Raw genomic sequence first — 112,832 nt, 5'->3', positions numbered from 1 at the left:
TCGCCGCCTGCTCGAACTGCGACTGGTACAGCCGCCAGTAGGCGCCCTGAGCCGTGATGAGCTCGTCGTGCGTGCCCTTCTCCACGATGTCACCGTGCTCCATCACGAGGATGAGATCGGCGTCGCGGATGGTCGAAAGGCGGTGCGCGATCACGAACGACGTGCGTCCCTGTCGGAGAGCGGCCATCGCGTGCTGCAGCAGCAGCTCGGTGCGGGTGTCGACAGCTGACGTCGCCTCATCGAGGATGAGGATCGACGGCTGCGCGACGAATGCCCGGGCGATGGTGATGAGCTGGCGCTCACCCGCCGAGACGTTCGACGCATCCTCGTCGAGGACCGTGTCGTATCCCTCGGGGAGGGCGTGCACGAACCGGTCGACGTACGTCGCCTTCGCGGCCTCGAGAACCTCGTCGTCGGTCGCGGTGGAGCGACCGTAGCGGATGTTCTCTCGGATGCTGCCGGCGAACAGCCACGGGTCCTGCAGCACCATGCCGGTGCGGGAGCGCAGGTCGTCGCGGGTGATCTCGGCGATGTCCTGACCGTCGAGCATGATCCGGCCGCCGCTGAGCTCGTAGAACCGCATGATCAGGTTGACCAGCGTGGTCTTGCCCGCGCCGGTCGGTCCGACGATCGCGACGGTCTGCCCCGGCTCCACGCGGAAGGACAGGTCCTGGATGAGCGGGCGCTCCGGCGTGTAGGAGAACGCGACGTTCTCGAACTCGATGACGCCCTTGCCGTCGACGAGCTCGGGAGCATCCGCGTCGTCCGCCTCCTGCTCGTCGGCGTCCAGCAGCTGGAAGACGCGCTCGGCCGACGCGGTGCCGGACTGCACGACTGCGGCCATGCCGCCCAGTTCGGACAGCGGCTGCGTGAACTGCTGCGAGTACTGGATGAAGGCCTGCACGTCGCCGAGACGGAGCTGACCGTTCGCGACCATCAGACCTCCGAGCACCGCGATGCCCACGTAGCTGAGGCTGCCGACGAACATCATCGCCGGCATGATGATGCCGGAGAGGAACTGCGCCTTGAAGCTCGCCTGGAACAGCTCCTCGTTCTCGTCCTTGAACTTCTCCAGCGCATCGTTCTCGCGCCCGAACACCTTGACGAGGGCGTGCCCCGAGAAGGCCTCCTCGACGCGGGCGTTCAGTCGTCCGACCTTGCGCCACTGGGAGCCGAAGGCCTTCTGCGAACGCGGACCGATGACGCCGAAGATCACGGCCATCAACGGCAGCGTGATGAGGGCGACGAGCGCCAGCTGCCAGGAGATCGAGAACATCATGACGAGCACGCCGACCACGGTCAGCACCGACGTCAGGGCTCCGGAGAGCGACTGCTGCATCGTCTGCGTGATGTTGTCGATGTCGTTCGTGACGCGAGAGATCAGCTCACCGCGCTGCACCTTGTCGAAGTACGACAGCGGCAGACGGTTGATCTTCGCCTCGACCGATTCCCGGAGGCGCCACATGGTGCGGACCATGATCACGTTGATGACGTAGCCCTGGATCCAGGTCAGGAATGCCGCCGCGACGTAGATCGCGAGGACAGCGGCGATGATCCACCGCAGCGCCTCGAAGTCGACGCCCTGGCCGACCGTGAAGTCGCCGAGCGCTCCGACCTGGTTGGCGAAGTCGTCCTGACCCGCGCTGCGCAGCGCTTCGACGACGACGTCCTGCGACGTGCCGGCCGGGAACCCGGGGAAGTCGCCGTTGGGCTGCCCGAGCTGGATGGAGATGAACCCCTTGTAGACGAGGTTCGTCGCCTCGCCGAGCACCTTGGGTGCGGCGACCGTGAGGACGACGCCGATCGCGCCGAGGATCGACACGAAGACGAACCAGATGGCCGAGGGCTTGAGGAGCCCGATCATGCGCGTGAAGCTCGCGCCGAAGTTGTCGGCCTTGCCCGGTGCGACGCTGTCCCAGTCGCCCGAGTTCTGGCGCGCCTGCTCGGCGAGCTCGGCCTCGTACTTCTCTTCCTCGGTCAGTCCGACCTCGGCGACGGCGGCAGCCGCCTTGCCGCGGCCTCTGCGAGCCTGGGTCCCTGATCTTGTCGAAGTGTCGTTCTGCTGCTCGCTCATGCGTCCACCCCCAGCTGCGATTCGACGATCTCTCGATAGGTCTCGCTCGTCTCGAGCAGTTCCTCGTGCGTTCCGACGCCGACCATGGTGCCGCCTTCGAGGACGACGATGCGGTCGGCATCCGTGATCGAGGAGACGCGCTGCGCGACCACGATCTTCGTGACGTGCGGCAGCTCCCGCCAGAGCGCCTGCCTCAACCTCGCGTCGGTCGTCAGATCGAGAGCCGAGAACGAGTCGTCGAAGACGAGGACCTTCGGCTGGTGCACGATCGCGCGGGCGATCGCGAGCCGCTGGCGCTGTCCGCCGGACACGTTCGTGCCGCCCTGTGCGATGCGCGACTCGAGTCCGTCGGGCATCTCCTCGACGAAGTCGCGGCCCTGCGCGATCTCGAGCGCGTGCCAGAGCTCTTCGTCTGTCGCCTCCTCGCGCCCGTAGCGCAGGTTCGAGGCGACGGTGCCGGTGAAGAGGAACGGACGCTGCGGCACGAGGCCGATGCTGTCCCAGAGCGCTTCGACATCGGCGTCGCGCACATCCGTGCCGCCGACGTGCACGGCTCCTCCGGAGACGTCGAAGAGACGCGGGATCAGCGAGACGAGGGTCGTCTTGCCCGATCCGGTCGATCCGACGATCGCGACCGTCTCACCGGGCTGCGCACCGAAGCTGATGCCCTTGAGCACCGGGGCGTCCGCACCGGGGTACGTGAACTCGACGTCGTCGAACGCTACGGCACCGGGTGCGGGGAAGGCGGTGACGCCGTTCTCCGGACGGACCATGGTGGACTCCGAGTCGAGCACCTCGCCGATGCGCTCGGCCGAGACCGCGGCGCGCGGGATCATCATCGCCATGAAGCTGGCCATGATGACGCCGCCCATGATCTGGCCGATGTACTGCATGAAGGCGAACAGCGTGCCGACCTGCACCGTGCCGTTGTTGACCTCGATGCCGCCGAACCAGATGACCGAGACGACGGTGACGTTGAGGATCAGCATGAACAGCGGGAACAGCAGCACGAATAGCGAGCCGACCTTGCGGCCGACGACCATGATGTCGGTGTTGGCGCCGCGGAAGCGCTCCTCCTCGATGCCCTCGCGCACGAAGGCCCGCACGACGCGCACGCCGGTGAGCTGCTCGCGCATGATGCGGTTGACGTTGTCGAGCTTGCCCTGGTAACTGCGGAACAGCGGCACCATGCGCCCGATGACCAGAGCCGCGAGGATCAGGAGGGCGGGCACCGAGACGGCGATGAGCCAGCTGAGGCCGACGTTGGTCTGGACGGCGAAGATGATGCCGCCGATCGCGAGCAGAGGCGCGGTGACGAGCATGGTCGCGCCCATCATCGCGAGCATCTGTACCTGCTGCACGTCGTTCGTGTTGCGCGTGATGAGGGAGCCGGCGCCGAACACGGAGACCTCGCGCTCGGAGAAGCCGCTGACCTTGCCGAACACGTCGGCGCGGATGTCGCGACCGGCGCCCATCGCGGCGCGGGCGGCGAAGTAGGTGGCGGTGACCGAGGCGATGATCTGGCCCAGCGAGACGGCGAGCATGAACAGGCCGGTGTTCCAGATGTAGCCGGTGTCTCCCTGCGCGACGCCCTTGTCGATGATGTCGGCGTTCAGGCGCGGGAGGTAGAGGGTCGCGGCGGCGCTGGCGAGCTGGAACACCAGCACGCCGAGCAGGAGCCACCTATAGCGAGACAGATAGCGGACGAGGATTTTTCCCAGCACAGGCGGACTTTCTAGGAAGGATGGAGCGGCAGGTTTCTCGGCAGACGGATGCCGACCGACAACCGGCCACAAGACAGAGTGCCACGAACCGCGGACATTCGTATCCCCCTTTGGGAGGACCTTCGCTGACAGCGAACCGCCTCCGAGCGGGGTCGCGATTTCTGAACACGGGCGAACAACGCTCGAGTTGTATTCGCGCGGATGGAGACGGTCTCCTCGCGAGGATGGAGACTCAGAAGAGCGGATGCTCCGGCGCGTAGTCGCGCGCGCCGGCGCCGGCATCCGGTTCCAGCTCGGCCAGCGTCGGCGGCTGCCACTTCGGATCGCGGTCCTTGTCCACGAGCTGCGCGCGGATGCCCTCGACGAGATCCGGATGCTCGTTCACGAACCACAGCACGCGGCGGTACTCGCCTTCCAGCGCCGCACGCAGGTTCGGGAAGCCCCGCGCTTCGCGCACGGCGTCGAGCGTGACGACGAGCGCGGTCGGTGCGAGCTCTTCCAGGAGGTCGGCCGTGGCGGCGGCATCCGTCGTTCCCTGTCTCCGCAGGCGCTCGACGATCTCGACGACCGTCGGCGCGGAGAACGCCTCGTCGATCCATGTGCGCGATGCGGGGAGCTGCGACGGGTCCGGCGTCTCGTCGAACAGCAGCACGATCTCGCTGGGCCCCGTGGGGTCGGCGCGGTAGGCGAGCGCCTCGCGCAGGGCGTCGAGTCTCTCCGAGGGGACGAAGTGGTCGGCGAATCCGAGGAGCACGGCATCCGCCCCGTCCATCGTCGAACCGGTGAGGGCGAAGTACTCGCCTAAGCGGCCGGGCGCACGCCCGAGCAGCCAGGTGCCGCCGACATCGGGGGTGAATCCGATGCGCGTCTCGGGCATCGCCAGCTTCGAGCGCTCGGTGACGATGCGGATCGCGGCGTGACCGGCCAGGCCGATGCCCCCGCCCATGGTGATGCCGTCCGCGATCGCGACGACGGGCTTGGGGTATTCGGCGATCAGCGCGTTCAGCGCATACTCGGCGCGGAAGAACTCGGCGGTCCGCTCGGCCTGGCCGGAGACGATCTGACCGTGCAGGGCGCGCACGTCCCCGCCCGCGCACATCCCGCGCTCCCCCGCTCCGTCGATCAGGACGATCTGCACGTCGGTGTCGTCGATCCAGGCGGTGAGGGCCTGCGTGAGCAGCTCGATCATGCCGAGGTCGAGCGCGTTGATCGCCTCGGGGCGGTTGAGGGTGAGCCGGCCGAGCGCTCCTTCCTTGCTCATGAGGACGCGGGGCGCAGTGATGGTGTCGGTCACGCGTGCCAGGCTACTCCGTCGGCGCGGGGTCCCAATCCGCACGAAATACGCGATCCGGGCGCTTTTCCGGCAGGATAGGGGGAACTGTTCATTGCAACGAGAGGTCGCGGATGCCCGACGGACAGGTGCTCGAGTTCACGAATGTGACGAAGCGCTTCAATGAGGTGACCGCTGTCTCCGATTTCTCGGCACGAGTCGAGCCCGGCGCCGTCACCGCCTTCCTCGGTCCGAACGGGGCGGGCAAGACCACCACTCTTCGCATCCTGCTCGGTCAGATCCGAGCCACTTCCGGTACCGCCACCATCGGCGGGACCGCCTACGCAGAGCTGCGCCAGCCGCTGCGCATCATCGGCTCCGTGCTCGAGGAGACGGTCTACCGTCCGCGCCGGACCGCGAACCGGCAGCTGACCATCGCCGCGAAGGCGAACGGCATTCCGCTCGCGCGCGTCGGCGAGGTGCTCGCGATGGTGGGCCTCGAGGGCGAGGGCGATTCGCGCATCGGCGGATTCTCGCTCGGCATGCGCCAGCGGCTGAGCATCGCGAACGCCCTCCTCGGAGACCCCGGAGCCCTCGTGTTCGACGAGCCGGCGAACGGACTCGACCCCGAGGGCATCCGCTGGATGCGCCTGCTGATGCGACGCCTGGCCGACGAGGGCCGTACGGTCCTCGTGTCCTCGCACCTCCTCAGCGAGGTCGAGCAGATCGCCGACAACGTCCTCGTCCTGTCGAAGGGGCAGCTGGTGCTCGCCAGCGGCATCGAGACGCTCGCCGACCCGAAGGGCGGCTCGGTGGTCGTGGATGCCGTGGACCGCGCCGCGCTCACGGCCGCTCTGTCGACCGCAGGATTCGACGTCGAGGTGCTGCGCTCCGGACTCAACGTGCGCGGCGGAGACGCCGGAACCGTCGGCGCCGTCGCGGCTGCCGCCGGAATCGCATTGAGCACGCTCGTCCAGCGCGGTCCCACTCTGGAGGACGTGTTCATCGCGCACGTCCGCGGCGGTCGGCCCACACTGCGTGCCGCGGGTGCTGCGTCGCAGCCCGTCACGGCGGAGAGCGCTGACGCACCCGCTGCAGGTTTCGCGGCGGGAGCCGTCGCCGCGGGAGTCGTCGGTGTCGTGGGTGCCGCTGCTCTCGACGATGCACCCGAGACGGCGGTGGCCGAGGTAGAGGCTGCTGAGGTTTCGGCCGCGGAGCGCGCGATCGAGGACGTCGCCGTCGAGGACATCACGGTCGCGGACAGTGCCGTCGAGGACAGCGCCGTTGGAGACATCGCTGTTGACGACAGCCCCGTTGACGACAGCCCCGTTGACGACACCGCTGTTGATGACAGCACCGTTGATGCTGTCGAAGACAGCGCCGTCGAAGACAGCGCCGTCGAAAACAACCCGATCGAAGAAGGCTCGATCGAGGAGAGCTCCGTTGACGGGGACGGCGACGAGGCTCCGGAATCCGAGACGGTCGACCAGCACGATGCTGACGGCACGTCGCCCGACGAAGCACCTCAGGACGACGCGCCTCAGGACGACGCGCCTCAGGACGACGCAGCCGAGGATGCCGCGCCGACGCGCTCGTTCGACGAGATCCTGTTCGGCACGTCGGCTCCGGTCGCATCCGAGACCACGGAATCCGACGACGCCGCGCAGGCCGACACGGACCAGCCGACCGACGACGCTCACGCCGGCGTCGAGTTCTTCACAGAGCTCGGCGGCACTGATGAGACGACCGACAGCACTTCCGACGCGACGGACGCGGAGAACGAGGCCGCGTCGGACGACGAGAACGCCGACCCGGCGCACGACGCAGAGCCGGGCACCGACGCCGCCACCGAGAACGAGAACACCGAGGCGGAGAACACCGAGGCGGAGCACTCGGAGCCTGAGCACGACGAGGCGCAGTCCGGCACGGCCGACGCCGAGGGTTCCGTCGCTGACGGCGACGAGGACCCCCGGTCGGCCGCCGTCAGCTCCATGCTCGCGGCCGCCGCTCGTGCGTACTACGAGGACGAGCCGAAGGACTACCCGCAGGACGAGTCCTCCGACGAGGGAACGCACTGGACGGTCGCGTCCACCGGAGTGATCGACAGCGTCCCGGTCGCGGGCGAGACCGCCCCCGAGGGCGAATCCGAGGCCGCCGAGGGCGAAGCCGAGGCTGCTGAGCAGGACGAGAACCACGACGAGCACGCGGAGAACCACGACGAGCACGCGGAGAACCCCGACGAGCACGCGGAGCACCACGAGAACCACGAGCACCACGGCGACGAGCATCACCACGGCTGAGTCGTCCGCTGACGAGAAAGCCCTCCGCGCCGAAAGGTGCGGAGGGCTTTCTCGATGATCGGGTGGATCAGGCGGGACGCGGACGGATGACCGGCCGGCGGCTCCCCTTCGAGACGGGGGTCGGCGCGGTCGCGACGATCTCCTCGACGTCCGCGGGCTCGGTGGAGACGTCGAGACGGAGCGCCTGCGTGAGTGCGAGGCCGTGACGTGTGCTCAGGATCAGCCGGCGGTACTGCTCGTCACCCTCGAGGTCGATCACGACACCGGGTCGGCGGCGACGGATGAGCACGAAGTCGAGGCTTCCCGCCGCCTTCCAACTGCCGGCCGCGAGCACGCCAGGGATGTGGGTTCCGGGGTTCGGCACCCCGCGCAGCCAGGTCCAGGCATCTTCCGTCAGCTGCACCTTGGTGATGGTCTCACGCACGACCTGCAGGTTGCTGCGGTGGAAGGTGGCGGCACGCTCGATCGGCGAGAGCACGACCTCCAGTTGCGTCTGGTCCAGCAGCAACGTCACCATGAACCCAGTCTGCCAGCGCGGCCCTCCCAGTTGTCTGGAAGTTGCTCACAGGAACGCAACGATCCATTGTGGGATCGGACCAGTTGACCGAAATGACCTCTTGCACATTCGAACATATGTTCTATACTAGAGGCATGAACTCCTCTCCGGCAAGCGACGTCGAGCAGCGTCAGCGGCTGCTCGACGCCTGGGTGGAGAAGCGACGACAGATCGCCGCGAGCGAGGCCGAGGCGGCAGCGCTTCTCGCCGAACGGATGCGCCTCCTCGACGACGACGTGAACGACCATCCGCATCATCGCGACGCGATCCATCGGTCGATGATCGCGGAGTACTCCGCCGCGGGGCGCCTGGCCCGGGGCAGCGTCGAGTACGCGTTCGCCGACGCCTGCCTGCTCGAGTCCGAGCATCCGGCGGTGCAGAAATCGTTCCGGCGCGGAGACATCGCGGCAGCCCACGTTCGCGAGATCGTCCGTGCGGGAATGATCGTGCGACTGGCCGTGCGAGAGGGTCGGGTGGATGCCGAGACGCTCGGCCTCTACGACGCCGCGGCCCTCGAGGTCGCCGAGCACGACTCTCCCGGACGCACGCGGGCGATGGTGCGGCAGATCGCTGCATCGCTGGCCGGAGAGACCCTGGTCGAGCGTCACCGGCGAGCGCAGGGCGAGCGCACGGTCACCGTCCGCTCGATCGACGACGGCCTCGCGCTCCTCCAGGTGGTTCTCCCCGAGCATCTCGCGGCAGCGATCCTCGATCGGCTGACGCGACTCGCTCGGCAGGTGATCGCCACCCGCGACGATCAGGATCCCGTCCTCTCCTCTGACACGCTCGACTCCGGAGAAGACGCCGTGTTCCTGCGCGATCTCGCCGCCGACGATCCGCACCGGGACGATCCCGTGCTCGACGACCACCACATCGACCACGACCCGCACGCCATCTTCGGTGGCGACACGTTCACAACCGACCCGTGCATCGAACATGTGCCCGCCGACGACCGCACGCTGGACCAGGTGCGCGCCGACCTGCTCACGGATCTGCTGCTCGCGAGCGACCCCTCCTCCGCGACCGGAACCGGTCTCGACGGCATCCAGGCGCAGATCCAGGTCACCATCGGGGCCGCAACCCTCGCCGGGGCCGACGAACGGCCGGCGGAGTTCGACGGATTCGGTCCGCTGCACCCCGACATCGCCCGAGACCTCGCGGCACGCGCGGGTGGATGGTCCCGCCTGTTCCTCAACCACACCGGCGTGGTGACGGCGACCGACGCGTACTCGCCGACCGAGGCGATGCGTCGACATCTGCGGGCGCGAGACCAGCACTGCCGGTTCCCCGGCTGTCGTATGCCGGCGCAGCGCTGCCAGATCGATCACAATCACGACCACGCCAGAGGCGGGCCGACGTCGAACGACAACCTCTCCCACTTGTGCCTGGGGCACCACACGCTCAAGCATCCCGACATCGACGATCGCTATCGGTGGGCCGCGCGACAGCTTCCCGGCGGAGACATCGAGTGGACGAGTCCGCTCGGGCGCAGATACAGCGATATGGCACCGCGACGCGTCATGTTCGTCTGAGCGGCGAATCCCCGACCAGCTCCTATCGGCCAGCTCCTGTCGGCTTGCTGGCGACCCCGACTAGGCCCGAGCGGATGCGGATGCGGATGCCGCGGCGGCAGCCGCAGCCGGCAGTGCGGCCTCGATGAATCCGAGCTCCTCGTCGCTGTGCGCGGCCGTGAGGAACCAGGCCTCGAAGACGCTCGGCGGCAGTGCCACGCCCTGCTCGCGCATGGAGTGGAAGAACGGCGCATACCGGAACGACTCCTGAGCCTGCGCCTCGGCGTAGTCGCGCGGCGCGGTGGCGCGGAAAGACGCGTTGAACAGGTTTCCAACCGTGGCGACGGCGTGGGTGACTCCGGCATCCGAGAGGGCGGCGTCGAGAGCCGCCACCAGACGAGCGGATGCCGCGTCCACCGTCGCGTACACCTCCGGCGTCGCGAGGCGCAGCGTGGCCAGGCCCGCCGCGACCGACAGCGGATTGCCCGAGAGCGTGCCCGCCTGGTAGACCGGCCCGAGAGGGGCGAGAAGATCCATGACCTCGGCGCGGCCACCGAGCGCGGCCAGCGGCATCCCTCCGCCGACGACCTTGCCGAACGTGATGATGTCCGGCAGGTACTCCTCGCCTGCCGCGGCCTGCAGGCCCCAGTATCCCGCCGAGTGCACGCGGAATCCGGTGAGCACCTCGTCGAGGATCATCAGCGCCCCGTGAGCGTGCGCGGTCTCGGCGATGAGGCGGTTGAACCCGGGGAGCGGGGCGACGACACCCATGTTCGCCGCGGCGGCCTCGACGATGACGGCCGCGATGCGCGGGCCGTGCTCGGCGAACACGGCCGCCAGTGCCTCCGGATCGTTGTATCCGATCACCAGCGTCTGGGCGGCGATCGGAGCCGGAACGCCGGCCGAACCGGGGAGCGCGAGCGTCGCGACGCCCGAGCCCGCCTCGGCGAGCAGGCCGTCGGAGTGCCCGTGGTAGTTGCCGGCGAACTTCACGAGCAGATCGCGACCCGTGGCACCACGGGCCAACCGGATCGCCGTCATGGTCGCTTCGGTGCCCGTCGACACCAGACGCACGCGCTCGACCGGGCGGACGTCGCCGAAGCGCACCCGGTCGGCGATCAGCGCGGCCAGCTCGACCTCACCCTCGGTCGGAGCGCCGAACGACAACCCGCGGGTGGCGGCCTCTTGCACGGCGGCGACGACCTCCGGGTGCGCGTGCCCGAGCAGCGCCGGACCCCACGAGGCGACGAGGTCGACATACGCGCGACCCGCGGCATCCGTGACCCGTGCACCCGAGGCCGACGCGAGGAAGCGCGGCGTGCCGCCGACCGAGCCGTACGCGCGCACCGGCGAGTTGACCCCGCCGGGGATCACCGCGCGGGCAGCGGAGAACAGGTCGTCATTGCGGTCGGTCATCAGGGCCCTTCGAGAGAATGCGCCGGATGCTCAGGCGCGCAGCCAGCGGGCGGCTTCCGTCGCCCAGTAGGTCAGAACAGTGTCGGCACCCGCACGGCGGATGGAGAGCAGGGACTCCAGCACGGCAGCACGACGGTCGATCCAGCCGTTCGCGGATGCGGCCTCGATCATGGCGTACTCGCCGGACACCTGGTATGCCCACACCGGAATATTGACGGTGTCGCGCACCTCGCGCAGCACGTCGAGGAAGGCCATCGCGGGCTTGACCATGACGATGTCCGCACCCTCGGCCTCGTCGACGACGGCCTCGCGCACGCCCTCGCGACGGTTGCCGGGATCCAGCTGGTACGTGCGGCGGTCGCCCTTCAGCTGCGAGTCCACCGCCTCGCGGAACGGTCCGTAGAACGCGCTCGCGTACTTCGCCGCGTAGGCCAGCAGCAGCGTGTCGGTGAAACCCTCGGCGTCCAGCGCCGCGCGGATCACGGCGACCTGGCCGTCCATCATGCCGGAGAGACCGAGCAGCTGCGACCCCGCCCTCGCCTGCGCGAGCGCCATCGACGCGTAGCGCTCGAGCGTCGCGTCGTTGTCGACCGCGCCCTCGGCGTCCAGGACACCGCAGTGCCCGTGATCGGTGAACTCGTCGAGACACAGATCCGTCTGCACGACGAGGGCGTCGCCGACCTCGGCAGCCAGAGCCTCCGTCGCGACGTTCAGGATGCCCTGCGGGTCGTCGGCTCCGGATCCGCGGGCATCTCGCACGGCGGGGACACCGAACAGCATCACGCCCCCGACACCCGTCTCCGCGGCTTCGACAGCAGCGGCACGGAGAGAGTCGATCGAATGCTGGGCCACACCCGGCATCGATCCGATCGCCACGGGCTCCGTGAGACCCTCGCGCACGAACAGGGGCAGCACGAGCTGCCGCGGCTCCAGCGACGTCTCGCGGACCAGATCGCGGACGGCGCGCGACTGGCGCAGCCGCCTCAGGCGGACCTCGGGGAAGCTCACGGCGCGAACTCGTCAGCCGCGTGCGGAAGAGTGAAGTGCGACACCGCATCGATGAGCGCGTCGACGGTTTGTCGGTCGGCGACGACCGACACCGGCAGGCCCGCCTTGAGGGCGTCGCGCGCCGTGCGCGGGCCGATCGCGGCGAGCAGCGTCTCGTCGGGGATCTCCGGGAACTGCTCGCGCACCTGCTCGGCGACCGAGCCGCTCGTCACGAGGATCGCGTTGATCCTGCCGTTCTCGACATCCCGGCGGATCCGCTCCGTGACCGGGACGCCGACCGTGCGGTACGCGACGACGCTCGAGACATCGTGCCCCGCGTTCGACAGCTGCACGCTGAGCACGGGCTTCGCGATCTCGCTGCGCAGCGCGAGGATGCGGCGAGGCTCCGTCTCCAGGGCGATCAGCTGCTCGGCCATCCCCTCGGCGGAGTTGTCCTGCGTCGGCACCAGCGCGACCTCGTACCCGACAGCCTGCAGGGCCGCCGCGGTGGTCTCGCCGACCGCCGCGATCCGCGTCGTCGGAGGAACGACCGCGCGATGCGCGAACAGCACGTCGACGGTCGTGGCGCTCGTGACCGTCAGCCAGTCGAACGCACCGGCCGCGAGCTGCTCCAGTGCGACGTCGAGCCCCGCCTGGTCGTTGGTCGGGGCGAAGTTGATGAGGGGTGCGACGACCGGCACCGCACCCTGGGCGCGCAGGCTCGCGGCGACGCCGTCGCCCCACGGCCCGCCACGGGGCACGAGGATGCGCCAGCCGTACAGCGGTAGGTCCTGCTTGGTATCGGATGTCATGAAGATTGCTCTCGGGAGACGAGTCCAGCCGCCCCTTGATCGAGCAGCCGACGGGCAACAGTGAACCCCAGCTCGCGCGCTGCGCGCATCGGGTCTGCACCATCGGCAGCATCCGCTCCATTGCCACTGCCGTTCCGACGAATATACTCCCCGTTCAGGGCTTCGGTGACGTCGAGGCCGATCCGCCGCCCTCCATCGGGCGCGTAGACCACCGTCCTGACGCGGATCGCGGCCCCTTCGACCACCGCGTGAGCCGCCATCGGAGCCTGGCATCCGGCATCCAGCCCCTCGAGCACCGCGCGCTCCACCGTGATGGCGAGTCGGGTCTCCTCGTCGTCCAGGGCAGCGAGGGCGGCGAGCAGCTCGTCCGGAGCATCCGTCCGCGTCTCGACCGCCAGGGATCCCTGGCCCGGTGCCGTCGGCCACTCGGCGAGGCCGAGCTCCTCCCGGCGGAGGCGCGAGTCCGTCCCGAGCCGGGAGAGTCCCGCGGCGGCGAGGATCACGGCGTCCAGCTCGCCGGACGCGACCCGCGCGAGGCGGGAGTCGACGTTGCCCCGGATGTCGACGACCTCGGCGTACGGCGCCCGTCGGTGCACCTGAGCGATCCGTCGAGGCGAGCCGGTGCCGACTGTGCTGCCCGAACGCAGTTCGTGCAGCGGGATGCCGAGGCGGGTCAGCACCACATCGCGCGCATCCTCGCGCTTCGGCGTCGCCGCGATCATCAGACCGTCGGGAATGGCGGTCGGCAGATCCTTGAGCGAGTGCACGAGGAAGTCGCACTCCCCCGCGAACAGCGCCTCGCGCAGTCGCGTGGCGAAGATGCCCTGGCCGCCGATCTCGGAGAGCGACGCACGGTTCGTGTCGCCTTCGCTGGTGATCGGGACGAGCTCGACCGGGCGCCCCGACACCTTCTCGAGGGCGGCGGCGACGTGACCGGACTGCGCCTGCGCGAGCGCGCTGCGCCGGGTACCCAGGCGGATCGGGGTGCTCATCGGGCGGCCTACTGCAGCACGTCCGCGATCTCGTCGAAGCGCAGACGGCGCCCGGTGTAGAAGGGCACCTCCTCCTTCACGTAGAGACGCGCGTCGGTGTAACGGAGATCGCGCATGAGGTCGACGAGCTCGGTGACGTCGTCAGCCTCGAGCGGCAGCAGCCACTCGTAGTCGCCCAGAGCGAATGCGGCGACCGTGTTCGCGATGACGCCCGTGAATGCGGCGCCCTTGCGTCCGTGGTCGGCGAGCATCTTGCGACGCTCCTCCTCGGGGGCGAGATACCACTCGGGGGTGCGCACGAACGGGTAGAGGCAGAGCCAGTCCTTCGGCTCGACGCCGCGAAGGAACCCCGGCACGTGCGCGCGGTTGAACTCGGCGTCGCGGTGCACGCCCATCACGTTCCAGACCGGGAGCAGCGAGCGCAGCAGCTCCGTGCGGCGCAGGCGACGAAGCGCCTTCTGCAGCTCCTCGGCCGTCTCGCCGTGCAGCCACACCATGAGGTCGGCGTCGGCCTTCAGCCCCGAGACGTCATAGAAGCCGCGGACGGTGACGCCGGAGTCCTCGACGTACGAGACGATCGTCTCGAGTTCGGTCGAGTCGGACTCGGTGACGGGGACATCGGGATTGCGTCGCCACACGGCCCAGAGGGTGAATCCGGACGGGTTCTCTTCGAGCGCTTCGGACATGTCTCCAGTCTGCCCCCTTTGCCGAGGTCCCGCGAACGCGGGGCCTCAGCGCGAGATCACGCGGGCGATGACCCAGACGAGCCCGCCGACCGCCGCCGCGATGCCGATCACGGCCGCGGCCGCGCCGATCGGGTTGCGGTCGGCGAAGACGCGCGCCTTCGCGATGCCGCGCGTCGATGCCTTCTCGATGCGACGGGGGATGTTGCCCTTGACCTCGATCGCGGCGAGCGCAGCCTTCAGCTCGGCACGCGCGGATTCCCGCGGATCGACGATGCCCGCCGGGACGACGGTGCGCGGTACGAGCGAGTCAGAATTCGTCATCGCCGGCCTCCTTCACGATTCGGATGTCCTGCGCGACCGCCTGGGCGGGATTCTGACGTCGGAGGACCTTGCGGAACTTCAGGATGCCGAGCAGAGCGAACAGCAGCACGGCGACGATCAGGATGCCGAAGACCGCCAGAGCCGACAGCCAGACCGGCCACCACGACGAGAGTCCGGCGATCGCGAAGACGAGGATGACCGGCACGGCCCAGAAGAGGAAGAAGAGCGCGACGAGGAACCAGACGGAACCGATGCCGGCGTCTTTCGCGGTCTTCGAGATCCACGCCTTGGCCGAGTCGATCTCGGCTTTGACGAGATTCGTGACGAGTTCGGGCAGATCGCCGAGCAGCGTCAGCAGACTGTCATCGGCGCGGTCCCGGTATCCGCGAGGCATCTCAGGCGCCGGGCTTCTTCGGAGCAGGCTTCTTCGCCGCCGGCTTCGCAGCGGAGGAGGACGTGTTCGCCTTCGCCTTCACTTCGTCCACGGCGTCGTCGGCGGCATCGGCCACCTCTTCCGCGGCCTCCTTGCCGGAGGCGATCACGGCGTCGAGCTTCTGCCCGGGAGTGCCGTTGCTCTTGACGGACTTGACGACCTTCACTGCACCTGTCCACAGCGCGCCGGGAACGGCCGCAGCCTTGTCACCGACGAAGCCCTTGACCTTGTCGACCTGCTCCTGCACGGGGTCCAGGTGATAGAGCTTGAGCCACTGCGTCTTGATCTGCTCATACCGCTCGCGCCCGGCACGAGTGCCGAGGACGTAGCCGACGCCGAGTCCTACGACGAGTCCGATCTTCCCCTTCATGGGGTCTCCTCACGTTGTTCGAGTCCTGCGGGTCAGGTACACAGCGTAACCCCGTATGCCGAATTCGGCATCTAAACGACCGAGGGGTTGACACATGGTGGTTGTTCACTCCCACAACAGGGTGCGACGCAGGCGATCGGCCTCGTCCTTCGCGTCCGGGATCACCTGCGCGAGGCCGGTGCCGGCGAGCCAGGCGCCGACGACCGCGAGACCGGGAACGGCCTGCACGGCGGCTCGCGCGGCGGCCCGACGCTCGCCCGATCCGATGATCGAGGCGGGCTGCGACTGGACGTAGCGCGCGCGGTGCGCGGCGAGCAGAGAACCAGGGGCGAGAGGCACGCCGAGCAGCGCGGATGCCTCGCGCAGCGCGAGTTCCGCCGCGTCGTCGTCGCTCAGATCCGCGGTCGCGGCGGGCTCGCCCTGCGCGCCGAACGAGACGCGCACGATCTCGCGATCGCCGGCGGCTTCGCGCAGCCAGCCCCACTTCGCGGTGGAGTGCGTGAGCGCCTTGGCGGTGTGGCTGCCCGGCACGGTCAGGACTCCGGTGCCGCGCGGCGGGACACGGAGAGTCGGCGCATCGAGCAGCAGCGTCACGATCTCGATCTCCGGCGACGACGAAGGCGCAGCGTGTGCGAGGGCGGGGACGCCGGGAGTGAGCAGCGCTCGTGCCGCGGCCTCCGAGGTGGCGACGATGACCGCATCCGCGGTGAACGAGAGGGGCTCCTCGGCTTCCTCGTCAGCGTCGGCGTCGGGATCGGGCTCGATCTCTGCCTCGACCGTCCAGCCGGCGTCGATCCTCCGGACACTCTGCACGCGCACGCCGGTGCGCACCTCGGCACCGAACCGGTCCAGATCCTCCACCAGCGCATCGACGAGCACGCTCATGCCGCCGACGAGTCCCTCGACCGCGGCGCCCGGTGCCTTCGCGGCACCGCCCGCACCGTCACGGAGCGCTTGCACGGCGCCGGAGAGCGAGCCCACCCGCGTGAGTGCGGCGTTGAGCCCCGGGGCGGCGATGTCGACATCGACATCGTCGGGTGAGGCGGAGTAGACGCCGGTCGTGACGGGGGCGACGAGACGGTCGCGGACCTTGGCGCCCATGCGCGATGCGACGAGCTTGCCGAGGCTGAGCTGATGCCCGATCGTCAGGGGCGGGCGCACCCGGTCGAGATAGGCGCGCCACGCGCCCGACCAGCCGATGACGCGACGCACGTCGTCCTGGAACGGATTCGCCGGGACACCCAGGATGCCGCCGACCGGGAGCGGCGCGGCGCCCACGCCCGGGATGCCGGCGAGCCAGGCGCTCCCTGCCTCGGGCGCGACGATGCGATCGGTCAGGCCGAGCTCCTCCAGCAGCGCACGCACGTGGCCGCCCCTGGTCGCGAAGCTCTCGGCACCGGCATCCAGCGCGACGCCGTCGAGATCGGCCCGGCGGATCGCGCCGCCGACGGCATCCGCCTCTTCGAGCAGCGTGACCCGTATGCCGACCTTCGCGCACTCGCGCGCCGCGATGAGACCGCCGATGCCGCCGCCGACGACGAGGACGTGCCTCTCGGCGGCGCGAGCGGCGAGGTCGGCGGGGTCGCGGGAGGAGTCGACGGTCATGCCGTCAATTCTCGCATCGGCGCCGATCAGGCCTCGACGGGCGTCGCGGTGCCGCGGCCGCGCTTGCGGACCTCGCGGAGCACGATCTGCTCGGGGCACACCGTGGAGAGGAAGTCGCCGACGGAGAGCGCCAGCCGCTCGCCGACAAGCGAGTAGAGGATGCGGTTGCCGTCGCGTCGCTCGCTCACGAGGCCTGCCTGACGGAGCACGCTCAGGTGCCGGGAGATGGTCGGCCCGCTCGCCGAGAACCGCGAGGCGATCTCGCCGGCCGCGAGCTCGCCGGCTTTGAGGTCCTGCAGGATCTGCCGACGGGTGGGGTGGGCCAGCGCTGCGAAGATGTCGGACGCGCTATCTGCCATGTTTGCAATATAGCACCTTCGCTAGATACTCTTTAGCTGCATAGCTAATAAGCGAAGGAGCGACACCATGAGAGTTGCGATCACGGGCGGAAGCGGGTTCGTCGGGCGGCACCTGGCCGAGCGCTTCGACGACGCGGTGGTGATCTCTCGCCGCAACGGAGTGGAGATCACCGACGTCGACGCCCTCGCCGCCGCCTTCGAAGGGTGCGACGCGGTGGCGCACTGCGCCGGCATCAACCGCGAGATCGGGGATCAGACGTTCCGGCGGGTGCACGTCGAGGGGACGAGGGTCGTCGTCGAGGCCGCGCGTCGCGCGGGCGTCCGGCGTATCGTGATGGTCAGCTTCCTGCGGGCACGCCCCGACTGCGGCTCCGGCTATCACGAGTCCAACTGGGAGGCCGAGGAGATCGTGCGCGCCTCCGGCATCCCGCACACGATCCTGAAGTCGGGGATGATCTACGGCCCCGGCGACCACATGGTCGATCACGTCACCCGCGCCGTGCGGACCCTGCCCCTGTTCTGGACGGTCGGCTACCGCGAGCGCACCGCCCGCCCCGTGCCGATCGACGACGCTGTCGACGTGCTGGTCGCGGCTCTCGAGGGGCGCATCCCCGACCCGACGGTCGCCGTGATGGGGGTCGACGAGGTGACTCTCGGCGAGGCCATCCGCCGCATCGCGCGGGTCGCCGGGCGTCGTCCGGCGTTCCTCCCCGTCCCCGTGTGGACCGTCCGAGTGCTCGCGCAGCTCACGGAGTGGATCATGGTCGTCCCGCTGGTCGCGAAGGCGCAGGCGCGGATGCTGGCCGAGGGCGTCAGCGAGGCCGCGCCGCCGGCCCCCGAGGTGCCCGTCGGTCTCCGCCCTTCACGCCCGTTCAGCGACGAGCGCATCCGCGCGGCACTGCCCGAGGGGCGCTTCGGGCTGTCCGACCTGCGGCTCGCCCGACGGATTCAGCGCTCCGCGTGGACCAGTTCGACGATGCGCGTGAGCTGATCGGGGTCGGTCTCGGGCGGAACACCGTGACCGAGGTTGAGGATGTGGGCGCGTGCGGCGCGCCCGCGCTCCAGCACGTCGCGCACGTGCGCCTCGAGCACCGACCAGGGCGCGGAGAGCAGCGCGGGGTCGATGTTGCCCTGCACCGTGACATCCGGTCCGAGGATCGCGGCGGCCTCGTCGAGCGGCTGCCGCCAGTCGACACCGACGCCGTCGGCCACACCGTCGAGGCGCATGTCGCCCAGGAACGGCCCGGTGCCGACGCCGAAGTGGATGGTCGGGATGCCGATGCCCTGAAGGGCGGCGTGCGAGTGCGGCGCGACGTAGGCGCGGTAGTCGGCCGGGCTGAGCGATCCCGCCCAGCTGTCGAAGAGCTGCACCACGGATGCTCCGGCGTCGCGCTGCGTCTCCAGGAAGCGGCGCGACACCCGGGCGAGCCAGCCGGCGAGGCGGTTCCACGACTCCGGGTCGGCGTGCATCATGGCCCGCGCGCGCAGGTGCTCCTTCGACGGCCCGCCCTCGACGAGGTAGGCGGCGAGCGTGAACGGTGCCCCGGCGAAGCCGATCAGCGGGGTGTCTCCCAATTCGGCCGTGACGAGGCGGACGGCCTCGGCGATGGCCGTCCCGTCCAGCGACTCCGGGTCGATGGCCGTGATCCGGTCGACGTCGGATGCCGTGCGCACCGGGTTCGCGAACACCGGACCACGTCCGGGCTCGATCTCGACCTCGACACCCGCGAGGCGCAGCGGGATGACGATGTCGCTGAAGAACACCGCGGCGTCGACGCCGTGTCGGCGGACGGGCTGCAGGGTGATCTCGGCCGCCAGGTCGGGCGTGAGGCAGGCGTCCAGCATCCGCGTTCCGACCCGCAGCTCGCGGTACTCGGGCAGTGACCGGCCGGCCTGACGCATGAACCACACCGGGGTGTGGGCGGGGCGGTCGCCTGCGAGGGCGCGCAGCAGCGGAGCGTCGGAGAGGGCCATGACTCCATCCTCCCATCCGGTCGTTATGAGTCCGCGGAGACGTCCTGCCCCAGGCTCCGGTAGAATCGACGGGTGCTGCTGTGTGTGACGGCGAGTCACAAGACCGCCTCCTTCGAATTGCTCGAACGCCTGAGCCGCACCCCCGACGACGTCGCCTCCACTCTCGTGGACATGACACCGTGCGTGCAGGGTGCGGTCGTTCTGGCGACCTGCAATCGTTTCGAGGCCTACGTCGAGATGGATGAGCCGGTCACGGCCGCCGGCGCGATCGGCGTCGAAGCCGTGCTCGAAGCCGTCGAGTCGACGACCGGTGTCCGCGCCGCCGAGTTCGAGGGCGCCTATGCGGTGCACTCCGGCCGTCGGGTCGCGGAGCACCTCTTCTCCGTGGCATCAGGGCTCGAATCCGTCGTCTCCGGCGAGGGCGAGATCGCCGGCCAGGTGCGCCGCGCGCTGAAGTCCGCACGCAAGGACGGCACCACCTCCCCCGAGCTCGAGCGCCTGTTCCAGCGCGCGAGCCAGGCGCAGCGCAAGGTCAAGAACGTCACGGCACTCGGTCGCGCCGGACGCTCCCTCGTGCGCCTCGCCCTGGAACTGGCCGACAGCCGCATCGCCGACTGGTCCGCCGAGCGCGTTCTGCTCGTCGGAACCGGGGCCTACGCCGCCGTCACCCTCGCCACGCTGCGCGAACGCGGCGCCGTCGACATCTCGGTGTACTCGCCCTCCGGCCGCGCCGAGGTGTTCGCCGCGAAGCACGGCATCCGCCCGGTCGCCGCCGCCGAGTACGCCCGCGCCGCGGCGCACTCGAGCCTGCTGATCACCTGCACGACCGCGACCGAGCCCGTGCTCGGGCCGGTGCACCTGCAGCACCCGGTCGGCATCGCCGCCGTCGGATGCCCGGTCCCGCCGACGGGCTCAGGAACCCACAGCCAGCTGGTCGTCGACCTCGGCATGCCGCGCAACGTCGACCCCGCCGTCGGCGCTCTCGACGGCGTCGCCCTGCTCGACCTTGAGACCATCCGCCTGCACGCGCCGCTCGAAGAACTGCAGGCGACGGATGCCGCGCGCAGCGTCGTGCGTGAAGCCGCCGACACGTTCCACGTCGTCGGCGCCCGGCAGAGCGTGACCCCGTCGGTGGTCGCACTGCGCACACACATGTTCTCGCTCCTCGAGTCCGAGATCGCCCGTGCGCGCGCCCGCGGCGACGACGACGGCCGCGTCGAGCAGGCGCTCCGCCACCTCACCGGAGTGCTCCTCCACACGCCGACCACGCGTGCGCACGAACTGGCCGCCGCCGGTCGCGCAGACGAGTTCGCCGCCGCGCTGGGGGCTCTCTACGGCATCGACCCCGTCGAACCGGCCGCCGAGCAGGGGCCCGAGTCCTCGATCGCGTAACGGTGCCGCTCCGGACCAGGGGGTGCGCAGACCTGCGGTCCCTCATCGGTCACTCGGCGAGCAACGATGCGATCGCCGCACGCACGCGGGGAAGATCGGCGTTGAGCGTGGCCCACACCGCGTCGTAATCAGTCGCCTCGTAGTGATGCGCGAGCCGATCGCGCATGCGCTTGATGCTCGACCAGGGCACCTGCGGGTTCGCGACGATCGTTTCATCGCTCAGCCGCGCGACGTTCTCACCGATCTTGATGATGATCGATTCGGCCGCAAGCCCGGGTGTGTTGAGATCATCCGAGACGTACCATTCGTGGCCTCGACCGGCGAGTCGCGTGCCGCTGTCGCACAACCGCAAGATCTCACGCAACGACCGTTCGTCCCTATCGCTCACGCGGCCACCGCTGACCGGAGGATCGGATGATCAGCGGGGAGCCCTCCGTCTGTGACCACGTCGACCGCGACACCGAGCAGCTGTTCGGCGGCGACGGAGAACTCGGCGATCGTCAGCAATCCCACGTGCGGTGCGCGCGTGACAAGGATATCGAGGTCGCTCTGCGTGGTGTCCGTGCCCTGCCCTGCGGAGCCGAACACGCGCACGTTACTCAATCCGTACTCCGCAGCGAGCTCTTTGAGTTCGTCACGATGCCGTTCGAGCGCTTCGTGAGGCAAGGGGCTCATGGCCGACCGCAGCCGATCGACCATCGCCGCAGACGGATTCCGCCGCCCGGACTCGTAAGCCGCGATGTTCGGCTGCGCAACGCCGCTGCGTAGCGCGAGCTGCGCTTGGCTGAGCCCAGCTCGCTCGCGTGACTCACGCAGCGTTTCACTCATATCACGATGATATCGCGCCTGCGGACTCGAGGGAAGGGCGAAAGAGGGCGGTCACCACTGGCAGACTTGCTGCATGGCCCTTCACATCACCGGAGACAACGCCGCCGACGAGCTGCTGACCGACAACCCGCTGGCTCTGCTGGTCGGGATGCTGCTGGATCAGCAGGTGCCGATGGAGACCGCGTTCGCCGGTCCGCTCAAGATCGAGCAGCGCACCGGAGCGACGGATGCCGCCGCGATCGCCGGCATGGCACCCGACGAGTTCCTCGCGGCCTTCCAGCAGACTCCCGCGGTGCACCGCTTCCCCGGTTCGATGGCGACGCGCGTGCAGACCCTGTGCCAGACGCTCGTCGATGACTGGGATGGGGATGCCAGCGCGCTCTGGACCCGCCCTTCGACGGGCTCAGGGACCCAGCCGTCTGGCGCCGAGGTGCTGAAGCGCCTCAAGTCGCTTCCCGGATTCGGCGAGCAGAAGGCCAAGATCTTCCTCGCGCTCCTCGGCAAGCAGTACGGTTTCACGGGCGAAGGCTGGCGCGAGGCAGCCGGCGCCTATGGCGAGGACGGATCGTTCCGCAGCGTCGCCGACATCGTGTCGCCCGAGTCGCTGACGAAGGTGCGGGAGCACAAGAAGGCGATGAAGGCTGCCGCGAAGGAAGCGAAGGCGTGACATGGAGCCGACCGGTACCGACGTCACGGGCCTGATCGCCCGCTCCTCCCCCGCGGTCCGTCGGCGCGATGCCGAGACGCTGACCGCCCTGATGCAGGAGATCTCGGGCCGCGAACCCGCGACCTGGGGCACGATCATCGGCTTCGGCTCCTGTCATTACCGCTACCCGACCGGCACGGAGGGCGACACCGGGCTCCTCGCCTTCGCCCCGCGCAAGGCGTCGACGACGATCTATCTGCTCGACGGCACCGATGCCCACGCTGAGGCTCTCGCGCAGCTCGGCCCGCACACGACCGGTGTCAGCTGCGTCTACATCAAGGACCTCGAGCAGATCGACCTCGACGTGCTCCGCGGCATCCTGCAGCGTTCGCTCGCCTGGGCGGAGTCCGGCGGCACGGACGAGGTGCAGATCGAGGTCACGAGCTGAGCGCCGTCACGGTGCGCGAAGCCACCGGTGACGACTGGCCGCAGATCTGGCCGATCATCCGCGAGGTCATCCGCGAGCAGACGACCTTCGCCTACGACCCCGGCATGGGTGAGGCCGACGCACGCCGGATGTGGATGCTGGGCGCTCCGGCGCGAACCGTCGTCGCGGTGTCCGACGATCAGGTGCTCGGCACCGCGAACATGTACCCCAATCGTCCGGGCCCGGGGTCCCATGTGGCATCCGCGAGCTTCATGGTGGACGCCGCCGCGAGAGGGCGTCGCGTGGGACGCACCCTCGTGGAGGACATGATCGACTGGGCGCGGCGCGGAGGCTTCGCGGCAGTGCAGTTCAACGCGGTGGTCGAGACGAACGTATCCGCCGTCCACCTGTACGAGGTTCTCGGCTTCCGCACGATCGGCATCGCACCCGGCGCCTTCCGGCATCCGATCGAAGGCGATGTGGGCCTGCGAATCATGTGGCTCGACCTGCACGACGAGGCCCCGCTCCGCTGAGATCAGCGGGGCGGGGCCTCGGGGCGGTCACGCTCAGCGCAACCCGGCGAAGAACGCGCGGATGTCGCCGGCGACGAGATCCGGACGCTCGAGGGCCGCGAAGTGCCCGCCCTCGTCGAAGCGGCTCCAGTGCACGATGTTCGAGTTGTCGCGCTCGGCGAAGACCCGGATCGTCTGGAAGTCGTCCTTGAACACGGCGACCCCGGTCGGAGCGGCGTTGATCTGCGGCGCCGCGTCCTCGCCACCGTCGGCGCGGGCGTTCTCCAGGTAGCTGCGGCTCATGCCGGATGCCGCGTTGGCGAACCAGTTGACGCTGACCTCGAGCAGGATCTGCTCGAGCGACACGAGCGAGGTGCCGTTGCCGAACGAGTTGAACAGCTCGCTGTAGGCGAGCAGCCCGATCGGGGAGTCGCTGATGCCGACCGAGACGGTCTGCGGACGCGAGGAGTTCATCGTGTTGTAGCCGCCAACCGACTGGAACCACTGCATGTGCTCGAGCCCGGCGTAGTCCTGCGGCTCGAGCCGCTCGAACTCGGACGGGTCGCCCGAGGGGAACGAGAACAGCTGCAGCACGTGCAGCCCGAGGAACCCCTCCGGGTTGAGCAGGCCGAGCTCACGCGCGACCATCGCACCGTTGTCGGAGCCGTGGATGCCGTAGCTGTCGTAGCCCAGGCCGCGCATCAGCTGGTCGTACGCCTCCGCGACCTTCGCGGTGGTCCAGCCGGCGGAGGCCAGCGGCTGCGAGAAGCCGTAGCCGGGTGCGTCCGGGATCACGACGTCGAAGGCGTCCTCGGCGCGGCCGCCGTGCGCCACCGGATCGACGAGCCGGTCGATCACGTCGAGGTAGTCGACCGCCGATCCCGGGTAGGTGTGCGCGAGCAGCAGCGGCGTCGCGCCCCCCTCGGCGGAGCGGACGTGGAGGAAGTGGATCGTCTGTCCGTCGATCTCGGTCGTGAAGTTCGGGACGGCGTTGATCCGCTCCTGGGCGGCTGCCCAGTCGAAGGAGCGCCACGCCTCGATGGCCTCGCGGAGGTAGGAGTTGGGGGTGCCGGCATCCCAGTCGTCGGTGGGAGAGGGCTGGGGAAGCCGAGTGCGGGCGAGACGATCCTGCAGATCGGCGATCTCGGCGTCGGAGACCGAGACGGTGAAGGGGCGGATGCTGAGGGGAGCGGTTGTGTTGTTCATGTCTCCGACGATATTCGCGCATTAGGTAGGATATGTTCCTAATAAAAGAACTTTCTCGAAGGGATTCTCATGGCCGATCCCACCGCCCGGCTTCTCGCCCTCCTCTCGCTGCTGCAGACGGGCCCTGAGCGCTCCGGGCGCGACCTGGCGGAGCGGCTGTGTGTCTCCTCTCGCACGATCCGGCACGACGTCGATCGCCTGCGCGAGCTCGGCTATCCGGTCGACGCGACGCGGGGAGCCGTCGGCGGCTACCGGCTCGGCGCCGGAGGGAAGCTGCCCCCGCTGCTCCTCGACGATGAGGAGGCCGTGGCCGTCACCGTGGGTCTGCGCGCCGCGGCGGGCATCGCCGGCGTCGAGGAGTCCGGTGCACGCGCGCTCGCGAAGCTCGAGCAGGTGCTGCCGTCGCACCTGCGCCCCGTGGTCGACGCGCTGAAGACGACCATCGATCGCGCCCCCGAGAACAACGACACCGACGCCCCAGACCCCGTGGTCGATGCGACCGTCCTGCGCGAGATCGCCGGCGCCATCCGCAACGAGGAATGGCTGCGCTTCGACTACCAGGACGCGCCGGTACTGGTAGAGCCCTATCGACTGCTCACCTGGCATCGCCGGTGGTACCTGGTCGGGCGCGACCCGCAGACCGGCGAATGGCACACGTACCGGGTCGATTGGATGGAACTGCGGATGCCGACCCGACGGCGCTTCGATCCGCAGCCGCTGCCCGGCGGGGACTACACCGCGTTCATGATGCGCACGATCGCCGAGAGCGGCTGGAAGGTCCATGCGCGGCTGCGCATCGACGCATCCGCGGAGTCCGTGCTCGACCGCATCCATCCCGCGGTCGGCGTCGTGGAGCCGATCGACGAGGACCACTGCGTGCTGGTGACCGGCGCCGACAGCCTCGACACGGTCGCGGCCTACATCGGGATGCTGATGATGGACTTCACGGTGGAATCGCCGCCGGAGCTCATCCCCCGCCTGCAGGTGCTCTCGGAGCGCTACGCCCGAGCGGTCGCGGGATCCGCGGTTCCCTGAGCCGGCTCCGGTTCAGCGCAGCACTTCGACCAGCGCGACCCATGACACCACGATCGCGGAGACGATCGCCAACAGGCAGCCGGCCGCGGCGAGGTACAGCCCCGCGGGGTGTCCGGCCCAGACCAGCGCGCCGGCGGCGAGGTAGGCGAACAGCGGCAGGAAGCCCACCAGGTACTTGAGCGGGCGGGCCTGATCGGCGGGGTCGGGGTCGGTCGCGATGAGCCGTGTCGCGTGCACCTGGAAGATCGCCGCCAGGACCGTCACGAAGATGGTCACCACCCCGAACCAGAACCGGTCGATCCCGGGCACGAGGCTGATGGCCGAGACCGCCAGGGCGAGCACGAGCGCGGCGATACCTGCCAGCAGTCGTGCGGTGAGCGTGCGCGACTTGATGATCTCGCCGATGTTCACGCTCGAGGCGACGATCACGAGACCCACCAGTGCGGCCGTCGCACCCGCCATCGCGACGTTGAACTCGCTCCACTCCTCGATCATGCCGCCAGCATAGCGGCGGCGATCAGGCGCCCTTCAGACGCTCCGCGAGGTAGGCGTGCAGGCCGTCGATCGAGACGCGCTCCTGCGCCATCGTGTCGCGGTCGCGCACGGTGACGGCGTGGTCGTCGAGCGAGTCGAAGTCGACCGTGACACAGAACGGCGTGCCGATCTCGTCCTGGCGGCGGTAGCGGCGACCGATGGCGCCGGCGTCGTCGAAGTCGACCGCCCACGAGCTGCGGAGGGTGTCCGCGACCTCACGCGCGAGCGGCGAGAGCCGCTCGTTGCGCGAGAGCGGCAGCACCGCGGCCTTGACGGGGGCGAGACGCGGGTCGAGCTTCAGCACGGTGCGCACGTCGGAGCCGCCCTTCGCGTTCGGCACCTCCTCCTCGCGGTACGCGTCGACGAGGAACGCCATCATGGCGCGCGTGAGGCCGAACGACGGCTCGATCACGTACGGGGTGTAGCGCTCGCCCGTGGCCTGGTCGAAGTACGTCAGGCTCGTGCCGGATGCCTCGCTGTGGCTCGACAGGTCGTAGTCGGTGCGGTTGGCGACGCCCATGAGCTCGCCCCACTCCTTGCCGGTGAAGCCGAACTTGTACTCGACGTCGATGGTGCCGGCGGAGTAGTGTGCGCGGTCGTCCTCCGGCACATCGAACTGACGCATGTTCTCGGGGTCGATGCCCAGATCGATGAACCAGTTCCAGCACGCCTCGACCCAGTGCTCGAACCACTGCTGCGCATCGGCGGGCGGCGTGAAGAACTCGATCTCCATCTGCTCGAACTCGCGGGTGCGGAAGATGAAGTTACCGGGAGTGATCTCGTTGCGGAACGCCTTGCCGACCTGGCCGATGCCGAACGGCGGCTTCTTGCGGCTCGCGGTGAGCACGTTCGAGAAGTTCACGAAGATGCCCTGCGCGGTCTCGGGGCGCAGGAAGTACATCCCGGACTCGTCGTCCACCACGCCGAGATAAGTCTTCACGAGACCGGAGAAGGCCTTGGGCTCGGTGTACTGGCCCTTCGTGCCGCAGTTGGGGCACGGGATGTCGGCGAGGCCGTTCTCGGCCTTGCGGCCCTTGCGCGCCTCGAAGTCCTCGATGAGGTTGTCGGCACGGAAGCGCTTGTGGCACTGCAGGCACTCGACCAGCGGGTCGGTGAAGGTCGCGACGTGACCTGATGCCTCCCATACGCGCTTGGGGAGGATGATCGAGGAGTCGAGGCCGACCATGTCGCCGCGGCCGCGCACGAACGTCTGCCACCACTGCCGACGGATGTTCTCCTTGAGCTCGGTGCCGAGGGGGCCGTAGTCCCATGCAGAACGGGAGCCGCCGTAGATCTCACCGGCCTGGAACACGAACCCGCGGTGGCGGGCGAGGGCGATGACCTTTTCGAGGCGGGACTGTTCGGCCATGGTGGCTCCAATGGTCGGAAGCGGGAGAACCCGTGAGCACGGGCACCTCCATTCTATCCGCCACGATGCGGGGTCCCTCGGCCGAGAACTGGGTCCCTGAGCCCGTCGAAGGGTACCGTCTTGGGATGAGCACTGCGCAGCCGACCGGTCGGACCCGCGACGACGACACCCGATTCTTCGGACAACCCTGGTCGCTGGTCCACATCTTCGGCGTGGAGATGTGGGAGCGGTTCAGCTTCTACGGCATGCAGGGCATCCTGCTCATCTACCTCTACTACTCCGCCACCCAGGGTGGACTCGGCATCCCCGAAGCCGTGGCCGGTGGCATCGTCGGCGCCTACGGCGGATCGGTCTACCTCGCCACCATCCTCGGCGCCTGGCTCGCGGATCGACTGTTCGGTTCCGAGCGCGTGCTGTTCGTCAGCGCCATCGTGATCGTCGCCGGTCACATCGCACTCGCGTTGATCCCCGGCGTCCTCGGCGTCGGCGTCGGCCTGGTGCTCGTCGCCCTCGGCTCCGGTGGGCTCAAGGCGAACGCCACCTCGGTCGTCGGAACGCTCTACGCGCCGGACGACACCCGGCGCGACGCCGGCTTCTCGCTGTTCTACCTCGGGATCAACCTCGGCGGCTTCCTCGGCCCCATCCTGACCGGCATCCTGCAGTCGACCCTGGGCTTCCACTGGGGCTTCGGTCTGGCGGCTGTCGGAATGACCCTCGGCCTGGTGCAGTACTCGTTCGGCCGCCGGTCCCTGCCGGCAGCCGCACGTGTGGTGCCGAACCCGCTGCCCTCGTCGCGCTACCGTCTCGTCATCGTGATCGCGGTCACCGCCGTCGTGCTCATCGCGGTGCTCGTGCTGCTCGGAGTCATCCGCGCCGACAACCTCGCCCCCATCGTCATCGGCGTCACGGTCGTCGCAGCGATCGCGTATTTCACGGTGATCCTGCGCAGTCCCCGCATCGACGCGACCGAGCGGTCGCGCGTATGGGGCTTCCTGCCGCTGTTCATCACCAGCGTGGCGTTCTGGTCGCTGTACCAGCAGCAGTTCACGGTGCTCACGATCTACTCCGACAAGCGCCTGGACCGCTCGCTCTTCGGCTGGGAGATGCCGGTCTCGTGGGTGCAGTCGATCAACCCGGTCTTCATCATCATCCTGTCCGGCGTCTTCGCCGCCCTCTGGACCAGGCTGGGGAAGCGGCAGCCCTCGACGCCGGTGAAGTTCGGCCTCGCCGCGATCATCATGGGCTCGGCATTCCTGCTGTTCCTCCCGTTCGCGGGCGGAGGAGAGAACACCACACCGGTGCTGGCGATCGTCGGCATCCTGTTCGTGTTCACCGTCGCCGAGCTGCTGCTCTCGCCCGTCGGGCTGTCGGCGAGCACGAAGCTCGCTCCGGCCGTGTTCCAGACGCAGATGGTGGCCCTGTTCTTCCTCTCGGTCGCGCTGGGCACCGCGATCTCCGGGCAGCTCGTGGCCTTCTACGACCCGGAGAACGAGGTGCCGTACTTCTCGATCCTCGGCGTCATCGCCATCGTCGTCGGCGTCGGCCTGCTGCTGGCCGTGAAGCCGGTCCTGAAGCTCATGAAGGGCGTGCGCTGATGGAACAGCGCATGAGCTTCCTCACCCTCGCCGTCTCGGATCTGGCGCGCAGTCGCGAGTTCTACGTCGACGGTCTCGGCTGGGAGCCGATCTTCTCCGGGGACGACGTGATCATGTTCCCGGTCGCCGACCGGATGATCCTGTCCCTGTGGTCGATCGAGGGGTTCACGGCCGAGATCGGTGAAGCTCCCGCATCCGGGGTCGCGCCGGTCACCCTCGCGCACAACCTGGCGACCCCCGCCGAGGTCGATGCCGTGCTGTCCGAAGCCGCACGGCTGGGCGCACCGGTCGTCTCGGGGCAGCGCCGCGAGTGGGGCGGATACTCGGGCTATTTCAGCGACCCCGACGGATTCCGTTGGGAGATCGCGGTGAATCCGGGCGAAACCGGAGACTTCGTGCTGCCTCCGCGCTGAGAGCCCTGCGTCACTCGGTGAAGAGGTAGCCCCGCTCGACGTCGAACCCGGCGATGCGGAGGCCGCGACCGAGCAGCCCTTCCATCTCGCCCCGCAGACGCATGCGCCATTCGTGGGCGGCGTCGGGGTCGGAGACGCGCAGCGACTCGATGTCCGCGGGGATCTCGAGGGTCTGGACGACCGTGTCGGATACCGGGGGCTTCGCGATGTCGGCGAGCGCCCACTCGACGTCGAGGCGGTCGCTCTCGTCGCCCGCGTCCCCGCCGCCGAAGATGCCGTAATGGTTGACCGAGTATCCGGTGGCCCGGGCTCCCAGCACCGAGAAGAAGAAATGCGCGTTGCGCGCCACGAGCGGATCGAACGTCCACGTGATGCGGCCGACGTCGCGCGAGAACGCCCACTGCCGCTGGTGCTCCTTGAGCTCGCGGCCCCAGCCGCGGCCGCGGTACTCGGGCAGCAGCGCGGTGATGTGCGAGTGCATCGCGCGCCGGGCCGGCTCTCCGAAGAAGGCGATGGATGCACCGACCATGCGCTCGTCGTCGCCCTCGCCGTCGAAGAAGCCGACGACGTAGTTCCCGGACTGCTGCAGGGCGCGCAGGGTGCCGGCATCGACGACGCGCTGCGGCCCCCTGATGGAGTCGAGCAGACCCTGCGCGTCGAGGATGAGTTCAACGGTGTCGAGATCGCGGATGGTTCGCACGAACCCAGTCTGCCCCTCCTCGGCCGGTTCGAGGAATCGGAACCCGCGATCACACCTCGCGCAGTGCGTCGCGATCGAGCTGCGAGACCGACGTCAGGCCCGCGAGACCCAGGGTGATGTCGAGTTCGGCGAGCACGTTGCGCACGACCTCGCGCACACCCGTCTCCCCCGCGATGCCGAGGCCGTAGGCGTAAGGGCGCCCGAGGGCGACGACCGTGGCACCCAGCGCGAGGGCGATGGCGGCATCCGCCCCTCCCCGCACGCCGGAGTCGAAGACGATCGGCACCCGCCCGGCCACGCGTTCGGCGATCTCGGGCAGCACCGCGAGCGTCGGCACCGACTGATCGATCTGTCGGCCGCCGTGGTTGGAGATCCAGATGCCGTCCATCCCGGCATCCAGAGCGCTCTGCGCGTCGTCGGGGTGCACGATGCCCTTGAGGATGATCGGCAGGCTCGTCCATTCCCGCGCCTTCGCCAGATCGTCCCAGGTGACCGCCGGGGTCGAGAACACGTCGAGGAAGGTCTCGACCGCGGCCCGCGGCAGCGGGGACCGCAGATTGTCGCGCAGCGAGCCGCCTCCGGTGAGCGGCGCGCCCTTCCTCGCGATCGTGAGTGCAGCGGCGACAGCTTTCGGCGTGACCTTCACGGCTGCGGCATCCGCCTTCGGCACCGACGCGCGTTCGCGGACGAGCTGCTGGAAGACCGGGTCGCTCGTGTACTGGGCGATCCCCATCCCCCGCGTGAACGGCAGATACGCGAGATCGAGATCGCGCGTGCGCCAGCCCAGCAGGTGCGTGTCGAGAGTGACGACGATCGCCTCGCAGCCGGACGCCTCGGCCCGGGCGAGCAGCGAGCGGTTCAGGTCGTCCGACGCCGACCAGTACAGCTGGAACAGGCGGGAGCCCTGTGGCGCGGCATCCGCCACCTGCTCCATCGGGAACGACGCCTGGTTCGAGAGCGTGTACGGGATGCCAACGGATGCCGCTGCCCTCGCCACCGCGAGATCCGCGTCGGCGTGCGCCATCTCCATGACCCCGAGGGGCGCGAGCAGGAGCGGCGTCGGGCGCCTCCTGCCGAGGAAGTCGACGCCGAGATCGCGCTCGGAGACGTCGCGCAGCGGTCGCGGCCACACCTGCCACCGCCCGAAGGCCGCGCGGTTCGCCGCCATGGTGCGCTCGGCGCCCGCCCCGCCCGCGATGTACGCGAAGGCCTCGGCGCTCAGCTCCTTCCGGGCCTCGGACTCCAGCGCCGCGGAAGCGACGGGCACCGCCGGCTTCGTTCCGCTGATGCCGGCGCGGTAGATGTCGGACTGGGTACGCCGGGAGATGCCGCGGCCGGCGGCGGGATCGTCCGGAGCGACGCTGCTCGTGACCATGACCACATGTTAGTCACGGCCGTTCGACCCCGCCGCTCGGGAGCGCCGATAGCCTTGGTCGGTGGGTGCGAACGAGGACAAGGCCAGAAGACGTCTCTCGAGAACCCCGCCGAAGTGGGCGATCGTCGCGGTCCTCGCGTTCGCCGGACTCTGCTCGTCGTTCATGTTCACGCTCGTGGTGCCGCTGCAGGCGGAGCTCCCGCAGCTGCTGAACGCCTCGCGCGAGGACACCACCTGGGTCGTCACGATCACGCTCCTGGTCGCCGCCGTGGCCACTCCGATCTCCGGACGCCTCGGCGACATGTACGGCAAGCGCCGCGTCGTGATCGTGCTGCTCGCCCTCCTCATCGCGGGCTCCCTCATCGCGGCGCTCTCGGGATCGATCGTCGGCGTCATCATCGGGCGAGCGCTGCAGGGCGCGGTGACGGGCGTCGTGCCGCTCGGCATCGCCATCATGCGCGACGTCCTCCCGCCCGCACGCCTCGGCACCGCCGTCGCGCTGATGAGCGCCACGATGGGGGTCGGCGGCGCGATCGGGCTTCCGGTCGCCGCGCTGCTCGCCGAGCACGCCGACTGGCACATGCTCTTCTGGCTCGCCGCCGCGCTCGGCGTGGTGGGACTCGCGCTCGTGCTGGCCGTCATCCCGGAGGACGTGCTGCGCTCTCCCGGCCGCCTCGACGTGCTCGGCGCCATCGGCCTCGCGATCGGCCTCACCGGGATCCTCCTCTTCGTCTCCCGCGGCGCGGAATGGGGCTGGACGTCACCCGTGACGCTCGCGTGCATCATCGGCGGCGTCATCGTCCTGCTGGTCTGGGGCTGGTACCAGCTGCGCACGAAGGACCCGCTGCTCGACCTGCGGGTCGCGGCGCGGCCCGCCGTGCTCTTCACGAACATCGCCGCGATCGGGATGGGCTTCGCGCTGTTCGGATCGAACATCACGTTCCCGCAGCTCCTCGAGATGCCCGCGTCGAGCTCGGGGTTCGGCCTCGACATGGTCGGGGCGTCGCTCATCGTGATGCCCGCCGGCCTGGTGATGATGGTCATCTCGCCGCTCTCCGGCCGGCTGGAGCGCACGGTCGGTCCCCGCCCGCTCTTCACGATCGGTGCCACCGCGATCGTGCTCTCCTACCTGTTCGTGCTGCTGTGGTCGAGTGAGGTCTGGCACATCTTCGTCGCCAACATCCTCATCGGCGTGGGTATCGGCTTCAGCTTCGCGGCCATGCCGATGATCATCATGCGGTCGGTCCCCGCGAACGAGACCGGCGCCTCGAACGGCCTGAACGCCCTGTTCCGCTCGATCGGCACGTCCAGCGCGTCAGCCGTGATGGGCGGGATCCTCGCGGCGATGAGCGTGGATGCCGGCGGGGTCGCCGTGCCCACGCGCGCCGCCTTCGACGTGTGCTTCTGGCTCGCGATCGCCGCAGGCCTCGTCGCCGTGGTGCTGTCGCTGTTCATCCCGCGCCAGCGCAGCGCCGAGCAGCATCCGTCGCTGCCCGGCTGACGCTTCGGCCGGGAGCGACCGCTCTCAGTGCGTGTACTCCATGAGCTCGACGCCGAGCACCCGGAACGCGTCATGGGCGCGCAGACGGTGCGTGATGGAGAGATCGTCGAAGCAGACGATGAGGGAGTAAGCGATACCGGCCCGTGGCCCCGCGAGCACGCCGGCCTCGGCGCGCACGCCGCGGTCGCGGCCCGTCTTGTTGATGAAGAGCAGACCGTGCGCGTCGTGGTCGTGCGCGAACGGGTCGAGACCCGTGGATGCCGCCACGAGACTCAGATCCTGGTTGAGGCTGAGCCATTCCGAGACCTGCGCGCTGACGGCGGCGTCGACGACCTGCGAGTTCACGAGCGCTGAGAAGAGACCGGCGAATTCACGGGCCGACCCCACGGCGACCTGAGGAGCGTCATCCGGTCCGCGCTGGTCGCGGAAGCGGTCGAGAAGAGCGGTGCGGCGCAGCCCGAGCGACTCGATGCGCTGACGCACACGGTCGTGGCCGACCCGCTGCAGCAGCGCGTTCACCGCGATCGGGTCGCCGGCGGTCGCGGCCAGCACGGCGAGATCTTCGAGGGGCAGCGCGGGTGCATGCAGGTTCCGCCACAGCCCCGACGTCTCCACAGCCTCCACGACCGTGCGGTCGACGATCTCCAGCGGATCCAGCGTGCCGTTCTCGAAGCCTGCCGCGACCTCGATCAGCAGCGGCACCACGCCGAGTCCCGCGACCGGCATGGTGACATGGTCGTCGCCGGCGAGCACGTGCACATGGTTGTCGAGGTCGACGACATGCACCGAGACCTGCGCCCCGGCATCCGCCAGCTCCTCGAGCGACCGCAGGGTCGAGGTGAACGAGCGGCGCCCGACGGCGGCCCGGCGCGGGAGGCGCCTGCTGGCGCGCTGCGAGCGGCGTCCGCCGGCTGAGGCCGGGGCCGAGGAGTTGCGGAACCCTTCGAAAGGCTCGGGAGCGCCCACGCGTGATCCTTAGGGGGGATGGGGATTGCGGGATACCGAGAGGATGCGCTCCCCAGCGGCAGGGATATCGTAACCCCGCCGCCGGGAAGATCGTCACAGACTGCGGTGATCGGTCACCAGATGGTCACCCGGGACTCCTGCGGCAGCCAGAGGGCATCGGCGTCGCTCACGTCGAATGCGGCGTAGAAGGCGTCGATGTTACGCACGATCTGGTTGCAGCGGAACTCGTTCGGCGAGTGCGGGTCGATCGTGAGGAGCCGCAGGGTCTCGGCGTCGCGACTCTTCTGCTGCCAGACCTGCGCCCAGGAGAGCAGCAGGCGCTGCACGCCCGTGAGCCCGTCGATCACGGGCCCTTCAACGGTCCCTGAGCCCGACGAAGGGTCGAGCGACAGCTCATAGGCCTTCAGCGCGATGCCCAGGCCCCCGAGGTCGCCGATGTTCTCGCCGATCGTCAGGGCGCCGTTGACGTGATGCTCCGCGTCCAGCCCCTCGGGCACGAGCTCGTCGTACTGCGCGATGAGCGCCTTGGTGCGCTCCTCGAACGCCGCGCGATCGGCATCCGTCCACCAGTCATGGAGCCGCCCGGAACCGTCGTAACGGCTGCCCTGATCGTCGAAGCCGTGGCCGATCTCGTGGCCGATGACCGCACCGATGCCACCGTAGTTCGCGGCGGCGTCGCGCCCTGCGTCGAAGAACGGGTACTGGAGGATCGCGGCGGGGAACACGATCTCGTTCATCGAGGGGTTGTAGTACGCGTTCACCATCTGCGGCGGCATGTGCCACTCGTCGCGGTCGATCGGCTTCCCGACCTTGTCGACGTGGCGGTCGTGCTCGAAGATCGCCGCGCGGCGGATGTTGCCGAACAGGTCGTCCCGATCGATCGTGAGGCTCGAGTAGTCGCGCCACACGGCCGGGTGGCCGATCTTGGGGGTGAAGGAGTCGAGCTTGGCAAGCGCGCGCTCGCGCGTCTCGGCGGTCATCCACTCGAGGTCCGTGATGCTCTGCCGGTACGCCTCGATGAGGTTCGCGACGAGCTCGTCCATCGCGGCCTTCGCCGTCGGCGGGTAGTGGCGCTCGACGTAGACCTTGCCGATCGCCTCGCTCAGGGCGCCCTCGGTCACCGAGACGCCGCGCTTCCAGCGCTCGCGGATCGTCGGGACGCCGGTGAGCTCGGTCCCGTAGAACGAGAAGTTCTCCTGCACGAAGTCGTCGGTCAGGTACGGGGCCGCGGCATGCACGACCTGCGCGCGCAGCCACGCCTTCCAGTCGTCGAGGCGCTCGGCGGTGAGAAGCGTGCCGAGGCCCTCGAGGTAGCTCGGCTGGGAGACGACGGCCTCGTCGAAGGCTCGCGGGTTGGACGGGGCGACCGCCTCGCGCCAGGGGGCGAGGTCGACGCCGGCGAGCTCCTGGATCTCGGTCCAGTTCTTCAGGTTGTAGGTCGCGACCGCGTCGCGGCTCTTCACGTTGTCCCAGTGGTGGCCGGCCAGCTCGGTCTCGAGCGTGATCGCGCGGTCGGCCTCGGCGGCGGCATCCGCGATTCCGGCGAGCGCGAGCAGACGCTCGAGGTGCGTGCGGTACTTGGCCCTCGTCTCCTCGAACGTGTCGAGGCGGAAGTAGCTCTCGTCGGGCAGCGACAGGCCCGACTGCACGATGACCGGTACGTAGCGCTCCGGGTCGCCCGGGTCGCCGTCGACGTAGAACCCGATCAGGTGCGCGCGACCGTCGCGGTCGTAGGTGCCGACCGTGCGCAGGAACGAGGGGATGCTGTCGATCGCGGCGATCTCGGCGAGGGTGTCGGCGAGCGGGGTCACACCGGCCGCGTCGATGCGCGCGGTGTCCATGAAGCTCGCGAAGAGGTCGCCGATCTTGCGGGCGAGGGTGCCGTCCTCGGCATCCTGCGACTCCTCGATGATCGTCCTGACGTCTTTCTCGGCCTGCTCCGCGAGCAGGTGGAAGGAACCCCAACGGGCCTTGTCGCCCGGGATCTCGGTGCGAGCGAGCCAGGCGCCGTTCACGTGGCGGTACAGGTCGTCCTGCGGGCGGATGTCGGAGCTGAACTCGTCAAGGGCGAGGCCCACGGGAAGAACGTCAGTCATGCGAACAGCCTATGACGAGCCTCCGTCATTCGGCCTTGCGGATCCCCCAGCGACGGCGGCGACGTTCCGGCTCGGGGGCGGATGCCGCGGGCCGGGCGGCGCGGCGCTCGCGCCAGGCCGCCACCGCGGCGTCGATGTCGCGCGGCGGCGTGACGACCGGCGGCCCGCCCTGGAGCTGGCGCCGCGCCTCGATCACGCGCCGGTTGAAGTCGGCCAGCACATCGCGCACGTCGGACTCCCGACCGAGCAGGTCGAGCTGATCGTCGAGTTCGCGGTCCTCATTGCGCAGCAGGATGGCCGGTGGGCCGAGCCCGGTGAGGTTCTCGGTCTCGATCTTGCGGCGGATCCACCAGTCCGGGTCGTGGTGGGTACCGAGGCCCTCCAGTGGCTTGCCGGCACCCGGCAGGTCGTCGAACTCGCCGCGGCGGATCGCCACCTGGATCGCGGTCTCGATGAAGGCCGCCCGATCGACGGCGGCCGCGGCGCCCGGGGCGACGCCCTCGTCGTCGTCATCCGTCGAGCCCTGCTGCTGCCGCGCCCGATATCGCGCCGCACTCTCGCGTGGATCCGTCATGATGCACCTCCGCAGCATCCGCGTTCCCTCCCCACCCTAAGCTCGGAGGATGACCGCGCGCCGCTCCCTCAACCGAGAGATCCTGCGGCTCGCCGTTCCCGCGCTGGGCGCGCTGATCGCGGAGCCCGCCTTCCTCATCGTCGACGCGGCTCTGGTCGGGCACCTGGGCACGACGCCGCTCGCCGGACTCGGCATCGCCGGTGCCGTGCTGCAGACGATCGTCGGTCTGATGGTCTTCCTCGCCTACTCGACCACCCCGGCGGTCGCTCGTCGCTTCGGTGCCGGACGGCCGGGCGATGCCGTGACGGTGGGCGTGAACGGGATGTGGCTCGCTCTCGCGCTGGGTGCGGCGCTCGCGGTCGTCGGCACCGTCGCGTCGCCGTGGCTCGTCTCGCTGTTCGGAGCGGGGGAAGCGGTCGCCGAGCAGGCGAACGCCTATCTCGTCATCTCGATGTGGGGGCTGCCGGCGATGCTGATCGTGTTCGCCGCGACGGGTCTGCTGCGCGGGATGCAGGACACCGTGACGCCGCTGTGGATCGCCGGGCTCGGCTTCGGTGCCAACGCGCTCCTCAACTGGCTCTTCATCTACGGACTCGGGTGGGGCATCGCCGGATCCGCCGCGGGCACCGTGGCCGCGCAGTGGGGCATGGTCGCCGCGTACGTGCTGGTCGTTCGTCGGCTCGCCACCCGGCACAGCGCGTCTCTCCGCGCGCAGCGGGCAGGCATGCGCAGCACTGCCGCCTCGGGCGGCTGGCTGTTCCTGCGCACCGTGAGCCTGCGCGTCGCCCTCCTCGCGACGGTCGCCGTCGCCACGGGCATCGGGACCGAGGAGCTCGCCGGCTGGCAGATCGTCTTCACGATCTTCTCGGCCGCGGCCTTCGCGCTCGACGCGCTCGCGATCGCCGCGCAGGCGCTGATCGGCAAGGAGCTCGGCGCCGGCGACGAGAAGCAGGTGCACCGCGTGCTCGGCCGCACCGTGGCCTGGGGTGCGTGGTTCGGCCTCGCCGTCGGCGCGCTGATCGCCGCGACCTCGGGCGTGCTCGGCATCGTCTTCACCGGCGACCCGGAGATCGCGGCGCTCGTGCAGCCGGCGCTCATCCTGCTGGCCGCCGCACAGCCCGTCGCCGGAATCGTGTTCGTGCTCGACGGCGTGCTGATGGGGGCGAACGACGCGCGGTACCTCGCGATCGCCGGCGCGCTGAACCTCGTGCCGTTCCTGCCCGCGCTGTGGATCATCGCCGCGGTCGGCGTCGATGGCCGTGCCGGCCTCGTCTGGCTTGCGCTCGCGTTCTTCGGCGTGTATCTGCTGGCGCGGCTCGCGACGCTGGGTTGGCGCGTGCGGTCAGGACGCTGGCTCGCCGCCACCGTCTAGTACTGCACCGGAGCGGCTGAAACCGGGTTGTTCACAGCCTCCGGCTCCGCGATATACAGCGCTTCCGGCCCCTGGCATCCTCGAATCACGGGAGTCACAATGGGGGGATGCTGGGGATGAATGAACCACAGATCTGGACGCTGATCGGCGTCTTCGCCGCGGGGATGTTCGGCACGATCACGCTGATGTCGACCATGTTCGTGCGCATGATGCAGAACGGGTTCGACGGCGTGAGGAACGAGTTCAAGAGCGAGTTCGCGGGCGTGCGGACCGAGTTCGCAAATGTGCGAACGGAGTTCAGAAGCGAATTCGCCGCCGTGCGGACGGAGATCAAGGCCGTGCACGGACGCATTGATCACCTGGACCGCGACGTCAACGCGATCTATCGCCACCTCTTCGGCGTCGATCGCGGATGAGCGACCACCCGAACCGAGTCAGGCGATCTCGAGCTCCGAGATCACGATCTTCTTCATGTGCATGAGCGCCTGGATCTGCTCCGGACGCTGCTGCAGCAGATCGAGGCCGGCCGGGACGACCTGCCAGCTCACGCCGAACCGGTCCTTGCACCACCCGCACGCCTCCGCCTCCGGCACCGCGGACAGCGCCTGCCAGTAGTGGTCGATCTCGGCCTGGTCGGCGCACTCGATCACGAAGGAGACGGCCTCGTTGAACGTGAAGACGGGTCCCCCGTCGATGCAGCCGAACCGCGTGCCGTTCAGGGTGAACTCGCCGTTGATGACCTTCCCGCCCATGCCCTCGAAGTGCTCGCTGAGGTTCTCGTCGGGGTAGAGCGTCACCTGGTCGATCGACGAGTTCGGGAACACCGAAACGTAGTACTCCATCGCCTCCTGCGCGGAGTCGTGGAACCAGAGATACGGACGGATGGGTGTAGGACCTGCCATGTCGGCCTCCTCGATCGGCACTCACGCTACGCCCGCGGGCACCGCGTGTCGAGGGGGTTCCTCCACGCGATCAGTCGGCGTATCTCCGGCACCACTCGTACATGATCACGGCCGCCGCCGCACTGGCGTTGATCGAGCGCGTCGAGCCGTACTGCGTGATCTCGATATGGGCGGATGCCGCGGCGAGCGCCTCCGCCGACAGTCCGGGTCCCTCCTGACCGAACAGCAGCACGCACGTCTGCGGAAGGTCGGCGCGATCCACCGGCACCGCCCCCTCGACGTTGTCGACCGCGATGATCGGGAGGCCCTGCTCGGCGGCCCACGCCGCGAACGTCTCGACGTCCTCATGGTGCACGACGTGCTGGTAGCGGTCCGTGACCATGGCGCCGCGCTTGTTCCAGCGGCGGCGACCGATGATGTGCACGGTGTCGGCGAGGAACGCATTGGCGCTGCGCACGATCGAGCCGATGTTCATGTCGTGCTGCCAGTTCTCGATCGCGACGTGGAACGGATGCCGCTGGGTGTCGAGATCCGCGACGATCGCCTCCATGCGCCAGTAGCGGTAGCGGTCGATGACGTTGCGGGTGTCCCCCGCCGCCAGCAGGTCGGGGTCGTAGTGGTCGTCGAGCGGCCAGGCATCCGACCCACCCGGCCAGGGCCCGACGCCGTACCCGGGCTGCGGCACCGAACCGGTGTGCGAGGTCGGTTCGGCATCCGGTGCGGCCGTCTGCTCATCCATCACGCCAGGCTATCCGCCGGCACAGATGTCGGCCGACACGCCAGATGTCGGACGCCATCGCCGATTCGGTCCGACATCTGGCGTGTCGCCCGACAAGTGAACCCAAACCGGCACCGTTCCCACTTTTAGGTACACCGAAAACACGCTATGGTTTCGGTGTGCCTAAAAATTCCTCGTCAGTGCTGACGCCGTCCGTCCGCACCGCTCCCCGCAGCACCGCGCCCCGCAGCCTGTGGCTCCTCGGCCCCGCCCTCGTCGCGGGCGTCGCGTACCTCGACCCCGGCAACGTCGCGAGCAACATGACGGCGGGCGCCCAGTACGGCTACCTCCTGGTGTGGGTCGTGGTCGCCGGCAACGTGATGGCCTGGCTGATCCAGTACCTCTCCGCGAAGCTCGGCGTCGTCACGGGCCAGAGCCTGCCCGAGGTGCTGGGCACCCGGCTGCGGCGACCGTGGGCCCGTCGCGCGTACTGGCTGCAGGCCGAGCTGGTGGCAATGGCGACAGACCTCGCCGAGGTCATCGGCGGTGCGGTCGCGCTGTACCTGCTCTTCGACATCCCGCTGCTGCTGGGCGGCGTCATCACGGGTGCCGTGTCGATGATCCTGCTGGCGGTGCAGAGCCGCCGCGGCGCGCGCCCCTTCGAGTTCGTGATCATCGGACTGATGGTCATCATCACCGTGGGCTTCGTGGCGGGTGTCTTCGTGGCCCCGCCAGACCCCGCGGGCGTCGTCGGCGGCCTCGTGCCCCGCTTCGAGGGGACGGGATCCGTGCTGCTCGCGGCATCCATCCTGGGCGCGACGATCATGCCGCACGCGATCTACGCGCACTCCTCCCTCGCCCGCGACCGCTTCGGCGCGACGACCGCGCACGCGGGCGACGAAGCGGTGCGCACCGAGACCTCGCGCATCCGCCGCCTCCTCACCGCGACCCGCTGGGACGTCTCGATCGCCATGGTCATCGCGGGCTCCGTGAACCTCGGCATCCTGCTGCTGGCCGCGGCGAACCTCGCCGGTGTCGAGGGCACCGATTCGCTGGAGGGCGCGCACGCGGCCCTCGCCGCCGGTCTCGGTCCCGTCGTCGCCACCTTCTTCGCCGTGGGCCTGCTCGCCTCCGGCCTGGCATCGACCTCGGTCGGCGCGTACGCGGGCGCCGAGATCATGCACGGCCTGCTCCACGTGCGCATCCCCCTGCTCGCCCGCCGTCTGGTGGCCCTGATCCCGGCGCTCGTGATCCTCGGGATCGGCGTGGATCCGACCCTCGCCCTCGTCCTCAGCCAGGTGGTGCTGTCGTTCGGCATCCCGTTCGCGCTCATCCCCCTGGTGGCGCTCACGGCGCAGCGCCGCACCCTCGGCGCCTGGGCCAACAGGGTGTGGACGACGGCAGCCGGCATCGTGGCATCCGTCCTGCTGATCGCGCTGAACGGCGCGCTGCTCTGGCTGGTGCTCACCGGCGCTTGAGAAAGCGCGGTCCGCGGCGCGGATAGGCTCGATGTCATGTCTGCCGACACCGCCCGCCGCAACGTCCGCCTCCTCAGCTGGAGCGGACTCGCCGCCGGTGTCATCGGCGGCCTGCTGATCGCGTTCCCGCAGGTGCTGCCGGTCGGCGGCCCGTGGGTGCAGCTCGCGCTCGGCATCGCGACGCTCGTGCTGTCGTTCCGCGCCCGTCGGGTCGGCATCGCCGAGATCCCCGACTACGACGGACGCCTGTCCTTGGCGGCGGCCCTCCTCGGATTCCTCGTGATCTTCTTCGCGGGGCAGGTCGCCTGGGGCGTGCTGGTCGCGGTCGCGAACTGAGCGCCGCCCCCACCCTCATTTAGACTGGCTCCCGTGGCTTCCCCCGCAGCAGACGACTACCTGAAGACCGTCTACGCCCACACCGAATGGCAGGACGCGCCGATCACCCCGTCGGTCCTCGCCGGAAAGCTCGGCATCGCCCCGTCCTCGGTCACCGAGATGGTGAAGAAGCTCGCGGCCGCAGGCCTCGTCTCGCACGTGCCCTACGGCGCGGTGCGGCTGACGGATGCCGGGACGCAGCGGGCCCTCGCGATGGTGCGCCGCCACCGCCTGATCGAGACGTGGCTCGTGCGCGAGTTCGACTACGGCTGGGACGAAGTGCACGACGAGGCCGAGGTTCTCGAGCACACGATCAGCGACCGGCTGCTGGAGGGCATCGACGAGCGACTGGGCCGCCCGCGGTTCGACCCGCACGGTGACGCGATCCCCGACGCCTCCGGAGTGGTCGAGCGCGAGCCCTTCGTGCTGCTGGCGGATGCCCCGGCCGGCCACGTGGGCCACGTGCTCCGGGTGGACGACCGGGATCCGGATCTCCTCCGCGCCCTGGAGGGCGCGGGAGTGGAGATCGGGACCACCCTCGCCGTGACCGCCGACGGCGTGCGCCTGGGCGGAACGGACACCGTGCTTCCGGACGGCAGCGACGACGTGGTCTGGCTCTCGGCCTAGAACGACGTCCGGCGGTCGGCCGCCGGGTCGGCCGCGCTCAGGCTCCGATCACGCCGACGATGAGGTACATCACGAACGACAGGCCCGCCGCGATGCCCGCGTACGGCAGGATCGCGAGCATGAGGTTGTGCGGCTTGATGCCGATCGAGCGCGACGCGAGGATGATCCCGTCCCCGTAGAGGCAGGTCGTGCTGCCCAGTGCGGCACCGGAGAACACGGCCGCACCGGCGAGGATCGGGTCGGCGCCGAGCGCGATCGCCAGTGGCAGCACGACCGGGGTGATGACGGCCGCGAGGTCCCAGAACGAGCCGGTCGCGTACGCGTAGATCCCGCAGACGGCGAACACGATCGCGGGAAGCAGCGCCGGTGTGAGCACGGGCTCCGTGACCGCGATGACCCAGTCGGCGAGGTGGAGGGACATGTTCATCTCCTGCACCATGAAGGCGAGCACCGTGAGCACGGCGACGAACAGCATGCTCTCGATGCCGGCGAGCGCTGATTCGAGCACCTCGCGGATGCGCAGGCGTCGCTGGATGAGAGTGATCACGATCGTGACGACGAGGGCGGCAGCCGTGCCCTTCACGACGTTCGCCTCGGTCAGGATCGTGACCCCGACGAGGGTGACCATCGCCAGGAGGAACGGCCAGGCCTGCGGGCGCTTCACCTCGACCTCGGTCTCGAGGGCCGCCGCGACGCGCTGAGCGGTCGAGCCGTCGGCATCCGTCGCTCGGATCTCCTGGAGGAGGACCGCCCCCTCGGCCTCGCGCTCCTCCGCGGTCGTGCCGAGCGGGAACACGTCGCCGTCGCGCTCGGCGCGCACGGCGTCGCGCTTGGTCGCGCCGATCCGCGGAAGCCACCCCGCGCTCATCAGAAAAGCCACCACGATCGCGATCCAGCCGAAGAAGATGTACGGGATCGCCTGCAGATACGCACCGAAGCCGGATCCCCCGACGGTCACGCCCTGCGCCTCGAAGAGGCCGGAGAAGAAGAGCGCCCAGGTCGAGAACGGCACGATCACGGCGATCGGCGCCGCCGTCATCTTCATGATCGAGCCGAGCTGCGTGCGGGGCACGGCGTAGCGGTCGGTGAGGGACTTCAGCGATGTGCCGACAGTGAGGACGTTCAGGTAGTCGTCGACGAAGAGGACCACGGAGAGGAAGAACGTCAGCAGGGTCGACTTGCGCCGCGAGTTCACGAACCGCTCGGTCCAGCGGGCGAAGTCCGAGACGATCCCGGAGCGCTCGAACAGTGTGATCAGGATGCCGAACAGCACCACGATCAGCAGGAGCCACTGGGCCGTCTCGTTCGCGAGCGACTTGCCGAAGTACTCGACCCAGGTGTCGAAGGCGCCCCAGCCGGTCAGCAGCAGCGCACCGACGAGGGTGCCGCAGAACAGCGCGAAGAGCGTCCTGCGTGTCAGCACGGCGACGAGCAGGATGACCAGGATGGGAAGGAGCACGAAGCCGCCGACGGCGGGGAGTGTTGTCGCCTCAGCGAACATGTTCACCTCGTTGTGATCAGGAGACGACGAGGCCGCCGACGGCGGTCTCGGATACGGGAACGTCGACGAATTCGTCGGCGGAGACCTGGAGCGGATCGGCATCCCACACCGCATAGTCGGCGCGGTACCCGGGGGCGAGCCGACCGAGATCGACGTCGCCCTGTGCGCGCGCCGCACCGACGGTGTAGCCGTGCAGCGCCTGGTAGGCGGTGAGGCGCTGCTCCGGTTCGAACACCGGAGCGTCGGGAGCGCCGGGCCGTCGACGCAGCATCGCCCAGGCGAGGCCGATCCTCGCGTCGTTCTGCGCGATCGGCCAGTCCGAGCCGAGGGCGACCGCGGCGCCGGCGTCCCAGAAGTCGCGCACCCGCCACGCGCGTGCCGTGCGCTCGGGGCCCAGGCGGTGCGCCCAGTCGTCCCCCGCGTCGGCCTTGCGCCACTGCAGGTGCAGGGGCTGCATCGAGGCGGTGATACCGGCGGCGGCGATGCGCGCCAAGTCGCGATCGGCCGTGGTCTCGAGGTGCTCGATGCGGTGCGGCGCCCCGTTCGCTGCTCTCGGCCCGGCCTGAAGATACGCGTCGACGGCGCTGCCGATGGCGCGGTCGCCGATCGCGTGCGTCGCCACCTGGAATCCGGCCCTGGCGTACGCGTCGACGGTGCGGGCGTAGGCCGCGTGGTCCTTCCAGAACGGCTCGAGGCCTGCTCCCGCGGTGTCCGGCTCGTAGAGCCAGGCGGTTCCGGTCTCGACGACACCGTCGGCGTAGAGCTTCACGAGTCCACCGCGCCAGTGCGCGCCGCCGAGGTCGCGCACGGCGAGGTTCGCCGCCATCCGCTCGGCATCGAACGACGGCTCGTGGTCGACGGCCGACACGATGCGGATGGGGAGGCGCCCGCTCTCGTCGAGCTCGCGCAGCAGGTCGAGGGTGCCGAAGGATCCGTCCATGATGCATCCGCCGGTGAGGCCCGACGAGCCGAGGCCGCGCAGCAGCTGATGCGTCGCGTCGAGGGTCTGCTCGCGGCTGAGCGCGGGGGCGGCGAGGCGGACGGGCTCGTAGGCCGACATCTCGCGGAGCTCGCCCGTGGGCGCGCCGTGGGCGTCGACGACGATGACCGAGGTGTCGGCGAAGTCGCACGCGCCGGTGATCCCCCCGCGGATGAGACCGGCGGAGCTCGCGAGGGCGGTGTGTCCGTCGTACATCACCAGCAGCGCGGGTAGGCCGCGCACCGCGTCGTCGATCGCGGCCGCCGTGCAGGGCAGCGCGTGGAACACGTCGTAGTCGAGATTCCAGCCGCGCACCCACGGGTCCGCGTCCTCGGCCAGCGCGCGGTCCGCCTCGGCGCGGAGGGCGGCGAGGAGGGCGCGCGCCTCGGTGATCCCGCCGAGATCGGCTCCGACCGCGAGCTCGAGCCCCTGGATCGGATGCAGATGCGCGTCGATGAGCCCGGGCGTCAGCGTCTTCCCACGGTGGTCTCGCACCTCGGTGCCCGCACCGCGGAACTCGGCGACTGTCGCATCGTCGCCCACGGCGAGGATGCGTCCGTCCCGCACCGCGAGCGCGGAGGCGAGCGGGCGACGCGGATCCATGGTGACGATCCGCGCTCCTGTGATGATCACGTCAGCGGCGACAATGGTCATGGCGGGGGCTCCCGGCAGAGGGTTTAATTGAATGAGTTTCAATAAAGTAACAGAGAACGGGTCCATGACAAAGCAGCAGCGCAGCGCCGGTCGCCCGAGCGCCACCGTCCTGACCGAGGAGAAGATCCTCAAGGCGGCGTTCCGCGTGGCGGGATCGCGCGGACCCGCGCAGTTCACCATGACCGCGCTCGCCGCAGCGCTCGGCGTGCGGACCTCGGCTCTGTACCACCACTACGCGAACCGCGATGCGGTGATCCGCGGGATGCGGGCGCGCATCGGCCGGCTCACCGATCTCGCGCCGCTGCAGGATGCCGATGCCGTGGAGGCGCTGTTCGGATGGGGCGTCAGCTATCGCAAGGCCCTGCTCACCGCACCGGGGGCGATCGTGCTCCTGGCCACCCTCCCCATCGACGCGGATCGGGAGTCCTTCGTGCAGTACGAGGCGGTCACCGATCGACTGCTCGCGGCCGGCTGGCCTTCGGCGCGGACCCTCGACACGATCGTCGCCCTCGAGTCCTTCATCATCGGCTCCGCCCTCGACGCGCTCGCCCCCGGGGACAACATGTCTCCCGGTGCACTGGCCGACGAGTTCCCCCGCTACGCCGAGTCCGAGCGCCTCCGCGCGGCGGCCGGCGACGACCCCGCCGCGGCGACCTTCCGCATCGGCTTGCGTGCCCTCATCACCGGCCTCGCCGCCTGGGCCGTCCCGCCCGCGGACATCAGACCTCCGGCGGTCACCCCGTCCCTCTAGGCTGTGCACATGGCCCAACGAGACGACATCGAATGCTGGCTCACCGACATGGACGGCGTGCTCGTCCATGAGAACGACGCCATCCCCGGAGCATCCGAGCTGCTCGCCGGCTGGGAGACCGCCGGCATCCCGTACCTGGTGCTCACCAACAACTCGATCTTCACCGCCCGCGACCTGTCGGCACGCCTCCGCACGAGCGGACTGCACGTGCCGGAGGAGCGGATCTGGACCTCGGCCCTCGCCACCGCATCGTTCCTGCAGCAGCAGCTCCCCGGCGGCTCGGCGTTCGTGATCGGCGAGGCCGGCATCCTCACCGCCCTGCACGACGCCGGCTTCATCATGACCGAGACGAACCCCGACTTCGTCGTCGTCGGCGAGACGCGCAACTACTCGTTCGAGGCCATCACGAAGGCCATCCGCCTCATCATCGGCGGCGCGCGCTTCATCGTCACGAACCCCGACGCGACCGGACCGAGCGCCGACGGCCCGCTGCCGGCGACGGGGGCGATCGCCGCCCTCATCACGAAGGCCACGGGCAAGGAGCCGTACGTCGTCGGCAAGCCGAACCCGATGATGTTCCGCTCCGCGCTGAACAAGATCGGCGCGCACTCGAAGCGCACCGGCATGATCGGCGACCGCATGGACACCGACGTGGTCGCCGGCATCGAGGCGGGCCTGCACACCGTGCTCGTGCTCACCGGCATCAGCGACCAGGCCGAGATCGAGAAGTACCCGTTCCGGCCCGACGAGATCGTGCAGTCGGTCGCCGACCTGCTGCCGCGGATCACCGACACGATCACGACGGTCAAGACGAAGAAGTGACGCGTGGGCGCGCTTGACGAGGGCGAGCGGATCCGCGCGGCGGATGCCGCGGCATGGCGCGCCTGGCTCGAGGAGAACCACGAACGCGCGGCCGGCGTCTGGCTCCTGAGCGTGCGCGGCACGGACGCCGGCGGCGTCGGCTACGAGGACGCCGTGCGGCAGGCGCTCTGCTTCGGATGGATCGACGGCCCGGTGCGCGTCTTCGACGAGGGAAGCGACGACCGCGCCAACGGGCAATGGTTCTCGCCGCGCCGCCCCGGCAGCGGATGGGCCGCGACGAACAAGGCGCGCATCGCCCTGCTCGAGGCGGAAGGGCTGCTCGCGCCGGCCGGCATCCGGGTGCTGGAGGTCGCGAAGGCCAACGGGTCCTGGACGGTGCTCGACGGACCGGAGGCCGGGATCGAGCCCGACGAGTTCGCCGCAGCGCTCGACGCCGTGCCCGCGGCGCGGGAGAACTGGGACGCGTTCCCGAAGTCGGTCAAGAAGTTCGGACTCACGCACATCGCGATGGCGAAGCGACCCGATACGCGGTCGGCGCGCATCGCGAAGATCGTGGCGGATGCCGCGGAGGGGAAACGCCCATGAACCAGAGCGACGTGCTGTTCCTCGTCGTCTTCCTGATCCTGCTCAGCTCGCTGACGGTGATCATCGTGCAGTTCGTACGCTCCCGCCGACGCGGCGGCCAGGGCGACGGCCGCGGCGGCAACTGGTGGGAAGGCCCCTGGGACGAAGACGACCCGAAGCGCTGACCGCAGCGCTCAGGACGCCAGCGAGGCCCCCGGGATCGCCGCCAACAGCTCCTTCGTGTACGGATGCTGCGGATCGTCGAAGATGCGCTCCGGAGTTCCGCTCTCCACGACGACGCCCCGCTGCATGACGTGCACCTCGTCGGAGATCATCCGCACGACCGCGAGGTCATGGCTGATGAACAGGTAGCTGAGCCCGAGACGTCGCTGAAGGTCGGCGAGCAGGTCGAGGATCTGCGCCTGCACCAGCACGTCGAGGGCCGACACCGCTTCGTCGAGGACCACGAGCTCCGGCTCGAGGGCGAGCGCCCTGGCGATGGCCACGCGCTGCCGCTGCCCACCCGAGAGCTCGTGCGGCAGGCGCTCGGCCATGGCCGCGGGAAGAGCGACCTGCTCCAGGAGCTCCAGGACGCGGGCGTGCCGGGTGGTCGCGGTGCCGATGCGGTGCACCCGCAAGGGCTCCGCGATCGACTGCTCGACCGTGTAGCGCGGGTCGAGCGAGGCGTAGGGGTTCTGGAACACCGGCTGGACCCTCCGGCGCAACGCGAAGAGCTCCTTGCGGCGGAGTCCGGTCAGATCGAGGCCGTCGAACAGGATGGATCCCGATGTGACGTCCTCGAGACCCAGCACCATGTTGGCGGTCGTCGACTTGCCCGAGCCCGACTCCCCCACGATCGACACGGTCGTGCCGCGACGGATCGAGAAGCTCACGCCGTCGACGGCGGTGAAGCTCTGCGCCTCGCCCGGCTTCGGCGAGCGCAGCGCGAACTCTTTACGGAGGTCCCGTACCTCGACGAACGGCGTCTCCGACGCGACGGACTCGCGCTGCGGCAACGGGTCACGACGGGACGCGAGGCTGGGCGCGGCCGCGAGCAGCTGCCGGGTGTACTCGTGCTGCGGGTTTCCGAGCACCTCGGCCGAGGTGCCCTCTTCGACGATCTTGCCGCGGAACATCACGACGATGCGGTCGGCGCGCTCGGCGGCGAGCGCCAGGTCGTGCGTGATGAGGAACACCGCGGTGCCGAGCTCGTCGGTCAGCTCGTCGAGCTGGTCGAGGATGCGGCGCTGCACGGTGACGTCGAGAGCGGAGGTCGGCTCGTCGGCGATGAGCAGCCGCGGCGTGCAGGCGAGCCCCATGGCGATCAGCACCCGCTGGCGCATGCCGCCGGAGAACTCGTGCGGGTACTGGCGCGCGCGGTTCGCGGCATCCGCGATCCCCACCATCTCGAGCAGCTCGACGACCCGGGCCGTCGTGGCGTCGCCCGACGTGCGGCCGTGCACCTCGAGCGCCTCGCCGATCTGGTCGCCGACCCGCATGAGCGGGTCGAGGTTGGACATCGGGTCCTGCGGGACGAGGCCGATCCCCGCGCCGCGCAGCGAGATCATCGCGTTCTCGCCGAGCTCGGTGAGCTCGCGCCCGTCGAAGCGGATGCTGCCGGCGGTGATCACTCCGTTGTCCGGGAGGAGCCGGTTGACGGCCGCAGCCGTCGTGGACTTCCCGGATCCGGACTCGCCGACCACGGCGACCGTCTCTCCCGCGGCGACGTCGATGTTGACGTCGCTGATCGCGGTGACCAGCTCGGAGCCGGTCCGGAAGGCGACCGCCAGGCCCTTGATGCTCAGCACGGGCTCGGTGATGCTCATGGTGTTCTCGTTCCTTCGGTTTCACGGGAAGTCGCGGTGTCACGGGATGTCTGGTCGCCCAGGAGTGCGGGGAGGACCGATCGCCACAGGGTCTCGGTCGTGGCCGGTTCGGTGGCGAGGAGGCGGTTGCCGAGCATCACGACGGCCATGCCGGCGCCGGGGATGATGCCGAGGGCACAGCCGGTGAAGCCGGGGTGCCACAGCATCCGCTGTTCGTGACCGTCGACCCGGACCGTGTCGCTGCGCCAGCCGAGCGCCTGGCCGGAGTCGGGTCCGTCGCGGAACAGCTCGGCGACGGCATCCGGATTCCACAGATCGGCGTGCTGCGCGGGAGCGGCGAGCGCCGTGCCGAGCGTGAGCAGGTCGTCGGCGGTGCTGAACAGTCCGGCGTGCCCGGCGATCCCGCCGAACGCATGGAAGCAGTTGCCGTCGTTCGCCGCCCCGGCGATCTCCTCCTCGCGCCAGGCGAAGTGACGTCGGGAGGTGAGGATCGGATAGGGCTCGCCCGTGGCCACCATGCGGCGCTCCGCGATATCGCCGACCGCGGTCGATGCGACCGGGGTCGCCACGGGCCCGAAGCCCGTGCGGTCGAGTCCGAGCGGCGTGGTCACGAGGTCGCGGACCGCGGCGTCCAGCGGCATGCCCGTGACGGCGGCGACGATGCGGCCGAGCAGCAGGAAGCCGAGATCGGAGTACTGGCGCCCCTCGTCGAGTGCGTAGCGCAGGGGCATGGCGTCCATGGCGGTGACCGGGTCGCGCGGGTCCAGATACAGCGGCTGCCATTCCCAGAGACCGGCGCGATGCTGCAGCAGGTGGCGGAGCGTCGTCGGCGGCGCGCATGCGGTGCCGGGAAGGAAGCGCGAGACGAGGTCGTCGAAGCGGAGGTCGCCACGGCCGACCAGGGCGAGCACGGCCGTCGTGGTCGCGGCAACCTTGGTCACGGAGGCGATGTCGAACGCGGTATCCCCCGTCATCGGCGCTCCCGCGACGTCGGCGTGACCGCCGGCGGCCACGTCGCGCCCGGACGGCGAAGCGATGCCGACCACGACGCCCGCCGGAGCGGAAGACCCTGCCAACACGGCCTCGACAGCCTGCACGGCGCTCATGCGCGCACCTCCTCATGGATCCGGCTGTGCGCGGGCCGGATGTCCGCGAGCACCTCGGCTTCGACGTCGGGCGCGAGCGCATCGATGCCGAATCCGAGGCCGGCGCCGAGCTCGAGCACGTCACCCTCGGAGCGGATGCCGCCGATCACGGGCGACCGCCGGAGCCAGAGCGCCGCGTCCAGATCGTGCACCTCGTCGGGAGCCAGGACCGCCGCGAGATGCGCGGTGGCGGTGACCCCGACCGGAGACTCCATCATGCAGCCGAACACGATGCCGAGCCCGGCTTCCTGCGCGGCACGGGCCGCCGCGACGGCCTCGGTCGGACCGCCGGTCTTCGCCAGCTTGATGTTCACGAGGTCGGCGGCGCCGCGGTCCGCGATCGCCCGGACGTCGCGTTCGGTGCGCACGGCCTCGTCGGCCATGATCGGGGTGCCGACGGCCGCCGTGACCGTCGCCAGCCCTTCGAGGTCGGATGCCGCGACGGGCTGCTCGACCAGCTCGATGTCGAGCCCCTCGTCCTCGAGGGCGCGGATCACCCGGATCGCGGTCTCCGGGTCCCAGGCCTGGTTCGCATCGATACGAAGCGTGATCGCCGGGCCGACGGCGGCGCGCACGGCCCGGAGACCCGCGACCGTGTCGTGCGCGGCGGAGGCCTTGATCTTGAGGCAGCCGAATCCGGCCGCGACGTGCGCGATCGCCTGTTCCGCCAACTCCGGCGGAGGCGCGGTCGACAGCGTCATGTCCGTGCGGAGGCGCGACGGCGCCGTCGCGCCGTTCCCCAGAAGCGCCTCCGCGACGGACAGCCCCCGCTGTCGCGCGGCGAGATCCGCCACCGCGCACGCGACCCCGCTGCGAGCGGCCGCATTCCCCCAGATCGACGCGGCGATGACGCCGGCCAGCGCAGGGTCGCCGGCTCGCCTCCCGGCGACCGCGGCACCGAGCGGTCCGGTCACCGCGGCGGCGACGCTCTGCGGGCTCTCCCCCGTGACACGCCAGCTCACCGCCGCCTCGCCCCAGCCGACGCGGCCATCCGCATCGGTGGCCTCGACGAGCACCACGTCGAGGCGATCCGTGCGGCGCACCGCCGTGACGAAGGGTCGCACCAGCGGCGACGACACCCGCAGCACGCGCATCCGCTCCACGACGCTCATGCCCACTCCCTGCGCATCCGCTGCTCCGGTTCGCCGAAGTCGGGCTGGGTGCGGGTCGCTCCGTCGGCCTGCCAGCCGCGGGACTCGTAGAAGCCGATGGAGGGCGCGTTGGCAGCGAAGACCCAGAGCGTGGCGGCATCCGCCCCCGCCGCGCGGAGGGCCTCGGCGGCCGTCGACAGCAGCGCCGTGCCGACCCCGCCGCCGTGCGTGCGCGGCGAGACGTACAGGGAGTGCACCGCCCCCTCGCCGTCGCTCACGGCGTAGCGGGTGAGGCCGACGACCTCGCCGTCGCGCTCGGCGACCAGCAACTCGCCGACCGGGTCGGCCAGCACACGTCGCCACAGGGCCTCAGCGCGCTCATCGGTCATCGCGTCGATCGCGGATGCGGGCAGGATGCCGCGGTAGCTCTCCCGCCAGCATCCCAGAAACACGCCGAGCACCCCGGACAGGTCGTCCGGGGTCGCAGGGCGCACCTCGACGTTCACGATGCCGCGGCCTCCGCGAGCGTGAGAGAGTCGATGCCGGACACGGGCTGCGGCATCACGAGCGGACCGGCACCCGGGGTGATCGTGCCGAGGATGCGCGGTTCCCGCGCCCCGGTGCCGCCGGGGACGATGGCCGAGACGCCGTGCATCGTGCACCAGCCGATCAGCGCGAGGAGGATCGCCTCCTTGCTGTCCGCCGGGGCGCCGAGCTCATCGGCGAGGACGACCCGCGTGCCCGGCAGGGCTGCGCGCAGTCCGTCGAGGATCAGCGGATTGCGGCATCCGCCTCCCGACACCGCGAGGAACTCGATGCCGGCCGTCGCCACATCGCGCGCGACGGTCTGCACCGTGAGCTCGGTGAGCGTGCGCACGACGTCTTCGACCGGGATCTCGCGCCCCTGCGCCGCGAGGTGCTCGTGCACGTAGCCGAGGTGGAAGTGCTCCTTGCCCGTGCTCTTCGGCGGGGTCAGCGCGTAGTACGGGTCGGCGAGCAGCGCCGCGAGCAGCGCGTCGTCGACGTGCCCCGTGCGCGCGATCCGGGCGTCGTCGTCGTACCCGAGCGGGTTGAGACCATGCTCCACGATGACCGCGTCGACGAGCGCGTTCGCCGGGCCGATGTCGTACGCGACGAGGCCGTCGGGTCGCACCACCGTCATGTTCGAGATGCCGCCCAGGTTCAGGGCCGCCGAGACCCCGGCGTGCGTGCGCAGCAGCAGCTCGTCGAGGAACGAGACCAGGGGTGCGCCGTGCCCGCCCGCCGTGATGTCGCGGATGCGGATGTCGGAGACGACCGGGGCTCCGACGCGCTCGGCGATCCAGGCGGGCTGCCCGATCTGCAGCGTTCCGAGCGCGTGCGCGCCGTCGACCCAGTGGTAGACGGTCTGCCCGTGCGAGCAGATCGCGTCGACGCCGCCGACCTCGGCGGAGATGTCGGCGGCGACCTCGGCGAACGCCTGCCCGATGAGCGTGTCGAGCTCGGCGACCTCGGCGAGCGTGGTCTGCGCGGGCGGGAGCGCGGCGATCAGCCTGGCGCGGAGCTCGGCGGCGTACGGCACGCTCGTCGAGGCGAGGACGGTCCCCCGCAGAGCGACACCGGATGCCGAGGGGGCGTCGTTCGCCGTGAAATCCACGACGGCCGCATCGATCCCGTCGTGCGAGGTGCCGGAGATGAGTCCCAGGACGCGCATCAGTTCTCCTCCAGTGCTGTCCGCAGCCGGCCGTCGGCGGCGGTGATCCGTGCGGTGGCCTCGGTGAGGTCCTCGCCGCGGCGGAGCATGATCGACGCGATCTTCACGTCGTAGCCCGCCGTCTCGAGGGCGCCGATCGCGGCTTCCCGATCGACGGCGGCGATCGACTGCACCATACGGGTGGCGCGCTCGCGGAGCTTGTGGTTGGTCGCCTTCAGGTCGACCATCAGGTTGCCGTAGGCCTTGCCGCCTCGCACCATGACGATGGTCGAGAACATGTTGAGCACCAGCTTCTGCGCGGTGCCCGACTTGAGGCGCGTCGAGCCGGAGAGCACCTCGGGGCCGACCTCGACCTCGATGCCGTGCTCCGCGGCCGCGCTGAGCACGGTGCCCGTGTTGCAGGACAGCCCGACGGTCAGTGCGCCGCGCTCCCGCGCACGCCGGATCGCGGCCACGACGTAGGGCGTGCGTCCGCTGGAGGCGATGCCGATCACGGTGTCGAGCGGGCCGATGCCCGCCTCGTCGATCGCGGCGCTGCCCGCGTCGGCGTCGTCCTCAGCGCCCTCGACCGGATTCACGATCGCTCCGGGGCCGCCGGCCATGATCGCGAAGACGAGCTCCGGCGGAGTGCTGAACGTCGGCGGGCACTCCGAGGCGTCGACGACCCCGATGCGTCCCGGCGTCCCCGCGCCGACGTAGACGAGCCGCCCGCCGCGAGCCATGCGCTCGGAGGTCGCCTCGATGGCCGGGACGATCTGCGGGAGCGCCCGCTGCACGGCACCGGGCACCGTGGCATCCGCGTCGTTCATCGTCTGCGCGAGCTGGGCGACGCTCATCAGGTCGAGTTCCGCATAGCGCGGGTCGCTCGCCTCGGTGGCGAGTCCGCCGAGATCCTCCATCGTCATCGCTTGCCCCTGTTCCGCGGGTCGAGACTGTCGCGCAGTCCGTCGCCGAGCAGGTTCAGGCCCACCACGAGCAGGACCACGATCACACCGGGGGCGATCATCGTCCAGGGGGCGATGGTCACGAGCGTGCGCGCCTCGAAGATCATCGATCCGAGCGACGGCGCCGGCGGCGGCGTCCCCAGGCCGAGGAAGCTCAGCGACGCCTCGGTGAGCACGGCCCACGACAGCGAGAGCGTCACCTGCACGATGATGATCGACGTGATGTTGGGCAGCACATGGCGGAACATGGTCGCCATGCGGCTCTGCCCGGTGCTCTTCGCGGCCTTGACGTACTCGACCTCGCGGAGCGACAGCACAGGACCGCGGGTCACCCGGATGAAGATCGGCACGTAGACGATCGCGATGGCCACGGCGATAGTGAACCAGTTGCGCTCGAAGACCGAGGCCAGCGAGAGGGCGAGCAGCAGCGGCGGGAACGCGAAGAGCACGTTCGTGACCGCCGTGATCGCGCCGTCGGAGAAGCCGCGGTAGAAGCCGGCGATCAGACCGCACACCGTGCCGACGACCGTGGCGAAGGCGACGGCGACGAGCGAGATCAGGGCGGAGTTCGCGACGCCGGCGGCCACGCGGGAGAACACATCGCGGCCGAACTGGTCGGTGCCGAACCAGTGCGCACCCGACGGCGGCTGCAGGCGCGACGGCGGGTCCTGAGCGAGTGGATCGAACGGCAGCAGCCCGAACGCCGAGACGATGCTGAGCACACCGAGGAGGACGACGATGACGAGTCCGGTGAGACCGCTCCTGCTGCGCAGCAGCAGCCGCACGCGCTCCATCGTGCGTCCGCCGCCGGGGGCGAGAGCAGGGGTCTGAGAGATGTCGGTCATGCGGCACGCACCCGAGGATCGATGACCCGGTACAGCAGGTCGGTGAGCAGGTTGACGATGACGAACGCGAGCGCGATCACCAGCACGGTGCTCTGCACGAGCGCGTACTCCTTCTGCTGGATGCCGAGGAGCACCTGGCGGCCGATGCCGGGGAGCGAGAAGATCTGCTCCACCACGACCGCACCGCCGAGGAGGTAGCCGAACTGCAGGCCCGTCATGGTGACGATCGGCACGAGCGCGTTGCGCAGCACGTGCCGGATCTGCAGGCGACGCGGTGGCACGCCCTTCGCGCGCGCGGTGCGGATGAAGTCGTTGGCGCGGATCTCCAGCACGGCGGTGCGCGTGGTCCGCATGATCGGGGCGGCGATGCCGAAGCCGAGGACGATCGACGGGAGCAGCATCTGCTGGAGGTTCAGCAGCGGGTCCTGGAAGAGCGTGGCGAAGCCCTGACCGTTGGGGTTGAACCCGAACGAGGAGGCCAGGATCGCGAGCAGCGCGGTGCCGAGCAGGAACGCGGGGATCGAGAGCCCGGCGAGCCCGACGACCTGGCCGAAGCCGTCGCGGACCGAGTCGGGCTTCGAGGCGGAGAGCATGCCGAGCGGGATGCCGATGGCGAGGGCGATCACGATCGAGAAGATCGCGAGCTCGAAGGTCACCGGCAGGGCGGCGAGGGTGAGGTCGAGCACGCTGGTCTGCGCGCGCGAGGAGAAGCCGAGGTTGCCGGTGAAGATGTTGCCGAGCCACGAGAAGAACTGCACGAACAGCGGCTGGTCGAGACCGTAGTAGGCCTCGAGAGCGGCGCGCTGCGCGGGTGTGAGGGCGGCTGCCTCGGTGCCGAGGCCCGAGCTGATCTGGTCGCCGGGGATGGCGCGCAGCATCAGGAAGACGAAGACGGCCACGCCGAGGAGCGTGCCGAGGGCTGCGAGGATGCGGCGCAGCACGGTGTTGCGGAGGATCTGTCTGAACATGCGAGTGTGAGGCTGCCTGTCGTCGGGGAGGAGGCGGCGCCGGCCGGTCGTGCACCGGCGCCGCATCCGTCCGCTACTTGATGGAGGTCGTCCGCAGGTACTGGAGCGAGCCGTTCACCATCGGAACGAAACCGTCGACGGACGACGCCGTCGCGGTGTAGGTGTAGCTGGTGAACAGCCAGATCCACGCGGCGTTGTCCTCGAGGTTCTCGGAGACCTGCGCGTAGATGTCCTTGCGCTCATCGGCATCCGCCGTCTGACGGCCCTCGGCGAACAGCGCGTCGAGCTCGGGCGAGGAGTACCCGGCGACCTTGTTCAGGTTTCCGGTGCTGGTGAAGTACCGGCCGTACATGCCGTCGGGGTCGGGGCGTCCGCCGTTGAGGGCGACCGCGGCATCGAAGTCCGCGGCGATCCAGCGGTCGACGAACGCACCGGACTCGAGCACCTCGATCTCGAGGGTGATGTCGGCGTCGGCGAGCTGGGCCTTGAGGTTCTGGGCCTCGTTCACCGAGGTGGCGTACTCGCCCTGCGAGACGATCGCGTTGATCGTGACGCCGTCCTCCTTGCCCGCCTTCTTCAGGTACTCGGCCGCCTTGTCGAGGTCGCGCTCCGGGCAGGGGCGCGCGTCGGGGTCGGACTTGTACGCCGGCGACGTGATCGGCCCCGTGACCTCTCCCTCGCCGAGGGCGGCGGTGTCGAGGACTTCCTGACGGTCGATCGCGCACTGGATGGCGAGACGCACGTTGACGTCGGCGAGGTCGCCGCGCGTCGCGTTCAGCTGCAGGGCGTGGTAGCTGAGCTGCGGGGTGGTCGCGACCTCGACGTTCGCGCCCTCGGCGGTCTGGGCGACCAGCGGGTCGTCGAACACGGCGAGCTGGACGTTGCCGGACTGCATCGCCGAGACGATCGAGGACTCGTCGGGGATGACGCGGAACTCGACCGTGTCGAGCAGCGCGGTGTCGCCCCAGTAGTCGTCGTTCTTCGCGAGCGTGAGCGACTGGCTCGGCGAACGGTCCTCGAGGACGAAGGGTCCGGTGCCGTTCGGCGTGGTGTTCAGCGCCTCCTCGGTGTCGTCCGAGGAGAGCATCGCCATGTTGATCACGGCGAGGTTGGCGGGAAGCGCGGCGTCGGGGGCGCTCAGCGTGAGCGTCACGGTCGACTCGTCGGTCGCCTCGACGGCCGTGACCGACGCGAGCGAGCTGCGTGCGACGGCGGCGGTGGCCTCGAGGGCGATCGCGTCGAGCGAGTACTTGACGTCCTCGGATCCGAACGTGCTGCCATCCGCGAAGGTCACGCCCTCGCGCAGCTTGAGGGTGACGGTGAGCCCGTCCTCCGAGACGTCCCAGGACTCGGCCAGCCCGGGGACGACGTTGAGCTCCTCGTCGAACTCGGTGAGGGTGCCGTAGAGGTTCTGCAGGACGTTGACGGCCTGGAACTGCGTGGCCTTCCAGGGGAACAGGGTGTCGGGGTCGCTGGTGACGCCGATGACGAGATCGCCGCCTGCGGTGCCCTCCGAGGGGGACGGATCGGATGCCGGGGCGGAGCACCCGGTCATGACGAGGGCCAAGATGGCGCCCGTCGCGGTGAGAGCGCCCAGTGACGCCCGCCGTGCTGTGCTCATTGCTGATTCCTCCTGCTGGCTGGGACGCGTCGCCGTGGCGTCGGGGAGGCGCTTGCGCCTGCTCGCCCGCGAACATCGTCGGTCTTGGTGGTACCAAAAGTACACGAAACTCACTTCTTATGTAACAGAAGTTCCTCTAGTGTTATGAAACATCGATCGGAGACCTCCATGCCCCATCACGCCGCCCTCGACGACGCCGGCGGGCACCCTGTTCTCGTGCGCATGCGCGCGATCCGCCCCGAGCTGCGCCCCAGCGAGCAGCGGATCGCCGATCTCTTCCTCGCGAGCCCCGCCGAGACGGCAGGGCTGTCCATCGCCGAACTGGCGCAGCGGTGCGACACCTCGACCACCTCCGTCGTGCGATTCTGCAAGCGGCTCGGCTACGACCACGTGCGCGAGCTGCGCAACCACGTCCTGCGCGACGTGGAGCGCGAGACCTTCGACACCGCGGCCCTCCCCGACGTCTCCGGCGACATCGACCGCAACGACACCCTCGCCGACATCGTCGCGAAGGTGTCGCTCGCCGAGACCCTGTCGCTGGCCGACACCGCCAAGGTGCTCGACACCGACGCGCTGCGCGCGACCGTCGACGCGATCAACTCCACGTCGAGGGTCGACATCTTCGGCGTCGGCGCGAGCTCGATCGTCGGGCTCGACCTGCAGCGCAAGCTCACCCGCATCGGCCGGACCGCCCTGGACTGGTCCGATCCGCATGCCGCGTGGACGTCCGCGGCCACCCTCGGACCCGGCAACGTCGCCATCGCGGTCTCGCACAGCGGCGCGACGACCGACACGATCGAGTTCCTCCTGCTGGCCCGCCGCGCGGGAGCCACCACGATCGCGATCACCAACCACGCCGGAGCTCCGCTCGCCGACCAGGCCGACATCGTGCTCACCACGGCAGCCAGGGAGACCGGGTTCCGCTCGGGGGCTCTCGGCAGCCGGATCGCCCAGCTCATGGTCGTCGACTGCATCTTCATCGGCGTCGCCCAGTCGAACTACGACCGCTCGATGGAGGCGCTGCGCGACACCTACGCCGCCGTGCACCGCGTCAGAGCGGGCGGCGCGTGACGAGCAGCCGCAACCGCACAGGGCTCTTCGCCGCCTTCGCGAGCCTCGGCGTGACCGCGGCGTTCATCCCCGCGGTGCTGCCGTCGGCGGAGCGGATGCTGTCGGCCGAGCTCAGCGCAGCCGTGCCGGCGCTGTTCGCCGGGCTCCTCGTCGGCGTGCTGCTCTCCGGACCGCTGCTCGTGCGGCGTCCCGCGCGAGTGACGCTGATCCTCGGCAGCGCGCTCCAGGCGGTCGCGCTCGTCGCCGCCGCATGGGCGGGCGACCCTGCACTCTTCATCGCCGCAGCCGCGCTGGCAGGACTCGGGTTCGGGCTCGTCGAGGCCGCGGGCTCCGTCGCCGCCAAGGCCGCGGCGACCGGCAGCGCGACCGGGCTGCTCAGCGCGCTCATGGGCACCGTGGCCGTCTGCGCCGCGCTCACGCCGCTCGCCGTGGCCGCCGGAGCTGCGGCGATGCCGGTGCTCAGCATCCTCGCCGTCGTCCCCCTCGGAACCATCGCCCTGCTCGCGGGAGGGCACGAGCCGTCGGCATCCGCGTCCGATGCGCCTGCGCGACGCGAGGTGCGGGCGCTGCTCCCGCTTCTGCCGTTCGCGATCGCCCTACCGCTGTACGTCGGCGTCGAGACCGTGCTGTCCGGATGGTCGGCGGTCATCCCGGCGCGAGCACTCACCCTCGACCCTGCCGCCGCAGCCCTCGGGACCTCCGCCTTCTGGGCGCTGATGGCCGTCGGCCGGTTCGGGGCCGCCGGGCTCCGACGCCGCGCGGTGTCGCCGAGCGCGATCCTCGCCGTCGGTACGATCGGCGCCGCCTGTCTGATGACTGCCGCGGGGCTGCTGGTGAACGATGCGCCCGCGGGCGCACTCGTCGCCCTCGCGGCATCCGTGGTCCTCCTGGCTCCGAGCTACGGCCTCATCCTCGGACTCGCACTCGACCGTCTCGACGCCGCGCGCAGCGCCGCCGTGACGGGCACCCTGGTGGCGTGCGGAGCCGTGGGCGGCACGTTCGTCCCGAGCCTCGTGCTGCTGATCGGCCGCGACCCGGCATCGAGCACGACGCTGATCGTCTCGGCCGCGCTGTGCGCCGTCGTGCCGGTGCTCGTGCTGATCGCGGCACGGGCGCGGCAGAGGACCTCCACGACGAACTGACCGGCGCGACTTCTCCTCCACAGCGCGGCGCAATGGTCACTTCGTCCACCATCGCTGAGCACGTATTTTCCTGGTCACCGGGAATATTGGTTTCTTCGATAACCTGCTGGCGTATCCCGAACCTGAGCCGCAGAATGGGAGCGTGTACGTGTCCGCAGAGACCTTGACGATCGTCATCAGCGCGATCGGCATCGTGCTGACCCTCGGGGCGAGCCTGTTCGCGGGTTTCGCCTGGATGGTGCGCCACATCGACGAGCGCATCGACGCCGTCGACAAGAAGCTCAGCGCCCGCATCGACTCTGTCGAGGAGAAGCTCAGCGCCCGCATCGACGCCCTGGCCGACGAGGTCACCGGAGTGAAGATCGCGATCGCGAGGCTCGAAGGACCGCCCCGCCACCTCGTCACCGCGAGCAGCTAGCGCAGCACGAGGGCCGCAGCGCCGATCAGCGGACCTTCATCGCCCAGACCGGAGCGCACGACGCGCGCACGACGGGAGTACTCGTGGGCGGCGCTCGCGGTGAGCGCCTGCTGCACGAGGTCGATGTAGTCGTCGGAGACGCGGGAGAACCCCCCGCCGATGGCGACCGTGTCGAGGTCGACGAGGGTCGCGGCATCCGCCAGCGCCTCGCCGACGGCCTTCGCCGAGCGCTCGATCGCAGCGCGCGCGACGGCGACGCCCGCTGCAGCATCCCGGGCGAGATCCTCGCCGGTCGCGCCGTTCCAGCCCTGCTGCTGCGCCCAGGCCGCGCTCGCGGGGCCGGAGGCGATCTCCTCGAGCGTCAGCCCGCCCTCGCGGCGCACCTGGCCCAGATGGCCGGCATTGCCGGTGGCACCGGGGATGTAGGCGCCGTTCACGACAAACCCGCCGCCGACACCCGTCGACACGACGATCGACAGGGACGCACCGGCATCCTGCGTGGCACCGAGCCACGATTCGGCGAGCGCGAGGGCTCCGCCGTCGTGCCCGAGCACGGTCGGCACCTCGCGCCCCACGCCGGCGGACGCCGCCTCGCGCACTGCCGCGGCCAGGCCGAAACCCCGCGCCAGAGGCATGTTCACGGGCATGATCGCGCCTGCGACACGGTCGATGGGTCCGGCGCTTCCCGCTCCGGCGCCGACGACCTCGGCACCGTCGGGCAGGGCGGCGAGCGCGTGAGCGACGATCGCCTGCACGGCGGCGGTCAGCGACTCGAAGGTCGCCTGACGGCCGGTCGCCTGCCTGCTGCGGCTGCCCGCGACGAGCGCGCCGTCTTCGCCGACGAGCGCGGCCTCCATCTTCGTGCCGCCCACATCGACGGCCAGGGCATAGCGAGTCACTGCGGGTCGAGTCCGAGGTCGTCGAGGTCGAAGGCGGCACGCCACTCGAGGCCCTCGGCTTCGATCGCGGCCTGGGCACCGGTCTTGCGGTCGACGATGACGGCGACGGCGACGATCTCGGCACCTTCGCGACGGAGGGCCTCGACGGCCTTGAGGGCGGACTGCCCGGTGGTGGATGTGTCCTCCAGCACGACGACGCGCTTGCCCTTGACGTCGGCACCCTCGATCTGACGGCCGCGGCCGTGGTCCTTCGGCTCCTTGCGCACGACGAACGCGTCGAGGGGGCGGTCGGCGGCGACCGAGGCGTGCAGCACCGAGTTCGCGATCGGGTCGGCGCCGAGCGTGAGCCCGCCGACGGCGACGATGTCGAGGTCGCCGATGAGGTCGAGCATGATCCGCCCGATCGCGGGAGCAGCCCGGTGATCGAGGGTCAGCTTGCGCATGTCGACGTAGTACGTCGCCTTCTTGCCGCTGGAGAGGGTGAAGTCGCCGTGGAACACCGCCTCGTCCTTGATCAGGTCGAGAAGCGTCTGGCGGTCTGCGTCGAGTGCGGTCACGGCATCCAGTGTAGAAGCACGGTTGAACCGGCCGAGCCCGGTGGCATATGATTCCGTCATACGGAAGTTAGCGTTCGCTGTGTGAATAGTTGAGATCGAGAAGAGGAGACATCGTGTCTACCCACCGCCAGATCGCCGCGATCAACTACGAGACGGCCGTCCGCGCCGTCGCCATCGCGATGGAGGTGGGAGAGAGCCACGGCGTCAAGACCGTCGTCGCCGTCGCCGATCCTTCGATGACGCTCATCGCCTACGGCATGACCGATGGAGCCACCCCGCACAGCGCCGAGACCAGCCGCCGCAAGGCCGCGACCTCGGCATCCACTCGTCGTCGCACCGGGATGATCCCGGAAGCGCTCAGCATCACCCTGCCGCTCGCCACCGGCGGCACCCTCACGACCGTCGACGGCGGCGTGCCGATCTTCTTCGGCGACGTGCACGTCGGCGGGCTGGGTGTGGCCGGAGGAACGCCCGTGCAGGATGCGGAGATCGCCCTCGAGACACTGCAGCGCCTCGGCGCCCGAAGAGAAGGAATGCCCGCATGACCTCGTATCTCACCCGAGCAGACCTCTCGGTGGCCGCGCCGATCGTCGAGTTCGCCGAGGCGTCGCTCGCCGACGCCGGGCGCGACTCCGAGGCCTTCTGGCGCGAGGCCAGTGCGATCATCCACGACCTCGGTCCTCGGAACGCGCAGCTGCTGCAGAGACGTGCCGAGCTCCAGCAGCGCATCGACGACTTCCACCGCGCGAACCCCGGCGCCCCCGACCGCGACGCGTACCGGGCTCTGCTCACCGAGATCGGCTATCTCGTCCCGGTTCCGGATGCCGTCTCCGTGACGACGGAGGACGTCGACGCGGAGATCGCGACGATGGCCGGCCCGCAGCTGGTCGTTCCGCTGCTGAACGCCCGGTTCGCGCTGAACGCCGCCAACGCCCGCTGGGGCTCCCTGTACGACGCGCTGTACGGCACCGACGCCGTCGACCAGACCGGCGACCTGGCTCCCGGCGACCAGCACAACCCGGTCCGCGCCGCCGCGGTCGTCGCCCGCGGGCGGGACCTGCTCGACGAGATCGCCCCGCTGGCTGCGGGTTCGCACCACGACGCGACGGGCTACCGCGTGGACGCGGACGGCCTCGCGGTGCAGACGCCCGGGGGCGACCGCCGCCTCGCCGCCCCGGAGGGCTTCGTCGGCTTCACTGGAGAAGCCGACGCCCCGACCGCCGTGCTGCTGCGTCACCACGGCCTGCACGCCGAGATCGTGATCGACCACGAGGGCTCGATCGGGCGCACCGAGGAGGCGGGCGTGCAGGACATCCTCCTCGAGTCCGCACTCACCGCGATCCTCGATCTGGAGGACTCGGTCGCCGCCGTCGACGCCGACGACAAGGCCCTCGGCTACCGCAACTGGCGCGGGTTCATGGACGGCACGCTCACCGAGTCCGTCACCAAGGCCGGGCGCACGTTCCTCCGCGAGCTCGCCCCCGACCGCACCTACCGCACGCCCGGCGGAGACGAGCTGACGCTGCCGGGACGAGCGGTCCTCTTCGTCCGCAACGTCGGCCACCTCATGCGCACCGACGCTGTGCTCGACCGCGACGGCGAGCAGACCTTCGAGGGGATGCTCGACGCGATCATGACAGCCCTCGGCACCCTCCCCGAGCTCGACGGGCCGAACCGCGGACGCAACTCGCGCACGGGCTCGATGTACATCGTCAAGCCGAAGATGCACGGTCCGGAGGAGGTCGCGTTCACGGCAGAGCTCTTCGGTCGCGTGGAGCAGCTGCTCGGGCTGCCCGCGCGCGCCATGAAGATCGGGATCATGGATGAGGAGCGCCGCACCTCCGTGAACCTCGCGGCCTGCATCGCCGCGGCATCCGATCGCGTCGTCTTCATCAACACGGGGTTCCTGGACCGCACCGGCGACGAGATCCACACGTCGCTGCACGCTGGTCCCTTCCTGCCGAAGGCCGGCATCAAGGCGCAGCCGTTCATGACGGCCTACGAGGCCCGCAACGTCGCGATCGGGCTGGCCGCCGGACTCGGCGGTCGCGCGCAGATCGGCAAGGGCATGTGGGCGGAGCCCGACCTCATGCACGACATGCTCGAGAAGAAGATCGCGCACGTGCGGTCCGGGGCCTCCACCGCCTGGGTCCCGTCGCCGACCGCGGCGACCCTGCACGCGCTGCACTACCACCAGGTCGATGCGTTCGCCGTGCGGGAGACGCTGCCCGCCGTCGACGAGACCTCGCTGGACGTGCTGCTCACGCCGCCGCTCGCCGGAGAGGGCGACCTCACGCCCGAGGTCGTCGTCGATGAGATCGACAACAACGTGCAGTCGATCCTCGGCTACGTCGTGCGCTGGATCGACCAGGGCATCGGCGTCTCGAAGGTGCCCGACATCCGCGGCGTCGGCCTCATGGAAGACAGGGCGACCCTGCGCATCTCCAGCCAGCTGCTGGCCAACTGGCTCACGCACGGCGTCATCACCGAGGCGCAGATCGACGACAGCCTGCGGCGCCTGGCACCGGTCGTCGACGCGCAGAACGCCGGCGATGCCGCGTACGAGCCGCTCGCCTTCCCCGAAGGCGGCCGGCCCGGGATCGCGTACACAGCCGCGAGGCGACTGATCGTCGAGGGTGCGGCGCAGCCGAGCGGATACACCGAGCCGCTGCTGCACGGCCTGCGCCGCGAGAAGAAGGCGGAGCAGGCGGCCGCTGTCGGAGCCCGCAACTAGGCTGGTCGCATGCGCTTGGCCACCTGGAACGTCAACTCCATCCGCACCCGCGTCACCCGCACCGTCGAATTCGCCGTCCGCGAAGACATCGACGTGCTGGCGATGCAGGAGATCAAGTGCAAGCCGGAGCAGTTCCCGTACGGCCCGTTCGAAGAGGCCGGGTACCACGTCGAGGTGCACGGCCTGAATCAGTGGAACGGTGTCGCGATCGCGAGCCGCCTGCCGATCACCGACGTGCGCACCGCGTTCGAGGGGATGCCGGGCTTCGCGAAGGGCCATGAGGGTCCGGATGCTCCGCTCGAGGCCCGCGCGCTGGGCGTGCTGGTCGACGGTGTGCGGGTGTGGAGCCTGTACGTGCCGAACGGGCGCTCGCTCGACGATCCGCACCTCGCGTACAAGCTGCACTGGCTCGAGGCGCTGCGAAACTCCACCGCGGCCGAGCTCGCGGCGAACCCCGAGCTGCCGCTCGCCCTGGTCGGCGACTTCAACATCATCCCCTTCGACCACGACAACGGCGATCCCGACATCGTGGTCGGCCGCTCCACGCACGTCTCGCCGCCGGAGCGCGCCGCCTTCTTCGCGTTCGAAGACGCCGGTGTGACCGACGTCGTGCGCCCGCTCCTCCCCGAGGGGTACACGTACTGGGACTACCAGCGGCTCAAGTTCCCCCGCAACGAGGGCATCCGCATCGACTTCGTGCTCGGTTCGCGCACGTTCGCCGATGCCGTCACCGGCGCCTCGATCCACCGCAACGAGCGCAAGGGCGAGCAGCCCAGCGACCACGTGCCCGTCGTCGTCGACCTCGATCTCGGCAAGGCCGAAGACGACGACGACCTGCCGATGATCTTCTCCTGACGCCTCTCGGTCATTGAGCGAGCGAAGCGAGACGAAACGTCGAGACGAAATGCGCCTGATCGCCACCGACCTCGACGGCACACTTCTCGATTCGTCATCCCACGTCTCCCCGCGCACGCGCGCGGCACTGGATGCGGCCCGTGAGCGCGGCATCCACGTCGTCCCGGTGACGGCACGCCAGCCGATCGGTCTGCGCGCGATCGCGGCCGATGCGGCGTTCGACGGCTGGGCGCTCTGCAGCAACGGGGCGTATGCCGTGCACCTGACCGACGGACGGATGCTGTTCGCCGAGGAGCTCCCCGCCGACACGATCCGCACGCTCGCCGAGGCGCTGCGCGCCAGCATCCCCGGTCTGCTCTTCGCCAGCGTGCGCGATGCCGGGGAGACGTTCGTGGCGCAGCACGGCTACGCCGAGATCGCCGACCTCTCCGACCACAAGCGCGACCCGAAGACGATGGGCGGCGTGCCGCTGGAGCAGGTGCTGGACGCGCCGAGCCTGAAGTTCGTGATCCGGCATCCGGAGCTCGCCCCCGCCGCACTGTTCGACACCCTGCGCTCCCTCGGCCTCACCGGTTTCGAGGCGACGTTATCGGGTGCGCCGTTCGTCGAGGTCATGGCCGAGGGAGTCACGAAGGCCACGGGTCTCGCCCGACTCTGCGCGCACCTCGGCATCGACCGCGCCGACGTCGTGGCGTTCGGCGATGCGCTCAACGACGTCGAGATGCTCCGCTGGGCGGGGCACGGCGTCGCGATGGCCGGAGCAGAGGCCGTCGTGCAGGACGCCGCCGACGAGACGACCGCGTCGAACGACGACGACGGGGTCGCGCAGGTGATCGAGCGGATGCTCGGCTGAGGCCCGCGCGACCTCAGTGCTCGGCGTCACGCAGACGTTCGAGAAGTGGCGGCAGGTCGACGTCGATCGTCCGCCAGAACAGTTGGTCATCCATGGCTACGTAGCCCGCATGAGCCACGATGTTGCGGGTGGCGATGACGCCCCGACGTGCACCGTCTGGCACGCTGTCCAGGTAGACCGCGAAGTCGTCGTTCTCGAACAGGGACGCCACACGCACGATCGCCAGACTCGCTGCCGCGTAGCGCGCAGTGCGCGGCTCGAACTCGTCCGGTCCCCCACGCCTCGCTACAGCCAGATAACTGTCGATGTCTTCGAGGCTGTCGAGGAACCTGGCGCGTGCGTTCTCGCGCCGATCGACCTCCGACTCGCCACGGGACGATCGCGGGAAGCGCAGAGCCCCATCGTCCGGCTGGTCGCTCACAGAGGCACCAGCTGATCATCGGTGAGGAACGCCGGGCGGCTCGGGCCGTCGACCACGATGTCGACGGGGAACCCCGTCAGCGCCTCGACATCGGCGACGAATCCTCCGATGTCGAAGTACGAACGATTCGGTTCCACGTCGACGAGCAGATCGATGTCCGACCCGTAGTGGTCGGATCCCCGCGACACGGACCCGAACACTCGGATGTTCGAGATGCCGTACTGCGCGCCGAGGCGCCTGATCGGCGCATCGAACCGCGCCAGGGCGATACCCGGCCGGTAGTCCGCCGCGCGCAGGATCCGCTCCAGCAGCTCCGCAGAGGGCTGACGCTTGCCTCGCTCGATCGCCGCGATGCTCGGCTGACTCGTCGCCGCGAGTTCAGCGAGCTTCGCCTGCGTCAACGCCGCATCGCGGCGTGCGTCGAGGAGAAGCGCGCCAGCATCCGCCGTGTCGAAGGTCTTCATTATTCGACGATGATATATCCGATCAGCGGCGAGCCACACCCATCGTGCTGGAGCGGTGCGCTCGGGGCACCGATCCCGAATCGTCTTATGGCGGAGGATCGACAGACGACGTGATCGACTCCAACAGTTCTTCGATTCCGTCGTCGATGGCGAGAAGCAGGAATGATTCCGCGTCGAAGATCGAGTGAATGACGAGTCGCACCTCGCCTGCCAGCAAGTCGACTTCCGATTCGGACAGCGAGCGGGCTGAGGGGCGAAACGCCTCACCAGAGCTGTTGTCGCAGATGAACGCGTTCAACGGATACCCGGACGCTCCGATTCGTATGAGGCGTGTCAGTTCGTCGGGAGCTGAGCGCAGGTCGAGCCAACGAATGACTCTGTCGTCGACGAACGACACGTCATCGAGTCCGGGATCACCACGACGTGCTAAGTCGTCGTCGACCACGAGAATGCCGTCAGAGATTGCGGACAGCGCTTGAAGGATCTTCCCCAGAACACGATCCGCATCGCTGACCCCTACAGATCGAGCGAAATCGGCGACCTCGATGCCTGCTCGATCTCGCGGCAGGATCGCATACGCGTGGACACGATCAGGATCGAGCCTCCCTGCCACTTGTCTCGAAACTCGAGACCCCTGGCGGAGGGAAATCCTCGACCAGTTGAGGCCTTCACCTCGCGCAATCGAAACCAGGGTCCCCGGACCGTACATATGATCATCACCGATCTGAGCGGATGCTCGGCTGAGGCCCGCGCGACCTGTCGAGGCCACGCGGGCTCTGCTCAGGCCTTCGCGCGACGGCGACGAACCAGCGTCAGGCCGGCGAACAGCAGCAGAAGCGCAGCGGTCGCCGCGACGACCGGCGCGTCAGATCCCGTGGTCGCGAGGGCGCCGGCGGCGCCTCCCGTGCCGGCCGCACCGGATCCGGTACCACCCGCACCCGCTGCCGTGACGGTGAGCGGTGCGCTCGCGATCACCGTGGTCCCGGAAAGCGCGACCAGCGTGTGGGTGCCGGCCGGAGCGCCGGCCGGAATCGTGAACGAGCCCTTCGGCACGCCTCCCGCGTCTGCCGTCAGCGTGCCGAGCACGATCGGGTCGGAGTGCAGTTCGAACGTGATCTCCTGGTCGGGCGTGAAGCCGGTTCCCGAGACGGCGATGCTGCCTCCGGCCTGCATCGTTGCGGAGGAAAGCACGAGAGCCGGCTCTGGCTCCGTGTCGGCCGTGAGCAGGAAGTCGATCCCCTGCACGATGTCACCCGGGGAGAGGGACAGCGGCGTCGCCTCGGCAGCCGTCTCGACCCCGTCGAAGAACTGCGAGATCGTGGCCGTCGTGCCATCCGTGAACGTGGCCGTGGCCTTCAGGATGTATGTCCCCTTCTGGAGCGGCATCGAGTAGGCGCCCGTGGTCGGGTCGGCATACTTGTTCGCGACCTGGATGCCGTCACTCCAGGCTTCCACGCGAATCTCCGACGCTGCGCCGCCGTCGACCGTCACCGTGCCGTTGACGGTTGCGATCTCGTCGAGCACGGCGTCGACGCCCTCGACCTCCTCGCCCGTCGAGATGGTGACGGGAGTCGCAGCGTCCCAGACCGGCGCATCGTTCCACCACTCCTCCGCGAGGCCGGAAGAGCGGAAGAGCACCTTGTAGGTTCCGGCCGGAACTGCGACGCGGTAGCCGCCGTCGACCTCCGTGTAGCTGAACTCGAAGTCGAACCGCTCGTCGACGTCGTAGACCAGCACCGAGGAGAACAGCGGCTGCCCGTCGGCCCCACTGGTCACCGTGCCACTGATATACCCCGCAGCGGCGAGAGCCGCGTCCACGCCCGCAGTCGTCTGCCCGCTGACGACAGCGATGACGGTAGCGGAATTCCCCCGGTACTGGTTCTCCCAGAACTCGGACAGCAGCTCCGGATCCGGAGAGCCGAAGCGCAGCCGGTACGAACCATCGGGGAGCCCGCCGAGGTGGTACTCACCCGCCGCATCCGTCCGGGTCGCTCCGACGATCTCATTGTGCGCATCGAGAGCGGATACCGAGACGTTCTCGAGCGGGGAGCTGTCGTCCTCGCGGGTGACGACACCCGTGATCGTGCCTCCCACGCTCAACGCGGCGTCGATGCCAGCGACGACGGTGCCGTCGACGATGACGACCGGAGTCGCAGCATCCCAGCGCTCGGCGTTCTCCCAGTACTCCGACTTCAGATCGGTGCCTTCGGGGGTGAATGAGACCAGGTGGGAGCCGGGTGCCAGACCGGTCAGTGAGTAGGCTCCCGTCTCGTCCGTCTCCGTCGATACCCAGGCCGCCCCCTCCCCGCCCGCCGAGACAGTGACACCCTCGAGCGGCGTGCCGTCGTCCTCGCGCGTGACCACTCCGCTGATGGAGCCGGACGCCGCGGCTTCCTCCGCTCCGGCTGCAGCCGCCGTCGTCGCACCGCCCAGGGCGAGCGCGAATGCCGCCATTCCGCCGAGTATCGCCCGCATCGTCCCGCGTCGTCGCGTCATCGTCCCACCCCGTGAAGGAGGTCGTGCGCACAACGTTCACGCTGTCCCGCTCGGCCCTCGTACCTCTGCCGAAACGGCGGCAACGGATCGAATCTAGAGGATGCCGGCGGAGGAAGGGAATAGTCGATTCGCCGGACGAACCGGAGCGGAGCCCGTCACTCGTACCAGCGTCACGAAGCCCGCGGGAGCCGCCAGCGAAGCGGGGGCCTTGCGGATGCTGGTCGTGATTACGACCAAAAAGCCTCGTTCACCCCCTCATCAGGATCGCCCCCTGAGCGTCACCTCCGAGCGCTGTGCTATCGAACCGAGCTGGGCATTCCACACGCGTCGGAGGACGTCTGGCCGTTCGCCCACTGCCACGACGAGGTCGGCCACGACTCGATACCCGCGCCTTCAAATTCAAATTCCGCCAAGTAGCCACCTTCATACTTCTTTCCTGCTCCATCGATTGATGTGTACTCCAAAGTGACGCCCACTTCACTTACCTCCGTGCCCGCATAGGCTTTACGCTCCACCTTCCAGTCGTCCGGAAGCTGGGAAAGGGCAACTTCATCGCCGGAGACAACCGACGTCTGACCCGATGCATCCAGAACCAGTTGCGCATCATCTTCCGATGCCGTGCCGTAGTAGAGCCGGACACGCACAAGGTCCGCCGATCCACCACACCAAGTGACCACAGGCTCACCGTCGCGAACCGATAGGGAGATCGGTTGATCGAGGGGCGTACTCGGCAGGATCGAACAACCGGGCGCAAGTACTGCGCCGGATGCGATGAGCGAACAGAACCAAATACGCTTGAGCTTCGCTGCCTTCAGCACGTGTAGTGTCCTCCACTCAGTCCGGCCGAATACTCAAAGTAGTTACCACATGCAGGTCCAAGCCCGGCGAGATTCGACTCCATCTCGAATCGCGCGTAAAGAGCTGGATAGTCCGCCTGGAACCCTGCCCACTGATTCGAGTGCGCTTGTTCATGAGACATGAGACGTTCATCGTCCATCGCTTGAGTTGTGTCAATCTTGGTGATGAAGTAATCCCCCAGCGCCGTCCCACCCCGCCGCCACAGAAGAACCCGCAGCCTGCGACAACACCGTATCCCCCACGAACAACGACGCACCCTCCGCCGTGTTCGTCCGCAACAGGATGCTCCCGTCCACGTTGTACACCGAGTCCTGCGTCACCGAACCCGCAACAACCTTCGACACCTTCCCGACATCGTTGAACGTGATCGTCTGACCCGGACGGCCCGTCATGTTCCCCGCCGCGTCATACGAATACGAACCCGGACCCACACCCGCAGGCCCCGTCACCGTGTTCACCGAATGCGGACGATCCCCGCCCGCGGCCGGATACGTGTACGCCGCCGTCGACACCGTGCCCAAAGTCGAACGCTTCACCAGACCCGTAGAGATATCGCAAGGTCATCGATTGGGCCTGCTTCTCCACTGCCGCGCCGCCAGTAGCGAGCCTCGCACCCGTCAACGTGGGTTTGCCGGAGCCAAGATCATAAATACTCCAAATGCGATGAACGCACACCCGACTATGATGATGTGTTTCCAAGTTGAATTCGGTCTCACGGCGTCATCAGCCATTGGTTCGCCATAAAATAGACGCAACACGAAGTGGATAAGTCTTGGAATCTGTCGGTTCAAAATGATCACTAAGACACCGACGCAGACGACAATCACGCCTACTACTGCTTGGGCTGACATCGCGACCTCCAATCTAGAAGACGTCGGCCCGTTCTTCGTGGCGCGAAGTCCCCCGTACACCCACAGAGCGGATCGTATAGAACCTGGGGGCTGGCGCACATTAGTCGAAAGTCCCGACCTCCGGCACCTTCTCCGTGCGCCCGTACCGCAGCAGCGTCACGCCGCCGTCGTCGGTCTTCGCCGGCTCGAGCAGCGTGAGGACCGAGGGCAGTGCGCCGTCGTCGAACACCTTCTTGCCCGCGCCGAGGAGGATCGGATACACCCAGAGGTTCAACTCGTCGAACAGCCCTTCGGCGAGCAGCGTGTGCACGAAGTCGACGCTGCCGATGACGTGCACCTCGCGGTGGTTCTCGCGCATCGCGGCGATCTCCGCGCTCAGGTCGTCGCCGACGCGGGTGCTGCCCTCCCAGTCGAGCGCGAAGTCGGCATCCCGGGTCGCCACATACTTGGGCACACGGTTGAAGAGCGTGCCGATCTCACCGGACTCGCCTTCGGTGTGGTGCGGCCAGTACGACGCGAAGATGTCATAGGTCCGGCGGCCGAGCAGCAGCGCGTCGAGCTGCCGCATGCCCTTCTCGACCTCGGGTCCGACGCCCGACGAGGGGTGCCCGGCCTGCCAGCCGCTGAACCGGAAGCCGCCCGAGGTGTCTTCGTCGGTGCCGCCCGGCCCCTGCGCGACACCGTCGAGGGTCATGAAGAGGTCGATCAGGATGCGACCGGATGCTGCCGTGCTCATGTCGTGCTCCGTACTGTCGGTGCGGCGAATCAGGACTCCGAGACGAACGCTACGCACCCTCTGCCGCGCTGTCGATGGGCTTACCGGATCCGCCGCGCGGGGGATGCCACGGCATCCGCTCCCCCATACGGTGGGAGGATGCCCGCCGTCCCCTTCACCCGCACGCCGACCGCCCGAGAGCACCGCAGCGATCTGCTGCTCGCCGGCGTGCTGTTCGTCGGCGCCGTCCTGAGCGCCGGGCTCTCGTCGATCGCTCAGATCTACGGCGATCAGCAGGCCGAACTGTGGACGGCCGTCGTCTACGCCGTGGTCGTCACCGCACCGCTCGCGTTCCGCCGCCGCTGGCCCGGCATCGTCGCGGTCGTCACCGCGACGGCCTACTTCGTCGCGGTGACCGTGAAGATCCCCGAGCTCTACGTCGGCAACATCGCGATGTTCATCGGCCTGTACTCGGTGGGCGCGTGGATGAACGACCGCCGTCGCGCCATGATCGTGCGCATCGCGATCATCGTCGGCATGTTCGCCTGGCTGCTGATCACGATGTACTACGAGGCGATCAAGCAGGCCGACGAGGCCGATGTCGTCGCGGGCGCCTTCTCGCCCTACATCGCCTTCATGATGATCCAGATCCTGTTGAACGCGCTCTACTTCGGCGGGGCGTACTACTTCGGCGAGCGCGCCTGGCACTCGGCGGCCGAACGCGAGGTGCTCGAGCAGCGCACGAGCGAGCTGGAGCGCGAGCGCGAGGTCACCGCGGCGCAGGCGGTCGCGCTCGACAGGGTGCGCATCGCCCGCGAGCTGCACGACGTCGTCGCGCATCACGTATCGGTCATGGGCGTGCAGGCGGGGGCCGCGCGACTCGTGATCGACCAGGATCCGGCGCAGTCCGCGCGCATCCTCGCCGGCGTCGAGGGGTCGGCGCGCGACGCCATCAGCGAGCTGCGGCAGCTGCTCGAGACGCTGCGCACCCCCGGCGGCGACACGGCCGAACCGGCATCCACTCTCACGCTCGATGACATCGCCGAGCTCGCGGCCGCGTCGACCGATGCCGGCCTTCCGACCGAGTACGCCGTGATCGGGGAGCCCGCCGCCGTCCCCTCGCTCATCGCCGTGAACCTGTACCGCATCGCGCAGGAGTCGCTCACGAACGCCCGCCGCCACGCGGGCGCCGGAGCCACGGCCGACGTGCGCGTGCGCTACGACGAGGACGGCGTCGAGGTCGAGATCGTGAACACCGGACGCGCGGTCGCCCAGCTGCGACCCGGCCTCGGTCAGCTCGGCATGCGCGAGCGCGCCGCGGCATCCGGAGGCAGCCTCGAGGTGACCCCACGCCCCCTCGGCGGTCTGCGGGTGCGCGCCCGCGTGCCCCTGCCGGCGACGGCCGATGCGAGGAGCACCCGATGACAGACCCGCAGATCCGCGTCCTCCTCGTCGACGACCACTCGATGCTGCGCGCGGGCTTCCGCACGATCCTCGACATCCAGCCCGACATCACGGTGGTCGGCGAAGCGGCGACGGGGGCCGAGGCCGTCGCCCAGGCATCCGCCCTCCTCCCCGACGTCATCACGATGGACGTGCAGATGCCCGACATGGACGGCATCGAGGCGACCCGTCGGATCGTCGCCGATCCCGCCGTCGGAGCGGCGATCGCGATCGTCACCACGTTCGACCAAGACGACTACCTCTATCAGGCGCTGGATGCCGGAGCCAGCGGCTTCCTGCTGAAGAACGCCGCCGCAGAGGACCTGATCGCCGCCGTGCGCGCCCTGGCCGCCGGCGACGGGATGCTGGCGCCCGAGGTCACGCGCCGGGTGCTGGCGCGGTTCGCCGGAGCATCCTCCCTGGCGCCCGCGCCCGCACGACCTCGGAGCGCGACCCCGCTGGCCGAGCCGCTCACCGACCGCGAGGCGGAGGTACTCGCTCTGCTCGCCGACGCGCGCACCAACGCCGAGATCGCGACCGCGCTGTTCATCGGCGAGGCCACGGTGAAGACGCACGTCTCCCGCATCCTGCAGAAGCTGGGCGCGCGCGACCGGGTTCAGGCCGTCGTGCTGGCGCATCGGATGGGTCTCGCCTGAGGCGACCGTGGTCGAGTACTGGAATCACAACACCGCGTACCACCCGTGGATCATCGGGAAGGTGTCCGGCATGCGCGCACCCGATGTGCTCGATGTGGGATGCGGCGAGGGACTGCTGCTGCAGAGGCTCGCGCCTCTGTGCGCCACGGTGACGGGAATCGAGCCCGACCCGGGAGCGGCCGAGCGCGCGAGTGCTCGTCTGATGCACACGCCGAACGCGTCCGTCACGAGATCCGACTTCCTGGCCTTCGACGCCGGCGACCGCCTCTTCGACGTCATCACCTTCGTCGCCGCGCTCCACCACATGGACACGCGATCGTCGCTGGCGAAGGCCAGGGCGCTCCTCCGCCCCGGCGGGAAGCTGCTCATCGTCGGTCTGGCCGCCAATCGGACGTTCACGGACTGGATGCTCTCGGCCTTCGCGCTGCCCTGGGTGCGGCTCGGATCGATGCTCCACCGGGAGTCGCGCGACATCGGCGTTCCCACGGCAGAATCCACGGAGAGTGTGGCGGATATCCGTGCCATCGCTCGCGAGTCGCTCCCCGGCGCACAGCTCAGACGCGGCCTCTACTACCGCTACCTGCTGTCCTGGACGAAGCCGACCGCGGAGGCAGACGGCGCTGTCGCCGACCCTCCGCGATAACCTCGTACGCATGCCCGGCGCCGCTCCCCTGTCCCGCCCGATCCTGGCGGGCGTGGTGACCGCGCTGGTCGGGTTCACCAGCTCGTTCGCTGTCGTGCTGACCGGACTCGACGCGGTCGGGGCGACGCCCGCGCAGGCGGCGAGCGGGCTGCTCGCGGTCAGCCTCACCATGGGGCTCGCCTGCATCGTGCTCGCGTGGCGCTATCGGATGCCGATCACCGTCGCGTGGTCCACTCCCGGTGCGGCGCTGCTCGCGGCGACCGGCGCCGTCGAAGGAGGATGGTCGGCGGCGGTCGGCGCGTTCCTCGTCACGGCCGCGCTGATCCTGCTGACGGCGCTCTGGCCCACGCTCGGCGCGCTCATCGCCCGCATCCCGCCGTCGATCGCGCAGGCGATGCTCGCCGGCGTTCTCCTGCCCCTCTGCCTCGCTCCGATCACCGGCATCGTCGCGAACCCGTGGGGCGTCGTCCCCGTCGTGCTCACCTGGCTGATGTTCGCGCGCCTCGCGCCGCGCTGGGCCGTGCCCCTCGCGTTCGTCGCCGCAGCCGTCGTGGTCGCCGTGTCGCTGGTCGGGGAGAAGGCGGCGTTCGATCCGGCCGTCCTGCTGCCGCACGTCGAGCTCACCGCGCCGACGTTCACGATCGGCGCGCTCGTCGGCCTCGCGCTGCCGCTGTTCATCGTGACCATGGCGTCTCAGAACGTGCCGGGCATCGCGATCATGCGCAGCTTCGGATACGAGGTGCCCTGGCGTCCGGCGATGCTCGTGACCGGGCTCGGCACCGCGCTCGGCGCCACCGCGGGCGGCCATGCGATCAACCTCGCCGCCATCAGTGCGGCTCTCGCCGCGTCTCCGGATGCCGACCCCGACCCGAAGCGCCGCTGGCTCGCCGGTGTCTCGACCGGGGCGTCCTACCTCGTGCTCGGCGGCTTCTCGGCCGCCTTCGCCGCCCTGGTGACGCTCGCACCCGAGGCGGTGATCCCCGCCGTGGCCGGCCTCGCGCTGTTAGCCGCGTTCGGCGCCGCCGTGCAGCAGGCCATCGACGACCCGGGCGAGCGGATCCCCGCCGTCGTGACCTTCCTCGTCGCGGCATCCGGCATCTCGGTGCTCGGCGTCAGCGCCGCCTTCTGGGCGCTCGTCGCCGGGCTGGTCGTGCGCGCGGTACTCACCCTTCGACGAGCTCAGGGCCCCAGACCAAAGGGGTGACCCTTCGACAAGCTCAGGGACCCAGGCCACAGCGCTGACCGCGATCCGCCGTCGGGATGACATCCGACTGTCCGCCGCGCGGGGGATGTCCCGGCATCCGCCTGTCCCTAGCGTGGAGGCATGACAGGCAAACTCGAACTCGCGGGCATCACCAAGAGCTACGGCTCGCGGCGAGTGCTCGATGACGTGTCCTTCACGGTCTCGCCCGGGCGGCTGACCGGTTTCGTCGGCGGCAACGGCGCCGGCAAGACCACCACGATGCGGATCGTCCTCGGGCTGCTCTCGTCCGACGGCGGCACCGTCGACCTCGACGGCGCGCCCCTGACCGCCGCCGACCGCCGCCTTTTCGGCTACATGCCGGAGGAGCGCGGGCTCTATCCGAAGATGAAGGTGCTCGAGCAGATCGTGTATCTGGCCCGCCTGCACGGCTACGGCAAGGCCGAGTCGACGGCGCGCGCGACCGAGCTGCTCACCGAGCTGGGCCTGGGCGAGCGGCTGAACGACACGATCGAGTCGCTCTCGCTCGGCAACCAGCAGCGCGCGCAGATCGCCGCATCGCTGGTGCACGACCCCGAGGTGCTGATCCTCGACGAGCCGTTCTCGGGCCTCGACCCGCTCGCGGTCGACGTGGTCGCCGGCGTCCTGCAGGCGAGCGCGGCGAAGGGCGCGTCGATCCTCTTCTCCTCGCATCAGCTCGATGTCGTCGAGCGCCTGTGCGACGACCTGGTGATCCTCGCCGGCGGAACGGTCCGCGCCTCCGGCTCCCGCGACGGCCTCCGCGCCGAGCACGCCCGCGACCGCTACGAACTCGTCTCCACGGGCGACGCCGGCTGGCTGCGCACCGAACCGGGTGTCACGGTCGTCGACTTCGAGGGCGGCTACGCGCTCTTCGACGCCGACGGACCCGAGACCGCGCAGCGCGTGCTGCGCTCCGCCGTGGAGCGCGGAGACGTCGCGAGCTTCGCCCCCAAGCATCCGTCCCTCGCGCAGATCTTCAAGGAGGTCATCCAGTGAGCACTCCCACCAGCCCTTCGACAAGCTCAGGGTCCCAGAACTCAGGGACCCACGGCACACCCACCGTCGCGAACGGCATCTGGCTCGTCGCCGAGCGGGAGATCGGTTCCAAGCTCCGCAGCAAGGCCTTCCTCATCTCTACCGGCATCCTGCTGCTGCTGGCTCTCGCCGGCATCGTGATCGGCGGATTCGCGAGCAAGAACGCCGCCACCGAGACGATGCCGGTCGCCGTCACGTCGCAGACCTCCGCCGCCGTCTCGGCGCTGCCGAACGTCACGGTCACCGAGGTCTCCGATCAGGCCGAGGCCGAGAAGCTCGTCCGCGACGAGAAGGTCGACGCCGCCGTGCTTCCGGGCACCGGCGCCTCCGACTTCACGATCGTCGCGCTGAAGGATGCGCCGGGCGACCTCGTCGCGGCGCTGTCGCAGGCGCCCGAGGTCCAGATCCTGGAACCGGCGACCGCCAACCCTCTGCTGCGCTACTTCATCGCGATCGCCTTCGGCATCGTGTTCATGGGCGCCGCGGCCACCTTCGGCGGCACGATCGCCCAGAGCATCGTCGAGGAGAAGCAGACCCGCGTGGTCGAGGTGCTGCTGTCGGCCATCCCTGCCCGCACGCTGCTGGCTGGCAAGGTGATCGGCAACACGATCCTCGCGATGGGGCAGATCCTCGCGCTCGCGGCGATCGCCACGATCGGCCTGATCGTCACGGGTCAGCGCGAGGTGCTCTCCACGCTCGGGTCGCCCATCATCTGGTTCGCGGTGTTCTTCCTGTTCGGGTTCATCCTGCTCGCCGCCCTGTTCGCGGCGGCGGCCTCGATGGTGTCGCGTCAGGAGGACATCGGTTCGACCACGACCCCGATCACGATGCTCATCATGGCGCCGTACGTGCTGGTCATCATCTTCAACGACAACCCGCTGGTGCTGACGATCATGTCGTACGTGCCGTTCTCGGCTCCGGTCGGGATGCCGATGCGGCTGTTCGTCGGCGAGGCGCAGTGGTGGGAGCCCCTGCTGTCCCTGGTGATCCTGCTCGCGAGCTGCGTGGCGGCGATCGTGATCGGCGCGAAGATCTACGAGAACTCGCTCCTCAAGATGGGATCCCGCGTCAAGCTCGGCGAGGCCCTGCGCGGCTGACTCCCTCCCGACACGACTTCGGATGCCGCGGCCGACACGCCGCGGCATCCGCCTGTCTGACGCCGTGTGGCGATCAATCTCCGAACTTGTGTCGGCGGACGGGAGTCGGCCGGGCTGCCTCCGAACTTGTGTCGGCGAGGGGGACCCGGCCGGGCTGCCGTCAGATCACGCCGTCCGTGAGCGTGGTCGGGTTGCCGAAGCGGTGGTTCGTGATCGACACGGCCTGCTCGTGCAGGAAGGGCAGGATCTCGACGCGACCCGCACCCGTGACGGCGTGCGACCAGACGGCGACATCCGGGCTGCCGTCCAGGGCATCGAACAGAGCCGACGCGTCGCCGCCGACGAGCCGCAGGCGCTGCCAGGAGCGCTGCGCCTTGGCGTAGCGCTTCGTCCATGCGGCATCCGTCTCGTGCTTCACGGTCACGCCGTGCGCGCGCAGCGTCTTCTCGACGCGCGAGGGCAGCGCGGGTGCCGACACCGTGAACGGGCTTCCGCTGCGGAGCGCCGCGGCGAGCACGCGGATGCCGTCGACCAGAGGCGCCTGCTCCGCGATGCGCACGTCGACCGCGACCGGACGGTAGCGGAAGAGGTTGCGCTCGACCCCGAGGCCCGACTTGTCGGTCACGGCGCCGAACTCGTCGACCCAGGCCCGCTCGTCGGATGCCGCGGCGCGATGCACCCAGGCGGACTCGACGGGGTCCAGGTCGGGGGTGGCGGCCGCGAGGAGGGCGTCGACCGCCGGCAGGACGGCCGCGTCCGCCGCCGCTGCCGGGAGCTCGGCCGAGACCCACTCGCCCAGGCCGAAGAGGTAGTTCGGTCCGCCGGCCTTGGCGCCGGCACCCACCGCGGAGCGCTTCCAGCCGCCGAACGGCTGGCGCTGCACGATCGCGCCGGTGATGCCGCGGTTCACGTAGAGGTTGCCCGCCTCGACACGGTCGAGCCAGGTCGAGACCTCGTCGGAGTCGAGCGAGTGGAGTCCTGCCGTGAGACCGTAGTCCACCGCGTTCTGCAGACGGATGGCCTCGTCGAGGTCCTTCGCGTGCATCACGCCGAGGACCGGGCCGAAGAACTCGGTCAGGTGGAAGTACGAGCCCTCGCGCACCCCGGTCTTCACACCGGGGGTCCACTGCTTGCCCTCGGCGTCGAGCTTGCGCGGCTCGACGAGCCAGCGCTCGCCCTTCTCCAGCTTCGTGAGCGCGGTGAGGAGCTTCCCGGACGCGGGCTCGATGATCGGTCCCATCTGGGTGGCGGGATCGTCGGGCAGGCCCACGCGCATCGACCTCACGGCATCCACGAGCTGACGCTCGAACCGCTTCGACTCGGCGACCGACCCGACGAGGATCACGAGGGAGGCGGCGGAGCACTTCTGCCCCGCGTGCCCGAACGCGCTCTTGGCGACATCGGCCGCGGCCAGGTCGAGGTCGGCCGACGGCGTGACGATGATCGCGTTCTTGCCACTGGTCTCGGCGAGCAGCGGGAGGTCGGAGCGGAAGGAACGGAACAGCTGCGCCGTCTCGTAGGCCCCCGTGAGGATCACCCGGTCGACCGCGGGGCTCGCGACCAGACGCGTACCCAGGTCTCGCGACGCCAGATCGACGAGCGCGAGCAGGTCGCGCGGCACGCCGGCCGCCCACAGCGCCTCGACCATGACGGCGCCGCAGCGCTGCGTGAGCTTGGCCGGCTTGATGATGACGCCCGAGCCCGAGGCCAGACCGGCGAGCACACCGCCGGCGGGGATCGCGACCGGGAAGTTCCACGGCGGCGTGACGACCGTGACCTTCGACGGCACGAACTCGGCACCCGAGACGGCCTCGAGGTCGAGCGCGCGCTCGGCGTAGTAGTGCGCGAAGTCGATCGCCTCGCTGATCTCCGGATCGGCTTCGGCGATCGTCTTGCCGGCCTCGTGGGCCATGATCTCGATCAGCTGACCGCGGCGGGCCGCGAGCTCGTCGCCGGCACGGTGCAGCACGGCGGCGCGCTCGGCGGCGGGCCGAGCCGCCCACCTCTCGGCGGCGGCGGTCGCGGCGGCGAAGACATCGTCGAGCTCGGCATCCGTCTCGACCTTGGCGATCGCGATGGTGTCGAGACCCAGAGTCGAGCTCACCGACCGGCCGAGGATCTCGCGGCCCCAGGTGCGGTTGGCGGCGAGAGCGGGGTCGGTGTCGGGCTGATTGTCGAAGCCGGTGGTGCCGGCTTCGGCTGCGTCCTCCGCCTGCCGGTTCTGCACGCGGTGGGATGCCGGCACCGAGCGGTCGGCCTCGAGACCCGCGAGCGAGCGTTCGAACCGCTCCCGCTCGCGCGTGAGCAGAGTCGGGTTCGAGGCGAGCTCGAACACGGCGGACATGAAGTTCTCCGGGCTCGCGTTCTCCTCGAGACGGCGCACGAGGTACGCGATCGCGACGTCGAACTCGGCCGGGTTGACGACCGGCGTGTAGAGGAGGAGGCGTCCGACGTCCTTGCGGACGGCCGCGGCCTGACCGGTCGCCATGCCGAGCAGCATCTCGTACTCGACGAGGGGCTCCGCGTCGGCCTGGGTCCCTGAGCCTGTCGAAGGGCCGGCCACGCCGCGCGCCTGCGCGAGCAGCCAGGTGTAGGCGATGTCGAAGAGGTTGTGCCCCGCGACGCCGATGCGCACGGCATCCAGGCGCTCCGGCGTCATCGCCCAGTCCAGCACCCGCTTGTAGTTGGTGTCGGAGTCCTGCTTCGTGCCGTAGGTCGCGAGCGGCCAGCCGTGGATCGCGGCGTCGACCTCTTCCATCGCGAGGTTGGCACCCTTCACGACGCGCACCTTGATCGGCGCTCCGCCCTTGGCTCGGCGGGCCGTGGCCCACTCCTGCAGGTGCTGCATGGCTCCGAGCGCGTCGGGCAGGTAGGCCTGCAGCACGATGCCGGCCTCGAGGTTCTCCAGCCCCGGCTGGTCGAGGATGCTCGTGAACGCCGCGATCGTCAGGTCGAGGTCGCGGTACTCCTCCATGTCGAGGTTGATGAACTTCGCCTTGCCCGCAGCCTCCGAGCGCGCCGCGAGCTGGTACAGCGGGGTGAGCTTGGCGACGACATCCGCCACCGCCTCGTCGAACGACCACATCGACAGCTGGCTGACGACGCTCGACACCTTGATCGACACGTAGTCGACGTCGTTGCGGGCGAGGAAGTCGCTGGTTCCCTGCAGGCGGCGGCCTGCCTCGCGTTCGCCGAGCACAGCCTCGCCGAGGAGGTTCAGGTTGAGCCGGTTGCCGGTCTTGCGCAGCTTCGCGATCGCGGGACCGAGCTTCGAGGGAGTCGCGTCGAGCACGAGGTGCCCGACCATCGCGCGCAGCACGCGGCGCGAGATCGGGACGACGATTCCGGGGAGCTTCGGCGCCCAGAATCCGCCGGTCTTGATGGCGGCCCGCAGGTAGCCGGGCAGCAGGGTCGGGGTGATCTCCGAGATCTCGGCGAGCTTGCGACCGGCGACGCGCAGATCCTCGGGACGCATCACGCCGTCGACGAAGCCGACGGTGAAGGCCAGGCCGTTCGGATCCTTGAGCACCTCGGACAGCCGCTGGGCGGCGGGCTCGACGGGGTAGGACTCGCTCTCGGCGAGCCAGCGCTGCACGAGGGCGGCCACCTCTTCGGTACGCGGGGTATCGGTGCGCGGGGCGGTGTCGACGTCGACGGTCATGGCGGGCCTTCCGGAGTGAGCGCACACCCGGGGTCGTGTGCGGCTGGATCATTGTCCATCCGCTCGGTAGGCTCCGTCTATCAACCGAATTGCGTGAATTCTGTTCACTCAAGCTGAACGAACGGATCGGCCATGCTCGACGTCAATCGTCTGCGGATGCTGGTGGAGCTCTCCCGCCGCGGCACGCTCTCCGCCGTCGCCGACGCCTTGTCCTACAGCAAGGCCTCGGTATCGCAGCAGCTCAGCGCCCTGGAGCGCGACGTCGGCGTCCCTCTGCTGCGCCGCGTGGGCCGCGGAGTGCAGTTCACACCGCAGGGGAGCGTGCTCGTCGCCCAGGCCATCGGCATCCTCGACCAGCTGGAGCACGCCGAGGTCGCGGTCGCGGAATCGCTCACCGAGGTCACCGGCACGGTGCACATCGCCGTGTTCCAGTCGACCGCCCACTCGCTCCTCCCCCAGGCGCTCGAGGCGCTCAAGGATCGACACCCGGCGTTGCGTGTGCAGGTCACCGAGAGCGACCCCGAGACCGGCCTCGTCGGCGTCTCTAGTCGCGACTTCGACCTGATCCTCGCCGAGCAGTACCCGGGGCGCACACGGCCGATCCACGCCGACCTCGACCGCGTGCTGCTGGCCCACGACGCGATCGCCCTGGCCCGCCGACCCGGCAGCGCGACGAGTGCGGAACGCACGGATGCCGTCGCCGCCCTGTGGTCCACGCGTGACGAGCCCTGGGTGCTCGAGCCGGAGGGCACGGCCTCTCGCGCCTGGGCCGAGCAGCTCTGCCGCACCGCGGGTTTCGAGCCCGACGTGCGCTTCGAGATCGCCGACCTCACCGCCCATGTACGTCTGATCCATGCCGGCCTCGCGGTCGGCCTGCTGCCCGAGCTCGTGTGGGCGGGCGACACCCCGACGGTCGACCTGACGCCACTGCCCGAAGACCCGCGTCGCGAGATCTTCTCCTCGGCACGGCGGGTGTCGGCCGCGGCGCCGTCGATCAGGGCCGTCCGCAGCGCCCTCGCGGATGCGGCCTCGCACAACCTGCCGGAGTAGCCGGCATCCGCTCCCCGCTCCTCGGCAGGAACACAGCCGACGCACAGTCGCCGCCACGACAGCAGGCCTATCGTTGCTCGAGTGCTCCGCTCCCCGCTCCGTCTCCCACCCGCACGGTATTTCGCCCTGACGTGGGGTTTCGCGGACCAGCACGGCGGGATGACGGCCGCCATGCTGCGCCGCTCGCGCTCCTTCCGGGAGATCGGCGGGGTGGATGTCGACATCCTCACGCTGGACGACCGCCCCGACTACCCGGAGTACGCGGAGCGCCTCCGCGCGTCGGGTGAGCTCATCGACGGACTGAGGATCCGCAATCTCTGGGACGAGCTGCGGGAGAAGCTGCCCGCCCCGCGCGGAGCGATGCCGCCGGTCCCGGAGCTGCTGCGCCCCGAAGACGGCGACGTCGTGGCGTCGCACGGCGGCACGGTCCTGAGCCGGGTGCGGCGCGGTGCGGACGGCAGGCTCGTCGCGGTCGACCGGTTCCGCCGCGACGGCTCGCTGCTCGCCACCGAGCGCTCGGACGCTGAGCGGAAGATCGTGCTGTACGCCGTCGACGGCACCCCGATCCGATCGTGGAAGACGAGCTGGGGACTGTACCGCTGGTGGTTCGACCGGCTCACCGGCGGCAAGCCGAGCTTCCTCCTGGTCGACTCGAAGACGGCGGCACGGTCGGTCGCCGGCTACCGGCGAGACAACGTCACGACCGTCCACATCGTCCACGCCTCGCACCGCCAGGGCGGGCGGGCGGGAGAGCTGCGGCCGACGCGCGAGTACGTCATGCGCCGCGCGGGCGAGTTCGACGCGATCGTCGTGCTCACCACCCGGCAGCAGGCGGATCTCGCGGACGACCTCGTCGGCGTCGAGGCGAGGATACGCACGATCCCGAACGGCGTGGACCTTCCCACGGACGTCGACATCGCCCGCGAGGCCGGGCACGGCGTCGTCGTGGCCTCCTTGAACACCCGCAAGCGCCTCACCCATGCCGTGGAGGCGATCGCCGCCGCGCACGCCGCGGATCCGCGGGTCGAGGCGGACATCTTCGGCGAGGGTCCGCGCGAAGCCGTGATCCGGCGGCGCATCCGCCGACTCGGCGTCGAGGATGATGTGCGCCTGCGCGGTCACGATCCGGCCGCGCGCCTGTCGTTCCGCACCGCCAGCTTCAGCCTGCTGACGTCCACCTCGGAGGGTCTGCCGCTCGTGCTCGTCGAGAGCATGGCCGCCGGATGCATCCCGATCGCCTACGACATCCGTTACGGCCCGGCAGACATGATCCGCGACGGCGTCGACGGCTTCCTCATCCCGGAGGGGGACATCGATGCCATGGCGCGGCGGATCGTCGAACTGCAGTCGATGCCGCCCGCGCAGATCGAGGGCATGCGTCGGCGCGCGATCGCCAAGGCCGCCGAGTTCTCGGACGCGGCGGTGACGAGCCGCTGGTCGCGAGAGCTGCGCGCGGCCTACGACGCCAAGCTCCTCGCCGCCGCACGTGACCAGCCTCTCTCGGTGCGTCTGCGGCGGCGCGCCGGCATCCTGCGTCGAAAGGTCCTCTGGACACTCGGTCGCTGAGGAATATACATGCGCATACATGTGTTCTGACTTCTGTAAGCCGGACGACGGAGTCCGATCGACTCCTTTTCGAAAGGCATCACCGTGAGCACTCCCGTCATCGATCGCACCGCGCCGACCGAGCACCCCGTCCTCGACGTCCTGGCCGGGCGCTGGAGCCCCCGCGCCTACGACGCGCAGAACGCGATCGACGAGGCCAAGCTCGCCACCGCGCTCGAGGCCGCCCGCTGGAGCCCGTCCGCGAACAACTCCCAGCCGTGGCGCTTCATCGTCGCCCGCCGGGGCACCGCCCTGCATGCCCAGGTCGTGAACGCGCTGATGGGCTTCAACCAGACATGGGCCGGCAACGCGGGCGTCCTCGTCGTCGCGATCGCCGAGACCGCGGCAGCCGACGGCACGCCGATCACCCACGCCGTCTACGACCTCGGTCAGGCCGTGGCCCACTTCTCCGTGCAGGCCCACCACGACGGTCTCGTCGTGCACCAGATGAGCGGCTTCGACGCCGAGGCCGTGCGCGAGTTCGCCGACCTCGAGGCCCGCTTCGTGCCGATGACCGTCATCGCCGTCGGCGAGTTCGGCGACGTCGAGAGCCTCCCCGAGGTCCTGCAGCAGCGTGAGGTCGCCCCGCGCGTGCGCCGTCCGATCGACGAGACGGTCCTGCTCAGCGCCTGATCGCCCGCCAACGAGGCCCCCGGACGGATGTCCGGGGGCCTCGTTAGCGTGAGGTGATGGACTCCTTCCTCCGCATCACCGGAGCGCGGACCAACAATCTGCGCGACGTATCGCTCGACGTCCCGAAGAAGCTGATGACCGTGTTCACCGGCGTCTCCGGATCGGGCAAGTCATCGCTCGTGCTCGACACGATCGCCGCCGAGGCGCAGCGCCTCGTGAACGACTCGTACTCGACCTTCATCCGCTCTCGGCTGCCGCAGATGCCGGCTCCGGATGTGCAGGCGATGGACGGCCTGACCTTCACGGTGCTCATCGACCAGCGGCGGTTCACCGGGAACGCCCGCTCGACGGTCGCGACCGCGACCGACCTCGCCTCTCTGGTGCGGCTGGTGTTCTCGCGGATCGGATCCCCCTCCGCCGGCTACTCACCGGCGTACTCCTTCAACGACCCCTCCGGCATGTGCCCCACGTGCGAGGGGCTCGGCACGGTGTACGACATCGACCTCGATGCGCTCATCGATCAGGAGAAGAGCATCGACGAGGGGCCCGTGCGCTTCAGCCTCTTCCGGCCCGGCGTGTACCGCTGGAAGCGATTCGCATACGCCGGCCTTTTCGATCGACAGAAGCCGCTGAAGGACTACACCGCCGAGGAGATGGACCTCTTCCTCTACGCGGATCAGCTCAAGCTGATCGACCCCGATCCGCGGTTCCCGCAGAGCGCGCGGTTCGACGGCGTGGTCACCCGCATGCGCGCGGTCTTCCTGAAGCAGCGCCCCGTGAAGATGTCCGCGCAGGTGCGCGAGGAGCTCGACCGCCTGGTGACCCACCACACCTGTCCCGACTGCCAGGGCGCCCGCGTGAACGCCGCGGCGCGGGCGAGCCTCATCGACGGGCACTCGATCGTCGACTGGATGCGGATGCCGGTGGCGGAGCTGCGCGCGCTGCTCGACGATCTCGCCGATCCCAGGGTCGCACCGGCGATCGACGGCATCCGTCATGTGCTCGACGCGCTCCTCTCCGTCGGGCTCGGCTATTTGACGCTCGGCCGCGAATCATCGACGCTGTCGGGCGGAGAGGCCCAGCGGGTGAAGATCGTTCGGCACCTCGGGAGCGCACTGACCGACGTCACCTACGTGTTCGACGAGCCCAGCACCGGACTCCACCCCGCCGACATCCAGCGCTTGGTCGCGCTGCTGCAGCGCCTGCGCGATGCCGGCAACACGATCCTCGTCGTCGAGCATCATCCGCAGGTGATCGCGGTCGCCGATCATGTCGTGGACCTCGGTCCCGGCGCCGGCTCCGCGGGCGGCCTGGTGCAGTTCGAGGGTTCACCCGCCGCGCTGCGCCGGAGCGACACCCTGACCGGACGGCTGCTCGCGGAGCCGCTGCGCCCCGCGGAGACGGGCCGGGAGCCGCGAGACCGCGTCACAGTGCGCGACGCCCGCTCCCACAACCTTCAGGGCTTCGACGTCGACGTCCCCGTGGGCGTGCTCACCGCGATCACCGGGGTGGCCGGTTCCGGCAAGAGCTCGTTCGCGACGGTGGAGCTGCCGCGGCAGCATCCGGAGTTCACCGTCGTCGGCCAGGACCCGCTGCGCGGCGGCATCCGCTCGACCACGCTGAGCATCCTGCGCATCGCCGACACCGTCCGGGAGGTGTTCTCCGCAGCATCGGGCCTCGACCCGTCGTGGTTCAGCTTCAACGGCAAGGGCGCCTGCCCGACGTGCCGCGGACGCGGGCACATCACGACCGAGCTCGCGTTCCTCGACGACGTCTCGCTGCCCTGCGACGCCTGCGGGGGGCTCCGATTCAACGACACGGCGCTCGAGGTCCGCGTCGGCGGCTCGTCGATCGCCGATGTCCTCGCCTCGACCCCGGAGGCGGTCAGCGAGCTGCTGAGCGATCACCCCGACGTCGTGGCGGCGCTCGACTGGGTGCAGCGCACCGGACTCGGATACATCCCGGTCGGTCGCTCGCTTGACACCCTGTCCGGGGGCGAGAAGCAGCGCCTGCTGCTCGCGCGGCATCTCAGCGACCCGCATCGCGATCCCGCCGACCGGATCATCCTCGACGAACCGACCTCCGGGCTCCATCCGAACGATGTCGAAACGATCAACCACCTGTTCGACGATCTGCTCGACGACGGCGCGACGCTGGTCGTGGTGGAGCACAACATGCGCGTCGTCGCGCGCGCGGATCACGTGATCGACATCGGCCCGGGAGCGGGGTCCGACGGCGGGCGGCTGATGTTCGCGGGAACGCCGGCCGCACTCGCGGCCGACCGGGACTCGCTCACCGGACGCGCGCTCGCTTCGAGCTCTGTGCGTGCCGGCTGATCAGCGGGTGAGGGCGCGGCGACGGGCGGCGTCGAGGAGCTCCAGGTCGATCTCGACGTGGCGCTGCGCGATCCGCCCGGCATCGTCGACGCGGCCGTCGACGATCGCCGCGACCAGCTCGCCGTGCTCGCGTCCGGCGCGCTCCTCCATCGCCGGACGGCTCGACGAATCGCCCCAGGGGTGGGCAGGCGCGATGATCGTGAACCGACGTTCGTGGTCGAGCACGATCGCCGACAGCGTCTCGTTGTGCGCGGCGGCGATGATCGCCAGGTGCAGGATGCTGTCGGCCTGCTGACGAGCGGCCCCGCTCTCGGCCTGCCGGAAGTCGTCGAGGCGCTTCTCGAGCCGCTCGATGTCGTCGTCGGTGCGGTTGCTCGCCGCGAGACGAGCGATCGCGCCGTGGAGGTGCGTCCCGGCGATCGCGGCGTCGACGAGCTGCGGCCACTGCTCTTCGAACCAGCGGGCGACGGCGGCGACCTCGGAGCTCGGCCACTCCTCCGTGACGAAGGAGCCGCCCGACCTCCCCCGCTGCTTCTCCAGGATGCCCCTGCCGACCAGACGTTCCAGGGCGGCTCGCGTGGTGGTGCGGCCGACTCCGAGCGAGCGAGCGAGATCGCGTTCGGCCGGCAGCCGGGCTCCGGGGAGGAATTCGCCGATCGCGACGGCCGTGATCAGCCGGTCGGTGATGCGATCGATCAGGGTCTCGTCGGTCTCCGTCATGGCCCTCCCAGTGTTTCATCAACGTTAACTTGTCGGCAAATGGTTTACTCGCGGACCTTTTATCGCCAACATGTGTTCATGCACGTTCATGAGTCCACCGTCCCGTTCCACGACGGCTTCACCTGGTTCCGCGTCACGACGCCCGATCAGAGCCGCGACCTCGCTCCCGTCTTCGTTCTGCACGGCGGCCCCGGCATGGCGCATGACTACGTGCAGAACATCGCCCACCTCGCCGACCTCACGGGGCGAACGGTCATCCACTACGACCAGATCGGCTGCGGGCGGAGCTCCCACCACCCCGATGCCCCGGTCGAGCGCTGGACCCCCGCGTACTTCGTCGAGGAGTTCGACGCGCTGCGCGCGCATCTCGGCATCGACGACTACCACGTGCTCGGTCAGTCCTGGGGCGGCATGCTCGGCGCCGAGATCGCCGTCCGTCAGCCCGAGGGACTGCTCGGTCTGATGATCTGCAACTCCCCCGCATCGATGCCGCTGTGGGTGAGCGAGGCCGGGAAGCTGCGCGATGCGCTGCCGGATGCCGCTCGCGACGCCCTCGCAGAGCACGAGGCTGCCGGCACTCTGGATCACCCCGACTACGTGGCCGCGACGCAGCTCTTCTACGAGCGGCACGTCTGCCGCGTCGTGCCGATGCCGCAGGACTTCGTCGACAGCGAGGCGCAGATGCTCGCCGATCCGACCGTCTATCACACGATGAACGGGCCGAACGAGTTCCACGTCATCGGCACTCTCCGCGACTGGTCGGTCATCGACCGCCTGCGCGACATCCAGGCCCCGACGCTCGTCGTCGCCGGCGAGTACGACGAAGCCACGGCGGCGACCTGGCAGCCGTTCCTCGACCGCATCCCCGGCGCCGTCGGACACGTGTTCCCTGGAGCCAGCCACTGCACCCACCTCGAGCAGCCGCACGAGTTCCGCGGCGTGATCGCCGACTTCCTCGCACAGCATCCCTGACACCCGCAGTCCTGAACCGAACCCAGGAGACACCATGACCACCACCGCCGCCTCCGACGGCCAGCCACGGCTGGAATCCTTCGGCTACAAGCAGGAGCTCAAGCGCTCCGTCTCCACCTTCGACCTCGTCGTGTACGGCCTGGTCTTCATGGTGCCCATCGCACCGTGGGCGATCTTCGGGGTCGTGTTCAACGAGTCGAAGGGGATGGTCCCACTCGTCTACCTCGTGGGTCTCGTCGCGATGATCTTCACCGCGCTCGGATACTCGCAGATGGCGAAGTCCTTCCCGCTGGCCGGCTCCGTGTTCTCGTACGTCGGCCGCGGCACTCACCCGATCGCCGGCTTCTTCGCGGGCTGGGCGATCCTCCTGGACTACCTGCTCGTGCCCACGCTGCTCTACGTGTTCGCCGCCTCGTCGATGCGCGGGATCTTCCCCGACAGCCCCGAGTGGCTGTGGGCGATCCTGTGCGTGGCGGTCAACACCGTCATCAACGTGCTCGGCATCGGCTCGATCACCGTGGCGAACCGCGTCTTCCTCGCCATCGAGCTCGTCTTCGTCGCGATCTTCGTCATCATCGCCGTCTCCGCTCTCACCGGGCAGACGATCGAGGGCTCCTCGTTCTCGCTCGCGCAGCTCTGGGATCCGGCGAAGGTCGACCCGACCCTGATCGCCGCCGCACTCTCGATCGCGGTGCTGAGCTTCCTCGGCTTCGACGGGATCTCGACCCTGTCGGAGGAGACCACCGGCAAGAAGAACCCCGCGGGCCGCGCCATGATCATCGCGCTGTTCATCGTCGCGACGCTCTTCATCCTGCAGACCTGGCTCGCGAGCGCCCTCGCAGCGGGCACCGTCTCGTTCCCCGACGACGAGGTCAACAACGCGTTCTTCTCGATCGTCGCGCAGGCGGCAGGCAGCGGCTGGGCGACCGCGTTCCTCGCGGTCAACGTCATCGCCGTCGGAATCGCGAACGCGGTGGCGGCACAGGCGGCGACCTCGCGTCTGCTCTACTCGATGAGCCGCGACCGGCGCCTTCCGGCCTTCTTCTCGAAGATCAACGCCCGCCAGGTGCCCGTGTACGCGATCCTCTTCGTGAGCGCGCTGAGCACCGTGCTCGTGCTGTTCTTCGTCGGTCAGATCGACCTGATCTCGTCGCTGGTGAATTTCGGCGCCCTCTTCGGCTTCCTGCTGCTGCACGTCGCCGTGTTCTGGCACTACATCGTGCGCCAGCGGTCGCGCAACTGGCTCCTGCACCTCGTCGTGCCGCTGTGCGGATTCCTCATCATCGGCTTCGTGCTGATCAACGCCTCCGATCTGGCCAAGATCGGCGGAGTAGTCTGGCTCGCGATCGGGGTCATCGTGTTCGTGGTCTTCCGCATCCGCAACGGCGCCAACCCCGAACCGCTCTCGGAGCACGCCGCCACCAGCGAGGGAAGAGCCGAATGAACGGGACGGATCACTTCCTCGGCAAGGAGCTCGGCCGCCCCGGATTCGCCGCGGACGCCGAACCGGTCCTGCGCATCCACCCCGGCACCGGCGAGCGCATCGGCTTCGAGACGGATGACGCGGTCTACCGCGAACTTCACGACCACGGCGACCTGGCGGCACTCTCGGCGCCGATCAACCCTGTCACCGGTCCGGTCTGGATCGAGGGAGCCCGGCCGGGCGACACCCTCGCGGTGACGATCCACGAGATCCGCCTGAAGGACTGCGGATGGTCGCAGAGCCTTCCCGGCATCGGAGCCCTGCGCCATCGGATGGGCGACACCGTGGCATCGCGGCGCATCCCGATCGACGAGGACGGCGTGCATCTCACCGACCGGCACGTCGTCGCGCCGCGGCCGATGATCGGCTGCATCGGCACGGCCCCGGCATCCGGCGTCAACTCGACCGTCATGCCCACCACCGCGCTCGGCGGCAACATGGACGTCACCGAGGCGCGGCCGGGATCGATCGTGTACCTGCCGGTCGAGGTCGATGGGGCTCTGCTCTCGATCGGCGACATCCACGCGATCATGAGCGAGGGCGAGTCGTCGTTCGTCGCAATCGAGGCCGAGGGTGTCGCGATCGTGAGCGTCGACCTGGTGCCCGGTCTCTCGCTGCGCGCGCCCCGCATCGAGACCTCCGACGAGTGGGTGTTCGTCGGGCTCGGCGACCCGGTGCAGGAGAGCATCACCCGCGGCTACGAAGACGCGTTCGACTTCCTGGTGACCACGCACGGGTGGGAGGCGATGGATGCGTTCGCGGTGATGAGCGCGCTGGTCGACTCCGCGCTGGGCGGCCCGACAGGATCGAGCGAGCCCGACCCGCTGCATCCGTTCGCCGCGATCGGTGCGGTCACGCTGCATCGACTCCCCAAGTCGGTTCTGTAGCCCGACGCCCGCGGGATCTGGCCGTGATGACCGCTCAGTGCTCGGGGCGCTGGACCTCGACCTCTTTGCCCTCGCGGTCGACGATCCTGCCGTCGACGATCGAGTCGCCGTCCTCGAACGCGTCGAGGTAGGCGATCGGGATGCTGCGCGTGGGAGCGGCAGCGAGGACTGAGGCGTCCTTGCCCGAGGGCTTCCCGAGGTGGTTGAAGAGCAGGTTCAGCAGGATCGCCGCCACCGCGGCCGAGCTGATGCCGGAGTGGAAGATCGTGATGAACCACGCGGGCATCTGGTCGTAGATCGTCGGTGCGGCGATGGGCAGCATGCCGATGCCGATCGATGAGGCCACGATGACCAGGTTCATGTTGCCGCGGTAGTCGACCTTGGCGAGCGTGCGAATGCCGCTCGCCGCCACGCTTCCGAACAGCACGATGCCGGCGCCTCCCAGCACCGGGGCGGGCACTGCGGCGACGACGCGTCCGAGCACCGGGAGCAGGCCGAGGACGACGAGCACGACACCGCCCGCGGTGACCACGAACCGGCTCTTCACACCGGTGATCGCCACGAGTCCGACGTTCTGCGCGAAGGCCGACTGCGTGAACGAACCGAACACGGGCGAGACCGCGCTCGAGAGCATGTCGGCGCGGAGGCCGGCGGCGATGCGCTTGGAGTCGACCTTGGTACCGACGATCTCGCCGACGGCCAGGATGTCGGCCGTGGTCTCGGTGAGCGTCACCAGGATCACGATGAACATCGAGATGATCCCGGCGATCTCGAACGTCGGCATCCCGAAGCCGAAGACGCTGGGCAGGGCGAAGATCGGACCATCCCCCACGGCGCCGAAGTCGACGCGGCCGAGGATGACCGCCAGGATCGTGCCGAGCACGATCGCGAGCAGGATCGCGAGGCGAGAGATGGCGCCGATCCTGACCTTGCTGAGCACCAGCACGATCACGAAGGTGATCGCCGCGAGCAGCAGGTTCTGCGGGTCTCCGAAGTCCTCGGCCTGACTGTTGCCGCCCATCGCCCAGCCCGCGGCCACCGGCAGGAGGGTCAGACCGATGATCGTGATGACCACCCCGGTGACGACCGGTGGGAAGAACCTGATGATCGTGGCGAACACCGGGGCGATCAGCAGCCCGATGATCGACGCGACGATGACAGCGCCGAAGACCGCCGGCAGGCCGCCCCCGCTAGTGACGATCGCCCCCATCGTCGCCACACCCGCGAAGGAGACGCCCTGCACGAGGGGCAGCTGGGATCCGAAGAACGGGATGCCGACGGTCTGGAGGATCGTGGCGAGACCGCCCATGAAGAGGCAGGCCGTGATCAGCACGCCGATCTCGGCGCCGTCGAGCCCCGCCATCGAGCCGATGATGAGCGGTGGGGCGATGATGCCGCCGTACATCGTCAGCACATGCTGGATGCCGTAGGCGATGGTGCTGCCGAGCGGCATCCGCTCGTCTTCGGGTCGCGTCGCGACCGTCTTCGTCTTGTTCATGTCGACCTCTTCGTCGTCTGGGGGATGTTGCGGATTCGGGGGCGTGATTCAGGAGTGTCGGGCGAGGAGGCTGCGCGCCGCCTCGCTGTGGTGGGCGATGAGCTGGGGGACGTCGAGTCCTGTGATCTGACCGTCGAGCACGCGCCAGGTGCCGCCGACCATGACGCGGTCGGCCCGTTCCGCGCCGCACAGCAGCAGCGCGGCGACCGGGTCATGGCTGCCCGAGAACCGCAGCTCGTCGAGCGTGAACATCGCCAGGTCGGCCTGTTTGCCGGGAGCCAGGATGCCGATGTCGGTGCGGCCGAGGGCACGCGCCGATCCCGCCGTCGCCCAGCCGAGTGCGCGCTCCGGTGTGACGGCCGCGGCGCCGTACCGCAGGCGCTGCAGGTAGAGCGCCTGGCGCACCTCCTGGATCATGTTCGAGCCGTCGTTCGATGCCGAGCCGTCGACACCGAGGCCCACGGGCGCTCCGGCCTGCTCGAGCTCGATGGCACGGGCGATGCCCGAGGCGAGGCGCATGTTGGAGGTCGCGCAGTGCGACACGGCCGTGCCGGCCGCTCCGAGCCGCGCGATCTCGGCGTCGTCGAAGTGGATGCCGTGCGCGAGCCAGGTGCGGTCGGAGAGCCAGCCGACGCTCTCGAGGTAGTCGACCGTGCGCAGGCCGAACATCTCGCGGCAGAAGTCCTCCTCGTCGAGGGTCTCGGCGAGGTGCGTGTGCAGGCGGACATCCAGGCGTTCGGCGAGTGCGGCCGTGTCGCGCATGACGCCGGTGGTCACCGAGAACGGCGAGCAGGGCGCGAGGGCGATCTGCACGAAGGCGCCGTCGCCGCGCTCGTGGTGCGCCGCGATGAGCCGCTCGCTGTCGGCGAGGATCGTGTCGGCATCCTGCACGGTCGACTGCGGCGGGAGCCCGCCGTCCTCTTCGCCGAGCGACATCGACCCGCGGGTCAAGGTCGCCCGCATGCCGAGCTTCTTCACGACGTCGACCTGCACGTCGATCGCGTCCTCGAGGCCGTTCGGGAAGAGGTAGTGGTGGTCGGCGGCCGTGGTGCACCCGGAGAGCAGCAGTTCGGCAAGGGCCGCGGTGGTCGCCAGTTCGAGATCACGCGGCGTGAGCCCCGCCCACACCCCGTACAGGCCCTTGAGCCACGGGAACAGCTCCGCGCTGACGACGGGCCGCCAGGCCCGGGTGAGGGTCTGGTAGAAGTGGTGGTGCGTGTTGATCAGGCCCGGGATGATCACGTGACGCGAGGCATCGACGACCTCGTCGACGGGGACCGTCGGCGCGCCGCCCGCGGGGATGACCTCGCGGACGACAGAGCCTTCGACGACGATGCCTCCCGAGGCGTCGGCGTCGCTCCCGGTGTAGATGCCGAGGGGGTTCTTCAACCACACGCTGGTGGGGTGCTGTGACATGAGCAGACTCCGTCCGTCGAGGTGGAGTCGAACGGCCGACCCCACCAGGGGGTCAGCTCAGTTTTTCCCTGTCTGCTGATCCAGGTGCTCCGACTTTGGAACACTCCAGATCTATCACGGCGCCACGAACGCGGTCAAGGATTTTTCCGAATATCGGAGTTGCACTTCCGCAATGCGGAATCAACTACCCCTCGTCGACGGTCTCTGTCGGGCTCGACGCCGTGAGCACGAGACCCGCACCGTCGGCCGCGACGTCGACCCGGACGGTGTCGCCGTCATGCACCCCGCCGGACAACAGTGCGGTCGCCAGCTTGTTCTGCACCTCGGACTGGATGAGGCGGCGCAGCGGCCGCGCACCGAACATCGGGTCGTAGCCGCGCTCCGCCAGCCAGGACCGCGCATCCGGAGTGACAGCGAGCGTGAGCCGGCGGTCGTGGAGCCGGTCGTGCAGCTGATCGACGGAGAGCTCGACGATCTGCGCGAGGTCGTCTTCGGTGAGGGCGGCGAACATCACGATGTCGTCGAGGCGGTTCAGGAACTCCGGTCGGAACGCCTGACGCACGAGCGCCATCACCTGCTCGCGCTTCTCGTCGGGCGGGAGCACGGGGTCGATCAGGATCGGCGAACCGAGGTTCGAGGTGAGGATCAGGATCACGTTCGAGAAGTCGACCGTGCGGCCCTGACCGTCGGTGAGGCGCCCGTCGTCGAGCACCTGCAGGAGCACGTCGAACACCTCGGGGTGCGCCTTCTCGACCTCGTCGAGCAGGATCACACTGTAGGGGCGCCGACGCACGGCCTCGGTGAGCTGCCCGCCCTGCTCGTAGCCGACGTATCCGGGAGGGGCCCCGACGAGCCGCGAGACCGAGTGCTTCTCGCCGTACTCCGACATGTCGATGCGCACCATCGCGCGTTCGTCGTCGAACAGGAACTCCGCGAGGGCCTTCGCGAGCTCGGTCTTGCCGACGCCCGTCGGGCCGAGGAAGAGGAACGAACCGGTCGGACGCCCCGGGTCGCTGATGCCGGCGCGCGAGCGGCGCACAGCATCCGACACGGCCTTCACGGCCTCCTTCTGCCCGATCAGCCTCTTGCCCAGCTCGTTCTCGAGGTGCAGCAGTCGTTCGGACTCGCCCTGCAGGAGCCGTCCGACCGGGATGCCGGTCCACGCGGCGATCACTCCGGCGATGTCCTCGTCGGTGACCTGCTCGTTGACCATGCGTCCCTCGGAGGAGGTCGCGGCCTCGGCCTGCTCCGCCTCGGCGATGTCGCGCTCCAGGCGCTTGATGGTCTCGTACTCGAGCTTCGACGCCCGCGTGTAGTCGGCCTCGCGCATGGCGAGGTCGCGCTGCGTGACGGCGTCGTCGAGCTGCTTCTTCAGATCGCCGACGCGGTTGAGGCCCTGGCGCTCGCGTGCCCAGCGCTCCTCCAGGGCGGCGAGCTCCTTCTCGAGTCCGGTCAGCTGCTCGCGGAGGGTGCTCAACCACTCCTTGGACGCGGCATCCTTCTCCTTCTTCAGCGCGAGCTCCTCGAGCTTCATGCGGTCGACCTGGCGCTTGAGCTGGTCGATCTCGACCGGCGAGGAGTCGATCTCCATCTTCAGCCGGGACATGGCCTCGTCGATGAGGTCGATGGCCTTGTCGGGCAGCTGGCGGGAGGGGAGGTAGCGGTTGGACAGGGCGGCCGCGGCCACCAGCGCGCTGTCGGCGATGGTCACTCCGTGGTGTGCCTCGTACCGCCCCTTGAGCCCGCGAAGGATCGCGATGGTGTCCTCGACGGTCGGCTCGCCGACGTAGACCTGCTGGAAGCGGCGTTCGAGCGCGGCATCCTTCTCGATGAACTCGCGGTACTCGTTGAGGGTGGTCGCCCCGATCAGGCGCAGCTCACCACGGGCGAGCATGGGCTTGAGCATGTTGGATGCCGCGACGGAGCCCTCGCCGCCGCCCGCGCCCATCAGCACGTGCAGCTCGTCGATGAACGTGATGACCTTGCCCTCGGACTCGGTGATCTCCTTGAGGACCTGCTTCAGCCGCTCCTCGAACTGCCCGCGGTACATCGCCCCGGCCACGAGCGCGGAGATGTCGAGCGTGATGAGCTCTTTGTCCTTCAGGGACTCGGCGACGTCGCCCGCGACGATGCGCTGCGCGAGCCCCTCGACGACGGCGGTCTTTCCCACGCCGGGCTCGCCGATGAGGACAGGGTTGTTCTTGGTGCGACGGGTGAGCACCTGGCTCACGCGACGGATCTCACCATCCCGCCCGATCACGGGGTCGAGCTTGCCCTGGCGGGCACGGTCGGTGAGGTTGATCCCGAACTGCTCGAGGGCTGACTGCTGCTCCTGGTTCTGCGCGCCGGTCTGCGGGTTGCTCATGCGTCCCTCCTGGGGAGACTCCTTCTTGACGGATCCGCGGACGGATCAAAGTTGAGTTGTGATGACTCAACTTTATCAAAGAAGGCGCACGAAGACCAGGGATCAGTCGGTCATGCCTCGGCGCAGCAGCCGTCCGCGCGGCGTCTCGAAGTCGATCACCTCGCCGTGCAGCCACGTCTTGCGCACGACGCCGGCGAGAGCCTTGCCGTGATACGGCGTGAGCGGGTTCTTGTGATGCAGCTTGTTCACGTCGACGACGTAGGCGTCGTCCGCCGCGAACACCGAGAAGTCGGCGTCGTAGCCCGGCGCGATGCGACCCTTGCCGGTGAGTCCGGCGAACTGCGCCGGGCGCTCGCTCATCCACGACACCACGGTCTCGAGCGTCAGCCCGCGCTGCCGCGCCTCCGTCCAGATGAGCGAGAGGCCGAGCTGCAGCGAAGCGACCCCGCCCCACGCGACCGCGAAGTCGCCGTTCTCGAGATCCTTGAGGTCGAGGGTGGACGGCGAGTGGTCCGACACGATGAAGTCGATCGTGCCGTCCTCCAGCCCCTCCCAGAGCAGCTCGCGGTTGCCCGCTTCACGGATCGGTGGGCAGCACTTGAACTGGGTCGCGCCGAGCGGGATCTCCTCCGCGGTGAGGGTGAGATAGTGCGGGCATGTCTCGACCGTGAGCCGGAGGCCGTCGTGCTTCGCGCTGCGGATCATCGCGAGGGCGTCGGATGACGACAGGTGCAGGATGTGGGCACGGGCGCCCGTCCAGCGCGCCCGCTCGATGACCTCGGCGATCGCCAGGTTCTCGGCACCACGCGGACGGGACGCCAGGAACTTGCCGTAGTCGTCGCCCTCCGGTGACGGCGCGCGGTCGATCGCACGGGAGTCCTCGGCGTGCACGATCATGACGGAGTCGAAGGATGCCAGCTCGCGCATATCCTTCTCCATCTCGTCGGCGTCGAGCGGCGGGAACTCGTCGACGCCGGAGTGCAGCAGGAAGCACTTGAAGCCGAAGACGCCGGCGTCGTGGAGACCACGCAGCTCCGCGGTGTTGCCGGGGATCGCGCCGCCCCAGAAGCCCACGTCGACGTGCGTCTGGCCCTGCGCGACGTCGCGCTTGATGTTCAGCGCCTCCACGTCGACGGTCGCCGGGATGCTGTTCAGCGGCATGTCGACGATCGTCGTCACACCTCCGGCCGCCGCAGCGCGGGTCGCGGACGCGAAGCCCTCCCACTCGGTGCGGCCCGGCTCGTTGACGTGCACGTGCGTGTCGACCAGCCCGGGGATGAGCGTCTCGTCATCGGCGAGCTCGATGATCTCGTCACCGGCGAGGTTGTTGCCCAGCGGCTGCATGGCGACGATCACGCCGCCGCGCACCCCGACCTCGCGGGGGCTGATCCCCGCCGAGGTGAGCACCCGCTGACCCCGGATCACCAGGTCGTAGTGCTCGCCCGTCGGGTCGAGCGACGCTCCGGCATCCGCCATTTCCTGCTCCTGCGACATGTCGCCCTTCCCTTCCGTCGGCTGCACGCCGACCGGCTGACACCTGCTCAGCCCATACTGGACCACGATCCCGCCAGGGATCGCGGGATGATCTCGGTGGCGATCCGTCGGCCCACCTGCAGGAGCAGCGCGGTCGCGTTCGCCATGCTCGCCGCCGGGTCCGGTTCGAGCTCGCTCAGCGGCAGCACCGCGAGGAATCCGGCACCGGCCGCCTGCGCCTCCGTCAGCGTCGACCGACCGCACACCGCCACGACGGGAACGCCGGCCGCGCGTGCCGCGGCCGCCACCCCGAGCGGCGTCTTGCCGCCGAGGCTCTGGTCGTCGAGGCTGCCTTCGCCGGTGATGACGAGATCGGCATCGGCGATGCGCTCGCCGAGGCCGGTGAGCCTCTGGATGACGTCGATGCCCGGTTCCCGGCGCGCACCGAGCACGGCGAGAGCCGCGTAGCCCACTCCCCCGGCCGCGCCCGCGCCGGGGAGCTCCGCCGACGGGCGCACTCCCGCCTGCACCTCGAGAAGTGCGGCGAAGCGGGAGAGGCCCGCCTCGAGGGCGGCGACATCGTCGGCGCTCGCCCCCTTCTGCGGCGCGAACACCGCAGCCGCCCCCCGGTCTCCCAGGAGGGGGTTGTCGACATCGCTCGCGAGCACGATCGTCGCGCCGGCGATGCGCGGGTCGAGCCCCGACACGTCGATGGAGTCCAGCGCGACAAGTGCCGCTCCGCCGGGAGGCGCGTCGCCGTCGCCGGCGCGAAGCGAGACACCCAATGCCTGCAGCATCCCCGCACCGCCGTCGGTGTTCGCGCTCCCGCCCACACCCAGCACGATCGTCGTGCATCCGCGATCCAGGGCGGCCGCGATGAGCTCGCCGGTTCCCCGGCTCGTCGCCGTCAGCGCTGCCTTCACGCCGCCCGGCAGCACGTCGAGCCCGCTGGCCGCGGCCATCTCGATCACGGCGTCCGCACCATGCAACGCGAACCGGGCCGAAACGGGTTCGCCCGTCGGCCCGGTCACGCTCACGGTGACCGCCTCGAACCCGCTCGCGAGGGCGGCGTCGACCGTGCCCTCACCGCCGTCGGCGACGGGGACCGCCTCGATCTCGGCATCCGGGATGATCTCCCGGATGCCGAGGGCGAGCGCCTCCGCGACCTCGGCCCCGGTGGCGGAGCCCTTGAACTTGTCCGAGGCGATCAGGATGCGCATGCGACGTGATCAGTCGAGCAGGGCGTAGACGGCCTCTGGCGCGTCGGCGGGCGACGTCGCGAGGTCCTCGAACTCGTTCATCGTGTCGAGGTCGGCACCCATCGCGATGTTCGTGACCCGCTCGAGGATGACCTCGACGACCACCGGCACCTGGAACTCGTCCTTCAGCCGCTCGGCCTCCGCGAAGCCGGCCGCGAGGTCTTCCGGACGCTCGACGCGGATCGCCTTGCAGCCGAGGCCCTCTGCCACCTTGACGTGGTCGACGCCGTAGCCGACCGCGACGCTGGACGAGTCCTTCGGGGTGTTGATGTTGTCGAACGCGAGCGAGACCTCGTAGTCCATCTCGAACGGACGCTGCGACTGACGGATCAGGCCGAGGTAGCTGTTGTTCACCACGACGTGGATGTACGGCAGCTTGTGCTGCGCGCCGACGGCGAGCTCCTCGATCATGAACTGGAAGTCGTAGTCGCCGCTGAGCGCCACCACCGGGTGACCCGGCTTGCCGCGCACGACGCCGAGGGCGGCGGGCAGCGTCCAGCCGAGGGGCCCGGCCTGACCGGCGTTGATCCACTGGCGCGGACCGTAGACGTGCAGCAGCTGCGCACCGGCGATCTGCGACAGACCGATCGTGGTCACGTAGGTGGTGTCGTGGCCGAAGGCCGAGAGCATCTCCTGGTACACGCGGTGCGGCTTCATCGGCACGTTGTCGAAGTTGGTCTTGCGCTGCAGCTTCGCCTTGCGGGCGCGGCAGTCCTCTGCCCAGCCGAGGTAGTCGGGCAGCGACTCGACCCGGTTGCGCGCCGCCTCCAGCAGCGCGTCGATGAAGGCACCGGCGTCGGAGACCACACCGTAGTCCGGCGCGAACACGCGACCGATCTGCGTGGGCTCGATGTCGACGTGCACGAAGGTGCGGCCCTTGCGGTAGGTGTCGAGACCGCCGGTGTGGCGGTTCGCCCAGCGGTTGCCGATGCCGAGCACGAAGTCCGACTCGAGGAAGCTCGCGTTGCCGTAGCGCTGCGAGGTCTGGATGCCGACCAGGCCCGCGGCCAGCGGGTGGTCGTCGGCGATCGCGCCCCAACCCATCAGCGTCGGCACGACGGGCACGCCCAGGGTCTCGGCGAGCTCGACGAGCTTGTCGGAGGCGCCCGAGTTGACGATGCCGCCCCCGGCGACGATGAGCGGATGAGCGGATGCCGTCAGCAGGTCGAGCACCTTCTCGGCCTGCGCGCGGGTGGCTGCGGGCTTCGCCACGGGCAGCGGCTCGTAGGTGTCGATGTCGAACTCGATCTCACCCATCTGCACGTCGAACGGCAGGTCGATCAGCACGGGACCAGGGCGACCGGAGCGCATGATCTGGAACGCGGACTGGAACGCACCGGGGACCTGCGCCGCTTCGAGGACGGTCTTGGCGAACTTCGTGACCGGCTTCGCGATGGAGGCGATGTCGACGGCCTGGAAGTCCTCCTTGTCGAGCTTCGCGACCGGCGCCTGGCCGGTGATGCACAGCATCGGGATGGAGTCGGCGATCGCGGCGTAGAGCCCCGTGATCATGTCGGTGCCGGCAGGGCCCGAGGTTCCGACGCAGATGCCGATGCGGCCGTCGCCGGTGCGGCTGTAGCCGTCGGCCATGTGCGAGGCGCCCTCGACGTGACGGGCGAGGGTGTGCCGGATGCCGCCGTTGGCGCGCATCGCGGCGTAGAACGGGTTGATCGCCGCGCCGGGAAGGCCGAACGCCTCGGTGGCGCCCTCCTTCACCAGGATCTGGCAGATCGCGTCGACTGCACGCATTCGAGTCATGAGAAGTCCTTTAAGTCAGTTCTGGGTCGCTGAGCTTGTCGAAGCGTCAGCGGCCGGAGAGTTCGTTGGTGAGCGTGAAGAGCCCGGAGTGGTCGAGTGCGCCGTCGCCGCGGGCGACGAGGGCGTTCACGAGCTGTGCGACGGCGGCGCCGAGGGGGATGGTGACCCCGACGGAGCGAGCTGCTGCAGTGACGATGCCCAGATCCTTGTTGTGGAGGGCGAGACGGAATCCGGGGGCGAAGTCGCGGTCCAGCATCTTCTGCCCCTTCTGGTCGAGGACCTTCGAGCCGGCGAGTCCGCCGCCGAGGACCTTGAGGGCCGCGTCGGTGTCGACGCCGAAGGCCTCGAGGAAGACGACGGCCTCGCTGAGAGCCTGGATGTTCACGGCGACGATGAGCTGGTTGGCGGCCTTGACGGTCTGGCCGGCGCCCGCGGGTCCGACGTGCACGATGGTCTTGCCGATCGCGTTGAGGACGGGCTCCGCAGCGGCGAAGTGCTCAGGCGATCCGCCGACCATGATCGACAGCGCGCCGTCGATCGCGCCCTGCTCGCCACCGGAGACCGGGGCGTCGACCGCTCCGAAGCCGGCGGCGACGGCCTCTTCGGCGAGGGTCTTGGCGACGTCGGGACGGATCGAGGAGTTGTCGATCCACAGGGCACCGGCCTTGGCGTTCGCGAAGACGCCGTCTTCGCCGCGGACGACGCCTTCGACGTCGGGCGAGTCCGGGACCATGGTGAGGATGACGTCGGCATCCTTCACGGCATCCGCGATGCTGGTCGCTCCCGTGCCGCCGGCTTCGACGAGAGCGTCGATGGGCTCCTGGCTGCGGTTGAACCCGGTCACCTCGTAGCCGGCCTTGACGAGGTTCTTGGCCATGGGGAGGCCCATGATGCCGAGGCCGATGATGGCGATGCTGGTCATGAGTTCGCTCCTTCGCGGTTCAGCCAGGCGAAGGCATCCGCCTGGGTGGCCTTGTACTCGAGGCCGATGGGTCCGGTGTATCCGCCGGCGCGAGCGGCGTCGATCCATTCGGTCAGCGGCAGGTCGCCGGTGCCGGGCTCTCCGCGCCCGGGGGCGTCGGCGATCTGGATGTGCCCGAACTCCCCCGCGTGCCCGGCGATGACCGCAGCGACATCGTCGCCGTTCACAGCCAGGTGGTAGAAGTCGGCGAGCAGGCGGATGCTGTCGACGCCGTGCTCGTCACGGACCCGGCCGATGATGGCCAGGGCGTCGGCCGCGGTCTTCAGCGGGTACGCGTCCATTCCGGAGACCGGCTCGAGCAGCACGATGCCGCCGATCTTCGCGACCGCAGCGCCCGCGATCGCGAGGTTCTGCACCGCCAGGTCGTCCTGCGCCTGCGCGTCAGCGCCCTCGATGCGGTTGCCGTAAAGGGCGTTGAAAGCCTTCGTGCCGAGGCGCTGGCCGATGCCGACGACGACGTCGACGTTGGCGCGGAACTCGTCTTCGCGACCGATCCAGGAGACCAGTCCGCGGTCGCCGGCCGGCATGTCACCGGCGAAGAAGTTGAGGCCGGTGAGCTGCACGCCCGCATCCTGGATCGCGGCGACGAACGCGTCGACCTCTTCCTGCGCGGGGACGGCCGAGCTGAACGGCCACCAGAACTCCACGGCGTCGAAGCCGGCGGCCTCAGCGGCGGCCGGGCGCTCCAGGAGAGGCAGCTCGGTCAGCAGGATCGAGGCGTTCACGGTGTAGCTCATGGGTTCATCCTTGATTTCGGATCGTGGAAGTTAAATTCCTGTTAGTGAAAAGAGTACGCTGAACCCCGCGGCGATGTCAACGACACGGTGCGTGCTCCCACCGCCTACGGAGGTGTTCCCGGCTCCCGCGGTTCAGGCGCAGCCGAGATGCGACTACACCCCTACCCCAGGAGTCAGTCCAGAACCTTCGCCTTCTGGATCGCGAACTCGGCCTCGGTGATCGCGCCGCCGTCGCGCAACGCGGCGAGGCGCTCCAGTCGGCTGATGGTGTGATCCACGGCGAACATCCGGAGCCCGGTCTTCTCGTCCTCGGTGAGGCGAGAGATGTCGCCGACGACCTGCACGTTGGCACCGCTCAGGAACACTTCGCCGAACAGCAGGCCGACGTCGACCGGCTCACCCCGCCGCAGGGCGGCGACGCCCTCGGCCTTGGCCCGGGCAGCATCCTTGGCCAGCACGACCTGGTCCCACAGGATCCGGTAGTCGACCGGGTTGGCCGGGTCGACCACGATCGGCAGCAGGGCGCCGGGCATGGGCCAGACCTTGCGCTTCACGGTGCCGGAGAACTCGATCGCAAGAGGCTCGACGCCGGGAGCGCTGATCACCAGTTGCATCTCGCAGGTCTGGTTGACGGTGTCGCCGTGGTGCACCGAAACGGTCACGACTTGTGCCGTCCCTCGCACGCCGTCGGCGTCGGTCGCCGGACTGGAACGAAATCGTTCGAAGAGGCTCATGCGACGATCCTCGCACCAGCCACCGAGAATATGACGTCAGGTCAGGCGGATCTGGCGGTTCATGTCCTTGTAGAGCAGGTAGCGGAAGTCCTCGGGGCCGCCGGCGTAGCAGGCCTGCGGGCAGAAGGCGCGCAGCAGCATGTAGTCGCCCGCCTCGACCTCGACCCAGTCGTCGTTCAGGCGGTAGACGGCCTTTCCCTGCAGCACGAACAGACCGTGCTCCATGACGTGCGTCTCGGCGAACGGGATCGAGCCGCCCGGCTTGAAGGTCACGATGTTCACCTGCATGTCGTGCGCGAGGTCGCTCGCGTCCGAGAAGCGGGTGGTCGCCCACACGTCGTCGGTGTCGGGCATGGAGGTCGGCTCGATGTCCTTGTCGCTGGTGACGAAGGATGCCGGTGCGTCGACGTCATCGAGCCACTCGTACGCCTTGCGGATCCAGTGGAAGCTCGTGATCGTGTCGCCCTCGTTGGCGAGCGACCAGGTGGCACCCGGGGCGAGGAAGGCGTATCCACCCTCCTCGAGCACGTGCCGCTCTCCGTCGAGGGTCAGCGTGAGAGACCCGGTCGTGACGAACACGACGCCCTCCACGCCCGCTTCGACCTCGGGCTTGGCCGCCCCGCCGCCGGGAGCGATCTCGACGATCAACTGCGAGAAGGTCGTCGCCGAGCTGGGCGTCGGCCGGGCGATGATCCACGCGCGGGTGTTCGTGAAGCCGGGGAGGCTGCTGGTGACGATGTCGCGCAGCACGCCCTTCGGGATGACCGTGTAGGCGAGCTTCACGACAGCCCGGTCGGTCAGCAGCGCGGACTGGCCGGGAAGACCGCCGGCGGGCGTGTAGTAGGTGCGTGCGGGGGTGCTCATGAGTTCTCCTCGGATACGGCGAGCTTCGGATGCGCGAGCCTGATCAGCTCCGCGGGTGCGGCGGCAGCGGCATCCCGCACCTCCGCCTCGGTGACGGCCCCACACTCCAGCCCGCGCACGACGAAACGCGCGAGAGCACGGGCGGTGGCCGGCTCGTCCATGATCGTCGCGTCGCTGCCGTGCAGGTAGTTGTCGAGGCGACGCGCGGCGGCGGGGAAGCCCTCGCGGTAGAACGCGTACGTGGCGAGATAGCGGGTCGGCAGCTGGGCGGCATGCAGGTCCCACCCCTGGTAGTAGCCGCGCTCGAGCGAGCGCCGCACCAGGCGCGCGTGCAGCTGCCAGGCCGCGCGCACGTGATCCGGATCGCCGACCGGGATGACATTGGTCGACCCGTCGGACAGGCGTACGCCGGTCTCGGCGACGGCCACCTGCATGACCTGCTTCGCGTAGTCGGCGGCCGGATGCTCCATCGACTGGTGCGCGGCAGCGATCTGCAGCGAGGCGCTGTAGTCGTAGGTGCCGTAGTGCAGCGCCGTGACGCGACCCTTCGCGCGGTGCAGCAGGGTCGCCACCGGAACGGAGCCGTCGGCGGCGATGATCAGCTGCGGCGTCTCCATCTGCACCTCGAAGCGCAGCCGTCCGGGCGCGAGACCCAGCCGCTCCTCGAAGCGCTCGCAGAGCACGACCATCGCCTCGACCTGCGCGACCGTGGTCACCTTGGGCAGCGTCAGCACGAGTCCGGCCGGCAGGGGTCCCGCGGCCGCGAGGGCGGTCAGGAACAGATCGAGAGTGCGGATGCCGCGGCGACGCGTCGGCGCCTCGAAGCACTTGAAGCGGATGCCGATGAACGGCGGCGCGGTCCCGGCGGCCACGGCCTGGGCCACGCGCTCGGCGGCCAGGATCGCGTCGGAATCCTCCTCGGCATCCGGTCGCGCGCCGTAGCCGTCTTCGAAGTCCAGGCGCAGGTCTTCGATCGGCTCGCGCTGCAGCTTGGCCTCCACGAGGGGAGCCAGCTGCTCGGCGAGGTCACCGAGGCCGACGGCGTCCGCCAGCGCCGTCATGCCCCCGAACGCGGTGACGGCCGCGGCCGCCTCCGCGCCGAGACGTGCAGGCAGGTCGGGCGTGAAGCGGTCGGCGGGAACGTAGAGCGTGTGCACCGGCTGGCGGCTGCCGTCGTCTCCGGGGTACGCGGTCGAGAGGAGCGCGTCCGTTCCCGCGAGCCGGGCGTCGATGTCGGTGAGGTCGTCCTCGCCCAGAGTGGAGCTGCGCTGTTCGACACTGGCGGCCACGGTGCTCACTCCTTGCTCGAGGCGACGGAAGAGGACGAGGCGACGCGGACGATCGCCTCGGCCACCGCGCCGGCCACCAGGGGATCGAACACGCTGGGGATGATGAAGCTCGCATTGAGCTCGTCGTCTCCCACGCGCGAGGCGATCGCCTCGGCGGCTGCGACCAGCATAGGCGCGGTGATGTCGGACACGCCCGCGTCCAGCAGGCCACGGAAGACACCGGGGAACGCCAGCACGTTGTTGATCTGGTTCGGGAAGTCGCTGCGACCGGTCGCCACGACGGCGGCATGCCGCGACGCGACGATCGGGTCGACCTCGGGCACGGGGTTCGCCATCGCGAACACGATCGCGTCGTCCGCCATGGCGGCGATGTCGTCCTCGACGAGGATGTTCGGGGCGCTCACGCCGATGAACACGTCGGCGTCGACCAGGGCCTCCTTCAATGTGCCCTGGAACCCGCGCGGGTTCGTGGTCGCCGCGAGCTCGGTGCGGTGCGCGTCGACGTACTCGGCGTCCGAGTGGATCGCGCCGTCCCGGCCGCACGCGACGATGTCGCGTGCACCCTCGGCGAGCAGCAGCTGCACGATCGCGTTGCCGGCGGCGCCGACACCGGAGACGACGATGCGGACGTCCTCGATCCTCTTCCCGACCACCTTGAGCGCGTTGCCCAGGGCGGCGAGCGTCACGATGGCGGTGCCGTGCTGGTCGTCGTGGAAGACGGGGATGTCGAGCTCCTCGCGCAGGCGCGCCTCGATCTCGAAGCAGCGGGGGGCGGCGATGTCCTCGAGGTTCACGCCGCCGTAGACCGGGGCGATCGCCTTGACGATCGAGATGATCTCCTCGGTGTCCTTGGTGTCGAGGCAGACCGGCCACGCATCGACGTTCGCGAACTGCTTGAACAGCGCGGCCTTGCCCTCCATGACGGGAAGGGCGGCTTCGGGGCCGATGTCTCCGAGCCCGAGCACGGCGGTGCCGTCGGTGACGACGGCGATCGTGTTGCGCTTGACGGTCAGCTGACGCGCCTTGCTCTTGTCCTCGGCGATCGCCAGGCAGACGCGGGCGACGCCGGGCGTGTAGGCGCGGGAGAGGTCGTCGCGATTGCGCAGCGGAACGCGCGGCACGACCTCGAGTTTGCCGCCGAGGTGCATCAGGAAGGTGCGGTCGCTGACGAGCCGGACAGTGACGCCCTCGAGCGCGTCGATCGCGGCGCGCACGCGCTCGACGTGCTCCTCCCCCGCGGTGTTGCAGGTCAGGTCGACCACGATCGTCGAGGGATGCGACTCGACGACGTCGAGCGCGGTGACCGCCGCCCCGGCATCCGCCGCCGCCACGGCGAGCTCGCTGGTGACGCTGAAGTTCGACGGCGCGTCGATCCGCAGCGTGATGGAGTTTCCGGGACCCGGATTCGCCATGATTCCTCCCATGTTTTTCGTATCGTGGACTCTATTATCTACTTTATGGAAGTATGAGGCAACCACAGAGACGTTTGCGCGCGTTGGTTTCGACATGCCTCTCTCGCATGATGGAATGATCGCAACACGACGGAGGATCCGATGACCGATACCAAGACCCCGAAGAGCGCCGGATCCGGCGTGCAGTCGGTGGAGCGCGTCTTCGAGCTCATCGAGCTGGTGACCGACGCCGGCGGCGATGTGACGCTCAGCGAGCTCGCGGCCTCCACCGACCTTCCGCTCCCGACGATCCACCGCCTGCTGCGCACGCTGGTGTCGCTCGGATACGCCCGGCAGCTGCCCAACCGCCGCTACGCGCTCGGACCCAAGCTCATCCGCATCGGCGAGGGAGCCTCCCGGCAGTTCGGCGCCCTCGCGCGCCCGCAGCTCAAGCGCCTCGTCGACGAGCTCGGCGAGAGCGCCAACATGGCGGTCCTCGACGGCGACATGGTCGTCTACGTCGCGCAGGTGCCCTCGCTGCACTCGATGCGCATGTTCACCGAGGTCGGCCGCCGCGCACACCTGCATGACACGGGCGTCGGCAAGGCGATCCTCGCCCAGCTCCCGGACGAGACCGTACGCGGCATCGTGAGTCGTGCCGGCATGCCGACACCGACGGAATTCAGCCTCGGCTCGATCGACGATCTCCTCGCCGAGCTCGATCGGATCCGCGAACGCGGCTACGCGATCGACGACCAGGAACAGGAGATCGGCGTCCGCTGCTTCTCGATGGCCGTCCCCGACGCCCCCACCCCGACCGCCGTGTCGGTGTCGGGTCCGATCTCCCGCGTCGACGACGCGTTCGGCGGCCGCGCAGTGCCGCTGCTGCGCCGTGCCGCCGAGGAGATCAGCGCCGAGCTCACCGCCTGATCCGGGAGATGTCAGCATGAGCGGACGCATCGCCGTCGTGACGGGCGCGGGTTCGGGTATCGGTCGCGCGGTCACCCGTACCCTGCTCGAGGCCGATTTCCGGGTGGTGCTCGCCGGTCGCCGCGAAGACGCCCTCCGCGAGACCGCGGACGGGCATCCGCACGCCCTCGTCGTGCCGACCGACGTGACGGTCGAGGCCGAGGTCGAGGCGCTGTTCGCCCGCGCCGTGGCCGAATGGGGGCGCGTGGACCTGCTGTTCAACAACGCCGGCGCCTTCGGTCCATCCGCATCGGCGGCCGAGATCTCGCTCGACGACTGGCAGCGCACGCTCGACGTGAACCTCACCGGCTCGCTGCTGTGCGCGCGCGCCGCGATGCGCGCGATGATCGCGCAGCAGCCGTCCGGCGGCCGCATCATCAACAACGGATCGATCTCGGCACACGTCCCCCGACCGCTCTCCGTGGCGTACACGGTGAGCAAGCACGCGATCAGCGGACTGACGAAGTCGATCGACCTCGACGGCCGCGCGCACGGCATCTCCTGCGGTCAGATCGACATCGGGAACGCACGCACCTCGATCATGAGCGAGGTCGGCGCGAGCTCCGGTGCGCTGCAACCCGACGGGTCGCGGCGCGTGGAGCCGACGTTCGACGTGGCGGATGCCGCGCGCGCCGTGCTGTTCATGGCGCAGCTGCCCGCCGAATCGAACATCTCGACGCTGACCATCGCAGCGGCCGGGATGCCGTTCGGCGGGCGCGGCTGACCTGAGCCGCTACCGGCTCAGGTCAGCCGGCTCAGCAGAATCCGGCGACGCCGTCCCACACGCGGTGGTCGGCATCCGCTCCCTCGCGGAGGAAGGATGCCTCGATCAGGCCGTACGGGCGGTCGGCGGCGTAGAACACCTCGTTGGGGTTCTCCAGGCCGAACGGCGACAGGTCCACGACGAAGTGGTGGCTGTTCGGCGTGGAGAAGCGGATCTCGTCGATCTCGTCGTGCGCCTCGAGCACGGCTGCGGCCATGTCGTGCAGCGTGTTCTGCAGCGCGTACGAGTAGTTGGCCGAGAAGGCCTCGAGCAGCAGGCGGCGGACGTCGGCGAACGCCGCGTTGAAGTCGAGGTCGTTGCGGTTGTAGCGCCACTTCGCGGTGACCGAGGTCGCGAGGATGCGATCGGTCGTCTCCTTCAGCGTCGTGTACCGATCCTTCGGGTAGCCGACGAAGCCGCTCTCGGTCGACTTGAGCACCTTGAGGTCGGTCAAGCCGGCGATGATCGTGGTCTGCTCGCCGTCGATCTCGACGAGGGCGGTCCTGGTCTCGGTTCCGCCGCGCACGAACGAGTGGTCGTGGCCCTGTCCGTCGACGTCGATGCGCTCCCAGGTGTACTGGTCGGCCTCCCAGCGACCGCCGGTCACCCAGTCGAACTCGCCGGTGAAGTGGCGGCCGAGACGCAGCAGGTACTCCTCGGGGCTGCCGATGCCGTCCTTGGCGAAGGCGTAGACCGTGTTCTTCTGCGTGTCCGTCGCGACGACGTTCGCGTTGTCGCCGGTGAAGTGGGCGTCGGCGAAGTCGCCCCGCAGCTGCGAGGTGACGTTGAGATCCTCGATCTCATGGCGGGCGGTGTCCCGCGTGACGCGGACGACACGGACCTCCGCCTTGCCGTACTGGTTCTTGCCCAGGGTGATGGTCGTCATGTTCTTCTCAGCTTCCTCGGTAAGTGGAATAGGCGAACGGGCTGAGCAGCAGCGGCACGTGGTAGTGCGCCTGCGCAGTGTCGACCAGGAAGGTCAGCACCACCTCCGGGAAGAAGGTGTCCGTTTCGATGCCGGCGAAGTAGGCCGCCGTGTCGAACCGGAGGCGGTAGGCACCGCTCTCCAGCCGCTCGGGACCGAGTTCTTTCACCCGTCCGTCGGCATCGGTGAGGCCCGTACCGATCCCGACCCATCCGTCGCCGTCTCGGGCCTCGAGTACGACGGCGACGCCGGGCGCCGGGCGCCCGATCGATGTGTCCAGGATGTGGGTGGTCACGTGAGAGACGCTCATGCGCGTGCTCCTTCTGTCTCGATGGCCCCGGCGAGGCGCAGGGCGGCGATCTCGCGCAGCTGCTGGTCGATGACGGCCAGCTCCTGCTCGGGGGCGTTGCCGAGCCGCTGCTGCAGCAGGGCGAGGATGTCGTCGGCCGTCCGGCCGGCCGCCCGGACGAGGAAGACGCGGTCGAACGTCTCCTCGTAGGCGCGGTTGCCTGCGGCCAGCGCCTCGGCTGCCGCGGCGTCGACGCCGGACTGCTCCTTGCGGGCGAGGGCCGCCTCGGCACTCTCGCCCTGGGCCCGTTCGCCGATGCGCGGATGATGCGAGAGCGCACCATCGATCTCGCCAGCGGTGAGCGGTGCAGCGACCTGTGCGGCGGCATCCGTCAGCGCGGCGATCGACGCATAGGGCCGGCCGTCGACGAGCGCGTCGTACCAGCGGGGAATGTCCAAGGCGGGCTTCACGACACGGACGGCGACGTCGTGCGTGCAGGAGTTGAACTCCGTGAGCAACATCTTTGATCCTCAGCACATGCTGGCATCCGGCGCGTAGGACGATACGGATGACGCCTCTCCAGGAGAGGCAGCACTTCCGTATGCCGGAACTGTTATTTCAGCATGTGCAACCAGTCTGCGGAATGCCGCAAGAGTTGTCAACCCTCTTCATACACCGAGTTCGGCGCGGAGGCGAGCGACGTGCCCCGTCGGATCGACCCCGTACTCGGCGCGCTGCACGATGCCGTCGGCATCCAGGACGAAGGTCGAGCGGATCACACCGTCGAACGTGCGCTCCCCCACGGTCTTCTCGCCCCACGCTCCCCACGCGCGCGCCGTGGCGGCGTCGGTGTCGGCGAGCAGCGGGAACGTCAGCCCCTCGGCCTCGGCGAACGCGCGGATGTCCGCAACCTCGTCGGGTGAGATGCCGAGCACCGCATAGCCGGCGGCAGCCAGCGAGGAGAGGCTGTCGCGGAAGTCGCAGGCCTCGGTCGTGCATCCCGGCGTCGCCGCCTTCGGATAGAAGTAGACGACGACGTTCCGGCCGCGATAGTCGGCGAGAGCAGTCGTCGCGCCGTCGGCGTCGGACAGGGTGAAGGCGGGTGCGGCGTCACCGGGGACGAGTCGTTCGGTCATGATCTCTCCGTTCAGGGATTCCGCATCGATGATTTCGTATTGCGGAAGTCAGGTTCTGTCTGACGAAAGTGTATCGCTCACCGCATCCCAGACGGCCGAGGCAACTGCCCGCTTCGTGCCGGAAGCCTCACCCGCGATCGCGCCGTCCGGGCCGAGGACGTGCACGGCGTTGTCGGCGCTCTCGAACCCCCGCTCCCAGCCCACCTCGTTCACGACCAGCAGATCGACGCCCTTGCGCTGCTGCTTGCGGCGCGCGCGGGCGATGAGCTCGTCCTGATCCTCCGGCGTCTCTGCGGCGAACCCCACGATCAGCTGGCCCGGTCGACGCGCCGCGACCAGCGAGGCCACGATGTCGGCGTTCTCGACGAGTTCGATCGACGGGATGCCGCCGCTCTCCTTGGTGAGCTTGCGGTCGGACACCGCGACGGGCCGGTAGTCGGCGACCGCCGCCGCCATGATCACCACGTCGGCATCCGCGGCGGCATCCGCCATCGCGTCGGCGAGCTCTGCGGCGGATCCCGCCGTCACGATCCGGACGGACGGATGCCGGGCGTCGGCGAGCACGTCGCCGGCGATGTTGGTCGCGACGAGCACGACCGAGGCTCCGCGCGCCGCAGCCTCCGCCGCGAGGGCCACCCCCTGCCGGCCGCTCGAGCGGTTGCCGAGGAAGCGCACCGGATCGATCGGCTCGCGCGTGCCGCCGGCCGACACGGCCACGCGCAGGCCCTCGAGATCACGCGGAGCCAGCAAGGCCTGCGCCGCCGCGAAGATCTCCTCCGGCTCCGACATCCGTCCCGGACCGCTGTCTCCACCGGCGAGCTCGCCGTCCGCCGGACCGACGATGTGCACGCCTCGGCCGCGGAGGGTCTCGATGTTCGCCCTCGTCGCCGGATGGCGCCACATCTCGGCGTGCATCGCGGGCGCGATCAGGACCGGAGCCTCGGTCGCCAGCAGCGTCGTGCCGAACAGGTCGTCGGCGAGGCCTGCCGTCATCTTCGCGATCGAGTTCGCGGTGGCGGGCGCCACGATCACCAGATCGGCCGCCTGACCGAGAGCGACATGGCGCACCTTGGCGACGTCGTCGTGCACGCTCGTGGTCACCGGGTGCCGACTGATGGCCTCCCACGTGGGAGTGCCGACGAAGCGCAGGGCATCCTCCGTCGGGACCACCGTCACCTCGTGACCGGCCTTCGTGAGCAGGCGCACCAGGTGCACCGTCTTGTACGCGGCGATGCCGCCCGTTACCGACACGACGATGTTCACACGTCCGATTCTGCCCCAGCATCCGCACCTCCGGGGCACGACCTAGACTGACGTGCGTGTGCACGGTCGTGATCGATGTGGCGGAGGCCGGAAGCGCGCGACTGCTCGCGGTGCGGGACGAGGACCCGGAGCGGGACTGGGACGCGCTGGGGCCCTGGTGGCCCGAGCAGTACCCCGGCGTGATCGGCATCCGGGATCGTCGGGCCGGCGGCGCCTGGCTGGCGGTCGACCCGGAACAGCGTCGGCTCGCCGTACTGCTCAACCGCGAGGACGTGGGCGGACTGCCCCTGGATCGCGCCGTCTCCCGCGGCACGCTCGCTCTCGAATCCGTCGCCGGGCGGTCACCGGTCGGCCCGCTCCCGATGCACGGGTTCAACCTGCTCGAGGTGCAGCCGGAGGGGGCGCGCGTGCTCAGCTGGGACGGCGCCGCCCTGCGGACGACCGTCATCGAGCCGGGCACACACATGATCGCGCACGACGACCTCGACGATCCGGGAACACCCCGCATC

109 protein-coding genes (2 of these 109 only partly in view) are annotated in these 112,832 nt (G+C 69.5%); 43 read left to right on the top strand and 66 right to left on the bottom strand.

All coding sequences use genetic code 11. The features are described from left to right. The 3 genes from ABD648_RS15020 to ABD648_RS15010 all read right to left on the bottom strand — a co-directional run. Positions 1-2,074: the 5' portion of an ABC transporter ATP-binding protein gene (locus tag ABD648_RS15020; protein WP_282215760.1), read on the bottom strand. 197 nt of this gene lie to the left of the window's left edge; only the first 2,074 of its 2,271 coding nucleotides appear in the window; its start codon is at positions 2,072-2,074; the stop codon falls past the left edge of the window. Then, positions 2,071-3,798, bottom strand: coding sequence for an ABC transporter ATP-binding protein (locus ABD648_RS15015; RefSeq protein ID WP_282215759.1), 1,728 nt, complete (start codon positions 3,796-3,798; stop codon positions 2,071-2,073). Before ABD648_RS15015 ends, ABD648_RS15020 begins: the two co-directional genes overlap by 4 nt. A 232-nt stretch (positions 3,799-4,030) precedes the next feature. Next, positions 4,031-5,092 (bottom strand): enoyl-CoA hydratase/isomerase family protein, encoded by a 1,062-nt coding sequence (locus tag ABD648_RS15010; protein ID WP_282215758.1) that lies wholly within the window; start codon positions 5,090-5,092, stop codon positions 4,031-4,033. A 110-nt stretch (positions 5,093-5,202) separates the two neighbouring features. On the opposite strand from ABD648_RS15010, the gene ABD648_RS15005 reads away from it, so the two are divergent. Continuing rightward, positions 5,203-7,368 (top strand): ATP-binding cassette domain-containing protein, encoded by a 2,166-nt coding sequence (locus tag ABD648_RS15005; protein WP_282215757.1) that lies wholly within the window; start codon positions 5,203-5,205, stop codon positions 7,366-7,368. Between the two features lie 67 nt (positions 7,369-7,435). Here ABD648_RS15005 and ABD648_RS15000 read toward each other — a convergent pair whose 3' ends face one another. After that, positions 7,436-7,885, bottom strand: a complete 450-nt coding sequence (locus ABD648_RS15000; protein ID WP_282215756.1) for a hypothetical protein — start codon at positions 7,883-7,885, stop codon at positions 7,436-7,438. A 134-nt stretch (positions 7,886-8,019) separates the two neighbouring features. Here ABD648_RS15000 and ABD648_RS14995 point away from each other — a divergent pair, with 134 nt between their 5' ends. Continuing rightward, positions 8,020-9,456 (top strand): HNH endonuclease signature motif containing protein, encoded by a 1,437-nt coding sequence (locus tag ABD648_RS14995; RefSeq protein ID WP_282215755.1) that lies wholly within the window; start codon positions 8,020-8,022, stop codon positions 9,454-9,456. 60 nt (positions 9,457-9,516) lie between these two features. Here ABD648_RS14995 and ABD648_RS14990 read toward each other — a convergent pair whose 3' ends face one another. From ABD648_RS14990 to ABD648_RS14945, 10 genes are all read right to left on the bottom strand, one after another. After that, the gene (locus ABD648_RS14990; protein ID WP_282215754.1) at positions 9,517-10,851 is read right to left on the bottom strand and encodes a glutamate-1-semialdehyde 2,1-aminomutase; all 1,335 of its coding nucleotides are present in this window, start codon (positions 10,849-10,851) and stop codon (positions 9,517-9,519) included. 30 nt (positions 10,852-10,881) lie between these two features. Further along, positions 10,882-11,859, bottom strand: coding sequence for a porphobilinogen synthase (gene hemB / locus ABD648_RS14985; RefSeq protein WP_282215753.1), 978 nt, complete (start codon positions 11,857-11,859; stop codon positions 10,882-10,884). Beyond that, on the bottom strand, positions 11,856-12,650 hold the full coding sequence (locus tag ABD648_RS14980; protein ID WP_282215752.1) for a uroporphyrinogen-III synthase: 795 nt from the start codon (positions 12,648-12,650) through the stop codon (positions 11,856-11,858). Before ABD648_RS14980 ends, hemB begins: the two co-directional genes overlap by 4 nt. Beyond that, positions 12,647-13,642 carry a hydroxymethylbilane synthase gene (gene hemC, locus ABD648_RS14975; protein WP_282215751.1) on the bottom strand — a complete coding sequence of 332 codons (996 nt, stop codon included), beginning with the start codon at positions 13,640-13,642 and terminating at the stop codon, positions 12,647-12,649. The genes ABD648_RS14980 and hemC overlap by 4 nt, the downstream gene beginning before the upstream one ends. 8 nt (positions 13,643-13,650) lie before the next feature. Beyond that, complete coding sequence (hemQ, locus tag ABD648_RS14970) at positions 13,651-14,328, bottom strand: hydrogen peroxide-dependent heme synthase (RefSeq protein WP_282215750.1); 678 nt, start codon at positions 14,326-14,328, stop codon at positions 13,651-13,653. Positions 14,329-14,373: 45 nt separating this feature from the next. Next, a complete protein-coding gene (locus tag ABD648_RS14965) occupies positions 14,374-14,649 on the bottom strand; it encodes a hypothetical protein (protein WP_282215749.1) in 276 nt (91 codons plus the stop codon). Then, positions 14,636-15,043, bottom strand: a complete 408-nt coding sequence (locus ABD648_RS14960) for a phage holin family protein (RefSeq protein WP_282215748.1) — start codon at positions 15,041-15,043, stop codon at positions 14,636-14,638. The genes ABD648_RS14965 and ABD648_RS14960 overlap by 14 nt, the downstream gene beginning before the upstream one ends. A 1-nt stretch (position 15,044) precedes the next feature. Next, complete coding sequence (locus ABD648_RS14955; protein ID WP_282215747.1) at positions 15,045-15,452, bottom strand: hypothetical protein; 408 nt, start codon at positions 15,450-15,452, stop codon at positions 15,045-15,047. A gap of 105 nt (positions 15,453-15,557) precedes the next feature. Next, positions 15,558-17,057, bottom strand: a complete 1,500-nt coding sequence (locus tag ABD648_RS14950; protein WP_282215746.1) for a protoporphyrinogen/coproporphyrinogen oxidase — start codon at positions 17,055-17,057, stop codon at positions 15,558-15,560. A gap of 26 nt (positions 17,058-17,083) precedes the next feature. After that, positions 17,084-17,416 (bottom strand): metalloregulator ArsR/SmtB family transcription factor, encoded by a 333-nt coding sequence (locus ABD648_RS14945; RefSeq protein ID WP_282215745.1) that lies wholly within the window; start codon positions 17,414-17,416, stop codon positions 17,084-17,086. A 67-nt stretch (positions 17,417-17,483) separates the two neighbouring features. On the opposite strand from ABD648_RS14945, the gene ABD648_RS14940 reads away from it, so the two are divergent. After that, positions 17,484-18,407, top strand: a complete 924-nt coding sequence (locus ABD648_RS14940; protein WP_282215744.1) for an NAD(P)H-binding protein — start codon at positions 17,484-17,486, stop codon at positions 18,405-18,407. Here ABD648_RS14940 and hemE read toward each other — a convergent pair. Beyond that, complete coding sequence (hemE, locus tag ABD648_RS14935) at positions 18,365-19,390, bottom strand: uroporphyrinogen decarboxylase (protein WP_282215743.1); 1,026 nt, start codon at positions 19,388-19,390, stop codon at positions 18,365-18,367. The two genes, ABD648_RS14940 and hemE, sit on opposite strands and share 43 nt — an antisense overlap. A gap of 72 nt (positions 19,391-19,462) precedes the next feature. Between hemE and ABD648_RS14930 the strand changes: the two genes are divergently transcribed. After that, complete coding sequence (locus ABD648_RS14930; RefSeq protein WP_282215742.1) at positions 19,463-20,782, top strand: glutamyl-tRNA reductase; 1,320 nt, start codon at positions 19,463-19,465, stop codon at positions 20,780-20,782. A gap of 49 nt (positions 20,783-20,831) precedes the next feature. Here ABD648_RS14930 and ABD648_RS14925 read toward each other — a convergent pair whose 3' ends face one another. Continuing rightward, entirely contained in the window at positions 20,832-21,146 is a 315-nt protein-coding gene (locus ABD648_RS14925; RefSeq protein ID WP_282215741.1) for a HepT-like ribonuclease domain-containing protein, read from the bottom strand. Positions 21,147-21,166: 20 nt separating this feature from the next. Continuing rightward, positions 21,167-21,610: an XRE family transcriptional regulator gene (locus ABD648_RS14920; protein WP_282215740.1), complete on the bottom strand. Its 444-nt coding sequence runs from the start codon at positions 21,608-21,610 to the stop codon at positions 21,167-21,169. A 73-nt stretch (positions 21,611-21,683) separates the two neighbouring features. On the opposite strand from ABD648_RS14920, the gene ABD648_RS14915 reads away from it, so the two are divergent. From ABD648_RS14915 to ABD648_RS14905, 3 genes are read left to right on the top strand one after another with little or no spacing between them, the layout of a single operon-like run. After that, positions 21,684-22,277 carry an HhH-GPD-type base excision DNA repair protein gene (locus ABD648_RS14915; protein ID WP_282215739.1) on the top strand — a complete coding sequence of 198 codons (594 nt, stop codon included), beginning with the start codon at positions 21,684-21,686 and terminating at the stop codon, positions 22,275-22,277. Between the two features lies 1 nt (position 22,278). Next, entirely contained in the window at positions 22,279-22,704 is a 426-nt protein-coding gene (locus ABD648_RS14910) for a DUF1801 domain-containing protein (RefSeq protein ID WP_282215738.1), read from the top strand. An 11-nt stretch (positions 22,705-22,715) separates the two neighbouring features. Continuing rightward, positions 22,716-23,216 (top strand): GNAT family N-acetyltransferase, encoded by a 501-nt coding sequence (locus ABD648_RS14905; RefSeq protein ID WP_344709403.1) that lies wholly within the window; start codon positions 22,716-22,718, stop codon positions 23,214-23,216. A 33-nt stretch (positions 23,217-23,249) separates the two neighbouring features. On the opposite strand, the gene ABD648_RS14900 is transcribed toward ABD648_RS14905, so the two are convergent. Further along, the gene (locus ABD648_RS14900; protein ID WP_282215737.1) at positions 23,250-24,401 is read right to left on the bottom strand and encodes an epoxide hydrolase family protein; all 1,152 of its coding nucleotides are present in this window, start codon (positions 24,399-24,401) and stop codon (positions 23,250-23,252) included. Positions 24,402-24,470: 69 nt separating this feature from the next. On the opposite strand from ABD648_RS14900, the gene ABD648_RS14895 reads away from it, so the two are divergent. Then, positions 24,471-25,436: a helix-turn-helix transcriptional regulator gene (locus ABD648_RS14895; protein ID WP_282215736.1), complete on the top strand. Its 966-nt coding sequence runs from the start codon at positions 24,471-24,473 to the stop codon at positions 25,434-25,436. A 12-nt stretch (positions 25,437-25,448) separates the two neighbouring features. Here the strand turns inward: ABD648_RS14895 and ABD648_RS14890 are convergent, their stop codons facing one another. Then, positions 25,449-25,931 (bottom strand): hypothetical protein, encoded by a 483-nt coding sequence (locus ABD648_RS14890; RefSeq protein WP_282215735.1) that lies wholly within the window; start codon positions 25,929-25,931, stop codon positions 25,449-25,451. A gap of 22 nt (positions 25,932-25,953) precedes the next feature. Next, positions 25,954-27,339, bottom strand: coding sequence for a glycine--tRNA ligase (locus ABD648_RS14885; protein ID WP_282215734.1), 1,386 nt, complete (start codon positions 27,337-27,339; stop codon positions 25,954-25,956). A 125-nt stretch (positions 27,340-27,464) separates the two neighbouring features. On the opposite strand from ABD648_RS14885, the gene ABD648_RS14880 reads away from it, so the two are divergent. Continuing rightward, the gene (locus tag ABD648_RS14880) at positions 27,465-28,934 is read left to right on the top strand and encodes a peptide MFS transporter (protein WP_282215733.1); all 1,470 of its coding nucleotides are present in this window, start codon (positions 27,465-27,467) and stop codon (positions 28,932-28,934) included. Between the two features lie 11 nt (positions 28,935-28,945). Further along, a complete protein-coding gene (locus tag ABD648_RS14875; protein ID WP_282215732.1) occupies positions 28,946-29,347 on the top strand; it encodes a VOC family protein in 402 nt (133 codons plus the stop codon). Between the two features lie 10 nt (positions 29,348-29,357). On the opposite strand, the gene ABD648_RS14870 is transcribed toward ABD648_RS14875, so the two are convergent. Both ABD648_RS14870 and ABD648_RS14865 read right to left on the bottom strand, forming a co-directional pair. Further along, complete coding sequence (locus ABD648_RS14870; protein ID WP_282215731.1) at positions 29,358-30,047, bottom strand: GNAT family N-acetyltransferase; 690 nt, start codon at positions 30,045-30,047, stop codon at positions 29,358-29,360. Positions 30,048-30,096: 49 nt separating this feature from the next. Beyond that, positions 30,097-31,422: an alpha-hydroxy-acid oxidizing protein gene (locus tag ABD648_RS14865; RefSeq protein WP_282215730.1), complete on the bottom strand. Its 1,326-nt coding sequence runs from the start codon at positions 31,420-31,422 to the stop codon at positions 30,097-30,099. Between the two features lie 61 nt (positions 31,423-31,483). On the opposite strand from ABD648_RS14865, the gene ABD648_RS14860 reads away from it, so the two are divergent. Next, positions 31,484-32,923, top strand: a complete 1,440-nt coding sequence (locus ABD648_RS14860) for an MFS transporter (RefSeq protein ID WP_282215729.1) — start codon at positions 31,484-31,486, stop codon at positions 32,921-32,923. A gap of 24 nt (positions 32,924-32,947) precedes the next feature. On the opposite strand, the gene ABD648_RS14855 is transcribed toward ABD648_RS14860, so the two are convergent. The 3 genes from ABD648_RS14855 to ABD648_RS14845 form a co-directional block, all read right to left on the bottom strand. Then, positions 32,948-33,889, bottom strand: coding sequence for a serine hydrolase (locus tag ABD648_RS14855; protein ID WP_282215728.1), 942 nt, complete (start codon positions 33,887-33,889; stop codon positions 32,948-32,950). A gap of 113 nt (positions 33,890-34,002) precedes the next feature. Beyond that, positions 34,003-35,985: a M13 family metallopeptidase gene (locus tag ABD648_RS14850; protein WP_282215727.1), complete on the bottom strand. Its 1,983-nt coding sequence runs from the start codon at positions 35,983-35,985 to the stop codon at positions 34,003-34,005. A gap of 25 nt (positions 35,986-36,010) precedes the next feature. Next, positions 36,011-36,559: a DnaJ family domain-containing protein gene (locus ABD648_RS14845; protein WP_282215726.1), complete on the bottom strand. Its 549-nt coding sequence runs from the start codon at positions 36,557-36,559 to the stop codon at positions 36,011-36,013. 49 nt (positions 36,560-36,608) lie between these two features. Between ABD648_RS14845 and ABD648_RS14840 the strand changes: the two genes are divergently transcribed. Together ABD648_RS14840 and ABD648_RS14835 are read left to right on the top strand one after the other, a co-directional pair. After that, positions 36,609-37,931, top strand: a complete 1,323-nt coding sequence (locus ABD648_RS14840) for an MATE family efflux transporter (protein ID WP_282215725.1) — start codon at positions 36,609-36,611, stop codon at positions 37,929-37,931. A gap of 116 nt (positions 37,932-38,047) precedes the next feature. Further along, positions 38,048-38,347 carry a hypothetical protein gene (locus tag ABD648_RS14835; RefSeq protein WP_282215724.1) on the top strand — a complete coding sequence of 100 codons (300 nt, stop codon included), beginning with the start codon at positions 38,048-38,050 and terminating at the stop codon, positions 38,345-38,347. 18 nt (positions 38,348-38,365) lie between these two features. Here the strand turns inward: ABD648_RS14835 and ABD648_RS14830 are convergent, their stop codons facing one another. Together ABD648_RS14830 and ABD648_RS14825 are read right to left on the bottom strand one after the other, a co-directional pair. Beyond that, positions 38,366-38,833 carry a VOC family protein gene (locus ABD648_RS14830; protein ID WP_282215723.1) on the bottom strand — a complete coding sequence of 156 codons (468 nt, stop codon included), beginning with the start codon at positions 38,831-38,833 and terminating at the stop codon, positions 38,366-38,368. Between the two features lie 70 nt (positions 38,834-38,903). After that, positions 38,904-39,572, bottom strand: coding sequence for a TrmH family RNA methyltransferase (locus ABD648_RS14825; RefSeq protein ID WP_282215722.1), 669 nt, complete (start codon positions 39,570-39,572; stop codon positions 38,904-38,906). A 158-nt stretch (positions 39,573-39,730) separates the two neighbouring features. Between ABD648_RS14825 and ABD648_RS14820 the strand changes: the two genes are divergently transcribed. The 3 genes from ABD648_RS14820 to ABD648_RS14810 are packed head-to-tail and all read left to right on the top strand — an operon-like array spanning position 39,731 to position 42,031. Continuing rightward, positions 39,731-41,029: an Nramp family divalent metal transporter gene (locus tag ABD648_RS14820; RefSeq protein WP_425561712.1), complete on the top strand. Its 1,299-nt coding sequence runs from the start codon at positions 39,731-39,733 to the stop codon at positions 41,027-41,029. Between the two features lie 36 nt (positions 41,030-41,065). Continuing rightward, positions 41,066-41,365 (top strand): hypothetical protein, encoded by a 300-nt coding sequence (locus tag ABD648_RS14815; RefSeq protein ID WP_282215721.1) that lies wholly within the window; start codon positions 41,066-41,068, stop codon positions 41,363-41,365. A gap of 33 nt (positions 41,366-41,398) precedes the next feature. Continuing rightward, positions 41,399-42,031, top strand: a complete 633-nt coding sequence (locus ABD648_RS14810; protein ID WP_282215720.1) for a metal-dependent transcriptional regulator — start codon at positions 41,399-41,401, stop codon at positions 42,029-42,031. A gap of 37 nt (positions 42,032-42,068) precedes the next feature. On the opposite strand, the gene ABD648_RS14805 is transcribed toward ABD648_RS14810, so the two are convergent. Both ABD648_RS14805 and ABD648_RS14800 read right to left on the bottom strand, forming a co-directional pair. Continuing rightward, entirely contained in the window at positions 42,069-43,532 is a 1,464-nt protein-coding gene (locus tag ABD648_RS14805) for a Na+/H+ antiporter NhaC family protein (protein ID WP_282215719.1), read from the bottom strand. Positions 43,533-43,548: 16 nt separating this feature from the next. Continuing rightward, entirely contained in the window at positions 43,549-45,165 is a 1,617-nt protein-coding gene (locus ABD648_RS14800) for an amidohydrolase (protein WP_282215718.1), read from the bottom strand. Between the two features lie 64 nt (positions 45,166-45,229). On the opposite strand from ABD648_RS14800, the gene ABD648_RS14795 reads away from it, so the two are divergent. The 4 genes from ABD648_RS14795 to ABD648_RS14780 are packed head-to-tail and all read left to right on the top strand — an operon-like array spanning position 45,230 to position 47,487. Further along, positions 45,230-45,916 (top strand): TetR/AcrR family transcriptional regulator, encoded by a 687-nt coding sequence (locus tag ABD648_RS14795; protein ID WP_282215717.1) that lies wholly within the window; start codon positions 45,230-45,232, stop codon positions 45,914-45,916. Between the two features lie 9 nt (positions 45,917-45,925). Then, a complete protein-coding gene (locus ABD648_RS14790; RefSeq protein ID WP_282215716.1) occupies positions 45,926-46,738 on the top strand; it encodes an HAD-IIA family hydrolase in 813 nt (270 codons plus the stop codon). 3 nt (positions 46,739-46,741) lie between these two features. Beyond that, entirely contained in the window at positions 46,742-47,323 is a 582-nt protein-coding gene (locus ABD648_RS14785; protein WP_282215715.1) for a YdeI/OmpD-associated family protein, read from the top strand. Then, on the top strand, positions 47,320-47,487 hold the full coding sequence (locus ABD648_RS14780) for a hypothetical protein (RefSeq protein WP_282215714.1): 168 nt from the start codon (positions 47,320-47,322) through the stop codon (positions 47,485-47,487). Before ABD648_RS14785 ends, ABD648_RS14780 begins: the two co-directional genes overlap by 4 nt. A gap of 9 nt (positions 47,488-47,496) precedes the next feature. On the opposite strand, the gene ABD648_RS14775 is transcribed toward ABD648_RS14780, so the two are convergent. The 9 genes from ABD648_RS14775 to ABD648_RS14735 form a co-directional block, all read right to left on the bottom strand. After that, complete coding sequence (locus tag ABD648_RS14775) at positions 47,497-49,128, bottom strand: ABC transporter ATP-binding protein (RefSeq protein WP_282215713.1); 1,632 nt, start codon at positions 49,126-49,128, stop codon at positions 47,497-47,499. Next, positions 49,125-50,234, bottom strand: a complete 1,110-nt coding sequence (locus ABD648_RS14770) for a serine hydrolase domain-containing protein (RefSeq protein WP_282215712.1) — start codon at positions 50,232-50,234, stop codon at positions 49,125-49,127. The genes ABD648_RS14775 and ABD648_RS14770 overlap by 4 nt, the downstream gene beginning before the upstream one ends. Further along, positions 50,231-51,385: a mandelate racemase/muconate lactonizing enzyme family protein gene (locus ABD648_RS14765; RefSeq protein WP_282215711.1), complete on the bottom strand. Its 1,155-nt coding sequence runs from the start codon at positions 51,383-51,385 to the stop codon at positions 50,231-50,233. Before ABD648_RS14765 ends, ABD648_RS14770 begins: the two co-directional genes overlap by 4 nt. Continuing rightward, positions 51,382-51,870, bottom strand: a complete 489-nt coding sequence (locus ABD648_RS14760; RefSeq protein WP_282215710.1) for a GNAT family N-acetyltransferase — start codon at positions 51,868-51,870, stop codon at positions 51,382-51,384. Before ABD648_RS14760 ends, ABD648_RS14765 begins: the two co-directional genes overlap by 4 nt. After that, positions 51,867-53,057: an anhydro-N-acetylmuramic acid kinase gene (locus ABD648_RS14755; RefSeq protein WP_282215709.1), complete on the bottom strand. Its 1,191-nt coding sequence runs from the start codon at positions 53,055-53,057 to the stop codon at positions 51,867-51,869. The genes ABD648_RS14760 and ABD648_RS14755 overlap by 4 nt, the downstream gene beginning before the upstream one ends. Beyond that, complete coding sequence (murQ, locus tag ABD648_RS14750) at positions 53,057-53,962, bottom strand: N-acetylmuramic acid 6-phosphate etherase (RefSeq protein WP_282215708.1); 906 nt, start codon at positions 53,960-53,962, stop codon at positions 53,057-53,059. The genes ABD648_RS14755 and murQ overlap by 1 nt, the downstream gene beginning before the upstream one ends. After that, positions 53,959-54,846, bottom strand: a complete 888-nt coding sequence (locus tag ABD648_RS14745; protein WP_282215707.1) for an ABC transporter permease — start codon at positions 54,844-54,846, stop codon at positions 53,959-53,961. Before ABD648_RS14745 ends, murQ begins: the two co-directional genes overlap by 4 nt. Beyond that, on the bottom strand, positions 54,843-55,814 hold the full coding sequence (locus ABD648_RS14740; RefSeq protein ID WP_282215706.1) for an ABC transporter permease: 972 nt from the start codon (positions 55,812-55,814) through the stop codon (positions 54,843-54,845). Before ABD648_RS14740 ends, ABD648_RS14745 begins: the two co-directional genes overlap by 4 nt. A 73-nt stretch (positions 55,815-55,887) precedes the next feature. After that, positions 55,888-57,435 carry an ABC transporter substrate-binding protein gene (locus ABD648_RS14735; RefSeq protein ID WP_282215705.1) on the bottom strand — a complete coding sequence of 516 codons (1,548 nt, stop codon included), beginning with the start codon at positions 57,433-57,435 and terminating at the stop codon, positions 55,888-55,890. A gap of 168 nt (positions 57,436-57,603) precedes the next feature. Between ABD648_RS14735 and ABD648_RS14730 the strand changes: the two genes are divergently transcribed. The 3 genes from ABD648_RS14730 (at position 57,604) to ABD648_RS14720 (ending at position 60,066) form a co-directional block, all read left to right on the top strand. Continuing rightward, on the top strand, positions 57,604-58,506 hold the full coding sequence (locus ABD648_RS14730) for a MurR/RpiR family transcriptional regulator (protein ID WP_282215704.1): 903 nt from the start codon (positions 57,604-57,606) through the stop codon (positions 58,504-58,506). After that, a complete protein-coding gene (locus tag ABD648_RS14725) occupies positions 58,503-59,648 on the top strand; it encodes an MFS transporter (RefSeq protein WP_282215703.1) in 1,146 nt (381 codons plus the stop codon). Before ABD648_RS14730 ends, ABD648_RS14725 begins: the two co-directional genes overlap by 4 nt. 142 nt (positions 59,649-59,790) lie before the next feature. After that, positions 59,791-60,066 carry a hypothetical protein gene (locus ABD648_RS14720; protein ID WP_282215702.1) on the top strand — a complete coding sequence of 92 codons (276 nt, stop codon included), beginning with the start codon at positions 59,791-59,793 and terminating at the stop codon, positions 60,064-60,066. Here the strand turns inward: ABD648_RS14720 and ABD648_RS14715 are convergent. Both ABD648_RS14715 and pyrE read right to left on the bottom strand, forming a co-directional pair. After that, positions 60,063-60,965 carry an ROK family protein gene (locus ABD648_RS14715; RefSeq protein WP_282215701.1) on the bottom strand — a complete coding sequence of 301 codons (903 nt, stop codon included), beginning with the start codon at positions 60,963-60,965 and terminating at the stop codon, positions 60,063-60,065. The genes ABD648_RS14720 and ABD648_RS14715 overlap by 4 nt on opposite strands. Beyond that, complete coding sequence (pyrE, locus tag ABD648_RS14710) at positions 60,962-61,522, bottom strand: orotate phosphoribosyltransferase (protein ID WP_136057453.1); 561 nt, start codon at positions 61,520-61,522, stop codon at positions 60,962-60,964. Before pyrE ends, ABD648_RS14715 begins: the two co-directional genes overlap by 4 nt. Before the next feature lie 113 nt (positions 61,523-61,635). Between pyrE and ABD648_RS14705 the strand changes: the two genes are divergently transcribed. Genes ABD648_RS14705 through ABD648_RS14690 form a run of 4 tightly spaced genes read left to right on the top strand, consistent with a single transcriptional unit; the run spans position 61,636 to position 65,964 of the window. Further along, positions 61,636-62,067 (top strand): GlcG/HbpS family heme-binding protein, encoded by a 432-nt coding sequence (locus ABD648_RS14705; RefSeq protein ID WP_282215700.1) that lies wholly within the window; start codon positions 61,636-61,638, stop codon positions 62,065-62,067. Further along, a complete protein-coding gene (locus ABD648_RS14700) occupies positions 62,064-64,256 on the top strand; it encodes a malate synthase G (protein WP_282215699.1) in 2,193 nt (730 codons plus the stop codon). The genes ABD648_RS14705 and ABD648_RS14700 overlap by 4 nt, the downstream gene beginning before the upstream one ends. A gap of 9 nt (positions 64,257-64,265) precedes the next feature. Then, complete coding sequence (locus tag ABD648_RS14695) at positions 64,266-65,111, top strand: exodeoxyribonuclease III (protein ID WP_282215698.1); 846 nt, start codon at positions 64,266-64,268, stop codon at positions 65,109-65,111. A gap of 49 nt (positions 65,112-65,160) precedes the next feature. Next, a complete protein-coding gene (locus tag ABD648_RS14690) occupies positions 65,161-65,964 on the top strand; it encodes a Cof-type HAD-IIB family hydrolase (protein ID WP_282215697.1) in 804 nt (267 codons plus the stop codon). Positions 65,965-65,977: 13 nt separating this feature from the next. Here ABD648_RS14690 and ABD648_RS14685 read toward each other — a convergent pair whose 3' ends face one another. From ABD648_RS14685 to ABD648_RS14655, 7 genes are all read right to left on the bottom strand, one after another. Then, a complete protein-coding gene (locus ABD648_RS14685; protein WP_282215696.1) occupies positions 65,978-66,385 on the bottom strand; it encodes a ribonuclease HepT family protein in 408 nt (135 codons plus the stop codon). Continuing rightward, positions 66,382-66,849, bottom strand: coding sequence for an XRE family transcriptional regulator (locus ABD648_RS14680; RefSeq protein ID WP_282215695.1), 468 nt, complete (start codon positions 66,847-66,849; stop codon positions 66,382-66,384). The genes ABD648_RS14685 and ABD648_RS14680 overlap by 4 nt, the downstream gene beginning before the upstream one ends. Before the next feature lie 85 nt (positions 66,850-66,934). After that, entirely contained in the window at positions 66,935-67,462 is a 528-nt protein-coding gene (locus tag ABD648_RS14675) for a hypothetical protein (RefSeq protein ID WP_282215694.1), read from the bottom strand. Positions 67,463-67,629: 167 nt separating this feature from the next. Beyond that, on the bottom strand, positions 67,630-69,303 hold the full coding sequence (locus ABD648_RS14670; protein WP_282215693.1) for an MSCRAMM family protein: 1,674 nt from the start codon (positions 69,301-69,303) through the stop codon (positions 67,630-67,632). A gap of 338 nt (positions 69,304-69,641) precedes the next feature. Next, on the bottom strand, positions 69,642-70,163 hold the full coding sequence (locus ABD648_RS14665; protein WP_282215692.1) for a hypothetical protein: 522 nt from the start codon (positions 70,161-70,163) through the stop codon (positions 69,642-69,644). Positions 70,164-70,355: 192 nt separating this feature from the next. After that, positions 70,356-70,739 carry a hypothetical protein gene (locus tag ABD648_RS14660; protein WP_282215691.1) on the bottom strand — a complete coding sequence of 128 codons (384 nt, stop codon included), beginning with the start codon at positions 70,737-70,739 and terminating at the stop codon, positions 70,356-70,358. Between the two features lie 415 nt (positions 70,740-71,154). Continuing rightward, positions 71,155-71,790 (bottom strand): dihydrofolate reductase family protein, encoded by a 636-nt coding sequence (locus ABD648_RS14655; protein ID WP_282215690.1) that lies wholly within the window; start codon positions 71,788-71,790, stop codon positions 71,155-71,157. 138 nt (positions 71,791-71,928) lie between these two features. On the opposite strand from ABD648_RS14655, the gene ABD648_RS14650 reads away from it, so the two are divergent. From ABD648_RS14650 to ABD648_RS14625, 6 genes are all read left to right on the top strand, one after another. Further along, positions 71,929-73,194 carry a sensor histidine kinase gene (locus ABD648_RS14650; RefSeq protein WP_282215689.1) on the top strand — a complete coding sequence of 422 codons (1,266 nt, stop codon included), beginning with the start codon at positions 71,929-71,931 and terminating at the stop codon, positions 73,192-73,194. Next, positions 73,191-73,868 carry a response regulator gene (locus ABD648_RS14645; RefSeq protein ID WP_282215688.1) on the top strand — a complete coding sequence of 226 codons (678 nt, stop codon included), beginning with the start codon at positions 73,191-73,193 and terminating at the stop codon, positions 73,866-73,868. The genes ABD648_RS14650 and ABD648_RS14645 overlap by 4 nt, the downstream gene beginning before the upstream one ends. A 70-nt stretch (positions 73,869-73,938) precedes the next feature. Next, on the top strand, positions 73,939-74,511 hold the full coding sequence (locus ABD648_RS14640) for a class I SAM-dependent methyltransferase (RefSeq protein ID WP_282215687.1): 573 nt from the start codon (positions 73,939-73,941) through the stop codon (positions 74,509-74,511). Between the two features lie 10 nt (positions 74,512-74,521). Next, positions 74,522-75,715 (top strand): benzoate/H(+) symporter BenE family transporter, encoded by a 1,194-nt coding sequence (locus ABD648_RS14635; protein WP_282215686.1) that lies wholly within the window; start codon positions 74,522-74,524, stop codon positions 75,713-75,715. A 120-nt stretch (positions 75,716-75,835) separates the two neighbouring features. Then, a complete protein-coding gene (locus ABD648_RS14630; protein WP_282215685.1) occupies positions 75,836-76,729 on the top strand; it encodes an ABC transporter ATP-binding protein in 894 nt (297 codons plus the stop codon). Beyond that, on the top strand, positions 76,726-77,865 hold the full coding sequence (locus ABD648_RS14625; RefSeq protein ID WP_425561711.1) for an ABC transporter permease: 1,140 nt from the start codon (positions 76,726-76,728) through the stop codon (positions 77,863-77,865). The genes ABD648_RS14630 and ABD648_RS14625 overlap by 4 nt, the downstream gene beginning before the upstream one ends. Positions 77,866-78,025: 160 nt before the next feature. Here ABD648_RS14625 and ABD648_RS14620 read toward each other — a convergent pair whose 3' ends face one another. Next, complete coding sequence (locus ABD648_RS14620) at positions 78,026-81,526, bottom strand: bifunctional proline dehydrogenase/L-glutamate gamma-semialdehyde dehydrogenase (RefSeq protein ID WP_282215684.1); 3,501 nt, start codon at positions 81,524-81,526, stop codon at positions 78,026-78,028. Positions 81,527-81,658: 132 nt separating this feature from the next. On the opposite strand from ABD648_RS14620, the gene ABD648_RS14615 reads away from it, so the two are divergent. The 4 genes from ABD648_RS14615 to ABD648_RS14600 all read left to right on the top strand — a co-directional run bounded on the left by ABD648_RS14615 (position 81,659) and on the right by ABD648_RS14600 (position 87,150). Then, complete coding sequence (locus ABD648_RS14615; RefSeq protein ID WP_282215683.1) at positions 81,659-82,576, top strand: LysR substrate-binding domain-containing protein; 918 nt, start codon at positions 81,659-81,661, stop codon at positions 82,574-82,576. An 81-nt stretch (positions 82,577-82,657) separates the two neighbouring features. Next, the gene (locus tag ABD648_RS14610; protein ID WP_282215682.1) at positions 82,658-84,142 is read left to right on the top strand and encodes a glycosyltransferase; all 1,485 of its coding nucleotides are present in this window, start codon (positions 82,658-82,660) and stop codon (positions 84,140-84,142) included. Positions 84,143-84,226: 84 nt separating this feature from the next. Then, a complete protein-coding gene (locus ABD648_RS14605; protein ID WP_282215681.1) occupies positions 84,227-84,814 on the top strand; it encodes a nitroreductase family protein in 588 nt (195 codons plus the stop codon). A 56-nt stretch (positions 84,815-84,870) separates the two neighbouring features. Further along, positions 84,871-87,150: an ATP-binding cassette domain-containing protein gene (locus ABD648_RS14600; protein ID WP_282215680.1), complete on the top strand. Its 2,280-nt coding sequence runs from the start codon at positions 84,871-84,873 to the stop codon at positions 87,148-87,150. On the opposite strand, the gene ABD648_RS14595 is transcribed toward ABD648_RS14600, so the two are convergent. Then, positions 87,151-87,870: a FadR/GntR family transcriptional regulator gene (locus tag ABD648_RS14595; RefSeq protein ID WP_282215679.1), complete on the bottom strand. Its 720-nt coding sequence runs from the start codon at positions 87,868-87,870 to the stop codon at positions 87,151-87,153. Between the two features lie 78 nt (positions 87,871-87,948). On the opposite strand from ABD648_RS14595, the gene ABD648_RS14590 reads away from it, so the two are divergent. From ABD648_RS14590 to ABD648_RS14580, 3 genes are read left to right on the top strand one after another with little or no spacing between them, the layout of a single operon-like run. Next, positions 87,949-88,842, top strand: coding sequence for a proline iminopeptidase-family hydrolase (locus ABD648_RS14590; protein WP_282215678.1), 894 nt, complete (start codon positions 87,949-87,951; stop codon positions 88,840-88,842). A gap of 34 nt (positions 88,843-88,876) precedes the next feature. Beyond that, positions 88,877-90,286 carry an APC family permease gene (locus ABD648_RS14585; RefSeq protein WP_282215677.1) on the top strand — a complete coding sequence of 470 codons (1,410 nt, stop codon included), beginning with the start codon at positions 88,877-88,879 and terminating at the stop codon, positions 90,284-90,286. Then, positions 90,283-91,212, top strand: coding sequence for an acetamidase/formamidase family protein (locus ABD648_RS14580; protein WP_282215676.1), 930 nt, complete (start codon positions 90,283-90,285; stop codon positions 91,210-91,212). The genes ABD648_RS14585 and ABD648_RS14580 overlap by 4 nt, the downstream gene beginning before the upstream one ends. 34 nt (positions 91,213-91,246) lie before the next feature. On the opposite strand, the gene ABD648_RS14575 is transcribed toward ABD648_RS14580, so the two are convergent. From ABD648_RS14575 to ABD648_RS14520, 12 genes are all read right to left on the bottom strand, one after another. Next, positions 91,247-92,710, bottom strand: a complete 1,464-nt coding sequence (locus ABD648_RS14575; RefSeq protein ID WP_282215675.1) for a nucleobase:cation symporter-2 family protein — start codon at positions 92,708-92,710, stop codon at positions 91,247-91,249. A gap of 48 nt (positions 92,711-92,758) precedes the next feature. After that, the gene (locus tag ABD648_RS14570) at positions 92,759-94,126 is read right to left on the bottom strand and encodes an 8-oxoguanine deaminase (protein WP_282215674.1); all 1,368 of its coding nucleotides are present in this window, start codon (positions 94,124-94,126) and stop codon (positions 92,759-92,761) included. A gap of 184 nt (positions 94,127-94,310) precedes the next feature. After that, entirely contained in the window at positions 94,311-96,491 is a 2,181-nt protein-coding gene (locus tag ABD648_RS14565) for an ATP-dependent Clp protease ATP-binding subunit (RefSeq protein WP_282215673.1), read from the bottom strand. 102 nt (positions 96,492-96,593) lie between these two features. After that, positions 96,594-97,985: an allantoinase AllB gene (gene allB, locus ABD648_RS14560; protein ID WP_282215672.1), complete on the bottom strand. Its 1,392-nt coding sequence runs from the start codon at positions 97,983-97,985 to the stop codon at positions 96,594-96,596. A 47-nt stretch (positions 97,986-98,032) separates the two neighbouring features. Then, positions 98,033-99,184 (bottom strand): glycerate kinase, encoded by a 1,152-nt coding sequence (locus ABD648_RS14555; protein ID WP_282215671.1) that lies wholly within the window; start codon positions 99,182-99,184, stop codon positions 98,033-98,035. Between the two features lie 9 nt (positions 99,185-99,193). Then, entirely contained in the window at positions 99,194-100,981 is a 1,788-nt protein-coding gene (gene gcl, locus ABD648_RS14550; protein WP_282215670.1) for a glyoxylate carboligase, read from the bottom strand. Positions 100,982-101,027: 46 nt separating this feature from the next. Further along, entirely contained in the window at positions 101,028-101,903 is an 876-nt protein-coding gene (locus ABD648_RS14545; RefSeq protein ID WP_282215669.1) for a 2-hydroxy-3-oxopropionate reductase, read from the bottom strand. Further along, a complete protein-coding gene (locus ABD648_RS14540) occupies positions 101,900-102,700 on the bottom strand; it encodes a hydroxypyruvate isomerase family protein (protein ID WP_282215668.1) in 801 nt (266 codons plus the stop codon). Before ABD648_RS14540 ends, ABD648_RS14545 begins: the two co-directional genes overlap by 4 nt. Before the next feature lie 173 nt (positions 102,701-102,873). Beyond that, positions 102,874-103,434, bottom strand: a complete 561-nt coding sequence (locus ABD648_RS14535; RefSeq protein WP_282215667.1) for an SHOCT domain-containing protein — start codon at positions 103,432-103,434, stop codon at positions 102,874-102,876. A gap of 36 nt (positions 103,435-103,470) precedes the next feature. Next, positions 103,471-104,298, bottom strand: coding sequence for a bifunctional allantoicase/(S)-ureidoglycine aminohydrolase (locus tag ABD648_RS14530; protein WP_282215666.1), 828 nt, complete (start codon positions 104,296-104,298; stop codon positions 103,471-103,473). Then, positions 104,295-105,587: a DUF6986 family protein gene (locus tag ABD648_RS14525; protein ID WP_282215665.1), complete on the bottom strand. Its 1,293-nt coding sequence runs from the start codon at positions 105,585-105,587 to the stop codon at positions 104,295-104,297. The genes ABD648_RS14530 and ABD648_RS14525 overlap by 4 nt, the downstream gene beginning before the upstream one ends. A 5-nt stretch (positions 105,588-105,592) precedes the next feature. After that, positions 105,593-106,999 carry an NAD-dependent malic enzyme gene (locus ABD648_RS14520; protein WP_282215664.1) on the bottom strand — a complete coding sequence of 469 codons (1,407 nt, stop codon included), beginning with the start codon at positions 106,997-106,999 and terminating at the stop codon, positions 105,593-105,595. A 141-nt stretch (positions 107,000-107,140) separates the two neighbouring features. Between ABD648_RS14520 and ABD648_RS14515 the strand changes: the two genes are divergently transcribed. Both ABD648_RS14515 and ABD648_RS14510 read left to right on the top strand, forming a co-directional pair. After that, positions 107,141-107,908, top strand: a complete 768-nt coding sequence (locus tag ABD648_RS14515; protein WP_282215663.1) for an IclR family transcriptional regulator — start codon at positions 107,141-107,143, stop codon at positions 107,906-107,908. Between the two features lie 16 nt (positions 107,909-107,924). Further along, on the top strand, positions 107,925-108,671 hold the full coding sequence (locus tag ABD648_RS14510) for an SDR family oxidoreductase (RefSeq protein WP_282215662.1): 747 nt from the start codon (positions 107,925-107,927) through the stop codon (positions 108,669-108,671). A 31-nt stretch (positions 108,672-108,702) separates the two neighbouring features. Here ABD648_RS14510 and pucL read toward each other — a convergent pair whose 3' ends face one another. The 5 genes from pucL to coaBC all read right to left on the bottom strand — a co-directional run bounded on the left by pucL (position 108,703) and on the right by coaBC (position 112,323). Then, positions 108,703-109,596, bottom strand: coding sequence for a factor-independent urate hydroxylase (pucL, locus tag ABD648_RS14505; RefSeq protein WP_282215661.1), 894 nt, complete (start codon positions 109,594-109,596; stop codon positions 108,703-108,705). 7 nt (positions 109,597-109,603) lie between these two features. Further along, positions 109,604-109,945, bottom strand: a complete 342-nt coding sequence (gene uraH / locus ABD648_RS14500) for a hydroxyisourate hydrolase (RefSeq protein ID WP_282215660.1) — start codon at positions 109,943-109,945, stop codon at positions 109,604-109,606. Next, complete coding sequence (gene uraD, locus ABD648_RS14495; protein WP_282215659.1) at positions 109,942-110,445, bottom strand: 2-oxo-4-hydroxy-4-carboxy-5-ureidoimidazoline decarboxylase; 504 nt, start codon at positions 110,443-110,445, stop codon at positions 109,942-109,944. The genes uraH and uraD overlap by 4 nt, the downstream gene beginning before the upstream one ends. A gap of 147 nt (positions 110,446-110,592) precedes the next feature. Continuing rightward, complete coding sequence (gene bcp / locus ABD648_RS14490) at positions 110,593-111,060, bottom strand: thioredoxin-dependent thiol peroxidase (RefSeq protein ID WP_282215658.1); 468 nt, start codon at positions 111,058-111,060, stop codon at positions 110,593-110,595. Between the two features lie 48 nt (positions 111,061-111,108). Continuing rightward, positions 111,109-112,323: a bifunctional phosphopantothenoylcysteine decarboxylase/phosphopantothenate--cysteine ligase CoaBC gene (coaBC, locus tag ABD648_RS14485; protein WP_282215657.1), complete on the bottom strand. Its 1,215-nt coding sequence runs from the start codon at positions 112,321-112,323 to the stop codon at positions 111,109-111,111. A 56-nt stretch (positions 112,324-112,379) separates the two neighbouring features. Between coaBC and ABD648_RS14480 the strand changes: the two genes are divergently transcribed. Further along, positions 112,380-112,832, top strand: partial view of an NRDE family protein gene (locus ABD648_RS14480; RefSeq protein ID WP_282215656.1) — the 5' portion only. The gene runs 246 nt beyond the window's last position; only the first 453 of its 699 coding nucleotides appear in the window; it begins with the start codon at positions 112,380-112,382; the stop codon falls past the right edge of the window.

Source organism: Microbacterium luteolum (genome assembly GCF_039533965.1).
Lineage (GTDB): Bacteria > Actinomycetota > Actinomycetes > Actinomycetales > Microbacteriaceae > Microbacterium > Microbacterium luteolum.
The sequence above is the reverse complement of the archived record's forward strand: the minus strand, read 5'-3'. Positions and strand labels throughout refer to the sequence as shown.

Bases quoted from the DNA above. Each gene is read 5' to 3' on its own strand.
- ABD648_RS15005 (WP_282215757.1), top strand. From the start codon at position 5,203: ATGCCCGACGGACAGGTGCTCGAGTTCACGAATGTGACGAAGCGCTTC.
- ABD648_RS15000 (WP_282215756.1), bottom strand. From the start codon at position 7,885: ATGGTGACGTTGCTGCTGGACCAGACGCAACTGGAGGTCGTGCTCTCG.
- ABD648_RS14995 (WP_282215755.1), top strand. From the start codon at position 8,020: ATGAACTCCTCTCCGGCAAGCGACGTCGAGCAGCGTCAGCGGCTGCTC.
- ABD648_RS14990 (WP_282215754.1), bottom strand. From the start codon at position 10,851: ATGACCGACCGCAATGACGACCTGTTCTCCGCTGCCCGCGCGGTGATC.
- ABD648_RS14980 (WP_282215752.1), bottom strand. From the start codon at position 12,650: ATGACATCCGATACCAAGCAGGACCTACCGCTGTACGGCTGGCGCATC.
- hemC (WP_282215751.1), bottom strand. From the start codon at position 13,642: ATGAGCACCCCGATCCGCCTGGGTACCCGGCGCAGCGCGCTCGCGCAG.
- hemQ (WP_282215750.1), bottom strand. From the start codon at position 14,328: ATGTCCGAAGCGCTCGAAGAGAACCCGTCCGGATTCACCCTCTGGGCC.
- ABD648_RS14965 (WP_282215749.1), bottom strand. From the start codon at position 14,649: ATGACGAATTCTGACTCGCTCGTACCGCGCACCGTCGTCCCGGCGGGC.
- ABD648_RS14960 (WP_282215748.1), bottom strand. From the start codon at position 15,043: ATGCCTCGCGGATACCGGGACCGCGCCGATGACAGTCTGCTGACGCTG.
- ABD648_RS14955 (WP_282215747.1), bottom strand. From the start codon at position 15,452: ATGAAGGGGAAGATCGGACTCGTCGTAGGACTCGGCGTCGGCTACGTC.
- ABD648_RS14950 (WP_282215746.1), bottom strand. From the start codon at position 17,057: ATGACCGTCGACTCCTCCCGCGACCCCGCCGACCTCGCCGCTCGCGCC.
- ABD648_RS14945 (WP_282215745.1), bottom strand. From the start codon at position 17,416: ATGGCAGATAGCGCGTCCGACATCTTCGCAGCGCTGGCCCACCCCACC.
- ABD648_RS14940 (WP_282215744.1), top strand. From the start codon at position 17,484: ATGAGAGTTGCGATCACGGGCGGAAGCGGGTTCGTCGGGCGGCACCTG.
- hemE (WP_282215743.1), bottom strand. From the start codon at position 19,390: ATGGCCCTCTCCGACGCTCCGCTGCTGCGCGCCCTCGCAGGCGACCGC.
- ABD648_RS14920 (WP_282215740.1), bottom strand. From the start codon at position 21,610: ATGAGTGAAACGCTGCGTGAGTCACGCGAGCGAGCTGGGCTCAGCCAA.
- ABD648_RS14915 (WP_282215739.1), top strand. From the start codon at position 21,684: ATGGCCCTTCACATCACCGGAGACAACGCCGCCGACGAGCTGCTGACC.
- ABD648_RS14910 (WP_282215738.1), top strand. From the start codon at position 22,279: ATGGAGCCGACCGGTACCGACGTCACGGGCCTGATCGCCCGCTCCTCC.
- ABD648_RS14900 (WP_282215737.1), bottom strand. From the start codon at position 24,401: ATGAACAACACAACCGCTCCCCTCAGCATCCGCCCCTTCACCGTCTCG.
- ABD648_RS14895 (WP_282215736.1), top strand. From the start codon at position 24,471: ATGGCCGATCCCACCGCCCGGCTTCTCGCCCTCCTCTCGCTGCTGCAG.
- ABD648_RS14890 (WP_282215735.1), bottom strand. From the start codon at position 25,931: ATGATCGAGGAGTGGAGCGAGTTCAACGTCGCGATGGCGGGTGCGACG.
- ABD648_RS14885 (WP_282215734.1), bottom strand. From the start codon at position 27,339: ATGGCCGAACAGTCCCGCCTCGAAAAGGTCATCGCCCTCGCCCGCCAC.
- ABD648_RS14880 (WP_282215733.1), top strand. From the start codon at position 27,465: ATGAGCACTGCGCAGCCGACCGGTCGGACCCGCGACGACGACACCCGA.
- ABD648_RS14875 (WP_282215732.1), top strand. From the start codon at position 28,946: ATGAGCTTCCTCACCCTCGCCGTCTCGGATCTGGCGCGCAGTCGCGAG.
- ABD648_RS14865 (WP_282215730.1), bottom strand. From the start codon at position 31,422: ATGGTCACGAGCAGCGTCGCTCCGGACGATCCCGCCGCCGGCCGCGGC.
- ABD648_RS14850 (WP_282215727.1), bottom strand. From the start codon at position 35,985: ATGACTGACGTTCTTCCCGTGGGCCTCGCCCTTGACGAGTTCAGCTCC.
- ABD648_RS14845 (WP_282215726.1), bottom strand. From the start codon at position 36,559: ATGACGGATCCACGCGAGAGTGCGGCGCGATATCGGGCGCGGCAGCAG.
- ABD648_RS14840 (WP_282215725.1), top strand. From the start codon at position 36,609: ATGACCGCGCGCCGCTCCCTCAACCGAGAGATCCTGCGGCTCGCCGTT.
- ABD648_RS14835 (WP_282215724.1), top strand. From the start codon at position 38,048: ATGAATGAACCACAGATCTGGACGCTGATCGGCGTCTTCGCCGCGGGG.
- ABD648_RS14830 (WP_282215723.1), bottom strand. From the start codon at position 38,833: ATGGCAGGTCCTACACCCATCCGTCCGTATCTCTGGTTCCACGACTCC.
- ABD648_RS14825 (WP_282215722.1), bottom strand. From the start codon at position 39,572: ATGGATGAGCAGACGGCCGCACCGGATGCCGAACCGACCTCGCACACC.
- ABD648_RS14815 (WP_282215721.1), top strand. From the start codon at position 41,066: ATGTCTGCCGACACCGCCCGCCGCAACGTCCGCCTCCTCAGCTGGAGC.
- ABD648_RS14805 (WP_282215719.1), bottom strand. From the start codon at position 43,532: ATGTTCGCTGAGGCGACAACACTCCCCGCCGTCGGCGGCTTCGTGCTC.
- ABD648_RS14800 (WP_282215718.1), bottom strand. From the start codon at position 45,165: ATGACCATTGTCGCCGCTGACGTGATCATCACAGGAGCGCGGATCGTC.
- ABD648_RS14795 (WP_282215717.1), top strand. From the start codon at position 45,230: ATGACAAAGCAGCAGCGCAGCGCCGGTCGCCCGAGCGCCACCGTCCTG.
- ABD648_RS14790 (WP_282215716.1), top strand. From the start codon at position 45,926: ATGGCCCAACGAGACGACATCGAATGCTGGCTCACCGACATGGACGGC.
- ABD648_RS14780 (WP_282215714.1), top strand. From the start codon at position 47,320: ATGAACCAGAGCGACGTGCTGTTCCTCGTCGTCTTCCTGATCCTGCTC.
- ABD648_RS14775 (WP_282215713.1), bottom strand. From the start codon at position 49,128: ATGAGCATCACCGAGCCCGTGCTGAGCATCAAGGGCCTGGCGGTCGCC.
- ABD648_RS14770 (WP_282215712.1), bottom strand. From the start codon at position 50,234: ATGAGCGCCGTGCAGGCTGTCGAGGCCGTGTTGGCAGGGTCTTCCGCT.
- ABD648_RS14765 (WP_282215711.1), bottom strand. From the start codon at position 51,385: ATGAGCGTCGTGGAGCGGATGCGCGTGCTGCGGGTGTCGTCGCCGCTG.
- ABD648_RS14755 (WP_282215709.1), bottom strand. From the start codon at position 53,057: ATGCGCGTCCTGGGACTCATCTCCGGCACCTCGCACGACGGGATCGAT.
- murQ (WP_282215708.1), bottom strand. From the start codon at position 53,962: ATGACGATGGAGGATCTCGGCGGACTCGCCACCGAGGCGAGCGACCCG.
- ABD648_RS14745 (WP_282215707.1), bottom strand. From the start codon at position 54,846: ATGACCGACATCTCTCAGACCCCTGCTCTCGCCCCCGGCGGCGGACGC.
- ABD648_RS14740 (WP_282215706.1), bottom strand. From the start codon at position 55,814: ATGTTCAGACAGATCCTCCGCAACACCGTGCTGCGCCGCATCCTCGCA.
- ABD648_RS14735 (WP_282215705.1), bottom strand. From the start codon at position 57,435: ATGAGCACAGCACGGCGGGCGTCACTGGGCGCTCTCACCGCGACGGGC.
- ABD648_RS14730 (WP_282215704.1), top strand. From the start codon at position 57,604: ATGCCCCATCACGCCGCCCTCGACGACGCCGGCGGGCACCCTGTTCTC.
- ABD648_RS14700 (WP_282215699.1), top strand. From the start codon at position 62,064: ATGACCTCGTATCTCACCCGAGCAGACCTCTCGGTGGCCGCGCCGATC.
- ABD648_RS14695 (WP_282215698.1), top strand. From the start codon at position 64,266: ATGCGCTTGGCCACCTGGAACGTCAACTCCATCCGCACCCGCGTCACC.
- ABD648_RS14690 (WP_282215697.1), top strand. From the start codon at position 65,161: ATGCGCCTGATCGCCACCGACCTCGACGGCACACTTCTCGATTCGTCA.
- ABD648_RS14680 (WP_282215695.1), bottom strand. From the start codon at position 66,849: ATGAAGACCTTCGACACGGCGGATGCTGGCGCGCTTCTCCTCGACGCA.
- ABD648_RS14670 (WP_282215693.1), bottom strand. From the start codon at position 69,303: ATGGCGGCATTCGCGCTCGCCCTGGGCGGTGCGACGACGGCGGCTGCA.
- ABD648_RS14655 (WP_282215690.1), bottom strand. From the start codon at position 71,790: ATGAGCACGGCAGCATCCGGTCGCATCCTGATCGACCTCTTCATGACC.
- ABD648_RS14650 (WP_282215689.1), top strand. From the start codon at position 71,929: ATGCCCGCCGTCCCCTTCACCCGCACGCCGACCGCCCGAGAGCACCGC.
- ABD648_RS14645 (WP_282215688.1), top strand. From the start codon at position 73,191: ATGACAGACCCGCAGATCCGCGTCCTCCTCGTCGACGACCACTCGATG.
- ABD648_RS14640 (WP_282215687.1), top strand. From the start codon at position 73,939: ATGCGCGCACCCGATGTGCTCGATGTGGGATGCGGCGAGGGACTGCTG.
- ABD648_RS14635 (WP_282215686.1), top strand. From the start codon at position 74,522: ATGCCCGGCGCCGCTCCCCTGTCCCGCCCGATCCTGGCGGGCGTGGTG.
- ABD648_RS14630 (WP_282215685.1), top strand. From the start codon at position 75,836: ATGACAGGCAAACTCGAACTCGCGGGCATCACCAAGAGCTACGGCTCG.
- ABD648_RS14620 (WP_282215684.1), bottom strand. From the start codon at position 81,526: ATGACCGTCGACGTCGACACCGCCCCGCGCACCGATACCCCGCGTACC.
- ABD648_RS14615 (WP_282215683.1), top strand. From the start codon at position 81,659: ATGCTCGACGTCAATCGTCTGCGGATGCTGGTGGAGCTCTCCCGCCGC.
- ABD648_RS14600 (WP_282215680.1), top strand. From the start codon at position 84,871: ATGGACTCCTTCCTCCGCATCACCGGAGCGCGGACCAACAATCTGCGC.
- ABD648_RS14595 (WP_282215679.1), bottom strand. From the start codon at position 87,870: ATGACGGAGACCGACGAGACCCTGATCGATCGCATCACCGACCGGCTG.
- ABD648_RS14590 (WP_282215678.1), top strand. From the start codon at position 87,949: ATGCACGTTCATGAGTCCACCGTCCCGTTCCACGACGGCTTCACCTGG.
- ABD648_RS14585 (WP_282215677.1), top strand. From the start codon at position 88,877: ATGACCACCACCGCCGCCTCCGACGGCCAGCCACGGCTGGAATCCTTC.
- ABD648_RS14580 (WP_282215676.1), top strand. From the start codon at position 90,283: ATGAACGGGACGGATCACTTCCTCGGCAAGGAGCTCGGCCGCCCCGGA.
- ABD648_RS14575 (WP_282215675.1), bottom strand. From the start codon at position 92,710: ATGAACAAGACGAAGACGGTCGCGACGCGACCCGAAGACGAGCGGATG.
- ABD648_RS14570 (WP_282215674.1), bottom strand. From the start codon at position 94,126: ATGTCACAGCACCCCACCAGCGTGTGGTTGAAGAACCCCCTCGGCATC.
- ABD648_RS14565 (WP_282215673.1), bottom strand. From the start codon at position 96,491: ATGAGCAACCCGCAGACCGGCGCGCAGAACCAGGAGCAGCAGTCAGCC.
- allB (WP_282215672.1), bottom strand. From the start codon at position 97,985: ATGTCGCAGGAGCAGGAAATGGCGGATGCCGGAGCGTCGCTCGACCCG.
- ABD648_RS14555 (WP_282215671.1), bottom strand. From the start codon at position 99,184: ATGCGCATCCTGATCGCCTCGGACAAGTTCAAGGGCTCCGCCACCGGG.
- gcl (WP_282215670.1), bottom strand. From the start codon at position 100,981: ATGACTCGAATGCGTGCAGTCGACGCGATCTGCCAGATCCTGGTGAAG.
- ABD648_RS14545 (WP_282215669.1), bottom strand. From the start codon at position 101,903: ATGACCAGCATCGCCATCATCGGCCTCGGCATCATGGGCCTCCCCATG.
- ABD648_RS14540 (WP_282215668.1), bottom strand. From the start codon at position 102,700: ATGAGCTACACCGTGAACGCCTCGATCCTGCTGACCGAGCTGCCTCTC.
- ABD648_RS14535 (WP_282215667.1), bottom strand. From the start codon at position 103,434: ATGAGCCTCTTCGAACGATTTCGTTCCAGTCCGGCGACCGACGCCGAC.
- ABD648_RS14530 (WP_282215666.1), bottom strand. From the start codon at position 104,298: ATGAGCACCCCCGCACGCACCTACTACACGCCCGCCGGCGGTCTTCCC.
- ABD648_RS14520 (WP_282215664.1), bottom strand. From the start codon at position 106,999: ATGGCGAATCCGGGTCCCGGAAACTCCATCACGCTGCGGATCGACGCG.
- ABD648_RS14515 (WP_282215663.1), top strand. From the start codon at position 107,141: ATGACCGATACCAAGACCCCGAAGAGCGCCGGATCCGGCGTGCAGTCG.
- ABD648_RS14510 (WP_282215662.1), top strand. From the start codon at position 107,925: ATGAGCGGACGCATCGCCGTCGTGACGGGCGCGGGTTCGGGTATCGGT.
- pucL (WP_282215661.1), bottom strand. From the start codon at position 109,596: ATGACGACCATCACCCTGGGCAAGAACCAGTACGGCAAGGCGGAGGTC.
- uraH (WP_282215660.1), bottom strand. From the start codon at position 109,945: ATGAGCGTCTCTCACGTGACCACCCACATCCTGGACACATCGATCGGG.
- uraD (WP_282215659.1), bottom strand. From the start codon at position 110,445: ATGTTGCTCACGGAGTTCAACTCCTGCACGCACGACGTCGCCGTCCGT.
- bcp (WP_282215658.1), bottom strand. From the start codon at position 111,060: ATGACCGAACGACTCGTCCCCGGTGACGCCGCACCCGCCTTCACCCTG.